General features: G+C 59.6%; 106 protein-coding genes and 1 pseudogene (1 of these 107 only partly in view). 63 read left to right on the forward strand and 44 right to left on the reverse strand.

Annotated features, from left to right (window positions below; translation table 11 throughout):
- Positions 1 to 12: 12 nt before the first annotated feature.
- The 5 genes from LG31_RS0100980 to tapM are packed head-to-tail and all read right to left on the reverse strand — an operon-like array spanning position 13 to position 4996.
- Positions 13 to 2223 (reverse strand): type IV pilus secretin PilQ, encoded by a 2211-nt coding sequence (locus LG31_RS0100980; RefSeq protein ID WP_033112647.1) that lies wholly within the window; start codon positions 2221 to 2223, stop codon positions 13 to 15.
- A gap of 16 nt (positions 2224 to 2239) precedes the next feature.
- Positions 2240 to 2773, reverse strand: a complete 534-nt coding sequence (locus LG31_RS0100985) for a pilus assembly protein PilP (RefSeq protein ID WP_033112648.1) — start codon at positions 2771 to 2773, stop codon at positions 2240 to 2242.
- Positions 2773 to 3369 carry a PilO family type IV pilus biogenesis protein TapO gene (tapO, locus tag LG31_RS0100990; RefSeq protein WP_033112649.1) on the reverse strand — a complete coding sequence of 199 codons (597 nt, stop codon included), beginning with the start codon at positions 3367 to 3369 and terminating at the stop codon, positions 2773 to 2775. The genes LG31_RS0100985 and tapO overlap by 1 nt, the downstream gene beginning before the upstream one ends.
- A complete protein-coding gene (tapN, locus tag LG31_RS0100995; RefSeq protein ID WP_033112650.1) occupies positions 3366 to 3944 on the reverse strand; it encodes a PilN family type IV pilus biogenesis protein TapN in 579 nt (192 codons plus the stop codon). Before tapN ends, tapO begins: the two co-directional genes overlap by 4 nt.
- Complete coding sequence (tapM, locus tag LG31_RS0101000) at positions 3932 to 4996, reverse strand: PilM family type IVa pilus assembly protein TapM (RefSeq protein ID WP_033112651.1); 1065 nt, start codon at positions 4994 to 4996, stop codon at positions 3932 to 3934. Before tapM ends, tapN begins: the two co-directional genes overlap by 13 nt.
- Positions 4997 to 5294: 298 nt before the next feature.
- Here tapM and LG31_RS0101005 point away from each other — a divergent pair, with 298 nt between their 5' ends.
- A complete protein-coding gene (locus tag LG31_RS0101005; RefSeq protein ID WP_033112652.1) occupies positions 5295 to 7745 on the forward strand; it encodes a penicillin-binding protein 1A in 2451 nt (816 codons plus the stop codon).
- Positions 7746 to 7795: 50 nt separating this feature from the next.
- Here the strand turns inward: LG31_RS0101005 and oxyR are convergent, their stop codons facing one another.
- From oxyR to LG31_RS0101025, 4 genes are all read right to left on the reverse strand, one after another.
- A complete protein-coding gene (gene oxyR, locus LG31_RS0101010) occupies positions 7796 to 8695 on the reverse strand; it encodes a DNA-binding transcriptional regulator OxyR (RefSeq protein WP_033112653.1) in 900 nt (299 codons plus the stop codon).
- 150 nt (positions 8696 to 8845) lie between these two features.
- Positions 8846 to 10486 carry a methyl-accepting chemotaxis protein gene (locus tag LG31_RS0101015; protein WP_033112654.1) on the reverse strand — a complete coding sequence of 547 codons (1641 nt, stop codon included), beginning with the start codon at positions 10484 to 10486 and terminating at the stop codon, positions 8846 to 8848.
- 171 nt (positions 10487 to 10657) lie between these two features.
- Positions 10658 to 11296 carry a DsbA family protein gene (locus LG31_RS0101020; RefSeq protein ID WP_033112655.1) on the reverse strand — a complete coding sequence of 213 codons (639 nt, stop codon included), beginning with the start codon at positions 11294 to 11296 and terminating at the stop codon, positions 10658 to 10660.
- 78 nt (positions 11297 to 11374) lie between these two features.
- Positions 11375 to 12235: a Vmh family MBL fold metallo-hydrolase gene (locus LG31_RS0101025; RefSeq protein ID WP_033112750.1), complete on the reverse strand. Its 861-nt coding sequence runs from the start codon at positions 12233 to 12235 to the stop codon at positions 11375 to 11377.
- A 123-nt stretch (positions 12236 to 12358) separates the two neighbouring features.
- Between LG31_RS0101025 and LG31_RS0101030 the strand changes: the two genes are divergently transcribed.
- Positions 12359 to 13258: a LysR family transcriptional regulator gene (locus tag LG31_RS0101030; RefSeq protein ID WP_033112656.1), complete on the forward strand. Its 900-nt coding sequence runs from the start codon at positions 12359 to 12361 to the stop codon at positions 13256 to 13258.
- Between the two features lie 65 nt (positions 13259 to 13323).
- On the opposite strand, the gene LG31_RS0101035 is transcribed toward LG31_RS0101030, so the two are convergent.
- Positions 13324 to 14100, reverse strand: coding sequence for a BPSS1780 family membrane protein (locus LG31_RS0101035; protein WP_033112657.1), 777 nt, complete (start codon positions 14098 to 14100; stop codon positions 13324 to 13326).
- A 263-nt stretch (positions 14101 to 14363) separates the two neighbouring features.
- Here LG31_RS0101035 and LG31_RS0101040 point away from each other — a divergent pair, with 263 nt between their 5' ends.
- On the forward strand, positions 14364 to 15185 hold the full coding sequence (locus LG31_RS0101040; protein WP_033112658.1) for a M23 family metallopeptidase: 822 nt from the start codon (positions 14364 to 14366) through the stop codon (positions 15183 to 15185).
- A 56-nt stretch (positions 15186 to 15241) separates the two neighbouring features.
- On the opposite strand, the gene LG31_RS0101045 is transcribed toward LG31_RS0101040, so the two are convergent.
- Positions 15242 to 16576 carry an MATE family efflux transporter gene (locus LG31_RS0101045; RefSeq protein WP_033112659.1) on the reverse strand — a complete coding sequence of 445 codons (1335 nt, stop codon included), beginning with the start codon at positions 16574 to 16576 and terminating at the stop codon, positions 15242 to 15244.
- 155 nt (positions 16577 to 16731) lie between these two features.
- On the opposite strand from LG31_RS0101045, the gene mscM reads away from it, so the two are divergent.
- The 7 genes from mscM to frdD all read left to right on the forward strand — a co-directional run bounded on the left by mscM (position 16732) and on the right by frdD (position 26558).
- Positions 16732 to 20013, forward strand: coding sequence for a miniconductance mechanosensitive channel MscM (gene mscM, locus LG31_RS0101050; protein WP_033112660.1), 3282 nt, complete (start codon positions 16732 to 16734; stop codon positions 20011 to 20013).
- Between the two features lie 26 nt (positions 20014 to 20039).
- Positions 20040 to 20723, forward strand: a complete 684-nt coding sequence (locus LG31_RS0101055) for a glycerophosphodiester phosphodiesterase (RefSeq protein ID WP_033112661.1) — start codon at positions 20040 to 20042, stop codon at positions 20721 to 20723.
- Positions 20724 to 20876: 153 nt separating this feature from the next.
- The gene (locus tag LG31_RS0101060) at positions 20877 to 22754 is read left to right on the forward strand and encodes a methyl-accepting chemotaxis protein (RefSeq protein WP_033112662.1); all 1878 of its coding nucleotides are present in this window, start codon (positions 20877 to 20879) and stop codon (positions 22752 to 22754) included.
- 510 nt (positions 22755 to 23264) lie between these two features.
- Positions 23265 to 25049, forward strand: coding sequence for a fumarate reductase (quinol) flavoprotein subunit (frdA, locus tag LG31_RS0101065; protein WP_005347964.1), 1785 nt, complete (start codon positions 23265 to 23267; stop codon positions 25047 to 25049).
- Positions 25042 to 25776: a succinate dehydrogenase/fumarate reductase iron-sulfur subunit gene (locus LG31_RS0101070; RefSeq protein ID WP_033112663.1), complete on the forward strand. Its 735-nt coding sequence runs from the start codon at positions 25042 to 25044 to the stop codon at positions 25774 to 25776. The genes frdA and LG31_RS0101070 overlap by 8 nt, the downstream gene beginning before the upstream one ends.
- Before the next feature lie 16 nt (positions 25777 to 25792).
- Positions 25793 to 26191 carry a fumarate reductase subunit C gene (locus tag LG31_RS0101075; RefSeq protein ID WP_033112664.1) on the forward strand — a complete coding sequence of 133 codons (399 nt, stop codon included), beginning with the start codon at positions 25793 to 25795 and terminating at the stop codon, positions 26189 to 26191.
- A gap of 10 nt (positions 26192 to 26201) precedes the next feature.
- Positions 26202 to 26558, forward strand: coding sequence for a fumarate reductase subunit FrdD (gene frdD / locus LG31_RS0101080; RefSeq protein ID WP_033112665.1), 357 nt, complete (start codon positions 26202 to 26204; stop codon positions 26556 to 26558).
- Positions 26559 to 26695: 137 nt separating this feature from the next.
- Here the strand turns inward: frdD and LG31_RS0101085 are convergent, their stop codons facing one another.
- The 3 genes from LG31_RS0101085 to LG31_RS0101095 form a co-directional block, all read right to left on the reverse strand.
- Positions 26696 to 27445, reverse strand: a complete 750-nt coding sequence (locus tag LG31_RS0101085; protein WP_152598263.1) for a substrate-binding periplasmic protein — start codon at positions 27443 to 27445, stop codon at positions 26696 to 26698.
- Between the two features lie 91 nt (positions 27446 to 27536).
- Positions 27537 to 28763 (reverse strand): winged helix-turn-helix domain-containing protein, encoded by a 1227-nt coding sequence (locus LG31_RS0101090; protein WP_033112667.1) that lies wholly within the window; start codon positions 28761 to 28763, stop codon positions 27537 to 27539.
- A gap of 105 nt (positions 28764 to 28868) precedes the next feature.
- Positions 28869 to 29462 carry a TetR/AcrR family transcriptional regulator gene (locus tag LG31_RS0101095; protein ID WP_033112668.1) on the reverse strand — a complete coding sequence of 198 codons (594 nt, stop codon included), beginning with the start codon at positions 29460 to 29462 and terminating at the stop codon, positions 28869 to 28871.
- Between the two features lie 107 nt (positions 29463 to 29569).
- Between LG31_RS0101095 and LG31_RS0101100 the strand changes: the two genes are divergently transcribed.
- Entirely contained in the window at positions 29570 to 30493 is a 924-nt protein-coding gene (locus tag LG31_RS0101100) for an ABC transporter six-transmembrane domain-containing protein (RefSeq protein WP_033112669.1), read from the forward strand.
- A 28-nt stretch (positions 30494 to 30521) separates the two neighbouring features.
- Positions 30522 to 31910: an NAD(P)/FAD-dependent oxidoreductase gene (locus LG31_RS0101105; RefSeq protein WP_033112670.1), complete on the forward strand. Its 1389-nt coding sequence runs from the start codon at positions 30522 to 30524 to the stop codon at positions 31908 to 31910.
- Positions 31911 to 31941: 31 nt separating this feature from the next.
- Here the strand turns inward: LG31_RS0101105 and LG31_RS0101110 are convergent, their stop codons facing one another.
- On the reverse strand, positions 31942 to 32589 hold the full coding sequence (locus LG31_RS0101110; RefSeq protein ID WP_033112671.1) for a class I SAM-dependent methyltransferase: 648 nt from the start codon (positions 32587 to 32589) through the stop codon (positions 31942 to 31944).
- Positions 32590 to 32722: 133 nt separating this feature from the next.
- Here LG31_RS0101110 and LG31_RS0101115 point away from each other — a divergent pair, with 133 nt between their 5' ends.
- From LG31_RS0101115 to LG31_RS0101145, 7 genes are all read left to right on the forward strand, one after another.
- Positions 32723 to 33394 (forward strand): thermostable hemolysin, encoded by a 672-nt coding sequence (locus LG31_RS0101115; protein WP_033112672.1) that lies wholly within the window; start codon positions 32723 to 32725, stop codon positions 33392 to 33394.
- Complete coding sequence (locus LG31_RS0101120; protein ID WP_033112673.1) at positions 33391 to 34869, forward strand: AMP-dependent synthetase/ligase; 1479 nt, start codon at positions 33391 to 33393, stop codon at positions 34867 to 34869. The genes LG31_RS0101115 and LG31_RS0101120 overlap by 4 nt, the downstream gene beginning before the upstream one ends.
- A complete protein-coding gene (locus LG31_RS0101125) occupies positions 34866 to 35519 on the forward strand; it encodes an iron-containing redox enzyme family protein (protein ID WP_033112674.1) in 654 nt (217 codons plus the stop codon). The genes LG31_RS0101120 and LG31_RS0101125 overlap by 4 nt, the downstream gene beginning before the upstream one ends.
- Before the next feature lie 18 nt (positions 35520 to 35537).
- Entirely contained in the window at positions 35538 to 36398 is an 861-nt protein-coding gene (locus LG31_RS0101130; protein WP_033112675.1) for an SDR family oxidoreductase, read from the forward strand.
- A 1-nt stretch (position 36399) separates the two neighbouring features.
- Positions 36400 to 37032: a tetratricopeptide repeat protein gene (locus LG31_RS0101135; protein WP_033112676.1), complete on the forward strand. Its 633-nt coding sequence runs from the start codon at positions 36400 to 36402 to the stop codon at positions 37030 to 37032.
- Between the two features lie 83 nt (positions 37033 to 37115).
- Positions 37116 to 37802 (forward strand): response regulator, encoded by a 687-nt coding sequence (locus LG31_RS0101140; protein ID WP_033112677.1) that lies wholly within the window; start codon positions 37116 to 37118, stop codon positions 37800 to 37802.
- Positions 37799 to 39235, forward strand: coding sequence for an ATP-binding protein (locus LG31_RS0101145; protein ID WP_033112678.1), 1437 nt, complete (start codon positions 37799 to 37801; stop codon positions 39233 to 39235). Before LG31_RS0101140 ends, LG31_RS0101145 begins: the two co-directional genes overlap by 4 nt.
- A gap of 38 nt (positions 39236 to 39273) precedes the next feature.
- Here the strand turns inward: LG31_RS0101145 and rloA3 are convergent, their stop codons facing one another.
- Complete coding sequence (gene rloA3 / locus LG31_RS0101150) at positions 39274 to 39768, reverse strand: retropepsin-like aspartic peptidase RloA3 (protein WP_033112679.1); 495 nt, start codon at positions 39766 to 39768, stop codon at positions 39274 to 39276.
- Between the two features lie 395 nt (positions 39769 to 40163).
- On the opposite strand from rloA3, the gene LG31_RS0101155 reads away from it, so the two are divergent.
- From LG31_RS0101155 to LG31_RS0101175, 5 genes are all read left to right on the forward strand, one after another.
- Positions 40164 to 41207 (forward strand): GMP reductase, encoded by a 1044-nt coding sequence (locus LG31_RS0101155; RefSeq protein ID WP_005348017.1) that lies wholly within the window; start codon positions 40164 to 40166, stop codon positions 41205 to 41207.
- 96 nt (positions 41208 to 41303) lie between these two features.
- Positions 41304 to 42512, forward strand: a complete 1209-nt coding sequence (gene earP, locus LG31_RS0101160; protein WP_033112680.1) for an elongation factor P maturation arginine rhamnosyltransferase EarP — start codon at positions 41304 to 41306, stop codon at positions 42510 to 42512.
- A gap of 45 nt (positions 42513 to 42557) precedes the next feature.
- On the forward strand, positions 42558 to 43124 hold the full coding sequence (gene efp / locus LG31_RS0101165) for an elongation factor P (protein ID WP_005335100.1): 567 nt from the start codon (positions 42558 to 42560) through the stop codon (positions 43122 to 43124).
- Between the two features lie 136 nt (positions 43125 to 43260).
- Positions 43261 to 44025, forward strand: a complete 765-nt coding sequence (locus LG31_RS0101170; RefSeq protein WP_033112681.1) for a DUF3530 family protein — start codon at positions 43261 to 43263, stop codon at positions 44023 to 44025.
- 131 nt (positions 44026 to 44156) lie between these two features.
- Complete coding sequence (locus LG31_RS0101175) at positions 44157 to 45113, forward strand: D-2-hydroxyacid dehydrogenase (protein ID WP_033112682.1); 957 nt, start codon at positions 44157 to 44159, stop codon at positions 45111 to 45113.
- Positions 45114 to 45179: 66 nt separating this feature from the next.
- Here LG31_RS0101175 and LG31_RS0101180 read toward each other — a convergent pair whose 3' ends face one another.
- Entirely contained in the window at positions 45180 to 45656 is a 477-nt protein-coding gene (locus tag LG31_RS0101180; protein WP_033112683.1) for a YMGG-like glycine zipper-containing protein, read from the reverse strand.
- A 268-nt stretch (positions 45657 to 45924) separates the two neighbouring features.
- On the reverse strand, positions 45925 to 46866 hold the full coding sequence (locus LG31_RS0101185; protein WP_033112684.1) for a LysR family transcriptional regulator: 942 nt from the start codon (positions 46864 to 46866) through the stop codon (positions 45925 to 45927).
- A 135-nt stretch (positions 46867 to 47001) separates the two neighbouring features.
- Here LG31_RS0101185 and LG31_RS0101190 point away from each other — a divergent pair, with 135 nt between their 5' ends.
- From LG31_RS0101190 to LG31_RS0101205, 4 genes are all read left to right on the forward strand, one after another.
- Positions 47002 to 48804 (forward strand): adenine deaminase, encoded by a 1803-nt coding sequence (locus LG31_RS0101190; RefSeq protein WP_033112685.1) that lies wholly within the window; start codon positions 47002 to 47004, stop codon positions 48802 to 48804.
- Between the two features lie 16 nt (positions 48805 to 48820).
- Positions 48821 to 49738, forward strand: a complete 918-nt coding sequence (rihC, locus tag LG31_RS0101195; protein WP_033112686.1) for a ribonucleoside hydrolase RihC — start codon at positions 48821 to 48823, stop codon at positions 49736 to 49738.
- 54 nt (positions 49739 to 49792) lie between these two features.
- Positions 49793 to 51154, forward strand: a complete 1362-nt coding sequence (dcuC, locus tag LG31_RS0101200) for a C4-dicarboxylate transporter DcuC (protein ID WP_033112687.1) — start codon at positions 49793 to 49795, stop codon at positions 51152 to 51154.
- A gap of 184 nt (positions 51155 to 51338) precedes the next feature.
- Positions 51339 to 51941 (forward strand): nitroreductase family protein, encoded by a 603-nt coding sequence (locus LG31_RS0101205; RefSeq protein ID WP_033112688.1) that lies wholly within the window; start codon positions 51339 to 51341, stop codon positions 51939 to 51941.
- Positions 51942 to 52048: 107 nt separating this feature from the next.
- Here the strand turns inward: LG31_RS0101205 and LG31_RS0101210 are convergent, their stop codons facing one another.
- Together LG31_RS0101210 and LG31_RS0101215 are read right to left on the reverse strand one after the other, a co-directional pair.
- A complete protein-coding gene (locus LG31_RS0101210) occupies positions 52049 to 52699 on the reverse strand; it encodes an HAD-IA family hydrolase (RefSeq protein WP_033112751.1) in 651 nt (216 codons plus the stop codon).
- A 32-nt stretch (positions 52700 to 52731) separates the two neighbouring features.
- A complete protein-coding gene (locus tag LG31_RS0101215; protein WP_033112689.1) occupies positions 52732 to 52977 on the reverse strand; it encodes a hypothetical protein in 246 nt (81 codons plus the stop codon).
- A 115-nt stretch (positions 52978 to 53092) separates the two neighbouring features.
- On the opposite strand from LG31_RS0101215, the gene LG31_RS0101220 reads away from it, so the two are divergent.
- Entirely contained in the window at positions 53093 to 54001 is a 909-nt protein-coding gene (locus LG31_RS0101220) for a LysR family transcriptional regulator (protein WP_033112690.1), read from the forward strand.
- Positions 54002 to 54088: 87 nt separating this feature from the next.
- Here the strand turns inward: LG31_RS0101220 and LG31_RS0101225 are convergent, their stop codons facing one another.
- From LG31_RS0101225 to LG31_RS0101240, 4 genes are all read right to left on the reverse strand, one after another.
- On the reverse strand, positions 54089 to 55027 hold the full coding sequence (locus LG31_RS0101225) for a sensor domain-containing diguanylate cyclase (RefSeq protein WP_033112691.1): 939 nt from the start codon (positions 55025 to 55027) through the stop codon (positions 54089 to 54091).
- Positions 55028 to 55224: 197 nt separating this feature from the next.
- Positions 55225 to 55875: an excalibur calcium-binding domain-containing protein gene (locus LG31_RS0101230; protein ID WP_033112692.1), complete on the reverse strand. Its 651-nt coding sequence runs from the start codon at positions 55873 to 55875 to the stop codon at positions 55225 to 55227.
- 118 nt (positions 55876 to 55993) lie between these two features.
- On the reverse strand, positions 55994 to 56560 hold the full coding sequence (locus LG31_RS0101235; RefSeq protein ID WP_033112693.1) for a cysteine hydrolase family protein: 567 nt from the start codon (positions 56558 to 56560) through the stop codon (positions 55994 to 55996).
- Between the two features lie 145 nt (positions 56561 to 56705).
- Entirely contained in the window at positions 56706 to 57869 is a 1164-nt protein-coding gene (locus LG31_RS0101240; RefSeq protein ID WP_033112694.1) for an FAD-dependent oxidoreductase, read from the reverse strand.
- 267 nt (positions 57870 to 58136) lie between these two features.
- Here LG31_RS0101240 and miaB point away from each other — a divergent pair, with 267 nt between their 5' ends.
- The 5 genes from miaB (at position 58137) to lnt (ending at position 63804) form a co-directional block, all read left to right on the forward strand.
- Positions 58137 to 59570 carry a tRNA (N6-isopentenyl adenosine(37)-C2)-methylthiotransferase MiaB gene (gene miaB, locus LG31_RS0101245; RefSeq protein ID WP_033112695.1) on the forward strand — a complete coding sequence of 478 codons (1434 nt, stop codon included), beginning with the start codon at positions 58137 to 58139 and terminating at the stop codon, positions 59568 to 59570.
- Positions 59571 to 59624: 54 nt separating this feature from the next.
- Positions 59625 to 60674: a PhoH family protein gene (locus tag LG31_RS0101250; protein WP_033112696.1), complete on the forward strand. Its 1050-nt coding sequence runs from the start codon at positions 59625 to 59627 to the stop codon at positions 60672 to 60674.
- The gene (gene ybeY, locus LG31_RS0101255; RefSeq protein ID WP_033112697.1) at positions 60671 to 61135 is read left to right on the forward strand and encodes an rRNA maturation RNase YbeY; all 465 of its coding nucleotides are present in this window, start codon (positions 60671 to 60673) and stop codon (positions 61133 to 61135) included. The genes LG31_RS0101250 and ybeY overlap by 4 nt, the downstream gene beginning before the upstream one ends.
- Positions 61136 to 61234: 99 nt before the next feature.
- Positions 61235 to 62119: a CNNM family magnesium/cobalt transport protein CorC gene (corC, locus tag LG31_RS0101260; RefSeq protein ID WP_033112698.1), complete on the forward strand. Its 885-nt coding sequence runs from the start codon at positions 61235 to 61237 to the stop codon at positions 62117 to 62119.
- 140 nt (positions 62120 to 62259) lie between these two features.
- On the forward strand, positions 62260 to 63804 hold the full coding sequence (lnt, locus tag LG31_RS0101265; RefSeq protein ID WP_033112699.1) for an apolipoprotein N-acyltransferase: 1545 nt from the start codon (positions 62260 to 62262) through the stop codon (positions 63802 to 63804).
- A 60-nt stretch (positions 63805 to 63864) separates the two neighbouring features.
- Here the strand turns inward: lnt and nqrE are convergent, their stop codons facing one another.
- The 4 genes from nqrE to LG31_RS0101285 all read right to left on the reverse strand — a co-directional run bounded on the left by nqrE (position 63865) and on the right by LG31_RS0101285 (position 67634).
- On the reverse strand, positions 63865 to 64464 hold the full coding sequence (gene nqrE / locus LG31_RS0101270) for an NADH:ubiquinone reductase (Na(+)-transporting) subunit E (RefSeq protein WP_033112700.1): 600 nt from the start codon (positions 64462 to 64464) through the stop codon (positions 63865 to 63867).
- Positions 64465 to 64617: 153 nt separating this feature from the next.
- Entirely contained in the window at positions 64618 to 65061 is a 444-nt protein-coding gene (locus tag LG31_RS0101275; protein ID WP_238567458.1) for a hypothetical protein, read from the reverse strand.
- Between the two features lie 229 nt (positions 65062 to 65290).
- Positions 65291 to 67021, reverse strand: a complete 1731-nt coding sequence (recJ, locus tag LG31_RS0101280; RefSeq protein WP_033112701.1) for a single-stranded-DNA-specific exonuclease RecJ — start codon at positions 67019 to 67021, stop codon at positions 65291 to 65293.
- Entirely contained in the window at positions 66987 to 67634 is a 648-nt protein-coding gene (locus LG31_RS0101285) for a disulfide isomerase DsbC N-terminal domain-containing protein (RefSeq protein WP_050513379.1), read from the reverse strand. Before LG31_RS0101285 ends, recJ begins: the two co-directional genes overlap by 35 nt.
- 318 nt (positions 67635 to 67952) lie before the next feature.
- Between LG31_RS0101285 and mscL the strand changes: the two genes are divergently transcribed.
- Both mscL and LG31_RS0101295 read left to right on the forward strand, forming a co-directional pair.
- The gene (gene mscL, locus LG31_RS0101290; protein ID WP_033112703.1) at positions 67953 to 68363 is read left to right on the forward strand and encodes a large-conductance mechanosensitive channel protein MscL; all 411 of its coding nucleotides are present in this window, start codon (positions 67953 to 67955) and stop codon (positions 68361 to 68363) included.
- Between the two features lie 89 nt (positions 68364 to 68452).
- A complete protein-coding gene (locus LG31_RS0101295; protein WP_033112753.1) occupies positions 68453 to 69988 on the forward strand; it encodes a sensor domain-containing diguanylate cyclase in 1536 nt (511 codons plus the stop codon).
- On the opposite strand, the gene xerD is transcribed toward LG31_RS0101295, so the two are convergent.
- Positions 69985 to 70884, reverse strand: a complete 900-nt coding sequence (gene xerD, locus LG31_RS0101300; protein ID WP_033112704.1) for a site-specific tyrosine recombinase XerD — start codon at positions 70882 to 70884, stop codon at positions 69985 to 69987. The genes LG31_RS0101295 and xerD overlap by 4 nt on opposite strands.
- Positions 70885 to 71100: 216 nt before the next feature.
- On the opposite strand from xerD, the gene fldB reads away from it, so the two are divergent.
- The 3 genes from fldB to LG31_RS0101315 all read left to right on the forward strand — a co-directional run bounded on the left by fldB (position 71101) and on the right by LG31_RS0101315 (position 74604).
- Entirely contained in the window at positions 71101 to 71619 is a 519-nt protein-coding gene (gene fldB, locus LG31_RS0101305; RefSeq protein WP_033112705.1) for a flavodoxin FldB, read from the forward strand.
- Positions 71620 to 71863: 244 nt separating this feature from the next.
- Positions 71864 to 73264, forward strand: a complete 1401-nt coding sequence (locus LG31_RS0101310) for a TldD/PmbA family protein (protein WP_033112706.1) — start codon at positions 71864 to 71866, stop codon at positions 73262 to 73264.
- Positions 73264 to 74604 carry a TldD/PmbA family protein gene (locus tag LG31_RS0101315; protein ID WP_033112707.1) on the forward strand — a complete coding sequence of 447 codons (1341 nt, stop codon included), beginning with the start codon at positions 73264 to 73266 and terminating at the stop codon, positions 74602 to 74604. The genes LG31_RS0101310 and LG31_RS0101315 overlap by 1 nt, the downstream gene beginning before the upstream one ends.
- An 84-nt stretch (positions 74605 to 74688) precedes the next feature.
- Here the strand turns inward: LG31_RS0101315 and LG31_RS0101320 are convergent, their stop codons facing one another.
- The gene (locus LG31_RS0101320; protein ID WP_033112708.1) at positions 74689 to 75183 is read right to left on the reverse strand and encodes a zinc ribbon-containing protein; all 495 of its coding nucleotides are present in this window, start codon (positions 75181 to 75183) and stop codon (positions 74689 to 74691) included.
- Positions 75184 to 75328: 145 nt separating this feature from the next.
- Here LG31_RS0101320 and leuS point away from each other — a divergent pair, with 145 nt between their 5' ends.
- The 15 genes and pseudogenes from leuS to lipA all read left to right on the forward strand — a co-directional run bounded on the left by leuS (position 75329) and on the right by lipA (position 90128).
- Positions 75329 to 77908: a leucine--tRNA ligase gene (leuS, locus tag LG31_RS0101325; RefSeq protein WP_033112709.1), complete on the forward strand. Its 2580-nt coding sequence runs from the start codon at positions 75329 to 75331 to the stop codon at positions 77906 to 77908.
- Positions 77909 to 78005: 97 nt separating this feature from the next.
- Positions 78006 to 78488, forward strand: coding sequence for an LPS-assembly lipoprotein LptE (locus LG31_RS0101330; RefSeq protein WP_033112710.1), 483 nt, complete (start codon positions 78006 to 78008; stop codon positions 78486 to 78488).
- A gap of 100 nt (positions 78489 to 78588) precedes the next feature.
- On the forward strand, positions 78589 to 79626 hold the full coding sequence (holA, locus tag LG31_RS0101335; RefSeq protein WP_033112711.1) for a DNA polymerase III subunit delta: 1038 nt from the start codon (positions 78589 to 78591) through the stop codon (positions 79624 to 79626).
- Complete coding sequence (gene nadD, locus LG31_RS0101340) at positions 79620 to 80270, forward strand: nicotinate-nucleotide adenylyltransferase (RefSeq protein ID WP_033112712.1); 651 nt, start codon at positions 79620 to 79622, stop codon at positions 80268 to 80270. The genes holA and nadD overlap by 7 nt, the downstream gene beginning before the upstream one ends.
- A gap of 97 nt (positions 80271 to 80367) precedes the next feature.
- On the forward strand, positions 80368 to 80709 hold the full coding sequence (gene rsfS, locus LG31_RS0101345) for a ribosome silencing factor (RefSeq protein WP_033112713.1): 342 nt from the start codon (positions 80368 to 80370) through the stop codon (positions 80707 to 80709).
- Between the two features lie 21 nt (positions 80710 to 80730).
- Positions 80731 to 81198, forward strand: a complete 468-nt coding sequence (gene rlmH, locus LG31_RS0101350) for a 23S rRNA (pseudouridine(1915)-N(3))-methyltransferase RlmH (protein WP_005335166.1) — start codon at positions 80731 to 80733, stop codon at positions 81196 to 81198.
- A 99-nt stretch (positions 81199 to 81297) separates the two neighbouring features.
- On the forward strand, positions 81298 to 83220 hold the full coding sequence (mrdA, locus tag LG31_RS0101355; RefSeq protein ID WP_033112714.1) for a penicillin-binding protein 2: 1923 nt from the start codon (positions 81298 to 81300) through the stop codon (positions 83218 to 83220).
- Positions 83213 to 84316: a rod shape-determining protein RodA gene (gene rodA / locus LG31_RS0101360; protein WP_033112715.1), complete on the forward strand. Its 1104-nt coding sequence runs from the start codon at positions 83213 to 83215 to the stop codon at positions 84314 to 84316. The genes mrdA and rodA overlap by 8 nt, the downstream gene beginning before the upstream one ends.
- A 146-nt stretch (positions 84317 to 84462) precedes the next feature.
- A pseudogene (locus tag LG31_RS21815) lies at positions 84463 to 84584 on the forward strand (FtsW/RodA/SpoVE family cell cycle protein); the annotation flags it as partial.
- Positions 84584 to 85585, forward strand: coding sequence for a lytic murein transglycosylase B (gene mltB, locus LG31_RS0101365; protein WP_033112716.1), 1002 nt, complete (start codon positions 84584 to 84586; stop codon positions 85583 to 85585). The pseudogene LG31_RS21815 and the gene mltB, both read left to right, overlap by 1 nt.
- On the forward strand, positions 85524 to 86495 hold the full coding sequence (locus LG31_RS0101370; RefSeq protein WP_033112717.1) for a septal ring lytic transglycosylase RlpA family protein: 972 nt from the start codon (positions 85524 to 85526) through the stop codon (positions 86493 to 86495). Before mltB ends, LG31_RS0101370 begins: the two co-directional genes overlap by 62 nt.
- A 187-nt stretch (positions 86496 to 86682) precedes the next feature.
- Positions 86683 to 87879, forward strand: a complete 1197-nt coding sequence (locus tag LG31_RS0101375; protein WP_033112718.1) for a D-alanyl-D-alanine carboxypeptidase family protein — start codon at positions 86683 to 86685, stop codon at positions 87877 to 87879.
- A 282-nt stretch (positions 87880 to 88161) separates the two neighbouring features.
- Entirely contained in the window at positions 88162 to 88425 is a 264-nt protein-coding gene (gene ybeD / locus LG31_RS0101380) for a DUF493 family protein YbeD (RefSeq protein ID WP_005348100.1), read from the forward strand.
- A 63-nt stretch (positions 88426 to 88488) separates the two neighbouring features.
- Complete coding sequence (gene lipB / locus LG31_RS0101385) at positions 88489 to 89166, forward strand: lipoyl(octanoyl) transferase LipB (protein WP_033112719.1); 678 nt, start codon at positions 88489 to 88491, stop codon at positions 89164 to 89166.
- The gene (gene lipA, locus LG31_RS0101390; RefSeq protein ID WP_033112720.1) at positions 89163 to 90128 is read left to right on the forward strand and encodes a lipoyl synthase; all 966 of its coding nucleotides are present in this window, start codon (positions 89163 to 89165) and stop codon (positions 90126 to 90128) included. The genes lipB and lipA overlap by 4 nt, the downstream gene beginning before the upstream one ends.
- A gap of 395 nt (positions 90129 to 90523) precedes the next feature.
- On the opposite strand, the gene LG31_RS0101395 is transcribed toward lipA, so the two are convergent.
- Positions 90524 to 91084: an NUDIX domain-containing protein gene (locus LG31_RS0101395; RefSeq protein ID WP_152598266.1), complete on the reverse strand. Its 561-nt coding sequence runs from the start codon at positions 91082 to 91084 to the stop codon at positions 90524 to 90526.
- Positions 91085 to 91091: 7 nt separating this feature from the next.
- Positions 91092 to 91892, reverse strand: a complete 801-nt coding sequence (locus LG31_RS0101400) for a DUF2989 domain-containing protein (protein ID WP_033112722.1) — start codon at positions 91890 to 91892, stop codon at positions 91092 to 91094.
- 211 nt (positions 91893 to 92103) lie between these two features.
- Here LG31_RS0101400 and LG31_RS0101405 point away from each other — a divergent pair, with 211 nt between their 5' ends.
- Positions 92104 to 93537, forward strand: coding sequence for a glyceraldehyde-3-phosphate dehydrogenase (locus LG31_RS0101405; RefSeq protein WP_033112723.1), 1434 nt, complete (start codon positions 92104 to 92106; stop codon positions 93535 to 93537).
- Between the two features lie 86 nt (positions 93538 to 93623).
- The gene (locus tag LG31_RS0101410) at positions 93624 to 93917 is read left to right on the forward strand and encodes a YeaC family protein (protein WP_005335194.1); all 294 of its coding nucleotides are present in this window, start codon (positions 93624 to 93626) and stop codon (positions 93915 to 93917) included.
- Between the two features lie 261 nt (positions 93918 to 94178).
- On the opposite strand, the gene ansA is transcribed toward LG31_RS0101410, so the two are convergent.
- Positions 94179 to 95186 carry an asparaginase gene (gene ansA, locus LG31_RS0101415; protein WP_033112724.1) on the reverse strand — a complete coding sequence of 336 codons (1008 nt, stop codon included), beginning with the start codon at positions 95184 to 95186 and terminating at the stop codon, positions 94179 to 94181.
- A 442-nt stretch (positions 95187 to 95628) separates the two neighbouring features.
- On the opposite strand from ansA, the gene gltS reads away from it, so the two are divergent.
- A complete protein-coding gene (gene gltS, locus LG31_RS0101420; RefSeq protein ID WP_033112725.1) occupies positions 95629 to 96828 on the forward strand; it encodes a sodium/glutamate symporter in 1200 nt (399 codons plus the stop codon).
- Between the two features lie 200 nt (positions 96829 to 97028).
- On the opposite strand, the gene LG31_RS0101425 is transcribed toward gltS, so the two are convergent.
- Positions 97029 to 98900: a methyl-accepting chemotaxis protein gene (locus LG31_RS0101425; RefSeq protein ID WP_033112726.1), complete on the reverse strand. Its 1872-nt coding sequence runs from the start codon at positions 98898 to 98900 to the stop codon at positions 97029 to 97031.
- 255 nt (positions 98901 to 99155) lie between these two features.
- Between LG31_RS0101425 and prfB the strand changes: the two genes are divergently transcribed.
- From prfB to LG31_RS0101450, 5 genes are all read left to right on the forward strand, one after another.
- Positions 99156 to 100254 (forward strand): peptide chain release factor 2 gene (gene prfB, locus LG31_RS0101430; protein WP_104014039.1). Its coding sequence is split into 2 segments (ribosomal slippage): positions 99156 to 99230 and positions 99232 to 100254, totalling 1098 coding nucleotides; the frame shifts between segments, so codons are not numbered across the junction.
- Between the two features lie 16 nt (positions 100255 to 100270).
- A complete protein-coding gene (gene lysS, locus LG31_RS0101435; protein WP_033112728.1) occupies positions 100271 to 101806 on the forward strand; it encodes a lysine--tRNA ligase in 1536 nt (511 codons plus the stop codon).
- Positions 101807 to 102003: 197 nt separating this feature from the next.
- Positions 102004 to 103794: an assimilatory sulfite reductase (NADPH) flavoprotein subunit gene (locus LG31_RS0101440; RefSeq protein WP_033112729.1), complete on the forward strand. Its 1791-nt coding sequence runs from the start codon at positions 102004 to 102006 to the stop codon at positions 103792 to 103794.
- Entirely contained in the window at positions 103794 to 105518 is a 1725-nt protein-coding gene (gene cysI, locus LG31_RS0101445; protein WP_033112730.1) for an assimilatory sulfite reductase (NADPH) hemoprotein subunit, read from the forward strand. The genes LG31_RS0101440 and cysI overlap by 1 nt, the downstream gene beginning before the upstream one ends.
- 10 nt (positions 105519 to 105528) lie before the next feature.
- Complete coding sequence (locus LG31_RS0101450) at positions 105529 to 106287, forward strand: phosphoadenylyl-sulfate reductase (RefSeq protein ID WP_033112731.1); 759 nt, start codon at positions 105529 to 105531, stop codon at positions 106285 to 106287.
- 56 nt (positions 106288 to 106343) lie between these two features.
- Here the strand turns inward: LG31_RS0101450 and folA are convergent, their stop codons facing one another.
- The 4 genes from folA to LG31_RS0101470 form a co-directional block, all read right to left on the reverse strand.
- Entirely contained in the window at positions 106344 to 106835 is a 492-nt protein-coding gene (folA, locus tag LG31_RS0101455) for a type 3 dihydrofolate reductase (RefSeq protein ID WP_033112732.1), read from the reverse strand.
- Between the two features lie 18 nt (positions 106836 to 106853).
- Complete coding sequence (locus LG31_RS0101460; RefSeq protein ID WP_033112733.1) at positions 106854 to 107321, reverse strand: threonine/serine exporter family protein; 468 nt, start codon at positions 107319 to 107321, stop codon at positions 106854 to 106856.
- A complete protein-coding gene (locus tag LG31_RS0101465) occupies positions 107318 to 108115 on the reverse strand; it encodes a threonine/serine exporter family protein (RefSeq protein ID WP_042029862.1) in 798 nt (265 codons plus the stop codon). Before LG31_RS0101465 ends, LG31_RS0101460 begins: the two co-directional genes overlap by 4 nt.
- A 233-nt stretch (positions 108116 to 108348) precedes the next feature.
- Positions 108349 to 108684 carry a DUF3135 domain-containing protein gene (locus tag LG31_RS0101470; protein ID WP_033112734.1) on the reverse strand — a complete coding sequence of 112 codons (336 nt, stop codon included), beginning with the start codon at positions 108682 to 108684 and terminating at the stop codon, positions 108349 to 108351.
- A gap of 402 nt (positions 108685 to 109086) precedes the next feature.
- Here LG31_RS0101470 and mog point away from each other — a divergent pair, with 402 nt between their 5' ends.
- Positions 109087 to 109617 (forward strand): molybdopterin adenylyltransferase, encoded by a 531-nt coding sequence (gene mog, locus LG31_RS0101475; protein WP_033112735.1) that lies wholly within the window; start codon positions 109087 to 109089, stop codon positions 109615 to 109617.
- Positions 109618 to 109706: 89 nt separating this feature from the next.
- Here the strand turns inward: mog and LG31_RS0101480 are convergent, their stop codons facing one another.
- The 6 genes from LG31_RS0101480 to trmB all read right to left on the reverse strand — a co-directional run.
- Positions 109707 to 110108, reverse strand: coding sequence for a DUF2541 family protein (locus tag LG31_RS0101480; RefSeq protein ID WP_033112736.1), 402 nt, complete (start codon positions 110106 to 110108; stop codon positions 109707 to 109709).
- Positions 110109 to 110281: 173 nt separating this feature from the next.
- A complete protein-coding gene (locus tag LG31_RS0101485; RefSeq protein ID WP_033112737.1) occupies positions 110282 to 110491 on the reverse strand; it encodes a YgdI/YgdR family lipoprotein in 210 nt (69 codons plus the stop codon).
- Between the two features lie 201 nt (positions 110492 to 110692).
- Complete coding sequence (locus LG31_RS0101490; protein ID WP_033112738.1) at positions 110693 to 111985, reverse strand: sulfurtransferase; 1293 nt, start codon at positions 111983 to 111985, stop codon at positions 110693 to 110695.
- Positions 111986 to 112014: 29 nt separating this feature from the next.
- A complete protein-coding gene (glsB, locus tag LG31_RS0101495) occupies positions 112015 to 112935 on the reverse strand; it encodes a glutaminase B (protein WP_033112739.1) in 921 nt (306 codons plus the stop codon).
- 131 nt (positions 112936 to 113066) lie between these two features.
- Positions 113067 to 113399 (reverse strand): YggL family protein, encoded by a 333-nt coding sequence (locus LG31_RS0101500; protein WP_033112740.1) that lies wholly within the window; start codon positions 113397 to 113399, stop codon positions 113067 to 113069.
- Positions 113400 to 113447: 48 nt separating this feature from the next.
- Positions 113448 to 113709, reverse strand: the end of a protein-coding gene (gene trmB, locus LG31_RS0101505) for a tRNA (guanosine(46)-N7)-methyltransferase TrmB (protein ID WP_033112741.1). It continues 452 nt past the right edge of the window; 262 of the gene's 714 nt are visible here — the last part of the coding sequence; its start codon lies beyond the right edge, outside the window — the gene reads right to left on this strand; the stop codon is at positions 113448 to 113450.

Raw genomic sequence — 113709 nt, forward strand, 5'->3', positions numbered from 1 at the left:
CATGTAAAGCATTCAAAAAGCGTCGGTGACTATCTTGGGGGTCACGAAAATCAGCAGCTCACGCTTTTTGTTCTCGCTGGTTGTCTTGCGAAACAGGGCACCCAATCCGGGAATATCCCCAAGCAGCGGCACCTTGGTCACATCGCTCTTGATGGTCTGTTGATAAATACCGCCGAGTACCAAGGTCTCACCATTGTTCACCAGCACCTGAGTGGTGATGGACTGGGCGTTGATGGATACGGCATCACCTGTGCCGGTCGGCACTGTCTCACCCTTGGTATCCTGTGTAACGGTCAGATCGAGGATCACCCGGTTGTCGGGAGTGATCTGCGGCGTAACTTTCAGACTCAGTACCGCCTTTTTGAAGGTAACCGAAGTAGCACCACTGGAAGATGACTCTACATAGGGGATCTCGGTACCCTGCTCAATCAACGCAGGCTTCTGGTTGGCGGTAGTCACCCGAGGGCTTGCGATGATTTCGGCCTTGCTCTCTTTCTCCAGCGCAGAAAGCTCGAGATCCAGAAGCGTGCCATCGGCCAGACGAGCCACCTGGAAGGCAAGTGTACCTGCCGCATTGGTAACTGGCAGGTTGACATTCATACGGTCATCAGTTGTGGGTCTGGTAATCGCCGAAGTACCGTTGTTATTACCCGAGGTATCGTTGCCTTCGATGGAGCCCGATGTGCTGTTGCCATGGCCATCATTCTTGGTCACGCCCCAACGCACACCTAGAGCCTCGTCAAAGCCATCATCAATCGTCACCATGCGAGCTTCAATAACGACCTGCTTGACCGGTATATCGAGAATATCCAGCATTCGCTTGATATTGCTGATCACCTCAGCCGTATCCTTCACGACCAGCACATTGGTACGCTCGTCCACACTGACTGCACCGCGGGACGAGAGCAGCTTGGTACTTTGGGAGGAGAGCAATGCCGCGACTTCAGATGCTTTGGCATAGTTAATCTGCAGATATTCGGTGTAGAGCGGGGCCAAATCGGCGACCTGATTGCGACTCTCCAACTGCTGCTTCTCGCGAGTAGCAATCTCGTCAGCAGGAGCAACCAGCAGAATATTGTTGTCCAGCCGCTTATCCAGCCCACGCACCTTCAGGATGATATCGAGTGCCTGCTCCCAAGGTACGCCATCAAGACGCAGCGTGATGTTACCAGATACAGAATCGGTAGTGACCAGGTTGAGGTTATTGAAGTCAGCGATGAGCTGCAGCACGGTCCTTACAGGAATATCCTGAAAGTTCAATGAAATGGGCTTTCCTTGATACTGCTTGGAAGCAGCCGCAGCCGTGCGCTTTTTCACCTCGATAATGAACATTTTGTCTGCCTGATCATAGCGATAATCAAACTGTCCATTCACCGAAAGCTCGAACAGGGTATCACTGCCCTGACGGGACACTTCGACCTGAGAAACCGGGGTCGCGAAATCCTGTACATTGATAAGGTTGAGCAAGCCGTCAGGCACGCTGGTACCGTGGAATTTGGCCATCACCGTCTGGCCGCGACTGCTCACATCCACCGCCGCGGAGCTGTTGTCCAGTGTCACCAGAAACTCGCCCTGACCATCCTTGCCACGACGAAAATCAACGCCAGTTACCGTATTGAAATAGGCTCCACCGCCACTGTTCTGATAATTATTGAGAACGGGTTTGGCTGAGGACGTTGAGGCAACAGGCATCGCCTGCGGTTGAATAGGCCGCGAACTGGCTACAACGTTGGAATTGATCAATGCCGATGTGGTGACAGGAGCTGCTGAAGTGGAAACAGGTACCGCAGCCGGAGTTAACAGAGCATTCTCTGCACTAAAAGACGCCGTTGATGCCCCCTCCCCCAACGACACCAGCAATTTGCTACCCTGCTGCTGCACTTGGTATGGGGCCAGCTGATCAAGAGCGATCTTGATATCAAGTCCGGCGCCTTTACCTTCCACCTTGATGTTATCAACCCCCTGTCTCTGGATCGGTAACGGATTGACCTTGAGGGCACCGACTGCACCGGGAATATGTAACAGCAGTTGATTGGGTTGGTAGGAGAGACGATCGGTAAAACTGCTGACTGGTTCACTAAAACTCAATTCAAGCTGCAGTTGGTCAGCAAGCAGAGGATTGACCTTGATCTCTTGCAGGGTTGCAACCGCCCAGGCCTGAGTGAAGGCACTGGCACAAAACAGCAGGGCCACCTTGGTTACATGTTCCATTGTTCTTCTCATTGCTGCTCATCCCTGATTATTGTTTTGCCTGCGTATTGGCCATGGCCAACTGGGTTTCTCTTGTTACCCAGCACCCCTTCCCATCCGGTATGGTTTCCAGCAAATCCACTGCAGTATCGGTAATTTTGATGACCCGCCCCTGATCAAGCCCCATATACTGGTTTAGCCCGACCCGCATAGACTGACCATCGGGAGTTCGGATCAACGCCCACAATTGCCCGGCCTTGGCCAATGAACCTTGCATCGACAGGCTGGCTAACGAGTAATTCTCCAGCACCTCTTTTTCCCGATCGCTTACTACTTGTGCACAATCAGGCTTTAGCTTGGCACTATTCTCTGCCCCACTGCTCGCCTCGGGCTGAGGCATCATGAAGGGACTACGCAACTCCTGTTGTTGGTAGTGCATGGGAGAAAATGGCTTGAGCTCCGGCAATGGCTCAATGGGGATCGGTGGCCTTGCTTTAACGTCGGCAATATAGGAATCCATGTCCTCCTGGCCACCACACCCCGCCAGCAGGAGAGCAGGTAACAACCAGCAGATACGCTTCATTATTTAGACCCCACTGTTTTGCCGTTATATTTGTAGGTCTTGGCCAGCATCGACATCGAGATCAGGTCTCCCGAATCCTTGTTCTGATCGAGCGTAAAGGAGTCGAGGATGACGATACGAGGTAACGCCGCCATGTCAGCCGTGAACTTGCCAAGTTCATGATAGGTTCCTACCACCTCGATACGCATGGGAAGCTCGGTCGAAAATTCGTGTTTCACTTCAGGTTCCCAATTAATTCGATTCAGCTTCAAGCCGTTATCAGTGGCAATAAAACTGATGTCATCCAGTAACCCCGCTACTTCATGGGTATTGGGCAGTTGCTTTAGCTGGGTATCAACCAGATGTTCCAGCTCAACCATCTGAGCCTTGTATACCCCCAAGTTCGCAGCAAGCATCGCTTTGCTCTCAAACTGAGACTTCAGTTCAGTCTCCTTCTCCGTTTCTTGTGTCAGCACAGCCAGTGAATTGGCTATCACGTAGTAGTAGAGGAGCCCACCAGTCAACACACAGCAAAACAGAATAAAGATCACTTTTGCAGCCTTGGGCCAGCTCGCTATGTTGTTGAAATCCAGCTCATTGAGTTGCTGCAGATTCATTTTTTCCCCTTGTTCGCATCATCGGCAGCTGCCGCATTGTTGGCGATAAGGAACATCATGGAAAACTGGCTGAGGGAAACAGGCTCAACGTCGGCAGTAAAAATAGTGCTGATCTTGGACTGTCCCAGCCAACCGGAAGCATCAATCCTGCGCATCATGCTGGCTACCCGACCATATGCCTCCGTCTTGCCATTTACATCTATCGTATTGTTCTGCAAGGCGAGAGTATTGAGATAAACCCCGTTAGGCACCAAAGATGGCAGTTGGTTGAAGAGGCGAACCGGCAAGTTGCGGCGCATCTGCAACTGCTCGATTAGCTGCATCCTGTCGATAAGCTCTTTGCGCCGCTCCTTGAGCAACCGGATCTCTCCCAGATGCGCATCCAAAATAGCCATCTCCTGAACAAGACGCTGGTTTCGCAGCTGTTGTGAGCCCACCTGATGTTCAACCAACCAGTCGACAAAAAAACCAAGTGCAACCGTAGCCAGCACAAAGGCTCCCAATAAGACACCAAACTGTTTCTTCTGGCGCTGTGCTCGTACCTCGCGCCAGGGCAGGAGGTTTATATTTGACATGGAGTGAAACTCCTCAAAGCCAGCCCGAACGCAGTCATATATTTCGCACCATGTGACTGTTCGACTTCACTCTTGGGTTTGCCAAACAAGGCAAAGAGATCCGGGTGCAATACCTCGCAGTTGACTTCCTCTTTCAGCTGCACCACCAGACCCGGCAACAGGCTCCCTCCACCGCTCAACACCAGCCTGGATACTTCCCGATAGCCGGAAGAGCTGCAAAAGAGCTGGATATTGCGACGAACCTGCTGAAGCAGTGAGTTGATATGGGGCATCAGCACATCCAGCTCGTGATCCACCGGTAGCGTGCCTTTGGTCTTGGCCTGCTCTGCTTCCTCCAGCGTCATGCCATAAAAGGAGGAGAGTGCCTGGCTATATTGATCGCCACCGAAGTTTTGCAGCCGGGAGTAGATAACCTCTCCCTTAACCAGTGCTGCAAAGGTCATTGAGCTGGCACCTATATCAATTACCCCCACAGGCCGTTCGCTTTCCAACAGCTCAGGTAGGCAAGTCACCACGGCGCGTCCCAGTGCGTGTGACCCGATATCAACCACTTTGACCATAAAACCTGACTCGGCAAGCGCGCTAACCCTGCCATTCACGCTTTCGGTTCGTGCTGCACTGAGCAAAACATCAAGACGTTCTTCGTTGTTGAGGGTATTGCCCAGTACTTCAAAATCGAGGCTGACCTCATCAAGCGGAAAGGGAATGATTTGCTCGGCCTCGAGCTGAACCTGATTCTCCAGCTCCTTGTCGCTGAGAGCGGCATCAAGTTGAATAACTTTGGTAATAACGTTGGAACCTGTCACAGCCGTGGCGGCATAGTCGCTGTTACCGGGGAGCAGGCGTTTAAGACTTTTGAGGGACTGGCTGACTCGCTCGATATCCTGCAACTGGTAATCCACCAGCGTCCCCTTCGGGGTAACGATATCTGCGACGGAATCGATATGCAGCTTGCCGGGACGTCCACTGAGGGTGACCGCCTTGATGGTCTGACTGCCAAAATCAACGCCCACCAACGGGAGGAGGGATCCCTTGTTGAATAGCCCAAACATATACACATCCATGCGTTATTGGGTTTGGTTTCTGGGTTGAGTGTAGGACAGCCCACCCGAAGAGGTCTTTGGCTATCCTAAATGCTCTATCTATCAATGTCATAAAGTTTATACCGAAAAGTGACTTGCCTCGCTTTCTTAATCGGAAGGCGTCTCCTTGGTTATTGCGCCCCGGAGTGCTAACCTCTCGCATCCTTCGAGGTGGGTGGCTCGCCACAGGAAAACCTCGAATTCCAGATAGCAAAAGGGCTATACTCTGCGCCCGTTGGCTAATTTTAAGACGATTGGTAGTTCTTCCATGCTGAAATGGCTCGTTCGCCTGTTTATTGTCATGATGCTGGGTGCTGTGCTGGGTGTTGCCAGCCTCATCGGTATCTACTTCTACATCAAGCCTCAACTGCCTGACGTTACTGCGCTGCGTGATGTCAAACTGGCAACTCCGATGCGGGTCTATAGTCGTGATGGCGAGTTGATCGCCCAATATGGCGAGATCCGTCGCATTCCGTTGCGTCTGGATGAAATTCCAAAGCCGATGATCGATGCCGTACTGGCAACGGAAGATGCCCGCTTCTATGAGCACCCGGGGATCGATCCCATCGGCATCCTGCGCGCAGCAACTGTCTGGGCGGTCTCCGGCCAAGCCCGTCAGGGGGCCAGTACCATCACCCAGCAGGTTGCCCGCAACTTCTTCCTGAGCAACGAGAAAACCCTGATCCGCAAGATCAAGGAGGTCTTCCTTGCCTGGCGGATTGAGCAAAACCTCTCCAAAGACGAGATCCTCGAGCTCTATCTCAACAAGATTCCCCTTGGCTACCGTGCATTTGGTGTTGGCGCAGCAGCCCAGGTCTACTTCGGTAAAGAAGTCAAAGATCTGGGACTCGACGAGATCGCCATCATCGCCGGTCTGCCAAAAGCCCCCTCCATGCTCAACCCCATCCGCTCGCCGGAACGCGCCTTTGCACGTCGCAATGTGGTGCTGGGTCGGATGCTGGAGACAGGCAAGATCACTCAGGCCCAGTTTGACGAAGCCTCCAAGATGCCGATCAAGGCCCGTTATCACGGCGCCGAAGTGACCCTGCATGCCCCCTATCTGGGTGAGATGGTGCGCCAGAAAATGGTCGAGCAGTTTGGTGAAGATGCCTACACCATGGGCCTGCATGTCTATACCACCGTCTCCGCCGAACGTCAGCGCGCGGCCAGACAGGCCCTGCTGGACGGTGTCTTTGCCTACGACATGCGCCACGGCTACCGCGGTCCGAGCGAACAATTGTGGAAAGCTGGCGAGCCGAGCTGGGATTACGAGCAGATCGTCGCCCATCTGGCCAAACAGCCTACCTATGATCCACTGATGGCAGCCGTCGTCACCAAGCTGGATGACCGTAATGCCACCTTGGTTCTGAAAAATGGCAAAGAAGCCACCCTTGGCTGGAATGGCATCAAGTGGGCTCGCGCCTTTATTACCGACGACCGCCAGGGCTATGCCCCCAAATCCGCACGGGATGTGTTGAAAGTCGGAGCCCGGATCTGGGTTCGCGAGCAGGGCGAAGAGCTGCTGCTGGCTCAAATCCCGGACGTCAACGCGGCACTGGTTGCCATGAACCCGAAAAATGGTGCGCTGGAAGCGCTGGTCGGTGGCTTCAGCTTCGAACTCTCCAAGTTCAACCGGGTTGATCAAGCGCGTCGCCAGATTGGTTCCAACATCAAGCCTTTCCTCTATGCCACCGCGCTGGAGCATGGTTATACCCTGGCGTCACTTATCAACGACGCACCGATCAACCAGTGGGATCCCTCCAAGGGACCGATGTGGCAACCCAAAAACTCGCCGGCCGTCTACGATGGTCCGACACCGCTGCGTTTGGGTCTCGCCAAGTCCAAGAACGTCATGTCAGTACGCCTGATGCGCGCCATTGGCCTCGATACCTATATCGACGGCCTGACCCGCTTCGGTTTCCCCCGTGACTTCATTTCACCTCATGAAGCATTGGCGCTGGGCGCTGCCGAATTCACGCCTCTTGAAGTGGTACGCGGCTACTCGGTGCTGGCCAACGGCGGTTTCCTGGTCACCCCTTACTTTATCGACAAGGTAACTGACAGCCAGGAGAACACCCTCTATCAAGCCAATCCGGCGATCGCCTGCACCACCTGCGAACAGCAGAGTGACCCGCTGCAACAGACTGCACCTGCCACTGAAGGCGCTCCAGCCAGTGCAACTGAAGCTATAGCTCCGCACACCATCAGTGCCCAGAGCTCTTTCCTCATTACCGATACCCTGAGCACCGCCATCTGGGGTGGCAACGGTTGGCGCGGTACTGGCTGGCGTGCAGCGCGTGACCTTAAACGCCACGATATTTCCGGTAAAACCGGTACCACCAACGAATCTCGTGATGCCTGGTTCTCCGGCTATACCCCGGATATTGTCGCCACATCCTGGATCGGGTTTGACAACCACCAGCGCGGTCTGGGCCGTGCCGAGTTTGGCGGCGGTGCTGCCCAGCCTATCTGGATCGACTTCATGAAGGTGGCACTCAAGAATATCCCCGAGCACAAGATGCCGGTGCCGGAAGGGATCATGACCGTCAAGATTGACAGTGAGACAGGACTGCTGGCCACGGGTGGCGGTACCGATGAATACTTCAAGGAAGGAACCGAACCGACCCGCTATGCGACACCAACCTCTGATGGCAATCAGGTGTATGGCGGAGATAATCCGAATGTAGAAGGCCCCGTCTCCACCGACGATATCTTCTAAATCAGCTCAAATGGTTCAAATCAAACCGGCAGCCTGCGCTGCCGGTTTTTTTATTGCGCCAGAGCGACCTTCATCAAGCCCGCAATTTTGGCTGCCAGTTCATTGAAACATGGGCGACGTACCGAGTAGTGACGATAGAGCAAAGAGATAGTCCGCCCGGGAACCGGATCGATAACAGGTCGATAACTGACGCCCCCTTCATCACGATCGGCAGGCACTGCCAGTCGGGGAATGAGGGTCATGCCACTACCAGCAGCCACCATGTTGCGCAGCGTCTCCAAGCTGGTTCCCTTGAACCGCTGATCCTCACCGATACCGCCGGCAAAGCAGAAGCCCATGGCTTGATCCCGCAAGCAGTGGCCATCCTCCAGCATCAGCAACTTTTTGCCCTTGAGATGTCCGAGAGGAACCTCTTTGGCGCTTGCCTCCGGGTGCTGGCAAGGCACTGCCAACCACATCGGCTCGTGATAAAGCGGGATGGAGCCAAAGCCCTCCATGCCAGCCATCTCGGCCAGAATGACGCAATCCAGCTCTCCCTCCTCCAGCCGCTTGAGCAAGCTCTGGGTCTGCTCTTCATAGAGATAGAATTCCAGCTGGGGGAAGCTCTCGCGCAGGGCTTGAATGATACGGGGCAACAGGTAAGGCCCCACCGTCGGGATAAATCCGATATGGATCTCCCCCGACATGGGCTCGGAAAAATGCTGGCCGATACTCTTGAGCTCACGCACTTCCTTGAGCACACGTCTCGCCTGCTGGGCCATGGCATCCCCTGCCGGGGTAAACAGAACCTTGCGTGAGGTGCGCTCAATCAGGATCACCCCAAGTTCATCTTCCAGCTTGCGCAGTTGGCCACTCAGGGTTGGTTGGCTGACAAAGCAGCGCTCGGCCGCCTTGCGAAAGTGCTTTTCCTCATCCAGCGCCACCAGATATTCGAGATCACGAAGGTTCATACAGCAAGAGTCCTGCCCGGCAAATGGGTCACCAGAATGCCCAATATCCGCACAAGGAACAAGCCACCGCCATCCCCGGGCTTACGCTATCTTGCTGCGCTAATAAAAAGGCCGACAACCTTGCGGTTGTCGGCCTTGCTTTTGTAACAATCAAACCCGGAAACGTCGCACCATCTCCTGCAGCTGGGTCGCCAGATGGTTCAGTTCGTTGCACGCCTGCGCCATCTGGGTTGCACCGGAAGCAACCTCCTCGGAGGCGTGGCTGATATTGACTACGTTGCGGTTGAGCTCTTCGCTCACCGCCCCCTGCTCTTCGGTCGCTGTCGCGATCTGGATATTCATGTGAGATATGCTGCTGACCGAGCCACTGATCTGGGAGATAGACTCACCAGCTTCCCGCGCCGTGGCCACAGTGGTATTCATCAGATCCTGGCTCTGCTGCATGGTGCTGCCAGCTTGCTCGGCACGTTGTTGCAGCTCGGCGATGATGTTGTTGATCTGGGAAGTGGAGTCCTGAGTACGTTTGGCCAGGGTTCTCACCTCGTCCGCCACCACCGCAAACCCGCGACCCTGTTCACCGGCACGGGCAGCCTCGATAGCCGCGTTGAGCGCCAGCAGGTTGGTCTGCTCGGCTATTCCGCGGATCACTTCCAGCACCATGCCGATGTTGCGACTGTCATCACCCAACTGGCGGATCACCACTGCCGTGCTCTCGATAGCACTCGCCACCCGCTCGATGCGCTGGATGGAATCATTGACCGTCTTGGCACCCAGTTCAGCAGTTTCACTGGCAGAAGTGGCCGCACTGGCAGCATCGCTGGTGTTGCGCGATACCTCCTGTACTGTGGCTTGCATCTCGTTCATCGCCGTTGCCAGCTGATTGAGCTCATGCTGCTGGGAATGCATATTGTTGGCAGACTGGCTGGCGACCGAGCTGATCTCCTCGGCAGCAGAACTAAGTTGCACCACTGAACCTGATACTTCGCTGACCAGAGTACGCAAATTGGTCTGCATCTCGCCAAACCCCTTGGCCAGCGTACCCAATTCGTCGTTGTTGAACTGCTGCATATCGATACGCGAGGTGAGATCCCCGGCAGAGACTCTGCGAGTCTGCTCAAGGAGAACCATAACCGGATTGCGGATCTGGCCGGTCAGCAACCAGGCAATCACAACGACAAAGCCAAGGGTGATCAGGCTGACAACAATGCTCATGGTTCTGGCACTGTCGTAAAGATCGGCCACCCCTTTGGTCATCTGCTCCGCAATTTCATTGTTGATTTCTCGCAGTCGCAGTGACTTTGCCCCCGCCTCTTCCAAAGCAGCTCTGGTCTCGTTTTTGCGCAGACTTCTGACTTTATCCAGATCACCGGCAGCAAACGCATTGACCAACTCCTCATGCACCGAGAAATACTTGGCGCCAGCATTAAGCAGTTGCTCATAGGTCTGTTTTTCTTCATCGGTAGTAAAGGGCATTGCACCATATTTTTGAGCTGCAGTATCAAACGCCAGCTTGGCCTTGTTGAAGGTGAGCGTCCGTTCACTCACCTCCTGGGCGTCCTTGTTGAGCCCCGCAATCACCTGAGAGAGCTCGGAGCGACGAGCATCCAGAATGGCAACGTGCATCTGGCTGGCATAGCGGGTGGAAGGCAGCAAATTGGTGGTAATGGTTTCGGTATCACCGTAGAGCTTGGCCAACTGGCTGATGGAGAACCAAGCCAAGCCCAGAACCAGTAAGGCCAGAATGGCAAATCCAGCACTCAGCTTCTGACCAATAGACATGTTTTTGAACATAGGAGGGGTTCCTTGAAATAGGTCTTCACTCCCGCGACATCCTTCGGGAATGGTCATATAGAGCATAGCCTGCAAGCAGAAAATCGAAGTGTTTCATATCGCTTCTGCATACCGGAATATCGGCCTGCCCCCTCCGCACTAAAGGTGCATTGTCTGTTCACACTTTAATAACTATTTCATCAGCTCCAGCAGATGCTGACGCAACCCGGCTGGGTCGCCCAAGAAGTCGGACACTCGTACAGGGCTCACCTTGCCACCGCACTCCAGCCCAAGCGTGGGGTAGCCCTGACCACCAACCCTCTTCATCCACCCCTGGCTGTCAGCCAGATGTTGCAGCAGAGGGGCCTGCAGATAGGCTTGCTGGAACGTGTCTTCACTGATCCCCTGCTCTGCTGCCAGCGTGGCCAGATGCTCGGCAGAGCCCACCCAGATCCCGTCCCGATAATGGGATTGCTGGATCCGGTGCAACATGGTCAGGCCATCACCACCCAGTGCGGTGACTGCCAGTACCGCACGGATCGGCGGTTCGGAGTCCAGCAGACAACCCTCACGCAGCAGAAGATCATTGAAATAGCGCTCGCCAAAAGGCTGACCGGTCAGCGCTTCGATCCGCTGATCATGAGGCCGGACATAGTCGCGCAGCGCTTCGCCCATCGGCTGACGACGCACACCTAGCCAGAGTCCGCCAGCATGGAGCTCAATCTTCAGCCCGGTAATGGTGGCAGCACTTTGCAGCAGGGGCGCCGCACCGTAGCACCAGCCACAGAGGGGGTCATAAACATAATGGAGAACGGGATTCTGTTGCTTCATGGTATCTCTCTTCACATTCAGGATAAAAAACCGGGCCTTCTGGCCCGGTAAAAAAACACAGGGATACGGCTCAGTGAATTACCACTTCATCTCGCCGGTATTGACCTTGGCACCGATGGCCAGACCATCGTCAACCGGCAGGGAGGGGTAGGCCTTCTTCAAGCTATCGATCAGCTGGCCGGAGTTCTTCGCCTTCGCCAGCTCTTGCTCGAAACGCTGCACATAACCACGGGTAAAGGTCACAGCTTCGCTCCCTTTCGGTTCAGCACCCAGGAAGTGGCCCGGCACTACCCGCTCGGGTTTCAGCGCCAGCAGCTTGTCGAGAGCCTGAACCCAGTTGTTGCGTGCTGCTTTGGTCTGGCTGTCTGCCATCCAGACATGCACACCGTGGTAAACCGGCACACCACCAAAAGCAGTCTTGATGGAAGGGGCCCAGAGATAGGCATTCGGTGTGTTCATCTCTTTGATTTCGATCTTCTTGCCATCAAGGGTCAGCTGGCTGGCAGTCATCACTTGCGGCACGGTCAGTCTCTTCGGCGCCCCTTTGCCCAGGATCGGACCCCAGTAAGCCAGTTTGGCATCCTTGGTCTCCTTGATGTGGTCGACCACGTGCTGGTCGGCCAGCACCTTCACGTTCGGGAAGGCGGCCAGTACAGGCTCCAGACCAAAGTAGAAGTCGGGGTCACCGGCGCTGATATAGACGGTGGTCAGCTGCTTGCCACTCTTCTTGATCATGTCGACCAACGCCTGACCATTTTGTACGTCGAACTGGGCATCGATCAGGATGGCCTCTTTATCGCCCGCGACCAGCGAGGAGGAGACCGGGAAGATCGCCTTTTCACCGGGGTTGTAGACGGTCACGCTCAGCGGGCCCGCCAGAACGGCGCCGCTCAACAGGGTGGTGGTCAGAGTCAGGTTGCGGATCAGGTTGTTCATCATGTTTTCCTCATTAATCATTCGGGGGTTCATTTGATGGACAGAGTTTATTAGATCACTTAAGGTGCAAATACAGCACTAACAGCGCATCACTGTTGCACAAATCGAACATATAGAGAGCCATATATGGATCGACTGACCGCTTTACGGGTCTTCGTCAGCGTAGTCGAACAGGGGAGTCTGAGTGGCGCCGGCGAGAAACTGGATATGTCGCGCGCCATGGTGTCACGCTATCTGGCCGAGCTGGAGAGCTGGATGGGCGCCCGGCTGCTGCATCGCACCACCCGGCGTCTCAGCCTGACCGGCCCTGGTGAGGAGGCGCTGAACCGGGCCCGCGCCATGCTGGCGCTGGGAGAGGAGATGGAGCAGATCGCCGTGAAGGGGGATGATGCTCCCAAGGGGCAACTGCGGATCACCAGCAGTTACTCCCTGTCGGAAGCCTTGCTGGTTGGTGCAGCCAACGACTATCTGGCGCAATATCCGGGCACCGCCATCGATATCCTGCTGCTGGACAGAACCGTCAATCTGGTGGAGGAGCGGATCGATCTGGCCGTGCGCATCACCAACGATCTCGACCCCAATCTGGTGGCTCGCCGACTTGGCACCTGCCACTCGGTGGTCTGCGCCAGTCCGGCCTATCTGGCCAACCACCCGGCACCGCAAAAGGTGCAGGATCTGGCGCTGCACAACTGCCTCACCTACACCTACTTCGGCAAGAGTCTGTGGGAGTTCAACGGCCCGGACGGCCCCGAGTCGGTGCCGGTCAGCGGCAACCTGAGTGCCAACATCTCCAACCTGTTGCTGGAGGCGACGCTGGGCGGCGCCGGGATCAGCCTGCAACCGCGCTATTCCGCCCAACCCTATCTGGAACGGGGAGAGCTGGTCCCGCTGCTGACCCAGTGGCAACCCAAGCGCCTCGGCGTTTACGGGGTGTATGCCACCCGCAAGCAGATGTCACCACTGCTGCGCAGCTTCCTAGATTTTCTGCTGGCTAGCATGGCGGCCGACCCGCTTTGGCGGGAGTGAAAACATCCAGCAATGCAGAAGGGGTCGCAGAGGGCCCCTTCTTTAATCAATTGTTCAAGGCTGCGTCACGCTTCGAAGCCAAACGGAGTAACCGGAGGCGTTACCTCCCCCTCTTCGTCGACGAAGATGTCGCGGTACGCCACATAGATGGAGTAGTTGAGCGCTGGGATCACCACCAGCAGACCAACCAGTAGCAGCACAGCGCCAAAGAACAGCAGGATGGCGCAGAGGATCCCCCACCAGAAGAAGGGCCACATGTTGCGCCAGCAGCCGGCAAAGCTGAGGCGAGCCGCCTGCAAAATACCGATATCGTGGAAATAGATGAGGGCCGGCGCAAAGGTGACCGCCATCAGCACCGGAATAACCAGCAGCATCCCCACCAGCAGCACGATCAGCAACTGCTGCACCTGCAGGGCAGAGACCACCATGCTATCGGGATCCTGGGTCAGCACCGAGAGTAGACCCCACATGGAAAGAAGCCCGACACAAACCAGCCCAATCAGGGTAAAGAGTGCCAATACCAGCAGACCACCCAGCATCAGGGGGGTCAGCTTGTGGCGAAAACCGGCAAAAAGGTCGTTGAAGTTGAGCGCTTCACCGCGGTATCCCCTGGCAGCCACGACGGCCCACCCCGCCCCCCACACCATGTAGAGCAGTTGGGAGATCAGCCCGCCGGCTGGCAGCAGGTCGAGCACCATGCCAACGCCGAACCAGAACACCACCATGGCGACGCTGGCTCCCATCCCCTTGTTGAAGATATCGAACCCGCTGCGAACCCAGACCCAGCCACGGCTGAGCGGGTGGCGGGCCGGTGCTTGGCGCAAAGGGGATAATCCATTCATGTCGTCTCCTCGGTGTATCGCAGGCATCAGTGCCGGATGCCGATTCTAGAGGCTGGACACCAGTGACTCAATGGCGAAGCGGGATGTCAGCGACATAAAACCTGACGCAGCCAACCCCGATTGTCCGCTCTTTTCAACACCCGGCACTGGCTGCAACTACGCAGAGAGGGCAAAATCGTCTCCCTGCGCCCGCAGGCCAATCAGCCAGCCCACGGGGCGCACTTTCCGCCATCTGAGGCGTTTTAACAGCGAGTGGTATCGTCATGAGAGTTGTGTGTTGTCTGTTGTTATTGCTGGCCAGCCAGTCGGCGCTTGCCGAAGGTTTTATCAGCCGTCTGCTCAACCATCCGGTGCCGGGCGGCGTGGCCGTTGTCCCCCTTGGCAAGGCATCCCCGGCGCCACAAGCCCATTATCAGGGCAAGCCCGTACTGGTCGTGCAGGAAGATGGCCAGTGGATCGCCATCGTAGGCATCTCCCTCAAAAGCCCGCTTGGTAACCAAAACCTGACCACAAGCGATGGTCGCACCCTCGCCTTCACCGTGACACCGAAGCACTACCGCGAGCAGCACATCAAGCTAAAAAACAGCCGTCAGGTCAATCCGCTCGCCGAAGACATGACCCGCATCAACCGTGAACTGGCTGAGCAGACCCGTGCTTATCAAACCTTTAGTCCCAACCAGCCGAGCAATCTGATGTTCGACAAGCCGGTCGATGGCCCGCTGTCGAGCCCGTTTGGCCTGCGCCGCTTCTTCAATGGTGAGGAGCGCAATCCGCACTCCGGGCTCGACTTCGCCGTCGGCGCCGGCACCCCGATCAAATCCCCCGCCGCCGGCAGGGTAATTCTGATTGGCAACTACTTCTTCAACGGCAATACCGTTTTTGTCGACCACGGTCAGGGGCTCATCAGCATGTTCTGCCACATGTCGAAAATCGATGTGAAGCTCGGCCAGAGTCTGCCGCGCGGCGGCATTGTCGGACGGGTCGGTTCAACCGGTCGCGCCACCGGGCCCCATATGCACTGGAACGTCAGCCTCAACGACACCCGGGTCGATCCCGCCATCTTTATCGGCGCGTTCAAGCCCTGATAATGACAAAGGCAGCCAATGGCTGCCTTTGTTGTATAAAACGCCCGGTATTCTGACTAGACCGGTGTGTGGGAGCCGGACTCCTGACGCATCGCCCGCCACATCAGCAACACCAGCAGAGTGCTGCAGGTCGGCAGTGCCAGCCACACCCCGGCCACGCCCCACATGGTCGAGAATCCCCACAGGAAGCCACCGATCAGCAGCAGCTTGCCACCGGTCAGCAGCGAGGCAATGCGGGGACGGTTGATCGCCTGAAAATAGGTGGCGCCCACCAGCAGCAATCCCTCCATCGGCAGCCCCCAGAAGTAGAGCCAGATCCCGAGCGTTGCCACCGGCAGCAGGGTGGGATTGTCGCCAGCAAAGAGGTAGACAGCCCCCTCGGGCCAGAGGTAGAGCGGCACCATGCCACAAAGTGCGATGGCGACGGTCACCCCCAGCGCCAGATTGCGGATCCGCAACACCCGTTGCCAGTTGCCCGCGCCGGCATTGAAGCTGGCGATGGGCTGGATCCCCATGGCAATCCCCTCGAAAATGAGATAGAAGAAGGCCTCGGTATAGCTGATCACCCCGTAGGCAGCGACATGCAAAGAGGTGCCGACAGCCAGCAGTGCCTTGTTATGCAGCGCCAGCACCACCGAGAGGTAGAGATACATCAGGAAGCTGGAGAAGCCGAGTTTCACCGTCTCCAGCATCAGCCGCCAGTCGGGCAGCAGGGTATCCCAACCGATGCGCAACTTGCTGCGCGGAGTAAAGAAGTGCCACAGGCAGAGGCCACCGGTAACCGCCTGGGAGAGCATGGTGGCAATCGCGGCACCTGCCAGCCCCCATGGAATGACTGCCATCAGCAGATAGTCGAGCAGCACGTTGAGCAGGCCGCCCCCGACCAGGATCCAGGTAGTCAGTCCCGGCCGCCCGTCGTTGCGCAGCAGGGCGGTAAAGGCCATGGAGAGCACGGCAAAGACGCCGAGCCAGGCATACCACTGCAGATAGGCCAGACCGGCGGTAAAAATATCCCCTTCTGCCCCCATCCAGGCCAGCATCTCATCGCCATAGTTGATGCCGATGAAGGCGAGCACGGCCGCGGCCACCAGCACCATCACCAGTGCATTGCCGACGATATGGCGCGCCCGTTTTTGCTCCCCCTTGCCAAGATAGAAAGAGGCGAGCGAGGAGGAGCCCATGCCGATCAGCGCACCAACAGCGTAAAGCACGGCGCAGATGGGATAGGCAAGCATCAGTCCGGCCAAGCCATCCTGCCCCAGAATATGGCCGACAAAGATGCCATCGATGGTGACATAGATGCCAGTGACCAGCATGGCGGCCACGGTCGGGGTGACATAGCGCCAAAAGAGGCGGGAAAGAGGGGCTGTGCCCAGATCGACTGCGGACATAAAATGCTCAATGGAGGGAAAAACGGCCAGAATAATAGCCAAATCGGGCCGGGATCGCCCGTTATTTGTGTTACAAATCATTAATATTGAACGCTTTACCCTCTTCTGCCCCTGCTTTAGGCTAGGGCAACCTCTTATGAACGGACACGTGCTTCATGTTGCAACGCCTGCTCGCCCTCCTGCTTCTTTCCCTCGCTCTGCTCACGACCAATGCACAGGCCGATGACACCATCGCCCAGGCCGAAGCGCTGCTGCAAAGCGTCCCCAAGAGCGATACGCCGGAAAATCAGAAATTGAGGGAGAGCTATCAGCAGGCACTGCAGTTTGCCCGAGAGGCAGAACGTTACCGGGAGCAGGGCAAAGCCTATCAGCAGGTATTGATCGACTATCCCGAGGAGTCGGCCCGCCTCAAGGAGAGCCTGCGCAACTATCAGCCCAAGAGCCGTCCAGCCCTCTCCAGCCTCAAGGAAGAGAGCCTGCGCCAGGCCATTGGCCTTAGCAGCAACCGCCAGATGATGCTGCGCAAAGAGCGTCAGGGCATCATGGACAGCCTCAATCAGCTGGAGAGCACCGGTCAGGATTACCATCTGCGGGTGGATGATCTGCGCAAACAGCTGCAAGTCACCCGCAGTCAGCTGGAGCGACTCAACTTCAGCAGCGAATCGGATCGATTGCAGGAGGCACAACTGCTGCTGACCCGGATCAAGGAGCAGAGTATCTCCGACCGGATCCAGATGCTGGAGCTGGAGCAGCTCTCGGCCCAGCAGCGCAGCGATCTTGGCAAGCTCAAATTGCAGGAGCTCAATCTGACCATTGCCGATGAGGATGAGTGGCAAGCGACCCTGATGGCCCAGCAAAACCAGTTGCGTCGGGAGAAGACCGAGCAGGCACTGGAAGAGAGCGAGCGACTGCGCAAACAGCTCTCGGACGATATGCCTCTGCTGCTGGAGCAGCAGCAACAGAATCAGGCCCTCTCCATCCAGCTCGGCCGACTGGAGGAGCAGATCGAAGAGGTGCAGGACAGGCAACGCAGCGTCGACAAGAATCTGTTTGAGCTCAACGAACTGGTCAACTCGGTACGCGAGCAGCTGGAGTGGTTGCAGATAAGCGACGCTTACGGCGAGAACCTGCGCAGCAAGCTGGCCGATTTACCCGCCTACTACCCCCTCGACAAGCTCGAATCCGAAATCGTCAGCGCCCGCATGGCCAAATACCAGTATGAGACCGAACAGGATACTCTCAAGGATCCCCGCCAGCTGCGCGACCAGCTCCTCGCCAACGAAGAGGTCTCCCTTGACCGCCCGCAGCAGGCAGTGCTCGACAATCTGCTCAAGGCTCGCCGCCAGCTGTTGACCCGTCTCAACGACGCGTCCGACACCCTGATTCAGGAGCAGACCCGGCTCAAGCTGCTCTACAGCCATCGCAACAGCAAGATCGACGAGATCCGTGAGCTCAGCGCCAGTCACCTGTTCTGGATGCCGGATGTGCGGCCGCTCACTCCCTCCGTCATGCTCGGGGTGCCTGCTGCCCTCTCGCTGGCTTTCAATCCGGAGAACTGGCTGCAAGTCCCCCACGCCATCGCCGAAAACACGCCACTCAGTCTGACCCTGGCCACGCTGGGACTGCTGGTACTGGCCTGGAGCTGGTTCAAACTGGCTCGCCATCTGACCCAATATTGCGACCATATAGCGCCACGGATCGGCAAGGTCACCCAGGACAAGTTCAGCCTTACCAGCCGCCTGCTGTTGCGCTCTCTGCTTGCAGCCATGCCGCTCCCCGCCATGGTACTGATGGTGCGGGGGCTGCTCGGCGGCGCCTGGCAATACCCCTTTGCCGTGGCTATCGGCCGTGGCCTTGGCGAGATCTGGTTTCTGCTGCTGGCACTGGTGCTGGCCCGTCATCTCACCCTTGAGAAGGGGATCCTCATCCACCACTTCCGCTGGCCAAAAGAGCAGGTGCAGAAAGTGTGGGGACAGTTTCGCACTCTGCTGCTGGTACTGATCCCGAGCTTTTTCGTGCAGGGGATGGCCAACAGCTATCAGGAGCACGCCTTCTACGACTCGCTCGGGCGGCTGGCCTTTATCATCGGCGCCCTCTGGCTGCTGCTCTTCTTCGCCAGACTCAACCTGGAGAGACTACCGCTCACCTGGGGCCAGAGCGATATGACCAAGCCCCATCTGCTGCACCACTTCATCTGGAACAGCCTGATGCTGGCGCCGCTATTGGCGGTGATTGGCACCCTGTTTGGCTACTTCTATACCTCGCGCATTCTGCTGCGCCAGCTGGAGTTGAGCCTGCTGATGGGGCTTGGCTGCCTGCTTGTCTACTATCTGGCCAGACGCTGGATGCTGATCCAGCGTCGCCGGCTGGCCTTCGATCGGGCCAAGAGCAAGCGGGCGGAGATCCTGGCCCTGCGCGGACGGGATGAACCGCACGAGGAGCTGAGCTCGGAAATCCCGGATGTGGTCGAGGAGACCGAACTCGACCTCGATACCCTCAGCACCCAGTCGCTGGGACTGATCCGCACTCTGCTGATGCTCGGCTTCACCCTGCTGGTGGTGGTGCAATGGTCGGATCTCAACTCCGCCTTCAGTTTTCTCAGCAATATCGAGGTGTGGCAGGTCAGCAGCAAGATTGGCGGCATAGAGCAGCTCTCTGCCATCACCTTGCAGGATCTGATGCTGACCGCCTTCGTCTTCATCCTGACCGTAGTCACCGCGCGCAACTTGCCTAGTCTGATGGAGCTGACCCTGCTGCAGCATCTGAGCCTCTCCCCCGGCACCGGCTTTGCGCTCACCACCACCAGCAAGTATCTGGTGATCCTGATCGGCGCCCTCACCGGCTTCTCTATGCTCGGCATCGACTGGTCGAAGACCCAGTGGCTGGTAGCAGCCCTCTCGGTCGGCCTAGGTTTCGGTCTGCAGGAGATCTTCGCCAACTTCGTCTCCGGCCTCATCATCCTGTTCGAGAAACCGATCCGGCTGGGTGATACCGTCACCATCCGCGACCTCACCGGCACAGTGACCAAGATCAAGACGCGCGCCACCACCATAGTGGATTGGGATCGCAAGGAGATCATCGTCCCCAACAAGGCCTTCATCACCGAGCAGTTCATCAACTGGTCGCTCTCCGACGCCATAACCCGGGTACGACTGCGGATCCGCATCGGCCTGACCCGGGATCCCAAACTGGTTCAAACTATTCTGGAAGAGTCGGTCAAGGCATCGACATTGGTGCTCGATACTCCGACACCCGAAGTGTTCCTGATCGAGTTCACCGACTCGGCACTGATCTACGAGATCCGGCTCTACGTGAACAACATGGATCACCGGATGCCCATCACCCACGAAGTTCACTCGCTGGTGCTGGAGAAGATGCAGCAACAGGGGCTCACCCTGCCCCACCAACAGATCGATATTCACTTGAGCAGGGGCTAACCCGGCCAATGAGAAAGGAGCAAACCATGCAGATCATTGCTCACCGCGGGGCCAGCGGCCTGGCCCCCGAGAACACCCTCAAGGCGATGGCCAAAGCGCTGGAGCTGGGAGCACCCGCCATCGAGATCGACGTGCAGGCGGCCGATGGCGAGTTGTGGGTATTCCACGATCGGCGGCTCGAGCGCTGTACCAACGGCAAGGGGGTTCTGACCGATCAATCCCGCTCCTATCTGGAACAGCTCGATGCTGGCGAGGGGGAGATCATTCCGACCTTGTGGCAGGTGATGAGCCTGATTGACGGCAGCTGTGAGCTGCATATCGAACTTAAGGGAGCCAATACCGCTGATGCCGTCGCAGCGCTTACCAAACGGGCCGAGAACGAGCTCGGCTTCACCGCCAACCAATGGGTGGTCTCCTCATTCCACCATCCAGAGCTGGCTCGCTTTGTGACCCTGCGACCCGATATCCGGATTGGAGCTCTTACGGCTAATCTGCCGCTCGAACTTGCGCGCTTTGCCGAAAAGCTGGGAGCCTGGTCCATCAATTGCGATGTTGATTTCATCGACGCTGCGCTGGTCGATGATGCACATCAGCGCGGACTAAAGGTTCTGGTTTATACGGTCGATCACCATGCCGACCAGCAACAGCTGGCCGCTATGGGGGTCGACGGCATATTCACCAATCGACCCGACCGTTTTTTAACACTGTGAGCAACCAGCATCCAGATGGATAAGCGTGAGGTTAACCGCTAACTTTAAGTCGTAGACCGGGATAAAAAGAGTCCAACTTCGGCCGATAAGAGATGGCACATAACAATAATTCGCTCGAACACACTTCAGACTGACGCTCACAAGGAAGTAACTATGAACTTATCCATTAAAAACAAACTTGTTCTGGCTATCGGGATCATCATTCTGGTGATCACCGGCCTGCAGGTCTGGTACAACACCTCGCAGCTGCGCAGCGAGACCCAGCGACTGGTCTGGAACATCATCGACGAAAGCTCCATGGCCAACGTCAAGGGGATCTCCCGCTGGGTCGACTCCCGGATCAGCATGGTCAGCACCACCAAGGAAGCATTCGCCAAAGAAGATGAGCCCATCAGCCATCTGGCCCAATCCATGAATGCCGGTGGCTTTGACCTCGTCTATGCCGGTACCGCAGACGGCAAGATGATCCAGAGCAAACCTACCGACTTGCCCGCCGGTTATGACCCCCGTCAACGTCCCTGGTACAAGGATGCGGCCGCCGCAGGCAAGCTGGTCATCACAGCCCCCTATGCCGACATCTCCACCGGCCAGCTGATTGTCACCATTGCCGAGCCGTTCCAGCGTGGCAATACCCAGGGGGTCATTGCCGGAGACGTCTCCATCAGTTCGCTGATCTCGGACATTCTAGCGGTCACTACCGAGGGCACCTACGCCATGCTGGTGGACAGCAATGGCACCATCATCGCGCACCCTGATGCCTCTATGAGCCTGAAATCCGCCACGGCTCTGGCACCGGAACTGACCGCATCTTACATCAACCAGATCGCCCATGACGGCATGATCAACGAGCTAGTGATCAGCGGCAAGAAAGAGGTCTTTGACTTTAACGCGATCCCCAATACCAACTGGTATTACGGCATGATGGTGGATGAGGAGACAGCCTACCAGTCGGTACGACGCATGGTTACCTCATCCCTCATTCAGGGGCTCATCACCATACTGATCGTGGCTGGCTTCTCCTATGTCGCCATCAACGGCTCGCTGGCCCCTCTGAAAACCCTGGGTGAAGCGATTGCCGATCTCTCCCGTGGCAATGGCGATCTCACTCGCCGCATCAAGATCGAGCGTGAAGACGAGGTCGGCGTGGTCGCCAAACACGTCAACACCTTTATCGAGCGGATCCATGTGATGGTGCAGGACATATCAAACTCCTCCGGCCAGCTCAACCAGCAGGCCAAGTCCTCTCACAACATGGCAGAAAAGGCCAATCAGGGGCTGGCTCGCCAGCAAAACGAGATCTCCCAGATTGCAACGGCCGTCCACGAAATGTCGGCCACAGCCGTCGAGGTAGCCAGCAATGCCGAGCAGACAGCCGAAGCGGCGCGCTCCTCCAGCAGCAGCTGTGAACACGGCAAGCAGGTAATCGCCCGCAACCAGCGTTCCATCACCGATCTGGCAACTCAGGTCGAGCAGGCCTCCAACATCATTCAAGAGCTGGAGAAGAACGCACAGGAGATCAATACCATCCTCTCCACCATTCAGGGCATCGCCGAGCAGACCAACCTGCTGGCACTGAACGCCGCGATTGAAGCTGCTCGCGCCGGCGAACAGGGTCGTGGCTTTGCGGTGGTGGCAGACGAGGTACGGGTGCTGTCACAACGCACTCACAGCTCCACCGTCGAGATCCGCAGCATGATCGAAACCCTGCAGCGCAATACCCAGGGTGCGGTCAGTACCATGCATGAAGGGCAGTTGCTGGCCCAGAACAGCGTGGATGATGCCAACAACGCCACCCAGGCGCTGGAGCGGATCACCGCGTCCATCAACCAGATCTCAGACATGGCGACCCAGATCTCCAGTGCCGCCGAGGAGCAACGAGCCGTTACTGACGAGGTTAGCCGCAACATTCAGGCGGTGAAAGATGTCTCCGACGAGCTTGCCGTAGATGCCGACAGCTCACGCCATCTCTCTGAACAACTTAAAAATATTTCGGGTGAATTGAGTAATCAGGTCGGTATGTTCCGCATCTGACGATGATAAAAAAGGGGCCGTACAGGCCCCTTTGCTTTTTTAAATATCGCTTAATTATCAGTGAGTAATCTAACACTACCGTCGCCTCCCCACCTTCCTGTCACCCCCGCTATTCAGTAGCTCCCATCGGATATATTCCACTTTCCCAGCCGAGAAAAGGATTAGTAATTTTTATGCATGCATTTAAATGCCAATAATTATCATTAAAAAGTTTTAATAAAAAACTTAAAATTTTTTTCGTGAGTACCTAAAAAGAGAGGTGATTCGCATTTTATTGAAAGAAAACTACGTATAATCCGGAAGTTAAAGTCTTCGCAGCAAGGTGTTTTACTGCTCAATAACACCAAAAAATGACGAAAATTACGACATTTTCATCCAGGGATCAGGGTGTTTTAGAAAAAAATAACTACGAAAAATGGAATAAAACCAAGCTGTTTGACTTGCATCAAGCCTGAATTTTTTTCATAGAGCAAAATCGTGCCCAGCAAATCTATCCCTAAGGAGGCAGATGTGGATATTATCAAGACCGATGTAGCCATCATCGGTGCCGGCGGTACTGGCCTGCGCGCCGCTATCGCTATAGCCGAATCACAGCCAGACCTGGATATCGCCCTGATTTCCAAAGTCTATCCGATGCGTAGCCATACCGTGGCAGCCGAAGGTGGTGCCGCCGGTGTCGTTCGTGATGACGACTCCCTCGAAAACCACTTCAACGACACCGTCTCCGGTGGTGACTGGCTGTGTGAGCAGGACGTTGTCGATTACTTCGTCAACAATGCGACCAAAGAGATGATCCAGCTGGAGCACTGGGGTTGCCCCTGGAGCCGCAAGCCGGATGGCAAAGCCAACGTGCGTCCGTTTGGTGGCATGAAGGTTCCCCGTACCTGGTTCGCCGCTGACAAATCCGGCTTCCACATTCTGCACACCCTGTTCCAGACCTCCGTCAAATATCCGAGCATCAAGCGCTTCGACGAGCACTTCTGTCTTGACCTGATCGTGGAAGATGGTCGCGTTCAGGGCGTTCTGACCTTTGACATCCAGAACGGCATCACCCGCTTCATCCAGGCCAAATCCGTGATTCTGGCAACTGGTGGTGCTGGTCGTGTTTACCGTTACAACACCAACGGCGGCATCGTGACCGGTGACGGCATGGCGCTGGCCTATCGTCACGGCGTACCGCTGCGTGACATGGAATTCGTTCAGTATCACCCGACCGGTCTGCCGGGTACCGGCATCCTGATGACCGAAGGTTGTCGTGGTGAAGGTGGCGTCCTGCTCAACAAGGATGGCTACCGCTACCTGCAAGACTACGGCTTGGGCCCGGAAACCCCGATCGGCCAGCCGAAGAGCAAATACATGGAACTGGGTCCGCGCGACCGCGTTTCCCAGGCATTCTGGCAAGAGCAGCAGAAAGGCCGCGTGATCCAGGGCCCGATGGGCGATGTGGTTCACCTCGACCTGCGTCACCTCGGCGAGAAGTACCTGAAAGAGCGTCTGCCGTTTATCTGCGAACTGGCCAAAGCCTACGTCAACGTGGATCCGGCCAAAGAGCCCATCCCGGTACGTCCGACTGCCCACTACACCATGGGTGGTATCGAGACTGACAACAAGTGTGCCACCCGTCTGGCCGGCCTCTACGCCGCTGGCGAATGTGCCTCCGTCGGTCTGCACGGCGCCAACCGTCTGGGTTCCAACTCCCTGTCCGAGATCGTGGTATTCGGCAAGCTGGCTGGTGAACAGGCCGGTGAATTTGCCAAGACCCAGAAGCATGGCAACACCGAAGCTCTGGCTGCCAAGGCCGAGGCGCTCATCAAGCAGCACCTCTCCCTGCTCGACATCGATGGCACCGAAAACCCGGCCGATATTCGCAACGAGTTGGGCATGTCCATGGAAGCCGGTGTCGGTATCTACCGTACCGAAGAGCTGATGCAGGGCACCATCGACAAGATCAACGAGCTGAAAGCCCGTTACAAAAAGGTCAAGATCAACGACAAGTCCTCTGTCTTCAACACCGACCTGCTGTACGCCATCGAACTGGGCTACATGCTGGACGTGGCAGAAGCCATGGCGCACTCCGCCATCAATCGTAAAGAGTCCCGCGGTTCCCACCAGCGTCTGGATGGTTACGAAGAGCGTGATGACGTGAACTTCCTCAAGCACACGCTCTCGTTCTACCAAAATGGCGAAACGCCCTCCATCGATTACTCCGATGTGAAGATCACTAAGTCCCAGCCGGCAAAACGCGTGTACGGCTCCGAGGGTGAGAAACAAGACGAGGCTAAGAAGAATGGCTGAGATGATTGAAATTGAAATCCTGCGCTATCGTCCGGAGCAGGATAACGAGCCCTGGATGCAGACCTTCCAGGTGCCCTATCAGAGAGAGATGTCTCTGCTGGATGCGCTGCAATACATCAAGGATCACCTGGACTCTACCCTGAGCTTCCGCTGGTCCTGCCGGATGGCGATCTGCGGCTCCTGCGGCATGATGGTCAATGGCGTACCCAAGCTGGGTTGCAAGGCGTTCCTGCGTGACTATCTGCCGGGCAAGATGACCATCGAGCCGCTCAACAACTTCCCGATCGAGCGCGACCTGGTGGTCGACATGTCCGATTTCATCGAGAAGCTGGAGAGCATCAAGCCCTACATCATCCCGAGCGAGACGCGTAACCTGTGCGATGGCGAGTACATCCAAACTCCGGCGGAGATGGCGAAGTACAAGCAGTTCTCCCAGTGCATCAACTGTGGTCTCTGCTACGCGGCCTGCCCGCAGTACGGCATCAACAAGAAGTTCACCGGTCCGGCGGCACTGGCTCTGGCCTATCGCTACAACGTCGACAACCGTGATGCCGGCGCCAAAGAGCGTATGCGCATCATCAGCCAGGACGAAGGCGTCTGGGGCTGTACCTTCGTGGGCTACTGCTCCGAAGTGTGCCCGAAGGGCGTCGATCCGGCAGCGGCCATCCAGCTTGGCAAGGTAGAGAGTGCCAAGGACTACATGATCGCCATGTTCAAGCCAGATTGAGAGCAGGATTGAGACCATGAACAACACTGAAAGCAAACGTAAACCTTACGTCCGCGAAATGAAGAAAGACTGGTGGCTGAAGAACGCCTTCTACACCGGTTACATGATCCGCGAAGGCACCAGTATCTTCGTCTCCATCTACGCTGTTGTGCTGATGTGGGGTCTGATGCGTCTGGTACAGGGTCAGGAAGCGTTCAACGGCTGGCTGGAATCCCTGCAAAGCCCGATCGCTATCCTGTTCCACGTGATTGCGCTGGCAGCCTGCCTGTTCCATGCCAAGACCTGGTTCGCTCTGGCGCCGAAAGCCATGCGTATCTTCCGTGGTGAAGACCTGGTGCCGGAGAAACCGATCGTCATCGCCCAGTATGTGGCGCTGGCTGTGGTATCCCTGCTTGTCCTGATCATCGTGGCCTGAGGAGAAAACAATGAGACGTTCTGACGAGCCAATTTACTGGGGTCTGTTTGGTGCGGGTGGCATGGTCGTTGCCATGCTGCTGCCGGTCATTGTCCTCATCACCGGTCTGCTGGTACCCATGGGTATCATGGACGTAGAGACCATGAGCTATGACCGCGTTCTGGCATTCGCCAGCTCCTGGTGGGGTGCCTGCATCCTGCTGGTGATCATCGCTCTGCCGATCTGGCACGGCATGCACCGTATCTACCACGGTCTGCATGACCTGGGGATCCACACCACCAAGCTGCACCACTACGTGTTCTATGGCTTTGCCTTCCTGGTATCTGCCATTACCGTTGGTCTGCTGATGGTGCTGGTCCTCCAGTAATCACATCTGACTGATTGACCAAACCGGGCCTCGTGCCCGGTTTTTTATTACTCCAAACTAACTACAGGGGCCAGCAGGTTTGCACCGGCTGACCCTCTTTTCATCTGTTCCCTCTAAGTGACGGCCGCTGTTCGTGGTTACTCCATCGGTGGCAAGAAACGGCGCATCACGTCGTCGGTATGCCCCTCCTCCTGAAACGCCACCAGCGCTTGATTGAGAGTGTTCACCAGCTCGTGGGCGCGGGAGGACCCCTTGCTCACCAGCAGATAGAACCCTTTGCGACTGGGCAAGGCGAGGTTGATCAAGCCGCTCTCACTGCGGTATATGCCAAGGCTGATACCACTCACCAGCGGTTCGATTTCACTCGGCAGAAAGTCGCACCGATCCCGCTCCAGCATATCGATCGCCTGCTGTAGCTGTTTGACCCGACGTGGCTCCTGCGCCAGCCCATAGGGGGTGTAGTTGTAGCCAATCACCCCGCAGACCCGGGAGCGATTGACCGTCTGCAGATCCGGTGGCTCGGGGTAGCGGCGCTTGAGATAGAAAAAAGCGAGGTGGGTGTAATAGAGGGGCACGCTGTAGAAGGCGAACTCGGCACGCTCCGGCTTGTAGCTGGCATCCCAGGTCAACTCGCACAGGCCGTTCTGGTGATAATCCGCCAGCTCCTGCTGCACCCGAGCCCAGGGCAGATAGCGGATCTGGTGGGACAATCCGCTTTTTTTAAGCGCATCGAGCACCAGCGTAGTCGCCGAACCGGTCAGGCGACTGGTATCCGGTACCCCGTCCTTGCGCTCCCAGTAGGTAAATGGGGCCCACTCGTTACCCTCCCCCAGACAGATCTTCACTGGCGGCTCTTGCCCCCATAGCGCAGGGGACAAGATGGCCATCGCCAATCCCGCCCACCATGTTCCCGCTCGTTTCATCTCCCGCTCCCGAACTGTTTATCCCCCTTGCAGCTTAGTCCAGCAGGGATAGACCTCACTTTGCAAGGGCACCTTCATGCCACAACGCCAGCAAATTGGCCGGAATCGCACCATAACGAAGCTGCGGTGTCTGGTGCCAGTCAGCCAGCTTGTGCAGCGCTTTCGCCAGATCCTGCGCCAGGGTGCGGGTCACTCTCACCCCGGCTTCCAGATAGAGGCTCTTGATTTCGAACACGCCCTGCTGGCGATGGGCCTTGGCATCCATTCTGCCCACCAGCTTGCCGCGATGGAGCAAAGGCAACACGAAGTAGCCGTACTGGCGCTTGGGGGCCGGGGTATAGCACTCGATGCGATAGTCAAAATTGAACAGCTCCTTGGCCCGTTTGCGATCCCACACCAGCGGGTCAAACGGCGACAAGGCGGTGGTATGGGTCGCCTTGAGTGTGCCCGCCTGTGCCCTTGCCAGCTCATCGGCCAACGAGACGTGCACGAAAGCACCGTGCTGCCATCCCTCCACCCGCACCGGCAACAGCTCCCCCTCGTCTGCCAGCTGATGGAGCAGGGCGTCGTATTTGCCACGCCGCAGTCGATAGTAGTCCGCGACCCAGCCGGTTTTGACCAGCCCCAGCGCCCGGCAGCTGGCGCGCACCATATCCCGCTGCGCCTGCTCGATGCTTGGCAGATCCCGCTCGTCACGCCACTCGGGGAGCACCCGTTCGGCGAGGTCATAGACCCGCTGAAAGTTGCGCCGCTCCCGCACCATCAGCTGACCGGTGGTAAAGAGCACCTCCAGATGGCGCTTCTCCGGCTTCCAGTCCCACCAGCCGTTGCCCCTCCCCTCTTTGCGCTCAAAATCGGCCGCCCGCACCGGGCCATGCTGACGAATGCGTTCGATAAGCTGGTCAATCTCTTGCTGATGGCTGGCGAGCCAGTTGGCCGAAAACTTCCAGCCCATGGCGGCGGGATCGAGCATCCGGTGGCGCAACAGCCGGTAATCCTCGCGCGGCACAAAACAGGCCTCGTGAGCCCAATATTCGAAAATCTCGCCGTCGGCCAACAGCTGCTCCAGCCAGCGCGGTTCGTACTGGCCAAGCCGACTGAACAACACCAGATAGGGGCTGCGGGCCACCACCGAGATGGTATCGATCTGCAGCAGCGCCATGCGGCGAATGGTGGCCAGCAGATCGGCCGGGGTCGCCTTGCTGCGACGGGGGGCAAGCAGCCCCTGCGCCGCCAGTTGCAGATGACGGGCATCTTGCAGTGACAAATGGGTAATCGACATCAACAACCGCTCCCTGGTATCTGGCCATCGCGCGCCCGGCGGATGGCCAACAAAACCGGGGGAGGCTCCACGTAGGCACGCCTCCCCCCTTGTGTGCCTGCGCCGCTACGAGTGGGCTGGGGGCAAGACCAGCTGATTGACCACCTGCATGATCTCTTGATAAGTGGCTTCTACCGTCTCGGGGGTTGGCTCCAGAATGAGGTCATCGGCATAGCCGTTGATGAGGGAGGTGATCTGGCGCGCCAGCCGTCCGGTATCAGCGGCCATGAAGTCGCCGCTGTCGATCCCCTTTTGCAGGATCTGCTCCAGCACCTCGCGCCATGCCTGAATGGTCTTGCGGTAACTCTCGGCAAATACCGGGTCACGCAGCGACTCGTTCCATGCATCGAGATAGATGGCCCAGGAGGCATCCTGACTGGTCGGCAGGTTGTCCCGCACGAACAGTGGCAACGCTTCGCGGGCCGGCAGCGGCAGCAGCCACTCCCGCTGCTCGGCAATCTCCTGACTGGTGAAGCGCTCCACGGCGCAAAGGCAGAGCTCCTTCCAATCCTTGAAGTAGTGGTAGACGTGGCTGCGCGCCAGACCGGTGCGCTCGGCCACATCACGGGTAGAAGAGGCTGCCATCCCCTTCTCCCGAAACAGGGCCAGTACGGCCTCGATGATCATCTCTTTGCGCTGTTCTGCTGATGGGCGTGCCATCTGACCTCCTGCGATATCAATCGTTCCGCTTGACTTTGAGCGACCGCTCAAACAAACTTTGAGCACTTGCTCAAAGTTAGCATTTCCGACATCTTAGGAGATAACCCATGACAACACCAACCACTTCGGCAGCCAGTTGCAACGAGCAGGCTACGCCGTTGCCACACTCGGCCGGTCGTTCGCTGGGGGCGATTGCACGGGCCAATCCCCTCAAGCTGGCGGGCACCTTCTCGCTGGTCGCCCTCGAAAACATCCTGCTGGTGGCTTACCCCCTGTTCGCCGGCTTTGCCATCGACGCCATCGTCAAGGGAGAGTGGTGGCAGGCCTCGAGCTATGCCCTGATCGTGCTGCTGTTCTGGCTCATCGGCGCCCTGCGCCGGGCGGTCGATACCCGCACCTTCACCCATATCTACGCAGCGCTGGCGGTGCCGGTGATCCTGGCCCAGCGTCAGCAGCAGGAGGGGCAATCCACCATAGTGGCGCGGGTCACCCTGGCACGGGAGTTTGTCGACTTCTTCGAGAAACATATCCCGATCCTGGCCACCAGCCTGGTCTCCATCATGGGCGCAGCCATCATGCTGACGGTGATCGAGTTCTGGGTCGGTATCGCCTGCATGGGGGTTCTGCTGCTGTTCGGTCTGTTGCTGCCCGGTTTTTCACGCAAGAACCAGCTGCTGCATGAGCGCCTCAACGACCGGCTGGAGCACGAGGTCAAGCTGGTGACGCACGCCGAGCAAATCAGGCTGGCCCGTCACTACCGTACCCTCGCATGGATCCGTATCCGGGTATCGGATCGGGAGGCGCTCGCCTTTCTGGCGGTCGGCGTCAGCGCGGCCCTGCTCTTTTTGCTCGCCATCACCATGCTGATGGCCCAACCCCAGGTCTCCGCAGGCCATGTATACGCTGTGATGACCTACCTGTGGAATTTTGTCAGCAGCCTAGATGAGGGGCCCGGTCTTGCTGACCAGCTTGCCCGGCTGCGGGATATCGGACGCCGGGTCAATACCGCCCAACCCGATGAAATGATTTGACATTTTGTATCTGTAACCGGAGTAGAAGATGAATCCGACCACCTTTTGCCAACGAGCGTTGACCATGTGCATCAGCTGTTTTTTCCTCGCCGCCTGCGGCCCCAAAATGAGCGACTTTGAGCCCAACACCAGCTACTGGTTCAAGGAGAAACCGGCAGAAGAGAATGCCCCGCTGGCACAAGACCTGAAGGTGGATATCGCCATCATAGGTGGCGGCTACAGCGGCCTCTCCAGCGCCTGGCATCTGGCCAAGGCCAATCCGTCGCTCAAGATTGCCATCTTCGAGGCCAAACAGGTCGGCAGCGGCGCCTCGGGCCGCAATGGCGGCATGGTGCTGCCGGGCTCCGAGGTGATGGACCTCTATGAAGAGGGGGAAGCGAGCAAGCGCCACTATGATCTGACGGTCGCCAGTATGCACAAGCTGCAGGCACTGGTTGAATCGACCGGCATCGATGCCGATATGAGGCTCGATGGTTATGTGGAGGCGATCCTCGATGAGGAAGATATTCCCGAGTACCGCGACTATGTAAAAACCGCCAATCGCCTCGGCATCCCGCTGCAATACTGGAACGCCGACACCACCGAAGAGAAACTCGGCACCGACCGCTACGCAGGCGCCGTCTACGACCCCAATGGCGGTCAGGTACACGCCATGAAGCTGGTCAACGCCCTGCACAAGGCGGTGGAGCAGGCGGGCGTCACCATCTATGAACAGAGCCCGGTTCTCGGGATCAAAGAGGGGAAGCAGATCGAACTGAACGTGGCCGACAAGTACAAGGTGACCGCCGACAGCATAGTGCTGGCGACCAACGGCTATACCTCCAAGCTTGGCTACTTCAGCGGGCGGGTCTTTCCGGTACACGCCCAGAGCGCCGTGACCGAGCCACTTACCCGGGATCAGCTCAACGCCATCCAGTGGCAGAGCCGGATGCCCTTTTATGACACCCGCAACATCCTGTTTCATCTGGTATTGACCCCGGATAACCGGATCGTCATCGGCGGTGGCAATGCCGAGTACGTCTTCAACGACGGGCTCAACTATAAGGGAGACCTCAACCGGGTCAGCGCCATGATGATGAAGGAGCTGGTGACTCTCTATCCGGCCCTCAAGGGGATCAAGTTTGAACAGGTGTGGGACGGGGTACTCGGCATGACCGGCGACAGCACCGAAGCGGTGGGGGTAATGGGAGAGCACAAGAACATCTACTACGCCCTCGGCTACAACGGCCATGGCATCAACCTCTCCTTCCTGTTTGGCGACATCGTGGCCAGCCTCTATCAGGGCAAGGAGCACCCCTGGTTCAACCACGCCGAGCAGACGCTGCCGATGTGGCTGCCGCCGGAGCCGTTCAAGTCAATCGGCGTCAAGTCGGCCCTGATGTACTACCAGTGGCAGGACAAGGGCTACGACGAGTAACTGACAAGCGAGCAACAGAAAAAGGCACGCCTCAGGGCGTGCCTTTGTGCAATACCGCCACATCGGCATGAGGCAACTCAAGCTCGGCCTGCCAGCGAGCAGCCAGCACCCGAAACGACGCCTCGGAAAAGAAGACGATATGGGTAGGATCGTGGCGGTAACGCCAGTTCTTGAACCGCTCGTCACCGAGCACCCGCTGGGTTTGCAGCACCAGCATGCCGCCGGACTTGAGGCAGGCCCACAACCGGTCAAGCACGGCGCGCGGTTCGGCAATGTGCTCGATCACCTCGGTACTGGTGATGAAGTCATACTGACGCATCAGCAACTCGGGAAAGTCGGCATAGAACTTGTCATATCCAACCATGTCGTAACCCGCCTCGCGCCCCATCGCCACCAGTGCCGGGCCGGGACCGCAGCCAAAATCAAGGCCGCTGGCAGGTAGCGGCACCCGCGCCAACACCTCGCCAAAAGCCCGCATCAAAAAAGTGCGATAACGGGGGTCATCCACCCGGTTGTCGTGATCGTCGTAAACCGCCTTCTCCGCCGCCTCATCAAGATGATCGCTCGCATCCAGCCAGACCAGCTCGCACTGGCGACAGCGGTGATAGCGCTTGCCCGCCACCGGCAGGGGATAGGAGTGATGGCTGGCACAAAGGGGGCAGCAGGCAGTCGATGACATGGAATACCTCGGGATGGCGACAGGGGGGCAGCTTGCCTGCCGTGCCGGATGCTGACAACTTTTTTTTGCCGCTTAAGGGTTTCTTAAGTTTGGGCTTTTACTCTGAACCCATCGCAAGAGAAGGAGCCTCCCCATGACCACCGAGATCCAAGCCCCCTACCGGTTGATCCTGGCCGAATCAGAGCAGCAGGTCATGGCGCTGCAAGCCTATATCCAGGATGCCTACACCCTGGAGTTCAATGCCCGCATTCCCCATTTTCTGCCCTGCCTGATTGGACTCTATCGCGCCGACGGGACGCTGGTTGGTGCCTGTGGCCTCAACCGTGCCAGCAGCCAGACCGGCGAGCATCGCCTCTATCTGGAGCAGTATCTGGAGCAGCCGATCGAAGCCTCCATCGAGACTCGCCTTGGTATTCGTCCCGACCGCCAGCGCATCATCGAAGTGGGCAACCTCGCCTGTCGCGAGCCGGGCAATGCCCGCCTGATGTTTGCCGCCCTCTGCCGCATGTTGTGTGACAACGCCCTCGACTATGTGGTCTTTACCGGCACCGCCAAGCTGCGCAACAGCTTCACCCGCCTGCGCCTCAATCCGGTCGAACTGGCTCTCGCAGAGGCTCATCAGGTCGGTGCCGACGCCGATGCCTGGGGCGAGTACTACCGCTGCCAGCCCAAGGTGATGGTGGGAGATATCAATCAGGGGCGGGCAGTACTCGCCCAGAGCAGCCTGCTGCTCAACCTGCTGGCTCCCATGCCAGTGCTTTTTACCGATGCAACCCTGACCAGTGAGAAAAGGTGCGCCCAATGAGCCTGTTCGACGCCATCGCCAAACATGCCAGCGAGAATCCGCAATCACCTGCGCTGCTAAGCAGCCAGCAGCGGCTCGACTACCACAGCCTCTGGCAGCAGATCCGGCATCTGGCTGACAAGCTGCAGCAAGCCGGCATCAAGCGTCTTGCCCTGCAACTCGATAACGGTCTGCCATGGGCGCTGATGGATCTGGCCTGCACCAAAGCCGGGATCGTGGTCATACCGGTGCCCCACTTCTTCAGCCTTGAGCAGCAAGAGTGGCTGCTGGAGAGCAGCGGCGCCGATGCACTGGTTGGCCCGGCCCATCAGGGATGGCACGCTGCCGAGCCGCTCTTGCTGGTCAGCGGCGAACTGCCGCTCTGGCGCCGCAAACCGGCAAACCTCCCGGCATTGCCACAGGGCACAGCCAAGATCACCTACACCTCCGGCACCACGGGCCAACCCAAAGGGGTCTGCCTCTCGCTGGCCAGCATGATGGCGGTGTGCGAATCGCTGGCCGAACGGGTCGCGCCAGCCAAGGTGGAAAAACACCTCACCCTGCTGCCGCTGGCCACCCTGCTTGAGAACCTCACCGGCCTCTATGTGCCGCTGCTGACCGGCGCCAGCAGCCGCATCCCGTCGCTGGCAGAACTCGGCTTCACCGGCTCCAGCTCGCTCAATCCAGCCATGCTGGGGGAGGCACTGCTGCGCTGGTCAACCCATAGTCTGGTGCTGGTGCCCGAGCTGCTGCGCCTGCTGCTGGCGCTCTGTACCAGTACCCCGGTGCTGGCCCAGCAGCTGTGCGGTCTGCGCTTTATCGCCGTCGGCGGTGGCAAGGTTGCCCCCGATCTTATCGCCCATGCCCGCCAGCTTGGTCTGCCGGTCTACGAGGGGTATGGCCTCTCGGAGTGCTGCTCGGTAGTGGCCCTCAACACCATGGGTGCTGACAAGCCGGGCAGCGTTGGCCGCCCCCTGCCCCACACCCGGGTCACCATCGGTGACGATGGCGAGATCCTGGTACGCGGCAGCGCCATGCTGGGGTATCTGGGTAGCGATGAGTCAATCCCCGAGCTGATTGCCACGGGAGATCTGGGCCGCCTCGATGAAGAGGGCTACCTCCACATCACCGGGCGCAAGAAGAATGTCCAGATCACCGCCTTTGGCCGCAACTTCTCCCCCGAGTGGGTCGAGGCTGAAGCCCAGCTCTGCCCCGCCATCGCCCGTATAGTGGTGTTCGGCGATGGCCAGCCCGCCAACGTGGCGCTGATCCAGCCCCTGCCGGGCAAAGAGGCCGAGCTGCCACAACAGATCGAAGTATTGAATCGCCGTCTCCCCGACTACGCCCGCCTGCACCACTGGCTGCCGGTGGCACTCGACCAGCATCCCGGGCTGCTCACCGCCAACGGGCGGGTGCGCCGGGAAGAGACCTATCGCCAGTTTGCCCAACAGATCAGCCAGTGCCTTGCAACCGGCACCACAGGAGAATCCTCATGAGCTTCTATCAGACTCTGCAACAAGCCACTGCCACTGAGCGCGAGCACCTCTTCAAGGCCCCCATCATCGAAGCTTGCCGCCGTGGTGACATCAGTCGCGACACCTATCTCGCCTTTCTGGCACAGGCCTACTACCACGTGCGCCACACAGTCCCGCTGCTGATGGCGACCGGCGGCAAGCTGGGTCAGGAGTACGAGTGGGTACGCGGCGCCATTGCCGAGTACATCGACGAGGAGTACGGCCATCAGGAGTGGATCCTCAATGACATCCGCGCCTGTGGCGGCGATGCCGAGGCGGTGCGTCACGGCCAGCCCGGCCTGCCCATCGAGCTGATGGTCGCCTTCCTCTACGACCAGATCCAGCGTGGCAACCCCATGGGCTTCTTCGGCATGGTACAGGTGCTGGAGGGCACCAGCGTCGCCATCGCCCTGACCGTGGCCGACCAGCTGAAAAGCGGCCTCGGTCTGCCCCCGCAGGCAATGAGCTATCTCAGCTCCCACGGCACGCTGGATCAGGAGCACCTCAAGTTCTTTGAATCCTTGATGGATCAGGTCGAGAGCCCGGCGGATCAGGCCGCCATCATCCACTCCACCAAGGTGGTCTATCGCCTCTACGGCGAGATGCTCTACAACCTCACCGCCACGCCGTGACCAGAAGGAATCCGCATCATGAAACTTGAAGGAAAAACGGTGCTGCTCACCGGCGCCAGCGGCGGGATTGGCGAGGAGCTGGCCCAGGAGCTGGCAGCCCAAGGCGCCCATCTGCTGCTGCACGGCCGCCGCGCCCCGGTACTGGAGCGCCTGTGCAAGGCGCTGCCGCACCCCGAGCGCCATCAGGTGGTGATCGCCGATCTTGGCGTGCCCCACGAACGCGCCAAGTTGTTGCAGCATCCAGCACTGGAACAGGGGCTCGACATCCTGATCAACAACGCCGGCTGCAACCAGTTTGCCTGGCTGGAAGATCAGAGCAGCGAGCAGGTCGAGCGCCAACTGCTGCTCAATATCGAGGCGCCAATCCAGCTGACCCGCGCCCTGCTGCCCCGCCTGCGCAAACCGGGGATCATCATGAACATGGGGTCAGGGTTTGGCGGCATCGGCTACCCGGGCTACAGCGTTTACTGCGCCACCAAGTTCGCCCTGCGCGGCTTTAGCGAGGCGCTGGGGCGTGAGCTGGAGGGCAGCGGCATCAAGGTGCTCCACTTTGCCCCCCGTGCCACCCGAACCAAACTCAACTCCGAAGCTGCCTACGAGATGAATGCGGCGCTCGGCACCCAGACCGACAGCCCGCAGGAAGTGGCAGAAGAAGCGATCATCGCCCTGTGCAACGAGACCCGCCGCAGCTGGCTCGGTTGGCCGGAGAAGCTGTTCGTACGGCTCAATGCCCTGCTGCCCGGCATCGTCGACAAGGCGCTGGCCAAGCAGCTGCCCATCATTAAACGCTATGCCCGCCAACAGCCGGGCATGGTCGAGAGCGGCGCGGCGCTGCAGCCCGATCTCTCACGCCCCATCCCGACCAAAAAGGAACTTTGATATGAACGTTGCGCTAAAATCTGCCACCTCCTGCGTCATCGCCCTCCTGCTTGGCTCGACCTGCGCCCAGGCAGCCACAGATGCCCTCGCCCCCATTCAGCAGCAGTGGGCCGTCTGCCAGTACCAGCAGAGCGGCAACGCCAAGGAGAGCTGCCTCGAAACCCTGAGCACCCAGGCCGAAGCGGCCAGCGCCAAGGAGCCGTTTCGCACCGACCTGCTCATCTGGTCGGCCATCGTCAAGAGCACCTGGGCTGGTGCCAAAGGCGGGCTGGGGGCGCTGGGACTGGTGAAAGAGGCCAAGGCCAAGCTGGAGCTGGCCATCAAGCAGGATCCCAAGGCGTTGGAGGGCTCCGCCTACACCAGCCTGGGCTCGCTCTACTATCAGGTGCCCGGCTGGCCGGTCGGCTTCGGTGATGACGAGAAGGCGGAGCAGCTGCTCAAGCAGGCGCTGGCCATCAACCCGACCGGCATCGACCCCAACTTCTTCTACGGCGACTTCCTGCTGGATCAGGGCCGCAAGGCAGAAGCCAAAACCTATCTGGACAAGGCGATGGCAGCTCCAGCGCGCCCGGGCAGGGAAGTGGCGGACGAGGGCCGCAAAATGGAGATCCGCGAGCGGCTCGCCAAGCTGTAAAGTCCTGCCGTATCAGAGATCTATTTAAACTCTGCCCACCAGCTTGCATACTGGTGGGCAGAGTCGTTTCAAGGGGAATAACAATGCGGATCCTGCTGGTTGAAGATGATGTGATGCTGGGTGATGGCATGCAGGATGCCTTGCGCCACAGCGGTTATACGGTGGACTGGCTGCAACAGGGGTTGCCCGCCCTGACGGCACTCAAGAGCGACGAGTTTGCCGCCCTCATTCTGGACCTCAACCTGCCCGATATCGACGGTCTCAGCCTGCTGCGCAAACTGCGCCGCGAAGGGCACCAGCTGCCAGTGCTGATCCTCACCGCCCGCGATGCCCTCGACGATCGGGTCATCGGGCTGGATGCCGGCTCCGACGACTACATGGTCAAACCCTTCGCCCTGCAGGAGCTCAACGCCCGCCTGCGCGCGCTGGTACGCCGCAGCAAGGGTCAGGTGCAGGCCGTGCTGGAGTACGGGGAGATCCTCATCTACCCCGAGGCGCAGCAGGTCACCTATCGGGGCGAACCGGTCAAGCTCACCCCCCACGAATACAAGCTGCTGCAAGAGCTCATCAGCCAGAGCGGCCGGGTGCTGAGCAAGGAGCAGCTGCAGCAGAGCCTCTACGGCTGGGACGAGGGGGCCGAGAGCAACGCGGTCGAGGTGCATATCCACCACCTGCGCAAGAAGTTCTACAGCGACCTGATCCGCAATATTCGCGGCGTCGGTTACATCATTCCCCAGCTTGATCAGGCCAGCCGGAGTGTCACCCGATGAAAAAACCGCGCTCCATACGCCGCTTTCTGCTCACCGGTATTCTCACGCTGGTGGGGCTCAGCCTCACCATCAGCGCCGTCATCGGCTATCTGGAGGCGAGCCACGAGATGGAGGAGCTGTTCGATGCACGGCTGGCCCAGTCTGCCCGCATCACCGATCAGCTGCTGGAGCGCTATCTGGCCCAGCAAGGCGCGCTGCCTGCCAATGGCACCATCTATCAGGATTGGGAGGTGCAAAACCCCGACGAGTGGACCAAGGATCCCAGCTTCAATCTGAGCGGCGAGGATCGGGAACTCACCCCCTATGGTCACGAGTTCGAGCGCAACCTCTACTTCCAGCTGATCAACGACAAGGGGGTAATGCTGCTGCGCTCCCCCAGTGCCCCGGGTCAGCCACTGGTCGAGCTCACCCGCGGTTTCAGCACGGTGAAAAAGGATCACCATCAGTGGCGCACCTTCACCCTCTACAATGAGGATGGCCGCACCTGGCTGGTGGTGGCCGAGCGGGATGACGAGCGCAGTGAACTGGCCAGCAAGATGGCCGCCCTCACCATGCTCCCCCTGTTGCTGACCCTCCCCTTTCTGCTGGTGCTGCTCTGGTGGCTTATCACCCGCGGTCTGGCCCCCCTGCGCCTGCTGGCACAAGCGATTAGCGAGCGCCACCCCGCCAACCTGAGCCCGCTCAATCTCAAGACAAGTGCCCACGAACTGACCCCGCTCACCAACGAGATCAACCGCCTGATGCATGCGCTGGCCGAAACCATCGAGCGGGAGAAACAGTTCACCAACGAGGCCGCCCACGAACTGCGCACCCCGCTGGCGGTACTGCGGATCCACAGTGAAAATGCCCTGAGCGCCGAGGATGAGGAGAGCCGCCAGCAATCGATGCACAAGATGCTGCAGGCCCTCGATCGCAGCGACCGGCTGATCCGCCAACTGCTAACTCAGGCCCGTATCGACAACCAGCAAGGGGTGGTGCAGAGCGAGCTCAACCTGAGCCAGTTGCTGCAAACCTCGCTGGCAACGCTGGCCCCCATCGCCCTGAAAAAGGATCAGCAGCTCTCGCTGGAGGGGGATGAGAATCTGATGGTGATGGGTCAGGGCACCCTGCTCGATCTGCTGTTCAGCAACCTCATCGACAATGCGTTGCGCTACACCCAGGCCGGGGGCGAGATCACCGTCGAGGTACGGCAGGAGGGGCACAGGGTCAGGGTCGATATTCGCGACAATGGCCCCGGTATTCCGACCGCGGCACTGTCACGGCTGTGCGAGCGCTTCTTCCGGGTCAATCCCCAGCAGGGAGATGGCGTCGGCCTTGGCATGGCGATTGTCTCGCGCATCGCCCAGCTGCACGGCGCCGAGCTTGATGTCCACAACCGGCCGGAAGGGGGGCTGGAAGTGAGTGTGTTCCTCCCCTTACCTCCGGCAAGATAAGCGATAAACAAGCAGCCCGCGATGCGGGCTGTTTGCTATCAATGACAATTTGGCTGCACGGTGAAGGTTCGGCTGGCATCCACCGGGCCGAGATCCGCCAGCAGGCGGCGGCCAAGCAGCACCGGATAGATCATGTCGCTGCGATCCCGCAGGGTGAACCACTCCTCGTACACCTTATCCCCCAGACAGATGGACATGGTGACGGTCGGCCGCTGCTCGATGCCACCGGCGCCGCGGATGGTCACGCTCTGCTCCACCGGGCGCTCGAACTGCTGTTTGACCCGCTCACCGCTGTCGGCATCGGTCACATCCAGCATGAAGCGCACCCAGGGTTTCCCATCCCGTTTGAAGTGGACGAGGGAGCGCGCATCAAGAGAGGAGGTGAGCGCGCCGGTATCGAGCTTCATCTTCACCGCCACACCGATCGGCATGATGAGCCCCTTCTCGACCCAGCCATAGCTGGTCGGTGTTGCCGCCAGTGCGCTGCCACAGAGCCCCCACAGGATGGCGGCACTCAACAATGTTTTGCCCATCACGATCTCTCGCCTTGTCGATATTGCGCCCAGATCTATCACAGCCAACCCGGGGGTCAACCCGATTTGTGGTAACCAGCCGCAACCTGCCCGGCAAACCGCAACGGCAGACGACAGTCGGTGGCAGCAACGACGCCGATTGCATGGGGTTGAAAACAGAGAGAAAAGAGGTAAACGGAGGGCAAGATAAGGTGCTGGATGAAGCTTGTGGCCAACCTCAGGTTGTGACGCCAAAGGCTACCACAACAATGAGTGAATTATCAGTCTTGTTCTGAAGGGATTTTTGCCTACACTGTTGTAAACCGGAGGGCCTGAAAACCACCGGTTTTTTTGCGCCTGCCGAAAATTTGCCACTGCAAAAGTGACTTTCAACAAGGCTCAATAAGGAATTTGTAATGCGTATCGAAGAAGACTTGAAGCTCGGTTTCAAGGATGTCCTGTTCCGCCCCAAGCGCTCTACTCTCAAGAGCCGTTCCCAAGTAAGCCTGACCCGTCAGTTCACCTTCAAACACACTCAGACCCAATGGCAAGGCGTACCCGTTATCGCCGCCAACATGGATACCGTCGGCAGCTTTGCCATGGCGCGCACGCTGGCCGGTTTCGAGATGATGACCGCGGTACACAAGCACTACAGCCTTGAGCAGTGGCAAGCTTTCGTCAACGAGACCGATCCGGCGCTGCTGGGCCATGTGATGGTCTCCACCGGCACCTCGGCTGAAGATTTCGCCAAGACCCGCCAGATCCTCGCCATGTCCGAAGCGCTGCGTTTCATCTGTGTCGATGTGGCCAACGGCTACTCCGAACACTTCGTCGAGTTCGTGCGCAAAATTCGTGAAGCCTGCCCCAACCACGTCATTCTGGCGGGCAACGTGGTGACTGGCGAGATGGTCGAAGAGCTGATCCTCTCCGGCGCAGACATCGTCAAGGTCGGCATCGGCCCGGGCTCTGTCTGCACCACTCGCGTCAAAACCGGCGTCGGCTACCCGCAGCTCTCTGCCATCATCGAGTGTGCCGATGCGGCCCACGGCCTCGGCGGCCAGATTGTCGGTGACGGCGGCTGCACCTGCCCGGGCGATGTCGCCAAAGCCTTCGGCGGCGGCGCCGACTTCGTCATGCTGGGTGGCATGCTGGCAGCCCACGAAGAGTGCGGTGGCGAGATCGTCGATGTAGACGGCGAACCCTTCATGAAGTTCTACGGCATGAGCTCCTCCAGCGCCATGGACAAGCACGCCGGCGGCGTCGCCGAATACCGCGCCTCTGAGGGTAAAACCGTACTGCTGCCCTACCGCGGCCCGGTCGAGAACGCCGTGCGCGACATTCTGGGCGGCGTGCGCTCCACCTGTACCTACGTCGGTGCCAGCCAGCTGAAAGAGTTGACCAAGCGCACTACCTTTATCCGGGTGCGCGAGCAAGAGAACAACGTCTACGGCAAGGAGTAACCTGCTACAGACCGCCGTCACGCGCTGACGGTTAGAAGCCAGTCAACCGGTGTGCTACCCTGCGCACCGGTTTTTTTGCATCTGGGATCCCGAGCCATGACCACTCACCTGCCCCCGTTTGACTGGGACATCTTCTGCTGCGTCGTCGACAACTTTGGCGACATCGGCGTCACCTGGCGACTCGCCCGCCAGCTAAAACGGGAAGGGAATATTGCGGCACATGGCGATGAGGTTCAGGTGCGGCTCTGGGTGGACGATCTGGCAAGCTTCGCCCGCATCTGCCCCGGGCTCGACCCGGCGCAGGATGGTCAGTGGGTCGATGGCATCTATATCCAGCACTGGCATGAGTCCCTGCCGACCGACATGACCCCGGCCAGAGTGGTGATCGAGGCCTTTGCCTGCGAACTGCCCGCCCCCTTCATTGCACAAATGGCCGAACTCATGGCGAGCCAACCCAGCCCCCCCTGCTGGATCAATCTGGAGTACCTCTCGGCGGAGAGCTGGGTCGACGATTGCCACGGCCTCGCCTCGCCACAACGGGTTGGCAGCAAAAGCCTCAACAAATTCTTCTTCTTCCCGGGCTTTACCGCTAAAACCGGCGGTCTCCTGTGCGAGCACGACCTCATCGCCGAACGGGAGCAGTGGCAGCAAGATGAAGCGGGACTGGCAGCCTACTGGGCCAGCCTCGGTTTGCCGCCCAGACAAGAGAACGAGCTGCGGGTCAGCCTCTTTACCTACGAGAGCGATGCGCTGCAAAGTCTGGTCGAGAGCTGGTGCCAGAGCACCACGCCCGTCACCCTGCTGCTGCCGATCGGGCGCTCGCTGCAGGATGTGCTGCGCGGCGCGAACCTTGAAGGGGCCATCACCACCGCCAAAGCGGGGGATCTGCTCCACTCGGGCAATCTCACCATCAAGCTGCTGCCGATGACCGATCAGGCCGGTTACGATCGACTGCTATGGAGCTGCGATCTCAATCTGGTGCGCGGAGAGGACTCCTTCGTGCGGGCCCAGTGGGCGGCTCGTCCTTTCCTCTGGCATATCTACCAACAGGAGGAGGAGGCCCATCTGGTCAAGCTGGAGCAGTTCCTCGACCACTATCTTACTAATCTGCCTGCCGATTGCGCCGAATGGCTGCGCCGCTTCAATCTGGCTCTCAACCGTGGTGAAGATTGCCGCGCACTCTGGGCCCAATGGCCCCGATATAGCGCGATTTGGCAGCAACATGGGCGACTCTGGTCACAGAAGCTGCTCCGGGATGGGGATCTCGTCACGAGGTTGGTGAAATTTCTGGAAAGCCGTATATAATCTGGCAGTTTTTATCCGTCCGTTTCACGAACAGGAATTTTTTACATGAAAACCGCTCAGGAAATCCGCGCTGGTAACGTAGTCATGATCGGCACCGAGCCGATGGTGGTCCAGAAGGCTGAATTCAACAAATCCGGCCGTAACTCCGCCGTGGTCAAAATGAAGCTGAAAGGCCTGCTGAACGGCAGCGCCACCGAGACTGTCTTCAAGGCCGACGACAAGCTGGACGTTGTTCAGCTGGAGCGTAAAGAGTGCACCTACTCCTACTTCTCCGACCCCCTGTATGTCTTTATGGACACCGAGTACAACCAGTACGACGTAGAGAAAGACAACCTGGGTGACGTGCTGAACTACCTGGTAGACGGCATGGAAGATCTGTGTGAAGTGACTTTCTACAACGAGAAAGCCATCTCCGTAGAACTGCCGACCACCATCGTGCGCGAAGTTGAGTACACCGAGCCGGCTGCCCGTGGCGACACCTCCGGTAAAGTGACCAAGCCTGCCCGTCTGAAAGGCACTACCTACGAACTGGCTGTTGCAGCTTTCGTAGAGATCGGTGACAAGATCGAAATCGATACCCGCACCGGTGAATTCAAGCGTCGCGTCAACTAATTGACCACGTTAAATTGATTGCAAAAAAGCGAGCCACCGGCTCGCTTTTTTATTGCCTGTTCGCGGCCATAACGCCGCCTCCCCCTTCAGAAAATCGCGCTGCCGCCGCTAACCCAGATAACCGGGGGAGCATACTATGGCCAGATTATCCTTATCACTGCTGTTATTGACCATGCTGGCTGGCCATGTCGCACAGGCGAGCGACGTTGCGCCGCCCATCACAGAGCCACTCCCCCTCGATCACTGGCAAGCAAGCGACTGGAAAGGGCAACCCGAAGCCACCCAGATCGACAAACAGACGGTGCTGTTTGCCAAGCACGACAGCGACAACTATGTGGGGCTCGCCATCCTGCTGCCCGACTGGCAGCGCAGCGGTCAGCTCTGGCAACTGACCCGCGCCCTCAGCCAACTGGGCTTTGATACCCTGCTGCTGCTCCCCTCTCCCCAACAGACCGAGCTCGACCCTGCCGCCGAGAAGAAAGCCAAGGAGAGCGACGCCTTTCGCAAGCAACTGGCCGAGCGGATCAGCAAACTGGCCGATGCCAAGCTGCAGGAGGGGGGCTTCAAGCTGATCCTGGCGCAAGGCACCGGCGCAGCCTGGACTGCCAACCTTATCGCCAGCGAACAGCTGCCCGCCCCCGATGCGCTGGTGCTGCTCGATGGCTTCTTCCCCGACCAGCAGAGCAACCAGATCCTCGCAAAAGAGATAGCGCAGGGCACCATCCCTACTCTGGATCTCTATCAGGAGGATGGCGGCCGCTGGCCGCTGCTGGCGGCCGAGGCACGTCAGGCCGAGAGCCGCCGCAGCCACAAGCTCAACTATCGCCCCTACGCCCTGATGGAACTGGGCGAAACCCCCACCCGCATTCAGGGGTGGCTCAACCATCTGGGTTGGCTCTGACCCGCGCCACAAAGCGCGCGCAACATCACATCTGCCGGAGAAAGCCCACCCGCCATGGCGCGGCATACTGGCTCTGATGGCGCCCTTTTTGGCATCATGACGGTTCAAACCCGAATATGGCAGGAAGGTACATGCAGCAGATTGTGTTTCTCGACAGCGATACCCTGGATGCGGGCATCACCCTGCATCACCCCGACTTTCCCCACCACTGGCAGAGCTATCCGCGTACCGCCCCGGAACAGGTGGTGGAGCGGCTCAAAGATGCCAGCATCGCCATCATCAACAAGGTGCGCATCGGCGCCGCCGAGCTCGCTCAACTGCCGGAGCTCAAACTCATCGCACTCGCCGCCACCGGCAGCGACAACGTGGATCTGGAGGCGTGCCGCGCCGCCAACGTCGGGGTGTGCAATATCCGCAACTACTCGGGCCCCTCGGTGCCGGAACACGCCATGGCGCTGATGCTGGCCCTGTCGCGCAACCTCTTCTGCTGGCGCCAGTCGCTGCTGGAGGGGCGCTGGCAACAGAGCGGCCAGTTCTGCTTCTTCGACCACAACATCATGGATCTGCACGGCAAGCAGCTTGGCATCATCGGCAAGGGCACCCTGGGTCAGGCACTCGGCGAGCGGGCCAGAGGAATGGGGATGACGGTGCGTTACGCCCAGAGTCAGGTCGGCGCCAGTCACGATGAGGATCGGCTGCCCCTCGACGAGCTGCTGCAGAGCTCGGACGTCATTAGCCTGCACTGCCCGCTCACCCCCTACACCCGCAACCTGATTGGCGAGCGGGAGCTGGGATTGATGAAACCGGGTGCCCTGCTGATCAACGTCGGCCGCGGTGGTCTGGTGGATGAGGAGGCGCTGCTGCGCGCGCTGGCCAACGGTAGCCTCGGCGGTGCCGGCTTCGATGTGGCGAGCGTCGAACCTCCGCCCCCCGACCATCCCTTGATGAAGGCGCTGCAATACCCCCACTTCATTCTGACCCCTCATGTGGCGTGGGCCAGCGAGGAGTCGATGCAGCGGCTGGCCGACCAGCTGATCGACAACATCAACGCCTTTGCCGCCGGTCGCCGCCAGCACCGGCTGGTCTGATCAAACATGCAAAACGGGGCCCACTGGCCCCGTTGTTTCATCCCTGCCATTCACGACAGATGGCGATCAATCGTCGTCATGCCATCTGTGTTTTTTGTGCTTCTTGTGCTTTTTGTGGTGCTTGTGATGGTGGTCATCATCATCGTAATAGCGATCCTGACTCTGGTGGCCATCACCGGTCTTGGCACCGATGGCCGAGCCACTCGCCCCGCCAACCCCGGCGCCAATCAGCTGGCCGGTATCGCCACCGACACTCTTGCCGATGGCGGCACCGCCCAGCGCCCCCACGGCACCACCGAGCGCCGCTTCATTCTTGTTGCCCTTGTTTGCCGTCGCCGCACCACCGGCTGCGCCGCCAATGGCCGCACCAACCAGCGCACCGGTATCGCCCCCCAGCTCCTTGCCGATCATGGTGCCCGCCACCCCGCCTGCGCCGCCACCGAGAATGGTATTGAGGGTCTCGGAGGCGTGCACGGTCGTGCAGCCAGCGAGCAAGGCGCCCAACAGGGCCAGTGCGCGAAGCGCGCGCGAATTCATCTCCATGGGTACTCCTGCCAAACCTGATTAATTCCACCGGCACTATACAAAGGGGCGGGTTAATCACCAGATGGGGGGCAATCGCCACTCATGCAGCTCAAGTCGCGCCGAATCAGGAATGCAGGCGAAGCCATCAATGCAACGAATTGAATCAGAAGGGGAAAAAGGTGAAACGTCAGGAGTGGAAGAGGGCTGCCAGGGGCAGTTGCTGCCATCTGCCCCCGTCAGGGTCAAGCGGCCATCGGACAGCTCCTGTCACCAGCCCTGCTGCCGCTTAGCGAGAGGAGGATGCGGCGTACTGCGCCATGATGACCTGACGCAGCAGCGCGCGCCCCTCATCGATGCGAGCTGAACGGGAAAGCCCCTTCGCCCACATCAGCGCCAGGGTGCGGCTCAGCACCGGTTCGCGCAACGCCACGACCTTGAGCTGGGGATCGCACTGGTTCGCGGCATAGAGCCCGGGCAGGATGGCAACCGCCAGCCCGGAGCGCACCAGGCCGTAGAGTGTCTCGACATAATCTGTGGTGTATCTGGGTTTGAGCCCGGGCAGCTGGCTCTGGGTCAGCCCGTTGACCTGTCGGCTGACGTTGCCTCTGGCAAAGAGGGCGATGTCGCGGCGGGTAAGCTCCTGCCAGCAGATGGTCTCTTCCTCTGCCAGCGGATCCTGCCGGTTAATCACCGCCACCAGCGCATCGTCCAGCAGCGGCGTCACCTCCAGCGAATCGGGCAACTCGCCATCCAGCACGCCAATCCCCGCATCCAGTGACCCCTCGGCCAGCGCCTGCAACAGACCGTCGTTGGTGTGATCCTGAAACTCGACCCGCAATCCCGGAAACTGCTGCTGCAGACGGGCGGCCGCCAGCGGAAACATCAGGGTGCAGGCAGACGGGATCAGACCGATGCGCAGGGTGCCATCGCCCCCTTCGACCATCACCTGCTGCATATCGGCAAAAGCGGCGTGGGCTACATTGAGCAACCCCTTGGCGTGGGGCAGGATCGCCTCCCCCTGTTCGGTCAGGGTGACCGCCTGCGCGGTGCGATGGAACAGTTTGCCGCCAAGCACAGATTCAATCTGGCGCAGGGCACTGCTCAGGGCGGGCTGGCTGATGGCCATCTGATTGGCCGTTTCGGTGAAGTGGCGCAGCTGGGCCAGAGTGACAAAATACTGGATCTGCTTGAGAGAGAGCGCAGGCAGACGGCGCCAGGGTTCGGACATGAAATCGACAACCGGAGAAAAACGTTTGCAGCAGCATAACCCTTTCTTATCCAGTTATAAATTCTTTGCGCTATGCACGAGCCAATCCCCTCCCTAAAGTGGGCCCATTATTCCCCTTGTCAGGCCATCTCCTTCATGTGTGAACAAGATGCATCCCTCAACCTGCGCCGCCGCGCCGTGCAGGCGGCCCTCGGCGAAGCCCCCTTCGATCTGCTGCTGACCAATGCCAACCTGATCGACATGGTGACCGGCGAGATCCGCCCCGTCGACGTGGGACTGGTCGGCACGCTGATCGCCAGCGTCCATCCGGTCGGTACCTTCCAGCAGGCACGCGAGACCCACGATCTGGCTGGCGCCTATCTCTCGCCCGGTCTTATCGACAGCCATGTCCATGTGGAGAGCTCCCACCTGACGCCGGAGCGCTACGCCGATGTGGTGGTCGCGCAGGGCACCACCACCATCTTCTGGGATCCCCACGAGCTGGCCAATGTGCTGGGACTGGCGGGGGTGCGCTACGCCATCGACGCCAGCCGCAATCTGCCGCTGCGGGTCATCTGCGCCGCCCCCTCCAGCGTCCCCTCGACGCCGGGTCTCGAGATGTCTGGCGCCGACTTCCACGGCCCCGAGATGGCCACCATGCTGGAGTGGCCGGAGGTGGCGGGGATCGCCGAGGTGATGGACATGCAGGGGGTGCTCGGCGGCAGCGAGCGGATGACCGGCATCCTATACGCCGGTTTGCAGCGCAACGCCCTGATTGAGGGACACGCCCGGGGCCTCAGTGGTCACCGGCTGCAAGCCTATCTGGCGGCCGGGGTCAGCTCGGATCACGAACTCACCTCGGCGGCCGATGCGCTGGAGAAGCTGCGGGCCGGGCTCACCCTGCAGCTGCGCGGCTCCCACCCCTACCTGCTGCCGGAGATCGTCACGGCGCTGAAACAGCTGCCCCACCTCTCCTCCCAAATCACCCTCTGTACCGACGATGTGCCGCCCGACATGCTGCTGGAGAAGGGGGGCATGATTGCGCTGGTCAAACTGCTGGCAGAGCTGGGGCTGGCGGTGCCCGACGTGCTGCGGATGGCCACCCTCAACGCCGCCATCCGCCTGCAGCGCAACGATCTGGGGCTGGTCGCTGCCGGCCGCTGCGCCGATCTGGTGGTATTCGACAACCTCACCGATCTCAACCCGCTCTGGGTCTACAGCGGCGGCCAGCGGGTCGCCCGCCATGGCGCCATTCTCACCCCCTCCGAGCCTGTCGCTGGCTGCCAGGCGCCGCGCGACACCATGCAGATCCCCCTGCGCACCCTTGAGGACTTTGTCATTCGGGTGCCCGGGCTGACTGCGGGACGGGCCCGCTTCAAGACCATCAAGGGGGCTCGCTTCACCCAGTGGAGTGAAACCGAAGTGGAGGTCAAAGAGGGTCAAGTGATTGTGCCGGCGGGATTTAGCCTCATCTCGGTGCAACACCGTCACGGCCGCCATCAGGCGGGCACCCGGCTGGCGCTGCTGGAAGGGTGGGGCGAGCTGCAAGGGGCCATCGCTACCAGCTACTCCCACGACTCCCACAATCTGGTGGTGCTGGGGCGCGACCCGCAAGAGATGATGCTGGCCGCCAACACCCTGATCGCCAGCGGGGGCGGCATGGCCGTCGTCCAGCAGGGTAAGGTACTGGCCCACGTTGCCATGCCCATCGCGGGCATGCTCTCCGACCTGCCTGCCAGCGAGCTGGCGGCCAGTTTCCACGCCCTGCGCGAAGTGAGCGGCAAGGTGGTGGAGTGGGAGCCCCCCTACCGGGTATTCAAGGCCATCGAGGGGACCTGTCTTGCCTGCAATGCGGGGCCCCATCTGACCGATCTCGGCCTCACCGATGGCCTGACCCGCGAGATTGTCGACCCCTTCATCTGCTGCTGGCCCCACGCCGATGCCCGCCAAGCCGATTAACCCCGAGGAGAACAGCATGAACCCTGTCGCCATTATTCTGGATACCGACCCCGGCATCGACGATGCCGTTGCCATCGCCGCCGCCCTGTTTCATCCCGGGATCGAGCTGGCGCTCATCACCACGGTCGCCGGCAACGTCGATGTCAGCAAGACCACCCGCAGCGCCCTGCGCCTGCTGCACTTTTTCGGCAAAGAGGTGCCGGTGGCACAGGGGGCCAGCCAGCCCCTCGTGCGCCCCCTCGACGATGCCAGCCACATCCACGGCCACTCCGGCCTCGATGGCTACGAGTTCGCCGAGCCCGGGCAACAGCCGCTGCCGATGCATGCCGTCGAAGCCATGAAGATCACCCTGCTCGCCAGCGAACAGCCCATGACGCTGGTGCCCATCGGGCCGCTGACCAATATAGCCCTGCTGCTCACCCTGCACCCCGAGTGTCGGGAGAAGATCGCGCGGATCGTGCTGATGGGGGGCTCGGCCGGTCGGGGCAACCACACCCCCAATGCCGAGTTCAATATCTACGTGGATCCGGAGGCAGCCCACATCGTCTTCAGCAGCGGCCTGCCCATCGTGATGTGCGGGCTCGATGTCACCAGCCGGGCCACCCTGACCGGCGAGATGATTGCAGCGCTGCCCGCCCTCAACCGCACTGGCGCCATGCTCCACGCCCTGTTCGGCCACTATCGCGGCGGCAGCATGCAGACCGGGCTCAAGATGCACGATCTCTGCGCCATCGCCTATCTGGTGCTCCCCGACCTCTTTATCACCCGGGCCTGCCATGTGGCCATCGAGACCCGGGGTGAACACACCCTGGGCACCACCTCGGTGGATATCAACAACCGGCTCAAGCGAGCGCCCAACGCCGAGGTGTGTCTCGATATCGACGTGCCCGGATTCAGGGCCTGGTGCATGGAAACCCTTGCCCGCGCCATCTGATCCCGAACCGCCAGCTCGCTGGCCCATTCACATCAAGAAGAGAGTGTTGGAAACATGCTGGAAATAATTGTCAGCACCCTGATCCTGGTCATCTGTGGTTATCTCATCGCCAAAAACTACGATGCCAAGATAGTGCTGTTTGGCGCCGGGCTGCTGCTGATGTTTGCGGCCGTCGGACTGGGTCACCCGCTGCTGCCTGAAGCCGAGAGTAGCGGCCTCAGCTGGCTTGACCCCTTCGTCCAGATCAAGCAGATCTTCATCAGCCAGATGGGCAATGTCGGCCTCACCATCATGGTGCTGTTCGGCTTCTCCAGCTACATGAGCCACATCGGCGCCAACGACGTGACCGTTATGCTGCTGACCCGCCCCTTGAGCCGCATCCGCTCCCCCTACCTGCTGGTGCCTGTGATTTTCCTCCTGGGCAACCTGCTCTCCTTGGTGGTGCCGAGCGCTGCCAGTCTGGCGGTGTTGCTGATGGCGACCCTCTATCCGGTACTGAAGGCGTCGAACATGTCCTCCCTAACCGCCGGGGCCGTCATCGCTACCACTGCCACCATCATGCCCAGCCCGCTGGGGGCCGATAACGTGCTGGCTGCCCAGAAGCTGGGGATCCCGCTGGTGGAGTACATCGTCTCCTACCACGCCCCCATCTCGCTGCCGACGCTGGCGTTGATGGCGGTGGTGCACTACTTCTGGCAAAAGGCGATGGACAAGCGCCAGCAGGCGCGCGGCGGACTGGAGGAAAAAAAGGAGTCGCTCGCCGTGCCGACCGGGCTGCCGCCCGCCTACTACGGCCTCTTCCCGGTACTGCCGCTGGTGCTGGTGCTGCTGTTCGGCATCTGCTTCACCCACATCTCCCTCGGGCTGGTGGAGATCACCTTCGTCTGTCTGCTGCTCACCATAGGGGTGGAGCTGCTGCGCAAAGGCAATATCAAGGAGACCAGTAAAGAGTTCGCCATCTTCTTTACCGGCATGGGCACGGGGCTCGCTCAGGTGGTCTCGCTCATCGTGGCGGCCAGCATGCTGGTGGAGGGGCTCAAAGCCATCGGCATCATAGATACCCTGGTGGACAGCGTGAAACACATCGATGGCGTCGGCTCCATCCTGATGTTCTTCTTCTCCGGCACGGCGGCGCTGATCGGCTTTATCAGCGGCAGCGGGCTGGCGGTCTTCTACTCCTTTATCAACATCATTCCCGAGATCACCGAGAAGGTCGGGGTCAACAGCGTGTCAGTGGCCCTGCCGATGCAACTCACCGCCAACCTGATCCGCTCCATGTCGCCGGTCGCCGCAGTGATCATCGTCATCGCCTCGATCACCGGCAGCAACCCCATCGAGATCATCAAGCGCACCTCGGTGCCCATCATCTCGGGCATCATCTGCTGCATAACCCTCTCCTACCTGCTGTTCAGCTAAACCAGCTCCGTCTGCAGGCGATCAAGCCGGTCGCCTGCAGACGGTTTTTTACCCCCGGTTGAAAGTGAACCCACTGCATGTAAGCGCCCGGAAGATAATCGGGTGGTATAGTCTATAGCTTGAACAACAGGGGATGGCTGGCCACAAGGCTGGCGCCCGGTGACTATCAAGCAAAGGAGATGTTATGAGCAGTCCGTTTATCGAACAGATCAAAGCACGTCGTACCATCTATGCCCTGGGCGACCAGGTCTCCCACACGCCGGAGCAGCTGGCGGCCCTGATCCAGGATGCCATCAGACACAGCCCCTCCTCCTTCAACTCCCAGAGCTCCCGCGCCGTCATCCTGTTTGGCGCCCAGCACCACAAGCTGTGGGATATCGTCAAAGCAGAGCTGAAAAAGATCGTGCCACCGGAGGCCTACGCCCAGAGTGAGGCCAAGGTGGATGGCAGCTTCCGCGCAGGCTTCGGTACCGTGCTGTTCTTTGAGGACACCGACGTCATCAAGGATCTGCAGCAAAAATTCGCCCTCTATGCCGACAACTTCCCCATCTGGTCGGAACATGCCACCGGCATCGCCCAGTTTGCGGCCTGGACAACGCTGGCGCAGGAGAAGATCGGCGCCTCCCTGCAGCACTACAATCCGCTGATCGACGAGGCGGTACGCAAGGAGTGGAACCTGCCCGCCAGCTGGCAGCTGCGCGCCCAGATGCCCTTTGGCAGCATCAAGCAACCGGCCGGCGACAAGACCTTTATCGACGACGCCACCCGTTTCCGCGTTTTCAAATAACCGTTGAGAAAGCAAAACGCCCCCGCAGTTCGGGGGCGTTTTTATTGCAACATAGAGTGCGGATGGCTCATAGCGCATATGCAGCCACAACCCCTTATCTCCATCGCTCAGGCGGGCAGCGTCACCAGCAGGGAGTCACCTTCCCCCAACTCCACCTTCACCTCGCACCAGTCGCGGATCACCGCCACCACCGCCGGATTGAGCGGCGCATCGCCTCCTACCTGCACCACAGTGCAACCTGCACGCAGGGCACTCTCGATACCGGCTGGGGCATCCTCGAACACCAGACAACAATCGGGCAAGACACCAAGCCGTTCAGCCCCCAGAAGATAGGGCTCGGGAGCGGGCTTGCCATTGATCACAGCTTCAGCCCCCACCAGCAGGTTGGGCAGCGGCAAACCGGCACAACGCAGGCGGTGACGGGCAACCCGCTCACTGGCGGAGGTCACGATGGCCCAATGCTGTGGCGGCAAACAGTGCAGCAACTCGCCAGCCCCAGCGATGGCGTCGCCGCCGGTATGCAGCATCTCCAGCTCGTCGAGCCGCGCCGCTTCCCGCTCCACATCCAGTTGCGGGGCCAGCGCGCGGATCACCTCACGTGAGCGCATACCGTGGCACATAGCCAACACCGGCTCAGGGGCAAGCTGATGATGCTGACACCAGAGCCGCCACACCTTCTCCACATCACCGGTCGAGCAGACCAGAGTGCCATCCATATCGAGCAACAGGGCGGATACCGACAGGGTGAGCGTGTTCATGCCAGCACTCATACAGGCATTCATACAGGCTCTCATACAGACACCCCGGCCAGCTCGGGCAGAGAGCCAGAGAGCGCATCGGCAAAGGCCTGCTGCTGGGCGGCACGCTCATAACAGGCGAGCGCCTGCTCGGCACTGCCAGCCCACACTTGCAAGGGGCCGACCACAAAACCCTGTTGCAGCAGGCTGACGAGCAACTCCCCCGTTTCAGGTGCGGCCAGCGGCTGGGCCAGCACCAGGGTGCCTTTCATCAAAAAGAGATAGCGTTGGGTAGACATGATATGACTCCTTGTTCCAGACCGGAGGGGACTCGGCTCCCCTTTCAGCGCCATTAGAACAGGGCATTTAGATAATTTATAATGAGCAAATGGCCACTTTCGATAACCAAACAGAATGAAATTCGACCTTAAACAACTGCAGGCGTTCGTGATGCTGGCAGAGACCGCCAACTACCGGGAAGCGGCCAATCGCCTCTTCATTACCCAGCCCGCCCTCACCAAGCAGATCCAGGGATTGGAGCAGACCTTCGGCAGCACCCTGTTCAATCGCGGTCGTCACGGCGCCGAACTCACGGCCGTCGGCGCCCAGCTGTTGACCCAGGCGAGTGCGCTGGTCGAGCACGGGCGGGAGTTTGAAAGCCATGCGCTGGCGGTGGCGAGCGGGGTAGCCGGTCGGCTCAAGATTGGCTTTGGTCTGTCGAGTTTTGCGCTGGCCCCCTCGCTGGTCGCCCGCTTCAAACAGCAGGTGCCCGATGTGATGGTGCATCTGCAGGACATGCCCTCCGCCATCCAGCAGGAGCAGCTGCTCTCCGGTCAGCTCCAGCTTGGCTTTATGCGCCGCCCGCAGCTGCCGCAGTTGCGCGAACACAGGTTGCTTATTGATCGGCTGGTGCTGGCGGTACCAACCCGGATGACCCAGCCTGATCCGGCATCGTTCGATGTCCAGCAGGCATTGACCAGCCAGCCGCTGCTGCAGATGGTGGGCCATCGCTGCCCCGGCCTCAGCCAGCAGATCGCCAGCTTTCTCGGCGCCAACCGGCTGACCGGGATGATCCAGGAGGCCGAAGATATCCAGACTCTGGTAGCGCTGGTCGCCGCCGGTATCGGCAACGCCATCCTGCCGCGCAGCGTCAGCTTTATCGCCGGCCCTGACGTCACCCTCTATCCTCTCTCTGGCCCCAATTCCGAGTGGGAGGTCAGTCTGGTATGGAATCCCCTGTTTGCCGATCCCATCCGCGACAGCTTCGTCAAGCTGGTGATCGCCGCGCACCCCACGCCAATCTCGGCCACGCCCGAGCGCTGATGGCAGCGGCTATGGGTTGTTCAATACCCAGCCAAAACAATGCGCCCCCAGAAGGGGGCGCATTAACAACAAAAGCTGCGGTCAGGCTCAACAGTTGGTGCAATAACTACGGTTTTTACCCGCCCCCTTGGCGCTATAGAGCGCCGCATCAGCGGCTGCCAGCAACGCCACTTCCCCCTCCAGTGGTTGCTCTGCCGTGTAGGTGGCAATGCCAATACTGGCGCTGAGTTGAATATTATCCGCCACCACGATGTCGAGATCGTGGATGGCCTGGCGGATCTCCTCGCCAATCCGTTGCGCAGCCTCTCTGTTGGTATTACCGAGGATCAGAGCAAACTCGTCACCGCCAAAGCGGCAGGGCAGATCGGCCGGGCGCTGGCAAAAGGATTGCAACAGATGGCCCACCAGCTGGAGGGAACCATCACCCATCTGATGGCCAAGATGATCATTGCAGGCTTTGAAGTTATCGAGGTCAATCATGATGAGCGAGAGAGGAGTCTTGTCGCGAACACTCCGGCGCCACTCGTTGTTCAGGAAACTGTTGAACAGTCTGCGGTTTGCCAGCCCGGTCAGCGCATCATGGAGGGAGAGGCTTTCCACCTCCAGCTCCAGCAATTTCCGTTCAGTAATATTGGAATGGGTGATGACATAAAACTCGGCATCTATCCCTTTGACCGGAACAATGCGCATCATGAACCAGCGCTGGGTATCCGGGCTGTGGCAGGGATATTCCAGATAGAAGCTCTCCTGCTGACGCAGCAAGACCCGTCGCAACCCCTCAATAGCGCTCAGCGCCGAAGGTTCAGCAGAGCCATCGCAAGCGCTTAAATAATTGACGCCACGCCAGTTATACCCCTTTGCCATGCCATTTTGCTCGGCGAATCGATTCCAGGCGAGGTTGGTATAATGGATCACCCCGTTGCCGTCTATTACTGCAAACTGGTCATCCAGTGAATCTAGCAATGCAACCAGGTCCTGAACTCGCTCGGCAAAGCGACGCATCCCCCCAGGCATGTTATCGATCATGGTGGCCATCCTGTGGCAAAAGTGGCGCCTCGCCACCTATTAACAATCAAGTCAGCAGGTAGAGTAAAGCACCCAATTCTCACTTAGCCAAATGAGACCAAATGTCACCATGTCACACCATCCGGCAAGGTTTCAGGCCAGCTCCTAAACCGGATAAAAAAAGAACAAATCATCCATTTTTTATTTAGAAATAGTATTTAATTCTCGCACCACTGATTTTCACAGGGGATGCCATCTCCCTCTCCATCCATTTTGGTATTAGGGCAGTTTTGCAAAAACCAGGTCGCCTCCTCACAAGAGGTCATCTGGGAGCAATATTGGCGACCATCGCACTGATAGCTGCGGGTTGGCAGCGATGCAGTCGTGTCGGCAGACGAACCCATACGGCTCTCACCACTGCTGACAGGAGTGGCAGGCGCGGGAATCCCCAACTCGGCCGAGAAGCGGGAATAGCTGAAAAGGCACAGTGCCACCAAAAGCAGGGGAACAAACGTGCTGCGCCAGCGGCTACGGCGCTGATAAACAGGGCGCGGACGACGATACGTACTGGCAGGAGTATACGAACGGCCTTGGCTTGAAGCCGACTCCGAGCGCGAAGATCTATGGCTCGCCGCCAGCGACAGCGGACGATCAGGGAAGAACACCTGCTCGGCGCGGGGTTTGCCATCTTTACCGCTCCCCATCAGATAGGAGACCCGCTCTCCCGCCATCGGGCTCAAACCATCTGTTTGCAGTGCCGTGATGTGCACGAACAGCTCGGCACCTTTCTGCGCCCCCTCTTGCTCGGGCACGATAAAACCAAAGCCGCGCGCCTCGTTCCAACGCACGATCCGTCCCTGATAACGCATGTCCTCATCCTTGTGGCCACAGGCAATCTTTCCATGTTGCCCAAAACAGCTGCGGCCCAACAGAGGGCCGCAGACAAAATGTCAAAACAGCGAGCAAGCGCAGCCTGCTGCCAAAGGGTCAGTCGAGCTGGGACACCTTGATGACCTCGGCGATACGGCTCAGCATCCGCAGCGAGGTGTGGTGCTCGGTGGCATCCGCCGCCGCGCAGGCATCCTCCAGAATGGTGATGGCGTAATCGCGATCGTGACCATCTCGCGCTGCCGACTGAATGGCCCAGCTGGTGCTTACGCCGCACAGATAGAGGTGGTCGATATGGTTGGCACGCAGGGCGGGTTCCAGCGCAGTACCATAGAATGGGCTAACTCTGGGCTTGGCCAGCACCAGATCACCGGGCTGCACATCGAGCTCTGCATGAAAATCGGTGCCGCTGTCGCAAAGAGAGAGGGCGCCAAGCTGATGGGCCCGGCCAAACATGGGGGAACCCTTGGGTTGCAGTTGATAACGACTGTCGAAACCGACCTTGATCAGCACCACCAGCCAATCGTGGGCGCGGGCATAAGCCATCGCCTCATTGGCATGCGCGATGGCGTTCTGCTCCATCACATGGTCGGCCGTGGTCGCAATGCGACCGTCAGGATGGGCGATGTCGTTGATAAAATCGATCACCAGTAGTGCCTTGTTCATCCCTTCTCTCCCAAATCGTGGTTGATAGCCGACCCGTTATACTCGCTTTTTCGCGCCTGCACAGCCCATCCAGCCAACCTTGCAGATATGAACAGCGCAGGCAACCCAACCAGAGCGGCAATTGGCCTTCTGCATCCTCCCCCGCTTACACCAATCCAAGCGCGTAGCGCAGGGCCATCTCCTTCAAGGGGCCAGCCTTGTCAGCCAGATTGAGGGCCAGATTGCGAGCCAGCTTGAGGGGGCCAATCTCGTTGCTGAACACCCCGTAGAAGAGATCCATTCCCGACTGCATCAGCAGGTTGTCGGGGCGACGACGGCGCTGGTAGCGCTCGGCCAGCGCCAGCTGATGCCAGTCGGCGCCAGCCCCTTGCAGCAGATCAGCCCAGCAGGCCACATCCTTGAAGCCGAGGTTGACCCCCTGCCCCGCCAGCGGGTTGATGGTGTGGGCGGCATCGCCGAGCAGCACCACCCGACCAGCGTGGTAGTTGTTGGCGTGGCGGCGCACCAGCGGGAAGCTCCCCTTGCCGGTGACGGTGAAGCCGCCGAGGCGGCTCGGGAAGTGGCGGCGCACCTCGGCAGCCAACCCTTCGTTACTCATGGCGGCAAGCGCCCTGATACGGGCCGGGCTGTCATACCACACCAGGGAGCCATGCTGGCCGGGCAGTGGCAGGAAGGCGCGCGGGCCGCTCGGGGTGAACTGCTGCCAGGTGATATCTTCCTGCGGGAAGTCGGTATCGATATTGATCAGCATGCAGTGCTGGCGGTACTCGAAACGCGATACCCCGATGCCTGCCAGCTTGCGGGTATGGGATTCTGCGCCATCACAGGCCAGCACCCAGCGGGCCGCCAGCTCGGTGCCGTCGTCCAGAGTCAGCACAGCTTCATCCGCACTCTGGCGCAGGCTGGTCACTGCCGCCGGGGTGTGGGTCTGGATATTGGGGAAATCCTCCATCCGCTTGAGCAGGGCGAGCTGCACCAGCCGGTTCTCGATGATGTAACCGAGCTGAGGCAAGCCGAGGTCGGCGGCGTTGAAGCGGGTGGCAAAGCCATCCAGCTCCCAGGTCTCCAGTCGGCGATAGGGGCAGAGCCGCATCTGCTGCAGATGGTGCCAGGCGCCAGCCTGCTCCAGCAGCGCCACCGAAGCCTGACTGATGGCGGAGACCCGCAGATCCAGCGGCTGCTCCGGCGCGTATTGCTCCGGCAGTTGGGTTTCGATGACCCGTACCGAGAGGCCCTGGGCCGCCAGCAGACAGGCGGTAGCCGCCCCCACCATGCCGGCGCCGACGATGGCGATATCACACTGTTCCATAACTTTATTCCTGCAAAAGGGGCGCCCCGCTCATGGGTGGCCGGGGCCAAACCGAATGGCGCCATGATACCGCAAGGGGGCGGGATAAACAGTGAAGGGGGTGGAGAATTGCTGCGTCAAATCAAGGGGAAAGCCGATTTTTCCCAGCACGCGGCGCCCCCGCTGGCAAAGGGGCCGGACTGGATATTCGCTAGGCAGTCTCACGATTGCGGAGTAAAATGCCCGGTCCTTTGACCATGCCAAATTCAAAACCAGTCAAGAGTAGCAATGAGCAAGAAACTTCACATTAAAACCTGGGGCTGCCAGATGAACGAGTACGACTCGTCCAAGATGGCCGACCTGCTGGATGCCAGCAATGGCTACACGCTTACCGAGGAGCCGGAAGAGGCAGATGTGCTGCTGCTCAACACCTGTTCCATCCGCGAAAAGGCGCAGGAGAAGGTGTTCCACCAGCTGGGCCGCTGGAAAAAGCTCAAGGCAAACAAGCCCGGTCTGGTGATCGGTGTCGGTGGCTGCGTGGCCTCCCAGGAGGGCGATGCCATTCGCCAACGTGCTCCTTATGTCGATATCGTGTTCGGCCCGCAGACCCTGCACCGCCTGCCCACCATGATCAAACAGGTTCAGGAGGGACGTGGCGCCCAGGTGGACGTCAGCTTCCCCGAGATCGAGAAGTTTGACCGCCTGCCCGAACCGCGTGCCGAAGGGGCAACCGCCTTCGTCTCCATCATGGAAGGGTGCTCCAAATACTGTACTTACTGCGTGGTGCCCTATACCCGCGGTGAAGAGGTGAGCCGACCGCTGGACGACGTGCTCTATGAAATCGCCCAGCTCGCCCAGCAAGGGGTACGCGAAGTGAACCTGCTCGGTCAGAACGTCAACGCCTACCGTGGCCCGACCCATGACGACGGCATCTGTACCTTCGCCGAGCTGCTGCGTCTGGTGGCCGCCATCGACGGCATCGACCGTATCCGCTACACCACCAGCCACCCCATCGAGTTCACCGACGACATCATCGAGGTCTACAAGGACACCCCGGAAGTGGTCAGCTTCCTGCACCTGCCGGTGCAGAGCGGCTCCGACCGTATCCTGACCATGATGAAGCGCCCGCACACCATTCTGGAGTACAAATCCAAACTCCGTCGTCTGCGCGCTGCCCGTCCCGACATCACCATCAGTTCCGACTTCATCGTTGGCTTCCCGAACGAAACCGATGAGGATTTCGAGGCGACCATGAAGCTGATCGAGGATGTGGGCTTTGACATGAGCTTCAGCTTCATCTTCAGTCCGCGCCCCGGTACGCCGGCCGCCGACATGCCCGACGATGTCGACATGGAAGTGAAGAAAGCCCGTCTGGCCCGCCTGCAGCACGTCATCAACAATCAGGCGATGCAGATTGGTCGCTCCATGCTGGGCACCACCCAACGCATCCTGGTGGAAGGGCCCTCCAAGCTCGACCCGATGCAGCTGTGCGGCCGCACCGAGAACAACCGGGTGGTCAACTTCGAGGGAGCCCATACCCTGATCGGCGGCTTTGCCGACGTGGAGATCACCGAAGTGCTGCCCAACTCTCTGCGCGGCAAATTCATCCGCGGCGAGAGCGAGATGAACCTGCGCATCGCCACCGCCCCGAGCGACATTCTGGCCCGTCGTCCCGACAACGTGCCGGACGAGCTGGGCGTGGCCGCCTTCACTCCCCATTAATCTCCCCCTCCCCATCCGCCCGGCGGATGGGGAGCGCCCTGATACGAGGATATTGTGAGCCGACACCTCTCGACCCTGAACCTGCATCTCGAACCCGCCGACAACCAGCGTCTTGCCAGTCTCTGCGGCCCCTTCGATGACAACATCAAGCAGCTGGAGCGCCGCCTCGGCATCGAGATCAGCTACCGTGACAACCACTTCCAGCTGCTGGGCAAGCAGGCCCAGGTGGATGCCGCCGCCGTCATCATCAAGCACCTCTATGTAGAAACCCAGCCCCTCAAGGGTGGCAAGGTAACCGACATCACTCCCGACATGGTTCATCTGGCCATTCTGGAGTCGCGGGTGCTGGAGCAGGATGACGAACCGGCCCCCTCCATCCCTTATGGCAAGGAGGTGACGGTCAAGACCAAGCGTGGTCTCATCAAACCGCGCAGTCCCAATCAGGCCCAATACATCGCCAATATCGTGCGCCACGACATCTGCTTCGGCATAGGCCCGGCCGGTACCGGCAAGACCTATCTGGCGGTGGCGGCGGCTGTGGATGCGCTGGAGCGTCAGGAGATCCGCCGCATTCTGCTGACCCGTCCGGCAGTGGAAGCGGGCGAGAAGCTCGGCTTCCTGCCCGGCGATCTCTCCCAGAAGGTCGACCCTTACCTGCGCCCGCTCTACGACGCCCTGTTCGAGATGCTGGGTTTTGAGCGAGTCGAGAAGCTGATGGAGCGCAACATCATCGAGGTGGCGCCGCTCGCCTATATGCGCGGTCGAACCCTCAACGAGGCCTTCATCATCCTCGATGAGGCCCAGAACACCACCACCGAACAGATGAAGATGTTCCTGACCCGGATCGGCTTCAACTCCAAGGCGGTGGTGACCGGCGACATCACCCAGATCGACCTGCCGCGCAATGCCAAATCCGGCCTGCGCCACGCGCTGGAAGTGCTGCAGGGCGTTGATGGTCTGTCGTTCAACTTCTTCCAGTCTACCGACGTGGTACGCCACCCGGTGGTGGCCCGCATCGTGCAGGCCTATGAGGCATTCGACGCCAAGCAGGCAGCCGAGAAGGTGGCCGGCCAAGCAAACACCAGCAAAGAGAGCGAGCAATGAGCGTAACCCTGGATCTGCAACTGGCCAGTGCCAGCACCGACGGTCTGCCAAGCGAGGCCCAACTGCAGGGCTGGCTCGACGGCACCATTCTCGGCTTCCAGCAGGAGGCAGAAGTGACGGTGCGCATCGTCGACGAGGCGGAGAGCAACGAGCTCAACCTCACCTATCGCGGCAAGGACAAGCCCACCAACGTGCTCTCCTTCCCGTTCGAGGCGCCACCCGGTCTGGAGCTGCCGCTGCTGGGCGATCTGGTGATCTGCCGTCAGGTAGTGGAGCACGAGGCACAGGAGCAGGGCAAACCCCTCATGGCCCACTGGGCCCACATGGTTGTGCACGGCAGTCTGCATCTGCTAGGTTATGACCATATCGAGGATGAGGAAGCCGAAGAGATGGAAGCGCTTGAGCGCGACATTATGCAGGAGCTGGGCTTTGCCGACCCTTATCAGAGCGACGAAGAGTAATGTGCAGCATGGCAGTTCATCGGCTTGAAACAGATGGCTGCCATCCTCATATAGCTGAAGTGAAATCCCCGTATATTCAATGAGTAACCAAGAGAAAAAATGACCGACGATCACCCTAGTACCGGCTCGCCGAAGAAAACCTGGCTCGACAAGCTCAGCCAACTCTTCCAGGGCGAGCCAAAAGACCGCAATGATTTGGTAGAAGTGATAGCCGATGCCGAAGAGCGTGACCTTATCGATCAGGACACCAAGGACATGATCGAAGGGGTGCTGGAGATCGCCGATCTCCGGGTACGCGATATCATGATCCCCCGCTCCCAGATGGTCACCATCGAGAAGTCCCAGCCGATCGACGAGATCCTGCCGGTGATCATCGAATCGGGTCACTCCCGCTTCCCGGTGATCAACGAGGACAAGGACCATGTCGAGGGCATTCTGCTCGCCAAGGATCTGCTTCCCTTCGGTTTCGGTGGCCACCATGCCAGCGAACCGTTGCAGCTCGAGAAGATCCTGCGCCCCACGGTGATCGTCCCCGAGAGCAAGCGCGTTGATCGCCTGCTCAAGGAGTTTCGCGAAGAGCGCTACCACATGGCCATCGTGGTCGACGAGTTTGGTGGCGTCTCCGGTCTGGTGACCATTGAAGACATACTGGAACTTATCGTTGGCGAGATCGACGACGAGTTTGACGACATCGAGGATGAGCCGGACGAGATCCGCCGCCTTAGCAAGCGGGTCTTCTCCATCAGCGCCCTGACCGAGATCGAGGATTTCAACGACTTCTTCGGCACCAAGTTCAGCGATGAAGAGGTGGATACGGTGGGTGGTCTGGTAATGCACGCCTTCAGCCACCTGCCCAAGAAGGGTGAGGAGATTGAGCTGGACGGCTACCTGTTCAAGGTGATGCACGCCGACAAGCGCCGCCTGCAGCAGTTGCAGGTGAAGATCCCCGAGAACCACGCCGTGGCGCAATCTGAACCCCAGTAAGCCGCCTGAACGCATTGAACAACGCCCCGACCTCGGGGCGTTGTGCTATCTGGACGGCACGAGGCTCGCCGTTGGCAACCGTACAGGGTAAGATACCGGCCATTCGACCCAGTTGCAGACCAAGACGAGCACCATCGCCCGTGAGATTATCTCCTGTTACTTCAAAAATTCTGTTAAGCCTCAGTGCGTTGGCCTCTGGTGCCATCGCCGTGCTGGCCTTCTCCCCCTTCGGCTACTGGCCGCTGGTTATTCCTTCCCTGCTCGGCCTCTACGCCCTGCTGGATAAGGCCAGTCCCAAACAGGCGGCCTGGCGCGGCTTTGGCTACGCCATGGGGCTGTTCTTGCCGGGTCTGTGGTGGATCCACGTCAGCATGACCGAGTTTGGCGGCATCCCGCTGCCGGTCGCCTTCGTGCTGCTGGCCGGGCTCTCCGCCTATCTGGCGCTCTATCCGACGCTGGCCTGCTGGCTCTTTGCCCGCTTCTTCAGCGGTCGTCACTGGAGCCGCTGGCTGCTCGCCTTCCCGGCGCTCTGGCTGCTGGCCGACTGGCTGCGCGGCTGGGTGATGACCGGCTTCCCCTGGCTCTGGTTTGGCTACACCCAGATCGACGGCCCGCTCAAGGGATTTGCCCCCATTCTCGGGGTACAGGGCATCACCTTGGCACTGCTTTTTTCCGCCTCCGCCATCTGGCTGGTGTGGAAATCCCGCTCCCCGCTCTGGCTGGCAGTGCCCGCCCTGCTGGCTGCCGGCGCTCACGGCCTGATGCAGCTCAACTGGGTAACCCGTGGCGAACCGGTCAAGGTGGCGCTGGTGCAAGGCAATATCGCCCAGTCCCTCAAGTGGGATCCGGAAGCGCTGGCCCCCACGGTACGCACCTATCAGGATTTGAGCCGCGACAATCAGGATGCCGACATCATCGTCTGGCCTGAATCGGCGATCCCTGCCCTCGAGAAGACCATGGGCCCTTATCTGGAGAATCTGGACAAGGCGATGAAGGTGAACGAGACCGGCCTGCTGGCAGGGATCATCCACTACGACGAGGATAAGCAACGCTTCTACAACACCGTGCTCGGCATGGGGGTACAGGATGCGGATGGCAAGGAGTCCTACTTCTACGGCCACCCCAACCGCTACAACAAGTACCACCTGCTGCCCATCGGCGAGTTCGTGCCGTTTGAAGATCTGCTGCGCCCTATCGCCCCCTTCTTCAACCTGCCGATGTCCTCCTTCAGCCGGGGTGAGGAGGTGCAGCCCAACCTGATCGCCAAGGGGCTCAAGTTTGCCGCCGCCATCTGCTACGAGATCATCTTCCCGGAAGAGGTGCGCCGCAACGTCAACCCGGATACCGACTTCCTGCTGACCGTCTCCAACGATGCCTGGTTCGGCACCAGCATCGGCCCCTGGCAACACATGGAGATCGCCCGGATGCGCGCGCTGGAGCTGGCTCGTCCGCTGCTGCGCGACACCAACACCGGCATCACTATCGTTACCGAGATCGATGGCAGCATCATCGGCCAGATCCCGCAGTTCGAAGCGGGTGTGCTGCGCAGCGAAGTGCGCCCGGCCCACGGTGCTACCCCCTATATGCGCTTTGGCAACTGGCCCCTCTACGGTCTGACCGTCCTGCTGCTGGGTCTGGCACTGGCGCTGCGCCCCAAGGCGCACCCCTGGGCCCGCGAGCTTTGAGCCATCCGCTCTGAATAACAAAGGAGGCGCCCATAGGCGCCTCTTTTTTGTCTTGCAGCGTCAAAACGACATGCCGGAAAAGGACATAAAGCCGAGCGACATCAGCCCGGCCACGATGAAGGTGATGCCAATCCCCCGCAAGCCCTCCGGCACATCCGAATACTTCATCTTCTGCCGCAATCCGGCGATGGCGACGATGGCCAGCAACCAGCCAAGCCCGGAGCCCGCGCCATACACCACCGACTCGATGAAGTCGTAGTCCCGCTGCGCCATAAACATCACCCCGCCGAAGATGGCGCAGTGCACCGTCAACAGCGGCAGATAGATGCCAAGGGCGTGATAGAGCGCCGGAAAGTGCTTGTCGAGCACCATCTCCATCACCTGCACCAGCGCCGCCAGCACCCCGACATAGACGATGAAATCGAGAAAGCTCAGATCAAACTCCCCGAAAAAGGTGCTCCCGGGGCGCAGGATATGGCGGTAGATGAGATTGCTCAGGGGGGTGGCAATCACCATCACCACCAACACCGTCATGCCAAGGCCAAAGGCGGTGTTGATGTTCTTGGATACGGCCAGAAAAGTGCACATGCCAAGAAAGAAGGCGAGTGCCAAATTTTCCACAAAAATCGATTGGATAAAGAGGTTTACGTAATATTCCATCGGATCTGCTCACAGGTATGCGGGATAGACCCCTCTTTGTGCTCGCCAGCTGACAGGCACGAAACAAGGGGGCAACAGGGCCCTTAACCGAAAAGCAGAATCTGCCGGAATCGAGTCAGTCAGCCAGAGCAGAGACCGCAACCGGACGGGCGCTTAGCAAGCAGCCGCGGCCGAGTCGCTGTGGCAGAAACGATATTGCAGGTGGTGGCAAAGCAGCAGCCGTCGGTGCAGATAACCGAAATAGCCGGACAACTGCCTGACATAGACGAGCGGAAGGAAAAACAGCAGGCCGCAGAGCAGGCCCAGGATCTCGTGCTGGAACCAGGCCAGCACCATCTGGTAGAGCTCAGGATGAGGGGCACCATCCAGTCGCCGCCCCTGCTCGAAGCCAAGCCGCCACTGGGTTGCGGGCGGCAAGCTGACACTGTTGGCCAAGCCCTGATCGGAGGGTTCATGCAGTTGCAGGGCAACCCTCTGCCCAACGGTCTCCTGACGGGGAGCTGCAACAACCTCTGCCGCAGCAGAGGCGGCAAGCCACAAGAGGCAGGCAATGGCGAGGGCCATCGCCCGGGTCGAGAGTCGGCCAAAGAGCGGCAAGGGATCAGTCCCGTTCAGAAGAGAGAATATAAAACAGTGCGAATATATCACGATTCATCTCTTTATTGAATTTTTCACCATGCCAAGCGGTAACTTGCGATACTTAAAATCACCCCTCTCATGAAACCAGCAATTAAAAACTGTCATCCAGAGTGGCTCTGCACCAACCGGGCAAAACAAAACGGCCACCCGAAGGTGGCCGTCATCCGCAACAAGACAGCGCTGAAGATTAGAGACCGGCGGCCTCCAGATGCTCCACCAGCAGTTGCACGCTGCGGTTGCCGCGCCACTCGTTGACGTCGAGCCGGTAGACCAGACGTACCCGCTTTACCGAGGCATCGGGCCAGCGCTTGAGATCAACGCCGAAGGCGATGGCATCGACCGCATGGCCAGAATCGGTAGTCAGTATCATCTTGAGGTGTTTCTCCCCCACCAGCCGCTGCTGTACCAGCACGAATTCGCCGTCGAACAGTGGTTCGGGGAAGGCCTGACCCCAGGGGCCGGAGGCGCGGATAAGCTCCGCCAGCTCGATATTGAGCTCGTCCGGCAAGAGCTCACCATCGGTGAGCAGCACCCCGGTCAAGAGCTCCGGCGTCACCAGCTCGCAGATGACCTCCTCGAAAGCCCGACCGAACGCCTCGATATTGGCCTTGGGCAGAGTCAACCCCGCTGCCATGGCGTGACCGCCAAACTTGCCCATCAGCCCCGGATGGCGGGTGTCGAGCAGTTCCAGCGCATCGCGCAGATGCACCCCCGGGATAGAGCGGCCAGAGCCCTTGAGTTCGGTCTCGCTGCTCTCGGCAAAGGCGATGACCGGACGGTAGTACTTCTCCTTCACCTTGGAGGCCACCAGCCCTACCACCCCCTGATGCCACTCGTTGCGGTGCAGCACGATGCCGGATGGGACCTCACCATCGCGAAACCGGATCTGCTCCAGGGTGGCAAGCGCCTCCTGCTGCATCCCCTGCTCGATCTCCTTGCGCTCCTGATTGAGGCTATCCATCTCGGAGGCGAGCTGGCGCGCCAGATTGAGGTCATCACAGAGCAGGCAGGCGACCCCGAGGGACATGTCATCAAGGCGACCTACAGCGTTGAGGCGTGGCCCCAGCGCGAAGCCGAGATCGGCGGCGGTAAGGCGTCGGCCATCGCGGCCGGAGACATCCACCAGCGCCTGAATGCCGGGGCGGCAGCGACCGGCCCGGATCCGCTGCAAACCCTGATGCACCAGAATGCGGTTGTTGCCGTCGAGCGCCACCACGTCTGCCACCGTGCCGAGGGCCACCAGATCGAGGTAATCCGCCACATTGGGGGCCACGATGCCGAGCCGCTCATACCAGCCGGACTGCTTGAGGTGAGTGTTGAGCGCCGCCATCAGGTAGAAGGCGACCCCGACACCGGCAAGCGACTTGGAGGGGAAGTCACAACCATGCTGATTGGGATTGACGATGGCATCGGCGTCAGGCAACTCCTGACCCGGCAAATGGTGATCGGTAACCAGTACCTGCATGCCGGCCGCCTTGGCCGCCGCCACTCCGGCAATGCTGGAGATGCCGTTATCCACCGTGATCAGGAACTCGGCACCGCGGGCTACCGCCAGCTCGACGATCTCGGGGGTAAGGCCATACCCGAACTCGAAGCGGTTGGGCACCAGAAAATCGATGTGGCGGCCGCCCATGGCGCGCAGGGCCAGCACGCACAGCGCCGAGCTGGTGGCGCCATCGCAGTCGAAGTCACCGACGATGAGGATCCGTTTCTGGGCGGCCAGCGCATCGGCCAGCAGCGGCACCGCCTGCTCCATGCCATAGAGGCGCTGGGGTGGCAGCAGCGAGCTGGCGCTGCGCTCCAGCAGGACGGGATCATCTACGCCACGGCTAGCGAAGATTTGGCGAAGCAGCGGATGCAGGTTGGCGGGCAGATGGGAATCATCAACTCGCGGACGACGACGAATGTGCAGAGGCATCAAAATTATCCAGTATCTTGAGCAGTTGTTCAGGGCTCTGGTAACCCCGCACCAGATCTCCTTCAGAGGAGATCCAGGCCGGCAGTACCTTTACCCCCAACCATTGGCTCAGGCCAATATTTTGGATAAGGGTCTCACTACATTCCTTTTGAGGCAAATAAGCTTTGAAGGGCGAATTTTGCAGCAGGGGATCGTTGCACCAGTCGGTGGCTCGCTCGGCATGGTCAATGACCGGATAGATCGCGATGCTCACCCCGGATGCCTGCAGATGTTGCAGAGTACCGGATAGCTGACGCCGTGCCGCATCCTTCTCGCCAAGAAACAACGCGACCCGATGACGCTCATCCCGGGCCTTGAGCACAATGGGAGCATGGGCTGCCTGCGCCAATCCCAGTCGACGCTGAGTGCGCATGCCGGAGATGGTCAGGTTCTTCATGTCCCGGGTCATGTCCAGCATGACCCCCTGTACCAGATAATCCCCTTTGGCATCGCTATAGAGCACCCCCTTGGAGGTGCCCAGCATATACAGGCCCGCAATAGGCGTCTGATCAACCGTATATACGGATATCCCCAGCCTGGTGGATATGGCTGTTTTCAAGGCCTGGGGATCCATCCCCGCTTTGGCAGTAAATGTGCACAAAAGCATCATTCCCAGTAGTAAATACTTCACTCTTTTACTCACGTGGCATGAATGAATGGACTCAACAAAGTACAGCAGCACAGTTCAGCATTCAACCTGCTATTTATCGAAAAATTAATATCAGGTTGAACCAAAAAATCACGCCCCCCTGATTGCCAAGCAGAGCCAACCTCAGCAAGCTAGTCAGGGAGAACAGGTAGCATGTGCTCTTGCTACCCTGCTCCCGATAGCGGATCGCCGCCAGAACAAGGCCCGACCGTTACGCTAGCGTGCTTAATTTCGGAGGAAAGAATGAGTCTGATACAAGAGTTCAAGGCCTTTGCATCCAGAGGCAACGTGATCGATATGGCGGTCGGTATCATTATTGGTGCCGCCTTTGGCAAGATTGTCTCCTCCTTCGTCGGTGACGTGATCATGCCGCCTATCGGCCTGATCTTGGGCGGCGTGGACTTCAGCGACCTGGCAGTCACCCTGAAGGCTGCCGAAGGCAGCGCTCCTGCCGTGGTCATTGCCTACGGCAAGTTCATCCAGACCATCATCGATTTTCTGATCATCTCCTTCGCCATCTTTATGGGGCTGAAGGCCATCAATACCTTGAAGAAAAAGCAGGAAGAGGAGGCAGCCGCCCCTGCAGCACCGACCAAGGATCAGGAACTGCTGACCGAGATCCGCGACCTGCTGAAAGCCCAACAGGAGCGTTAAGCCGACTTCCCGGACTGGTGTGTATATGTGTCACGATGCCCGTAGGCTATGGTTACATGGCATCAATGTATTCTATGGGCATCGTGACTATGCAAACTTCCTCTGCTACAAACTCCAATCACAGTTTTATTCTCCGCTATCTTTTGCTGCTAGCCCTACCACTGGTTTTGACCACATTGGGTAGTGCGTATCTTTTTTCTGTTATGCAGAAGAATACCTTGCTGAATACCGCCAGATTTTTTAACGATAGTACTGCGCAGCAATGGGATAACTCGCTCTCTTCAGTTGAACGACAAATAAATATCATCATTGCCGACATCAGTGAAAATAATGGAGATCTTCCACCGGAATTAAAACAACGTTATCGCGACATTTGGCAATACCTTCTTTACCCTGATGGTCCAATAAAAACCGTGTACTACATGCTCCAGGATAATAAGCATATCAATTTCTCTCTTCATCCAACCCCGATAGAGTTCAAAGAATCGGAACGTCCATGGTACCGCAATGCTATTGAGCATCCCGGCACCAATATCTGGAGCTCCCCTTACATTGATGTAATTGAAAAAACACCGGTCGTCACCCTTTCCCATGCTGTTTTTAATAACCAGAGGGAATTTCTTGGCGTGATTGGCATAGACCTGAACTTGAAAGTTTTTTCAGCACGTATAGGCCGTATACTGGAGAGCAGTAATCAAGTTGCCTATATGCTTTTTGACCGGGACAGCAAGATGATTGTGGCTCATAGCGACCCACTGAAAAACGGCAGTCTACTTGATCAACCATGGATTTATAAATTAAAAGGCAGGAACGGCACCTTAATGAGCGAAAATGGTGATCTCATTTCATATCATGCCCTTCACAATAATCCTTCGTGGCTAGTTATTACTGTTTTTCCTTTCAAGAGCAATATACTGATCGGTGAAATGCTGCCTACCATATTTATCACTCTGGTATTGTCACTATCGATGTTCACGCTGGTTGCCATTATTTTCAGACAACGTCTGGAACATACCATCAGCACGTTGGTACAAGTTGTTAGACAATTGCGTATAACCCCACCGGGGCAACAGATTATTATCCCCAAGCTGGCTGGCATAGAGGAGCTGGAGGATGAAATTGTGATGATTTCAGACAAAATGCAGGCGGAAACAGAAAAATCGCTGCGTGATGCATTAACCGGCTTGTACAACCGCCGTCATTTGGAAGAGACGCTCGCCACTCTGCATAAAGAAAATAGCCAATATATATTGGCAATTATCGACATTGATAACTTCAAGAAAATAAATGATACCTATGGCCATCCTATCGGCGATGCCGTTTTGAAGCGCACTGCTCAGCTAGGTTGCCAATTGCTGGAGGAACAAGCAACCCTGTGCCGCTTTGGGGGGGAAGAGCTGGTCGCCATTTTCGAAAAGACGGATATTGCCAGCGCGCAGCAGTTGATGGAGCTGTGGCGTGCCAGCATGGGGCAACAGGATTGGCGGGAAAAGGGATTAAGCGTCTCCTTTAGCGGTGGCATTACCGAATCCCAGAATGATGCACCAGATAGTGTGATGGCTCGCGCCGATGCAGCCCTCTATCAGGCTAAACAAGCGGGCAAGAATCGCCTGCAACGGGCTTAAGCACGGGGATGGTGTTCGCCGTGCAGCGCTTTGAGCCGCTCGTTGGCCACATGGGTGTAAATCTGGGTAGTGGAAAGATCTGCGTGGCCCAGCAACATCTGCACCACCCGCAGATCGGCGCCGTGGTTGAGCAGGTGGGTAGCAAAGGCGTGGCGCAGGGTATGGGGGGATAACTCGCCGTTGATCCCGGCCCGCTGGGCATAGAGCTTGATGCGGTGCCAGAAGGTCTGGCGGGTCATCATCCGGGCCAGTTTGGAGGGGAAGACCACATCCGAGCTGGTACCACCGAGCAGCAGGGTTCGCCCCTCCCGGTAGTAGCGTTCCAGCCAGTACATCGCCTCCTCGCCCATGGGCACCAGCCGCTCCTTGTTACCCTTACCGACCACCCGCACCAGCCCCTGCCGCAAGCTGACATGCTCGGCAGTCAGCCCCACCAGCTCGGAGACCCGCAATCCGGTGGCGTAGAGCAGCTCCAGCATCGCCTTGTCCCGCAGCTCCAGCGGATCATCCACCAGCGGCGCCGTCAACAGCGCTTCCACTTCCGCTTCGCTCAGATCGGAGGGGAGCTTCTTGGGCAATTTGGGCCCCTCCAGCAGTACGGTGGGGTCGTCGCTGCGCATCTTCTCGCGGTTGAGGTACTGGTAGAAACGGCGCAGGGCCGACAGAAAGCGGGCGGTGCTGCTGGCGGCAAACTGATGATCGACCCGCCATGCGAGGTAGTGCTGGATCTCGTCCATCCCCGCCAGCAGCAGGGAGCTGCCCTGCTCATCGAGCCAGAGAGAGAATTTTTCCAGATCGGTGCGATAGGAGCTGACCGTGTTGTCGGAGAGGCCCCGCTCCAGCCAGAGGGCATCGAGAAAGGGTTCAATCAGGGGATGTGGCTCGGGCTTGCTCATGGTCGGTCGCAGTCAGAAGAACAGTGGCCCATTGTAACGCCTCTGCCTGGCGGATGTGCAAGCCGCTTGCCGCGACCTGATCTCCTCGTGATATCGGGCGGTGAAGGAGCGCAGCCAATCTGCTAGACTGGCGCCCTCCCCTTATGTTGCCCATCGTGTTGCCAACAGGTGCAGCCCACACGAGCAAGCGAGAAAGCGCCCAAAGAGAAAAGAGCGATGAAGATTGGTCTGTTTTACGGTTCTACCACCTGCTACACCGAGATGGCTGCCGAGAAGATCCGCGCCCTTATCGGCCCCGAGCTGGTGGATATCCACAACATCAAGGATGTCTCCCTGCGCCTGATGGAGGATTACGAGGTGTTGATCCTCGGCATCTCCACCTGGGATTTCGGCGAGCTGCAGGAGGATTGGGAGTCCCGCTGGGAAGATATTGGCGACCTCCATCTGGAGGGACGCATCGTCGCCCTGTTTGGCCTCGGCGACCAGCTGGGTTATGGCGAATGGTTCCAGGATGCCCTCGGCATGCTGCACGATCAGCTGGTGCCCAGAGGGGTCAAGCTGGTGGGCTACTGGCCCAACGAAGGCTACGAGTTCGATGCCTCCAAGGCGCTGATCGACGATGGCCGCCACTTCGTCGGCCTGGCCCTCGACGATGCCAACCAGTATGACCAGACCGACTCCCGCATCGAGCAGTGGGTCGACCAGATCCTGACCGAAATTCACGAACTGCTCTGACCCGCGCTGCCTGTCCGGCATCCCAGCCTGTGCGGATGCCGGTCTCTCCCCCTCTTCTCTCCGCTCTCTTAAACCTTCCTCTGTCGCCAATGCGGTCGCAGTTATCGCATCGATTTTTTCAATCGGTATCATCCGCTGACGCCATAGCGACATTTGAGTAACGCTCTGCAACAATGGGGCAGCTACACCATCACGCTCGAATCCGGGTCGCGAAGGCTGAGACCCGCCCAGAAAAGGAGATCCTATGACGCCACTCTCCCTGTTGGCCCCCGCCATCGCCCGCGACGTGCTCGATCACGCACTGGCGCTTGGTGCCGATTTCGCCGAGCTGTTTGTCGAGCGCAAGCGCCGCAGCCAGCTCAGCCTGCTCTCCAGTCAGATAGAGAACATCAGCGGCGGCCTCGATTTCGGCATCGGCGTACGCCTCTGCTACGGCTACAAGGTGCTCTACGGCTACACCAATCTGGCCAGCCGCGACGAGCTGCTGCGTATCGTCACCCTGCTGGCGGCCAAAGACCGCCGCGACCCCGTGGTGACCGCCACCGCCTTCGATTTCAGTCGCCTGACCGACCGCAACCCGATCGCCCTGCCGCTGTCGGCCGACAAGCTGCTGGAGCAGAAGATCGCCTATCTGCACGCCATGGATGCGGTGGCCCGCGCCGAGAGCGGCAAGGTAAGCCAGTTCTCCGGCAACGTACTGGGCTGGGAGCAGGAGGTGGAGATCTTCAACAGCGAAGGGTTGCAGGTAGCTGATCGCCGCCACTACAACCGCATCATGGCCCAGACCATCGCCCGGGAAGGGAGCGAGCAGAGCGTCGGCTACGAGGCGCCGGGCGCCCTGATGGGTTGGGAGCATGCCGAGCGCATCGATCCGCGCGAGCTGGCCCTCACCGCCACCCGTCAGGCACTGGTGAAACTGGGGGCTGCCCCCTGCCCGAGCGGCACCCTGCCGGTCATCATGGAGAACGGCTTTGGCGGCGTCATCTTCCACGAGGCGTGCGGCCATCTGCTGGAGACCACCTCGGTAGCCAAGAAGGCGTCGGTATTCCACGACAAGATGGGCCAGCTCATCGCCAATCCGGTGGTCAATGCGGTGGACGAGGGGCTGCAAAGCAACGTCTGGGGTTCCATCAACGTCGATGATGAGGGGATGGCAACCCAGCATACCCAGCTCATCAAGGACGGCGTGCTGACCGGCTTTCTGGTGGACCGAATGGGCGCCCTCAAAACGGGCTACGCCCGCACCGGCTCGGGTCGGCGTGAATCGTACAAGTACGCCCCCACCTCGCGCATGCGCAACACCTATATCGAACCGGGCAACCACAGCCTCGACGATATGCTGGCCACCGTCGAACACGGCATCTACGCCAAGAAGATGGGGGGCGGTTCGGTACAGCCCGGCACCGGCGAATTCAACTTCAACGTGCAGGAGGCCTACCTCATCGAGCACGGCAAGATCACCAAGCCGCTCAAGTCGGCCACCCTGATCGGCACCGGCCCGCAGGTGCTGAAAGAGATCTCCATGGTAGGCAGCAATCTGGCGCTGGCCGCCGGTATGTGCGGCTCGGTCTCTGGCTCGGTCCCCACCTCGGTGGGCCAGCCAGCGCTGAAAGTGGACAATATCCTGGTGGGAGGGAACGCCTGATGAGCCAACTCGACATGAACCAACTGCTCACCCGCCTGCTGGATAAAGTGGCCGACCTCGGCGCCGAGGCAGACATCATCGCCAATCAGGAGAAGGCCTTCTCCCTCAAGGCAGACAAGGGCGAGCTGGGTGAATACAAGGTCACCAGCAGCCAGCAACTCGGTATTCGCCTGATAAAGGAGGGTCGGGTCGGCATCGCCTACTCGGAATCCCTCGATGAGCTGGCGCTGGATGCCATGCTGCAGGATGCGCTCGATGCCAGCCGCTTCGCCAAGGTAGACCCGGATCAGCGCATCTCGGTGGCCAATAGCCGGATCACCACAGATTGCGCCGAAATCAACCAGCCCGATACCACACCGGTAGAGGAGAAGATCGCCCTGGCCCTGCGCCTCGAGTCAGACATGCTGGCGATGCCCGATGTGAGCGGCGCCCCCTACAACAGCTTCTTCGAAGGGGAGAGCCAGCTCTGGCTCGCCAACAGTCAGGGCACCCTCTGCCAACACGGCGAGTTCAGCGTCGGCTGCTACACCTCGGCGCTGGTCGAACGGGATGGCCGCCAGTCTATGCACTCACAGGGGCAGTATGGCCGTCGCTTTGACGAACTGGATAGCCAGCAACTCATCGACCAGATCTATGCCGTCGCCAGCGACCTGCTGCCGGGTGAGGCTGTGCCGGGTGGCCGCTACAGCGTCATCTTCAGCACTAACTGCTTCGCCAGCCTGTTTGGCTGCTTCCAGGGGGTGCTGTCGGGCAAGTGGGCCCAGCAGGGGATCAACCCCTGGCGGGAGAAGGTGGGGCAGAGTGTCGCCTCCCGCTGGCTCACCCTGGAGAGCCGGGTCTACATGCCGGGCGGCATGAGCATCAAGGCATTTGATGGCGAAGGCGCTGCTACCTCGGATCTGCTGCTGATTGGCGACGGCGAGCTGAAAACCCTGCTCCACAACAGCGCCACCGCCCGCCACTTTGGCGTCGCCAGTAACGGCTCGGCCGCCCGCGGTGCTCGCAGCGCCCTCGATGTAACCGCTCGCCATCTGGTGTTTGGCGCGGGCCCCCATCGCGAAGCGGAAGTGCAGAGCGGCGACTATCTGGAGCTGGTCAAGCTGGACGGTCTGCATTCGGGTGCCGATGCGGTAAGCGGCGACTTCTCCTTTGGCGCGTCGGGCTTCCTCTGCCGCGATGGCGTGCGGCGACAGACGGTGCGTGGCATCACGGTGGCGGGCAACTTCTACCGCCTGCTGGTCGAGCTGGAAGCGGTCGGTGACACCTTGCACCACAACGATGGCAAGGGCTTCTACGCCCCGCTTATCCGTTTTGGCGGCCTCTCCGTCGCGGGCAAGTAAACGCCCCGGTGAGACCGGCAAGTAAGAAAAAGGCGCCTGATGGCGCCTTTTGGCTCGTTATCTCGTCCGCATTGATGGCATGACTCAGGGCGAGAGCGGCTCGCGGTGGTACTCGGCGCAGCCACACTCGGGGCAGGTATCGAGCTGCTGGGGATGCAGCACGGTATGGCGCCAGCCACACTGGTCACACACCATAACCCCGAGCCCCACCCAGTCACCCGCCTCATAGACGCCCTTGTGCTCCAGCTCGTCGGCCAGCTCCCGCCACTCCACCTGGGCGCGGTCGGTCACATCTGCCAGCCAGGACCAGGCGGTGTCTTTGAGGGCCAGCATGAAAGCAGACTCTTCAATCTGCTCGCTATCGTCATGGCGCCCCTCGTCATAGTTGCCCAGATCCCGCTTCACATACTCGGCGATCAGGGCCAGCTCGTCCTGAGTCAGGTCGCTGGCGGCCTCCAGATAGGCCTGCACCTTGGCAATCATCCGGTTGAGGCGCTCCCCCTGGAACTCTTCAGTCTCTTGCCACTGTTTTTGCAGCTCGGCAATGAAGGCTTCGTACCCTTTTTGACGTTTGTCCATGGCTGTTACTCCTCTACTAAACCCTGATCTGGCCCGGCTTAAGGCCCGAGGGACGCTGGCGGTTGTTGCCGCCGCAGGATATGGGTATTCTATTGCGATTTCCCAGCTGATTTATCTATTCATTTCACAGATCCGGATGTCACCAATGCAAGAGCAATACGTTCCCCAATCTATCGAACCAGCAGTGCAGAAGCACTGGGATGCCAAGAAAACCTTCAAGGCCGTGGAGAAAGTAGACAAAGAGAAGTTCTACTGCCTCTCCATGTTCCCCTATCCGTCTGGTCGTCTACACATGGGGCACGTTCGCAACTACACCATAGGTGATGTGATCTCCCGTTATCAACGCCTCAATGGCAAGAACGTGCTGCAACCCATCGGTTGGGATGCCTTCGGTCTGCCGGCAGAAAACGCCGCCATCAAAAACAACACGGCGCCGGCCCCCTGGACCTACGAAAACATCGAATACATGAAGAACCAGCTGAAGATGCTGGGTCTGGGCTATGACTGGGATCGTGAAGTCGCCACCTGCAAACCGGACTACTACCGCTGGGAGCAGTGGTTCTTCACCAAGCTCTACGAGAAGGGTCTGGTCTACAAGAAGACCTCCTCTGTCAACTGGTGCCCGAACGACATGACTGTGCTGGCCAACGAGCAAGTTGTCGACAACTGCTGCTGGCGCTGTGACACCCCGGTGGAGCAAAAAGAGATCCCCCAGTGGTTCATCAAGATCACCGACTACGCCGAAGAGTTGCTGAGCGACATCGACAATCTGGAAGGCTGGCCAGAGATGGTCAAGACCATGCAGCGCAACTGGATTGGCCGCTCCGAAGGGGTCAACATCAGCTTCGCCATCGACGGTCAGGCTGAGCAGCTGGAGGTCTACACCACCCGTCCGGACACCTTTATGGGCGTCACCTATGTCGGTATCGCTGCCGGTCACCCGCTGGCCCTGCAAGCTGCAGCCAGCAATCCTGAACTGGCTGCCTTTATCGAAGAGTGCAAGAACACCAAGGTCGCCGAAGCAGAACTGGCCACCATGGAGAAGAAGGGCATGGCCACCGGCCTCTATGCCATTCACCCGCTGGATGGCCGCAAGGTACCGGTCTGGGTCGCCAACTTCGTGCTGATGAACTACGGCACCGGCGCCGTAATGGCCGTTCCGGGTCACGACCAGCGTGACTTCGAGTTCGCCACCAAATATGGCCTCGAGATCAAGGCTGTCATCAAGCAGGCCGATGGCGAAGCCCCTGACGTGAGCAAAGCCGCTTACACCGAGAAGGGCGTGCTGTTCAACTCAGGCGAGTTTGACGGTCTCGACTTCCAAGCCGCCTTCGATGCCATCGCCAACAAGCTGGAAGCCCTCGGCCACGGCAAGCGTACCGTCAACTTCCGTCTGCGTGACTGGGGCGTCTCCCGTCAGCGTTACTGGGGTGCCCCCATCCCGATGCTGACCCTGGCTGACGGCACCGTGGTGCCGACGCCGGAAGATCAACTGCCGGTACTGCTGCCGGAAGATGTGGTGATGGACGGCATCCAGAGCCCGATCAAGGCCGACGCCGAGTGGGCCAAGACCACCTACAACGGTCAGGAAGCATTCCGCGAGACCGATACCTTCGACACCTTCATGGAGTCCTCCTGGTACTACGCGCGCTACTGCTCCCCGGACTACGACAAGGGCATGCTTGATCCGGCGGCTGCCAACCACTGGCTGCCGGTGGATCAGTACATCGGCGGCATCGAGCACGCCTGTATGCACCTGCTCTACGCCCGCTTCTTCCACAAGCTGCTGCGTGACGCAGGTCTGGTCAACAGCGACGAGCCGTTCAAGCGCCTGCTCTGCCAGGGCATGGTGCTGGCTGACGCCTTCTACTACAAGGACGAGAAGGGCGGCAACGTCTGGGTCAGCCCGACCGACGTCAAGGTAGAGCGTGACGAGAAGGGTCGTATCACCAAGGCCATCGACCTTGAGGGCCGTGAAGTGATCCACTCCGGCATGACCAAGATGTCCAAGTCCAAGAACAACGGTATCGACCCGCAGCTGATGGTGGAGCGTTACGGCGCCGATACCGTCCGTCTGTTCATGATGTTCGCCTCCCCGGCCGAGATGACTCTGGAGTGGTCCGACTCCGGCGTAGAGGGTGCCCAGCGCTTCCTGCGTCGCCTGTGGCGCACCACCTTCGAACACGTTTCCGGTGGCGCTGTTGCCGCGCTGGACGTAGCCGCCCTCACCAGCGAGCAGAAAGCCATTCGCCGCGAACTGCACAAGACCATCGCCAAGGTGAGCGATGACGTGGGTCGCCGTCAGACCTTCAACACCGCCATCGCCGCCATCATGGAGCTGATGAACAATCTGGCCAAGCTGGGCAGCGACGAGCAGGACCGCGCCCTGATGCAGGAAGCGCTGGAAGCGGTCGTGGTCATGCTCTACCCCATCACTCCGCACATCGGCTTCGAGCTGTGGAAGATGCTGGGCAAGGGCGACGACGTGGATCACGCTGCATGGCCGGTGGCCGACGAAGCGGCCATGGTCGAGACCGAGAAGCTGGTAGTGGTACAGATCAACGGCAAGATGCGCGGCAAACTGACCGTACCGGCCGAGATCAGCCAGGCTGATGTCGAGAAGCTGGCGATGGCTGACGCTTCGGTACAGAAGTTCACCGACGGTCTGACCGTGCGCAAGGTGATCTATGTACCGGGCAAGCTGCTCAACATTGTCGCCAACTGATTGATCGCCAACGAGCGTTGCCAATCTGTGACAGCAAACGGATGATAACGGCGGGCCCTGCGCCCGCCGCTTTCCCTTAATGCAAAGAGGATTTTCTATGGGCACCATCTTCACCCGCTGGATGGCTATCATGCTGGCAGCCCTGCTGCTGCAAGGCTGCGGTTTTCACATGCGCGGCACCGGCATTCCGGCCGAGCTGAAGACTATGAAGGTCGTGGGCGACAACAAGAGCGACTTCTACCGGATGGTCACCACCCGTCTCAAGGCGTCAGGGGTTACCCTGGCCGACAAGGAGGGGATCCCGGTACTGACCCTGGGCGGCATCGGTGCCAGCAGTCAGGTCGCCTCGGTCAACGCACAGGGTGTCGATACCGAGTATGTGCTGGGCTTCAGCACCCAGTTCACCGTCTCGGTGCCCGGCAAACCGACTCAGGTTTTCCCCATCAACTTCAACCGCAGCTTCCTCAACAAGCCGGATGCCGCGCTCGCCTCCTCTCGTGAGCAGGAGCAGCTCAACCGCGAAATGCAGGAGCAGGCGGCCAACCAGGTGATCCGGCAGTTGAGTCAGGTCAGCTTCTGATGCGGATCTACCCTGAACAATTTGGTGACGAGTCGCAGTTCAAGCAGCCAAAGCAGGCCGCTACTCTTGCACGCCTTCATTTCAGTCAGGCAAGCTTCTGATGCGAATTTATCCTGAACAATTTGGTGAACACCTCAAAGCAGGGCTTCGGCCCTGCTATCTCGTTTTTGGTGACGAGCCCCTGTTGCGACTGGAAGCCATCGACGTCATCCGTCAGGTCGCCCGCAAACAGGGATTCGATGAACGCCACACCTTCGTGGTGGAACAGGGGCTGGACTGGAATCAGGTCTACGACGCCTGTCAGGCGATGAGCCTTTTTTCTGCCCGCCAAATCATTGAACTGGAACTGCCCGCCAAGGTCGACAAGGATCTCGCTGCCCGCATCAGCGACATTGGCAAGCAGCTCCACCCCGATCTGCTGCTGGTACTGAGCGGCGGTCGTCTCAACCAGACCCAGATGAAGGCAGCCTGGTTCGACAAGCTCTACCAGATCGGCACCTATGTGCCGGTCAACCACCCGGAGCCCAAGTTTTTCCCGCGCTGGATGAGCGCCCGCTTCCAACGCTTTGGTCTCAAGGCGCTGCCGGATGCCATCAACTTCATGTGCCACTCCTACGAGGGCAACCTGCTGGCCGCCAGCCAGGAGATCGAGAAGCTGACCCTGCTCTCGCCGCCCCAACCCATCAGCGTCACCTATCTGCAGGAGACCATTATCCGCCACGCCCACTTCACCCCGTTCCAGCTGGTCGATACCCTGCTGGAAGGAAAAGTGAACCGGGCCCAGCGCATTCTGGCGGCACTTCGGGCCGAAGGCACCGAGCCGGGGATGCTGGCATGGACCCTCTGTCGCGAGCTGGAGCAGCTGACCGAACTGTCGCTGGCGATGCGTAACGGCCAGCCGCTGGGGGAACACTTCAGCCGCCTGCGCATCTGGCAAAGCCGCCAGCAGCTCATTCAACAGGCACTGACCCGGCTCCCCTTCGCCAAGCTGCAGCAACTGTGGCAGCTGATGGCGCAGCTGGATGACGCCCAGCGCCGCTTCGATACCGAGCAAGCCTGGCTGATGCTGCAGACCATAGCCCTCGGCTTTCGTGACGGCACGCCCCTGCCGCTGGCGATGGAGAGTACGCCATGCTGAAGGCGCCTATTGGTCTGCTGGGGGGCACATTCGATCCCATCCATATCGGCCATCTGCGCCCCGCCATCGAGGCGCGCGATGCCATTGGTCTGGCCGAAGTACGGCTGATCCCGAACCATATACCGCCCCACCGCGCCAACCCGCACTGCTCCAGCGAGCAGCGTCTGGCCATGGTCAGGCTGGCGGCGGCAGAGAACCGCCACTTCGTGGTGGATGAGCGCGAGCTTTGGCGCGACAAGCCCTCCTACACCATAGATACCCTGATCGAACTGCGTCAGGAGCTGCCAGATACGCCGCTCTGCTTTTTGATGGGGATGGACTCGCTGCTTGGCCTGCCCGGCTGGCACCGCTGGCGAGAGCTGCTCGACTACGCCCATCTGGTGGTGAGTACCCGCCCCGGCTGGCAACCCGATTATCCGGCCGAACTGACTGAACTGCTGGCCCGTCATCAGGTCAAAGAGGTGGCCGCCCTGCACCGGCAACGGGCAGGCCATATCTGGCTGGCCAGCAACCAACCCATTGAATTGTCTGCCACCCGGCTGCGCGAGCTGCTGGCGGCGGGAGAAGATCCCCGCTACCTCTTGCCCGAGCCGGTTGCGCACTATATTGATCAACAGGGGCTCTACCGCGCCATCTGCCGGTAAGACTCCCCAGCTATCCCGTTCCGGTAGGAAACGGGAGTGACCATGATATAATCCGCCGCCCTCACGCTGTCAGGCGCCGGAATACAGGAGAGACTCATTGCAAGGCCAAGAACTTCACGCCTTTATCATCGACAAGATTGATGACATGAAAGGCCGCGATATCATCACCCTCGATGTGCGCGGCAAATCCAGCATCACTGACACCATGATCGTCTGCTCCGGCAACTCCAACCGTCACGTCTGCGCCATCGCCAACCATCTGGCCAGTGAAGCCCGCCATGCCGGGCTCGACCTGCTGAGCGTGGAAGGCGAGCTGAGCGGAGAGTGGGTACTGGTAGATATGGGATCGGTGATCGTGCATGTGATGCAGGATGAACATCGTGACTTCTACCAGCTGGAAAAACTGTGGGGCGGTGCCGCTCAAGTGAACACGCAATAACGAGAGCCGCAAAGTACCGACATGAAGATTCAGTTGATCGCGGTGGGCACCAAGATGCCCGCCTGGGTAGAGCATGGCTTTGAAGAGTATCGCCGCCGCTTCCCGAAAGATATGCCGTTCGAGCTGGTGGAGATTGGCGCCGGCAAACGGGGCAAAAATGCCGATATTCCCCGCATTCTGCAAAAAGAGGGGGAGGCCATGCTGGCTGCCGCTGGCCGCTCGCGCATCGTCACCCTCGACATTCCGGGCAAGCCATGGACCACGGAGCAGCTGGCTACCCAGCTCGAGGCGTGGAAGCTCGATGGCCGCGATGTTGCCCTGCTGGTAGGCGGGCCGGAAGGCTTGTCACCGGAGTGCAAGGCGGCCGCCGAGCAGAGCTGGTCGCTCTCGCCGCTGACCCTGCCCCACCCGCTGGTGCGGGTACTGGTCGCCGAGAGCCTCTACCGTGCCTGGAGCATTACCACCAATCACCCGTATCACAGGGAGTGAGCCAGGATGTGGCTCACCCTCCCCGACACACATGCGAATCACAGAGAGTGAACAATGCCGCTCCTGCTGTTATTGCCCCAATGGTTCTGAGGTAAAGGCATGCTGAAACAACGCATCGAGATGCGCGATCACAGTGCCGAGGGCAATCTGTTCTTCCGGCGCACTCTGGTAGCCTACATCGGCATCGTCGTGCTGATGCTGGTGCTGCTGGGCAATCTCTATTACCTGCAGGTCGAGTCCTACGACACCTACCAGACCCGCTCCAACTCCAACCGTATCCGGGTGGTGCCGGTGGCGCCGCCGCGCGGCCTCATCTATGACACCAACGGCGTGCTGCTGGCGGAAAACCGCCCCGTCTACAGTCTGGAGATAGTCCCCGAAGAGACGCCGGATCTGGCCAAAACCGCCGATGAGCTGGTCGCCCTGCTGGGTCTGCCGGAGGGAACAAAAGAGAAGTTTCTGGCCGAAGTGAAGCGCCAGCGCCGCTTCAAGCCGGTCGCCCTCTACGAGAAGCTGACCGAGTATCAGGTGGCGCTCTTTTCGGTCAACCAGCACAACTACCCGGGTGCAAGCATCGAGGCTTACCTCAAGCGCTACTATCCGTTTGGCGACACCCTCACCCATGCGCTGGGTTATGTGGCCAAGATCAACACCCGCGACGTGGAGCGCCTCGACAAGGAAGACAAGCTCGCCAACTACGCAGCCACCAAGGATATCGGCAAGCAGGGGGTGGAGAAGTATTACGAGGATCAGCTGCACGGCGTGGCGGGCTATCAGGAGGTCGAGGTCAACAACCGCGGCCGGATTGTCCGCACCCTCAAGTTCCAGCCCCCCGTTCCGGGCAAGGATATCTACCTCAACATCGATGTGCGGCTGCAGCTCAAGGCCCAGCAGTTGCTGGCCGGCCAGCGCGGTGCCATCGTGATGATGGATCCCAAGACCGGCGCCATTCTGGCCATGGAGTCGAGCCCGAGCTATGACCCCAACCTGTTCGTGACCGGTATCTCGGGCCCCAACTACTCGGCGCTGCTCAACGATTCGGCGCGGCCGCTGGTCAACCGCACCACCCAGGGCATCTATGCCCCCGCCTCCACCGTCAAACCCATGATGTCCATCATGGGCCTCAACGAAGGGGCCATAACCCCGGGCTATCGCTACTTCGGTGGCCCCAGCTTCTCCATTCCCGGTACCACCAAGAAGTTCCGCGACTGGCGCCGCTGGGGTCATGGCTGGCTTGATGTCTATCGCGCCATCGAGGTATCGGCCGATACCTACTTCTACGATCTCGCCTACCGGGTCGGCATCGACAAGATCCACAGCTATATGACCAAGTTTGGCTTCGGTCAGTACACCGGGGTCGACCTCTATGAGGAGAGCAAGGGGGTCATGCCGTCCCGCGACTGGAAGATGGCTCGCTGGCGCCAGCCCTGGTATCAGGGGGACACCATCTCCATCGGTATCGGTCAGGGCTACTGGAGCGCCACCCCGCTTCAGCTGGCCAAGGCGATCAGCATCCTGACCCAGAACGGTCACGACGTCACTCCGCACCTGCTCAAGAGCACCGCCTCGCAGGCGGGCGTGGTCGATGCCCCGGTCAACCCCAACATCGCCCTCAAGCTCAAGAACGACAGCTTCTGGAAAGTGGCGCAAGAGGGGATGTGGCGCGTCAACCATGGCAGCGAAGGCAGTGGTCGCCTGTCGTTTGCCAAGGCACCCTACTCCTCGGGCGGCAAGTCTGGCACCGCTCAGGTGGTCGGTCTGAAAGAGAACCAGGTCTACAACATCAAAACCGTCAAGGCGGAACATCGCGACAATGCGCTATTCGTCGCTTATGCCCCCTTCGAAGCCCCCAAGGCGGTCGTTGCGCTGGTGCTGGAAAACTCCATTGGTGGTGGTGGCGGCCGTGCCGCATCGCCCATCGCCCGCCAGATGATGGATGCCTTCCTGCTGCCGCCCGAACCACAACTGCCACCGGCACCGGAAAAGCCGTCCAAACCGAGTGAGGTTGCAACCAATGAGTAATTCAGCCCGCCAGCAGAGTATCTGGTACAAACTGCACATCGATCTGCCCCTGCTGCTGGGGTTGCTGGCCGTAGTTGCCCTCTCCATGGTGGTGCTCTACTCCGCCTCAGGCCAGGATATGGACTCCATCGTGCGCCAGCTGGTGCGCGGCGGACTCGCCTTCGCCCTGATGATCGGCATGGCCCAGCTGCCACCCTCCCTCTATGCCCGCTGGTCGGTGCCGCTGTTTGTCGGGGTAGTGCTGCTGCTCATCGCGGTGGACGTGTTCGGCCATATCGGCAAGGGGGCCCAGCGCTGGCTCGACTTGGGCTTTATGAAGTTCCAGCCCTCCGAGGTGATGAAGCTCTCCATGCCCATCATGGTGGCCGCCTGGCTCAGCCGTCACTCGCTGCCCCCCAAACTCAGCCACGTGGTGATAGCCCTCATCATGGTGCTGCTGCCGACCCTGCTGATTGCCGCCCAGCCCGACCTTGGCACCTCCATTCTGGTGGCGGCCTCCGGCTTCTTCGTCATCTTCCTGGCGGGGCTCAGCTGGTGGCTGATCGGACTGGCGGTGCTGCTGATCGCGGCCTTTATGCCGGTGCTCTGGTTCTTCCTGATGCACGACTATCAGCGCCAGCGGGTCATGATGCTGATCGACCCGGAGAAAGACCCGCTCGGCCGCGGCTATCACATCATCCAGTCCAAGATTGCCATCGGCTCCGGCGGCGTCTTTGGCAAGGGGTGGCTGCAGGGCACCCAGTCTCAGCTCGAGTTTCTGCCCGAGCGCCACACCGACTTCATCTTCGCGGTATTCAGCGAGGAGTTCGGTCTGGTAGGGGTTGCGCTACTGCTGGTGCTCTATCTCTACGTCATCAGCCGCTGCCTCTTTATCTCGATGCAGGCCCAGAACAGCTTTGAACGGCTGCTGGGTGGCGCCATCACCCTCACCTTCTTCGTCTATGTGTTCGTCAACATGGGCATGGTGAGCGGCATTCTGCCGGTGGTAGGGGTTCCCCTACCGCTGGTGAGCTATGGCGGCACCTCCATGGTGACCCTGATGGCCGGCTTCGGAATACTGATGTCCATTCAGACCCACAGAAGGCTGCTGGCATGATGAGGTGGATGTATTCTGCTGGTGGTAGGGGCCCCCTGCCGTTAGTGAGTTATAGCGGCACCGCCATGGTGACCCTGATGGCCGGATTCGGAATACTGATGTCCATTCAGACCCACAGAAGACTGCTGGCATGATGAGGTGGATATATTCTGCCGGTGGTAGGGGCCCCCTGCCGTTAGTGAGTTATAGCGACACCTCCATGGTGACCCTGATGGCAGGTTTTGGCATACTGATGTCCATCCAGACTCATAGAAGACTGCTTGCCTGATGCGTCTGGTTGGGTTGTTGCTCTCGCTCGTTGCCCTTACGGCAGAGGCGGCCGTCGAACCTGCCGGGCTCGCCATGCTCGCCGAACAGCAGCAGGTGCCGTTGGCGGAGTTGCAGGCGGCGGTGGCCAGCGCCCGGCTAAGGCAGGAGGTGCTCGACACCATCAGCCGCCCGTGGGAGGCCAAGCCCTGGCACCGCTACCGGCCGCTGTTCGTCACCCCGGATCGCATCCGGGATGGCCTGCAGTTCTGGCAGCATCATGCCGCCACGCTGGCGCGAGCCGAGCAGACCTATCGGGTACCGGCCTCGCTTATCGTGGCCATCATCGGCATCGAGACCTTCTACGGTCGCCAGATGGGCAGTCATCCGGTGCTGGACAGCCTCTACACCCTGGGGTTTCACTACCCCGAGCGCAGCGACTTCTTTGCCAAGGAGTTTGCCCAGCTGGTATTGCTGGCCAAAGAGGAGGGGTGGCAACTCGATACCCTCAAGGGCTCCTATGCCGGAGCCATGGGGATGGGGCAGTTCATGCCCTCCAGCTATCGCCACTACGCCGTCGATTTTGACGGCGATGGCAAACGGGATCTCTTCGCCAATCCGGCCGATGCCATCGGCAGCGTGGCCAACTACTTCGCCAGCCACCAGTGGCGCTGGGGCGAAGCGGTGGTCGAGCCGGCCCAGATCGGGCTGATGGCGGTTGATCCCCTGCTCAGGCGAGAGCCCGAGCTGACACAACAGTGGTCAGAACTGGCGGCGGCAGGGATTGAGCTCGCCACGCCGCTGGCCCCGCAGACGCCGGTCAAGTTACTGGCATTTGATCAAGCCGATGGACCGGAATACTGGGTCGCACGGCATAACTTTTATGTGATCACCCGCTACAATCGCAGCCCGCTCTACGCGATGGCGGTGTATCAACTTAGCCAAGCCATTCAGGAAGCGTATGCATCTTCGTCACAAACTCCTCCCGCTCAGCCTGAGCTTGTTGCTGGCCGCCTGCAGTAGCAGCCAGCCGGAACAGTCCGCCCCGGTCGATCTGCCGCCCGCCAGCAAACCGCCCGTTATCGAGATCCCGCAAGCCACCGGCGCCATCCCGCGTCCCGAGCCCCTGAGCACCAGCGGCAACCGGGACTACTGGCGCGGTCAGGAGAAATTCGAGGTGTGGCGCGATATCAAGCACTACAGCGAAGAGGGCACTGCCAGCTGGCTCTCCCCCTCCCTCGATGGCCAGAAGACCGCCAACGGCGATGTGCAGGACAGCAAGCTGTTCAGCGCCGCCCACCGCAACCTGCCGCTGCCCAGCTACGTGCGGGTCACCAATCTGGACAACGGACTGGAGACCATAGTGCGAGTCAACGATCGCGGCCCGTTTGACAGCAGTCGCCTGATCGACCTCTCCCCCGCCGCCGCCAAACAGCTCGAGATGATCGAGGGGGGCGAGGCGCGGGTGCGGCTCGAACTCATCAACGACACCCCGGATCAGATGGTGAGCATGGAGCCGATGAAGCCCATCGAGATGACGCCGACCGCCCCGGCTGCCGCCGCTGCACCTCAGGCGATGTCACAGGATGGCTTCATCGGTCAACCGACCGAGCTCGCCATGGCTGCGCCGGCCGCAGAAGCGGCGCCCGTCAAGGCCCCCGCCGCCAAGCCAGCCAAAGCGGCACCGGCCAAGGCGGCAGCCCCTGCCAGCAGCGGTGACGGCAAGATGATCCAGGTACTGGCCAGCGGCTCCCAGCAGCGGGCCGAGGCGATGGGCAAGGTGATGACCCAGCGTTATGGCCTCCCCTACCGGATCGATAGCCATGGCGCCATCTTCCGGGTGCTGATTGGCCCTGTCGCGGCCGACCAGCAAGCCGCAACATTGGAAAAAGTACGTCAGGGTGGCCTCGAACAGGCCTTTATCGTTCCCTGATCGTTACCCTTTTGCTGCGGGTGTGACTAACTGCTTACTTACCGTCATCACGTCGTTTTATGGCGTGCTGGCGTCAAGTGATGGATAAAAAACCAGTTCTGATCGCCATGTCGGGCTATAACCTGCGGGCGCATCTGGTATAGTTAGGTCCGCATTTTATCCCCATCTGGATCGCAGGAATTTCAAGATGTCCAAATTTGCCCGTTCAGTTCTTCTGGCCTCACTGATCAGCGCCACCGCTCAGGCCAATACCCCGATGCCGGCTCCGACTCCGAACAGCAACCCGGTTGTTGTTCCCGCCGCACCCGAGATCTCCGCCAAAGCCCATATTCTGATCGACTACTACTCGGGTCAGGTACTGGCCGAGCAGAACGCCGAAGAGCGTCTGCCGCCCGCCAGTCTGACCAAGATGATGACCTCCTACATCATCGGCCAGGAGCTGCTGAAGGGGAACATCAAGCGCACCGACATGGTGACCATCAGCCAGAACGCCTGGTCCAAGAACTACTCCGACTCCTCCAAGATGTTTATCGAGGTGGGCAAGCAGGTCTCCGTCGATGACCTGAACAAGGGCATCATCATCCAGTCCGGCAACGACGCCTGCGTCGCCATGGCCGAATTCCTGGCCGGCAGCACCGACTCCTTCGCCAGCCTGATGAACAGCTGGGCCGCCAAGCTCGGCATGAAAGACAGCCACTTCATGAACCCGCACGGTCTGGATGCGGAAGGCCACTACAGTACCGCTCACGACATGGCCCGTCTGGGTCAGGCGCTGATCCGCGACCTGCCGGAGGAGTACAAGATCTACTCCCAGAAGTCCTTCGTCTTCAACGGCATCACCCAGCACAACCGCAACCGTCTGCTGTGGGATCAATCCCTGCAAGTTGACGGCATCAAGACCGGCCACGTCAGCCAGGTCGGCTACAACCTGGTCTCCTCCGCCACCAACAACGAAGGCATGCGCCTGATCGCCGTGGTGCTGGGTGCCAATAGCGAAGCCTCCCGCGCCGCCGAGAGCAAGAAGCTGCTCACCTACGGCTTCCGTTTCTTCCAGAGCCTGACCCCCTACAAGGCGGGCACCGTACTGGTCACCCAGAAGATCTGGATGGGTGACAAGCCGGAAGTGAAACTGGGCGTCGACAAGGATATCTCCGTGCTGGTCACCCGCGGTCAGGGCAACAACCTGAAGGCCGACTTCCAGCTTGAGAGCGAACTGAAAGCACCGCTGGCCAAGGGTCAGCGTGTCGGTACCGTGTTCCTGAAACAGGGCGACAAGGAGATCAAGCAGGTGCCGCTGGTTGCGCTGGAAGATGTGCAAGAGGGTGGCCTGATGAGCCGTCTGTGGGACTACCTGGTGATGCTGGTCTCCAGCTGGTTCAAGTAATCGGGACGCACAATCCTCACCATACAGCGGCGCCAACAGGCGCCGCTGCTGTTTCTGGCCGCTCCAGCCAGTGAATAACCCTGTAAACTGCAGGTTCCGCCCCATGCCGATTTGTGGTAAAAAGCACCACCCCCACTCATGTCTGACGATTCGGGCCTTGATCCCGGCACGGGCCATGCCCATATAGACTTGAGATGGCGGCCCTCACGGGCCATCGGCCAAGCGCCAAACAAGAGTGCGTCATCCCGTGACGACGCCATGAAGACACCCAAAGGTGAGTAAATGAATACCAAGTTTGACGAACTGCTGGAGTTTCCCTGCAAATTCCCGTTCAAGGTACTCGGCATTGCCGACCCGGCGCTGCCGGACATGGTGGTTGAAGTGCTGCAGCAGCACGCCCCCGGCACCTACAGCCCGACCGTCCAGCCCAGCTCCAAGGGCAACTATCACTCGGTTCGCGTGACCGTGACTGCCCAGAGCAAGGAGCACATCGAAGCGATGTACACCGCCCTTGGCAAGATCGAGCTGGTGAAGTACGTACTGTAATGTCTCTCTCGCCCCGTTCTGCGGGGCGACTGTTTTTGGCCATTGAGCCGCCGTGAGGAAGCCATGTCATCCGGGATCCCCGCCCAGAACACGCTTATCGTCAGACATCTGGGTCGCCGCCCCTACCAGCCGGTATGGGACGCCATGAAAGCCTTCACCGACAACCGCACCGGCGACACCCCGGACGAGTTCTGGGTGGTCGAACACGACCCCGTCTACACCCAGGGTCAGGCCGGCAAGGCCGAACACCTGCTCAACCCGGGCAACATCCCGGTGGTGCAGAGCGATCGCGGCGGTCAGGTGACCTATCACGGCCCGGGCCAGCTGGTGCTCTACGTACTGGTGGATGTACGCCGCTGCAAGTTTTCGGTGCGCGAGCTGGTGACTGCGCTGGAGACGGCCATCATCAATACCCTGGCGAAAAGCGATATCGCGGCCTACGCCAAGGCCGATGCCCCCGGGGTCTATGTGAAAAATGACCTCGGCATGGAGGCCAAGCTGGCCTCGCTCGGCCTGCGCATCCGCAAGGGGTGCTCGTTCCACGGGCTGGCCCTCAACGTCAACATGGACATGACCCCCTTCCTGCACATCAATCCGTGCGGCTATGCGGGCATGGCCATGACCCAGACCAGCGCCCTGGGCGGCCCGCAAAGTGTGGCCGAGGCGCAATCCATTCTGGTGGCCGAGCTGGCCCGCCTGATTGGCTATCAAACAATAACAAACACCGAGAGTGAATCATGAGCAAACCCGTTCGTATGGAGCCGGGCGTCAAGCTGCGCGATGGCGACAAGATGGCCCTGATCCCGGTGAAATTCATGCCGGATCCCAACGAGGAACTTCTTCGCAAGCCGGACTGGATGCGGATCAAGCTGCCTCCCTCCAGCCAGAAAATCGAGCACATCAAGAGCACCCTGCGCAAGAACAAGCTGCACTCGGTATGTGAAGAGGCCTCCTGCCCCAATCTGGCGGAGTGCTTCAACCATGGCACCGCCACCTTCATGATCATGGGAGCCATTTGCACCCGTCGCTGCCCCTTCTGCGACGTGGCCCACGGCCGTCCGCTCCCCCTCGATCCGGAAGAGCCGAAGAAGCTGGCGCTGACCATCAAGGAGATGAACCTCAAGTACGTGGTGATCACCTCGGTGGACCGCGACGATCTGCGCGACGGCGGTGCCCAGCACTTCGCCGACTGCATCCGCGAGATCCGCGAGCACAGCCCGCAGACCCGCATCGAGATCCTGACCCCGGACTTCCGCGGCCGGATGGAGCAGGCCCTTGAGGTGTTCCGCGAGACTCCGCCGGATGTGTTCAACCACAACCTGGAAACCGCACCGCGCATGTATCGCGTTGCCCGCCCGGGTGCCGACTACAAGTGGTCGCTGGAGCTGCTGCGCCGCATCAAGGAGATGCACCCCCACGTACCGACCAAATCCGGTCTGATGATGGGCCTTGGCGAAACCAACGAAGAGATCGTCGAGGTGCTCAAAGATCTGCGCGAGCACGGCGTCAACATGCTGACTCTGGGCCAGTATCTGCAGCCGAGCCGTCACCACCTGCCGGTGAAGCGCTACGTGCCGCCCGCAGAGTTCGACGAGCTGAAAGATGTCGCCATGGAGCTGGGCTTTACCCACGCCGCTTGCGGCCCTTTCGTGCGCTCCTCCTACCATGCGGATCTGCAAGCCAAGGGCGAAGAGGTCAAATAACCTCGCAGGAAAGAGGGGTCAAACACCCCCTCCTTTCACCAGCAGCAACAAAAAGAGCGCCCCGAGGCGCTCTTTTTTATGGCTCAGCTCTTTTATGGCTCATCTCTGGGCTGGCTGATGCTGCGCTATCAAGGCTGCCGACGCTCCCGCATGCATCGATTTATGCTGGCAGGGCGGCAGATCGGACACTGCTTTCTGGCCATCATGGTCAGCAAGCCGGACGCACTGACAAGGCAAATTGTCTCATCAGTGCAACAGATAGAAAATTCCAACCGATTTATTTGCAACAATCTGAGCCGTGAGACCGTCCGCTATACGAGCAGGCGAGGCGCGATGCCACCCCCGATATAAACGACAAAGAGAGGCATAGTCCCCCCCCTTGTCACTCCTGATGGTCACTCCTCCTCGAAGCGCCCCTGCTGATGCCAGCGCTGCAACTGGGCCAGCACCCGGGTTTCCCGGGCCGTCCACTGGGGGCATGGCCCCGCCAGCTGGGTCTTGTTGGTCTGCAGCGCCTCGTCGATCGCAAACCAGCCGGGCACAAAGCCAAGCCGGATCTCGTAGGGTTGCGGCTGCGGTGCCACCAGCTGCTCGCCAATCCGGCACAGATAGTAGAGCGAGCGGATGCAGTAGGCATCAAACCCCAGCTCGCGGGCGGCGCGATACTCGCGGGTCTCGCCAAGCAGGGCCCCCACCTCCAGCAGCTCGGCGCCGCACTCCTCCAGCAGCTCGCGGGCCAGCGCCACATAGTGGCTCTCCCCCGCCTCGATGCCACCACCGGGAAACATCAGATCGCCGTTGACCCGGGAGTGAACCAGCAGCAGCTCGTCGCCGCGCAGCACCACGGCGCGCACCGTGAGGCGCTCCAGGGTGCGGCCATTGGTGGTTATCTCGCCGTGTACAAACGAGAGGTCAAAGGGCTCGGGCCAGACGCTGGCCCCGGATGGGTTGCTCATCATCTCCTCAGGGTCGGTAGCTGCCGCCTTGCAGTTGCCGGACGATCTCGGCCGCCTGGGCATCGAGGGCATCCTGACGGGGCTTGCTCAGGCTGTAGTAGAGGCCAAAACGCTTGGCGGAGACCTCGGGGTTGTTCGGGAAGGCTTCGCTCACCTTGCCCCACAGATAGGCCTGCTCATACTGCTTCTGGCCCATGTAGAGGGTGCTGAGGGAGGTAAGCAGACGGCTGTTGAGCGGCTCCCCCTCGCGATAGAGGGAGAGGCCGTGGTGCAGGATGACGATGGCCTTGTCCGGCTCGCTCTTGGCATAAATGCCGGCCAGCACCAGCTGCAGGTCGGGCTCTTCCAGCCCCTTGCCCCCCTCCTGCGCCAGAAACAGCTGGCGAGCCCGCTCGTCACTGTTGTTGGTCCAGTGCCAGAGCAGCAGGTAGGGATCCTGCGAGTTGCGGGTCGCCACATCGAGCCGGGCCAGCTGATCGCCGGCGGCCAGCATCCCCTCCACCCGCGGGCTCTTCTGCTCGCGGGCCCGCTTGTACTCGATGTTGGTGGAGTGCTCGGCGCACTTGATGTAACGCTCCAGACTGCGCATCAGCTCGTAGCTGCGGCGATCGCTCTGCTCCTCTTGCAGATAGAAGCGGCTGCGGATGACATCGGTGCGCTCGTAGCGGCACCAGCCGTCGTCCACCAGATCCTGACAGAGATCGGGGTGATTGCTGCAGATGGTGTGGAGCCGATCGTTATCGCAACCGGCGACGGCAAGGCCGGCCGAGAGGATAACGAGAGGTTGTCGCAGGGCAGTGGGGATCATGGCTCACATCTGGTTGGTAACAGTGACTGGCAACAACTGGAGCCTTATGTGGCCACCTTCGGCTAGCAAACCGGTTACATATCCATTACAATGCGCGCGCCGTATAAGGCCGCGATTGCAGAATACTATAACGAAATCGACACCCCTACACTGATCTGCATTCGACGAATTTTCTATTTGCACCAACAACGTGAAATAAAGGATCTGGTCAATGACCCACGAGCACTATCTGCAAACGTGGCAGGAGAGCCAGGAGCTCGCCGAAGCCATGCAGCCCTTGATTGGTCGCCTCTACCGACAACAAGGGGTCGAGATCACCCTCTACGGCCGCCCGCTGCAAAACGCCTCCACCATCGATATCCTCAAGGCCCACCGGGTCGTTCGCCGCCACCAGGGCGCTCCCCTCCCCATCCAGCAAAGCTTCCCCCTGCTTCAGGCCATCGTTGCCCTCAAACCCACCGCCGCCGAGGTTGACCTTGGCAAGCTGGCGGTCGGTTACTGGCAGGATCATCAGGACGAGGCGGGGATCGAGGACTACCTGCAAGCGCGACTGGCACCGGCCCTTGGCCGCAGCCAGATGCCGCAGCCGACCGACGTGGTGCTCTACGGCTTTGGCCGCATCGGCCGCCTGCTGGCCCGCCTGCTGATCGAGCGCACCGGCGCCGCCAATCCACTGCGCCTGCGCGCCATCGTGGTACGTGGTGGTCGCGATGGGGATCTGGAGAAACGCGCCAGCCTGCTGCGCCGCGACTCGGTACATGGCCCCTTCAACGGCTCCATCGAGGTGGATGTGGAGCGCAGCGCCATCATCGCCAACGGCACCTTTATTCAGGTGATCTACGCCAACAGTCCGGCCGATATCGACTACACCGCCTACGGCATTCACGATGCGCTGATCGTCGACAACACCGGGGTCTGGCGCGATGAAGCAGGCCTCTCCGAGCACCTGAAAGCGCGCGGTGCCGGCAAGGTGCTGCTGACCGCTCCCGGCAAGGGAGAGATGAAGAACGTGGTGTTCGGCGTCAACCACGAGGTCATCGGGCCGGATGACAGGATTATCTCCGCCGCCTCCTGCACCACCAACGCCATCACCCCGGTGCTCAAGGTAATGCAGGAGCGGTACGGCATCCACCACGGCCACGTGGAGACGGTCCACTCCTACACCAACGATCAGAACCTCATCGACAACTATCACAAGGGCGAGCGCCGCGGTCGCAGCGCCGCCCTCAACATGGTGATGACCAGCACCGGCGCCGCCAAGGCGGTGGCCAAGGCGCTGCCGGAACTCAAGGGCAAGCTGACCGGCAACGCCATCCGGGTGCCGACCCCCAACGTCTCGCTGGCCATCATCAATCTGTCGCTGGAGCAGGCTACCGATCGGGAGAGCCTCAACGCCTATCTGCAGCAGATGGCGCTGAGCTCGGCCCTCCATCGCCAGATCGACTTCAGCGCCAGCACCGAGCTGGTCTCCTCCGACATGGTGGGTTCCCGTTATGCGGGCATCGTCGACTCCCAGGCGACCATCGCCGAGGGGGATCACTGCGTGCTCTACGTATGGTATGACAACGAGTTCGGGTACAGTTGTCAGGTAGTGCGGGTGATGGAGCAGATGGCTGGCGTAGTCCGCCAGGATCTGCCGGCCTAGACCGATAGGGTCTACCTGCATGGCCCGCCAGGATCTGCCGGGCTGGCCCCGAAGTTTATGGCTCAATTGTTCAAGGAGAAGGCCGGATGTCGTTTCAACAGGGTGAGTTTTTGCAAGCAATCAGGCAGATGCCCGAAGAGGTGTACGAGCGGCTCAAGACCGCAGTCGAGCTGGGCAAGTGGCCCGATGGCAAGCCCCTCACCGACGAGCAGAAGGCCACGTCGCTGCAAGCCGTGATGGCTTGGCAGGCGATGCACCTCGACAACCCCGAGCACATGAACATCGGCCGTGACGGCGAGATCGTGATGAAGAGCAAGAGCGAGCTCAAGCGTCAGTATCGCGACGAGGAAGAGATAGTCCGGGTCGACCTCAACCACTGAGCCGGACCCGGCAGGCCGCTTGCGGCGGCCACAACAGAGAGGGGAGCCATAATGGCTCCCCTCTTTTTTCCTATCTATGCAGGATGACTCATCCCCCTCATCCCCAACCCTTCTCCCGCCAGGGGAGAAGGGAGCAGGCTCGTACCTGCGGAGAGTGAGCGGGCCACCGGCCGGCGAGCTTCATGGCAAGCCTCGTGGCCAACAGCACCTCGATCTATCCCCTCTCCCGCCGGGAGAGGGCTAGGGTGAGGGCCGCAACGCTCAGGGAGTCAGCTCCCCGCGCAGGGATTGTTGCATCAGCTCGCGAATCCGGTGGGAGGGCAAGTCCTGGCTCAGCAGGAAGTGGAGCTTGGTGAGCGCCGCTTCGGCGGTCATGTCAAAGCCCGAGATAACCCCGGCCCGCGACAGCGCGTTGCCGGTGGCATAGCCACCCATGTTGACCTTGCCGTGCAGGCACTGGCTCAGGTTGACGATGATGACGCCGCGGGCCGATGCCTCGGAGAGCAGCGCCAGCATGGCCGGATTCTGCGGCGCATTGCCGACCCCGAACGAGAGCAGGATCAGTGCCTTCACCGGCTGTTGCAGGATGTTGGCGATCACCTCGCTGGAGATCCCCGGATAGAGGGTCACCACGCCGATCGGCTGGGGGGTGATGTCGTGCAGCACCAGCGGGCGCTCGGAGGGCTCGCCCAGCTCGCCCGCTTCCAGCGAAATGGCGATCCCGGCGTTGAGCAGCGGCGGATAGTTGGGAGAGTCGAAGGCGTGGAAGCCGTCTGCGTGCACCTTCTTGCTGCGGTTGCCGCGATAGAGCTGGTTGTTGAAGAACAGCGTCACCTCGTGGATCGGGTAGTTGGCCGCGATATAGAGGGCGTTGAGCAGGTTCTGCTGACCGTCGGAACGCAGCTCGGCGAGCGGGATCTGGGAGCCGGTGATGATGACCGGCTTGTGCAGATCCTCCAGCATGAAGGAGAGCGCCGAGGCGGTGAACGACATGGTGTCGGTGCCGTGCAAAATGACGAAACCGTCGTACTTGTCGTAGTTGTCGCGAATATCCTCGGCGATGCGCTGCCAATCCGCCGGGGTCATGTCGGAGGAGTCGATGAGAGGGGCATATTCGTGGATATGGTAATCCGGCATCTCGGGACGATGGAACTCGGGCATCCGCGCCAGACAGTCTTCCATAAAGCCCGCCATCGGCACATAACCGTGGTCGGAACGCTGCATCCCTATGGTGCCGCCTGTGTAGGCGATGTAGATGGACTTCTTCACACCCTCTCCTCTCTGTGGGCCGAAAACCCGCGAATGATAAACCATGCGGGGCGAACCGGCTGCTCGGATCCCGTCCGTTTCCGCCGCGGGCTGGAAACCGGCGAATTATAGAGACTGACGCCCCAAATGACAGCCGTTCTCTGCTCCTTTTCGGCGTTTAGTTGCCATACCTCAATGGTGTTAAATTTCACAATAAGACACTAAAACGAGCATTAATACGACAAAGATGGAATTAAACGATGCTTTTTGCTACAATCCGCCGGATTTTACTAAAATCTCATCTGGATGCCTGAGCATTTCAGGCCCGCACAAGCCCCATATTTGCTGGGGCGGGGAGATGTTTCCCCTTCTTTGCTGGCACATTAAGCCACACTGTTTTTATCCCGGCTGAATCTGTGAGTCTTCACCCCGAAGGCACAGCCAATCAACATGGGAGTACTGAATGTTACAACTTGATTCCTACGCAACCCTGGTCGCTGCCACTCTGGTACTGCTGCTTGGCCGCATGCTGGTCACCCGGGTCGGACTGCTGCGCACCTTCAACATCCCAAAACCGGTCGCAGGCGGTCTGGTCGTTGCCCTGATCCTGCTGCTGCTGCGCTCTACCATGCAGCTGGAGCTGCAATTCGATACCAGCCTGCAAACCCCGCTGATGCTGGCATTTTTCGCCTCCATCGGTCTCTCTGCCGATCTCGCCAGCCTGAAACGCGGCGGCAAGGCGGTGGTCACCTTTCTGATGGTGGTCACCGGCCTGCTGCTGGTGCAAAACGGTCTGGGGGTCACGCTGGCCACCATGCTGGGCCTTGATCCCCACATGGGGCTGCTGGCCGGCTCTATCACCCTCTCCGGCGGACACGGTACCGGCGCGGCCTGGAGTGCCACCTTCTCCGAGAAGTACGGGGTGCAATCTGCCGCCGAGCTGGCCATCGCCTGCGCCACCTTTGGTCTGGTGCTGGGTGGTCTGATCGGTGGCCCGGTAGCCCGCTATCTGGTCAAAAAAGTGGAGGTGCCCGGTGAGGAGCACAACCGCGACGACGCGCCGCAGGGCTTCGAGATGCCCGATATGGAGCGCCCGCTGACTACCTTCAGCCTGATCGAGACGCTGGCCCTTATCGCCATCAGCCTGAAAGGGGGCGAGCTGCTCTCCGCCTACCTCAAGGGGAGTGCGCTGGAGCTGCCCATCTTCGTCTGCGTGCTGTTTGTCGGCGTGCTGCTGCGCAACCTGCTCACTCTCTTCAACTGGCATGAGGTGAGCGATCGCGAAGTCTCCCTGCTCGGCAACGTCAGCCTGTCGCTGTTCCTGGCGATGGCACTGATGAGCCTGAAACTGTGGGATCTGGCCAGCCTGGCGCTGCCCATCTTCATCCTGCTGGCCGCCCAGACCGTGGCGATGGCACTCTACGCCATCTTCGTCACCTTCCGGGTCATGGGCAAAAATTACGATGCAGCCGTGCTGGCGGCGGGTCACTGCGGCTTTGGTCTGGGTGCCACCCCGACCGCGATTGCCAATATGCAGGCTATCACCCAGCGCTTCGGCCCCTCCCACCTGGCGTTTCTGGTGGTGCCCATGGTGGGCGCCTTCTTTATCGACATCATCAACGCCATGGTGATCAAGCTGTTTATGGCGATGCCATTCCTCTAATACCCCTTCCTGTCAGACGTATAAGAACAGAGCCCACCTTTGGTGGGCTCTGCCATTTCTGCACACTAGCGGCCTTTCCTCGTCAGTCTCTCTGGATCTCATTCGTTCGGTCATTCTTCGCGAGAGATATAAACAAAAAGCCCCGCACTCGGCAGAGTGCGGGGCTTTCTCGGGCGGCCGTGCTCGCCGCGCTTCAGAACTTACAGGATAAAGGTCGAGACCTGCTTGTTGAGGTCGGTTGCCCGCCCCTTGAGGCTCTCGGCCTGATCCAGATCGCGCATCGCGGCGGCGGTGATCTCGTCGCTCACATCCTTGATGGCGGTGGTGTTCTGGGTGATCTCGCCGGTGACCTGAGTCTGCTCCTCGGCAGCGGTGGCGATCTGGCCAGCCATGTCGGAGATAAGCGATACGGCCTGGGTGATCTCCTCCAGCGCCGCGGCGGCGGCATCGGCATCCTGCACGCTGTTGTCCGCCAGCCCCTGACTGGTCTGCATCAGGCTCACCGCACGGGCTGTGGTCTGCTGCAGCGTCTCGATGGTGGCGTGGATCTCCTGGGTGGAGTCCTGGGTACGCTTGGAGAGCACCCGCACCTCATCGGCTACCACGGCAAAGCCGCGGCCCTGCTCGCCGGCGCGAGCCGCTTCGATGGCGGCGTTCAGTGCCAGCAGGTTGGTCTGCTCGGCAATGCCCTGAATGGTGGAGAGAATGCCGGAGATGGCCTGGGCATGGCGGCTCAGCTCGCCGATGACCTCGGTGGCCTGCCCCACCTCTTGCGCCAGATTGTTGATGGAGGCACGAGTCTTGTGCACCAGCTTCTTGCCCTGTTCGCTGCTCATGGTCGATTGCTGGGCGGCGGCGGCGGTATTTTCGGCGTTGCCTGCGATCTCCATGGTGGCGCTCGCCATCTCGGTGACCGCAGTGGCGACCATAGTCACCTCCTGCTGCTGACGCTGCAGCTCGTCCACGGCGGCCTGGTTGGTCACCAGACTGCGCTCAGCATCGGCATTCAGCTCGTTGGCCAGCTGGCGGATATTGGCGATCAGCTGGTGCTGACTGCCGACGAAACGGTTGAAGCTGTTGGCCAGTTGGCCCACTTCATCGTTGGCGTCGATCTTGATGCGCTGGGTCAAATCACCGTTACCGTCGGCGATGCGAGCCAGTGCCTGGGATACCTTGCTGAGCGGGCCAAGCAGCATGCTGACCAGCCAGGAGATGGCGAGGATGCTGCCCACCAGCACCAGCAGCGCCAGACCAAGCTGGGTCATCAGCAGGGAGGAGAGCGGCGCCTCAAGGGTATCCTTGTCCAGCACCAGTACCAGCTCCCAGTCGGTATCGGGAATGTCAGTCGCCCACAGCAGCTTGTCACGCCCTTCGCTCTCGAAGTAGGCGGGTACCAGCCCCTGACTCGCCTTGCTCTGATCGATCAGGGCATTGGTCAGATCGTTGTCGATCTCGGTGGCCGGCTTCATCGCCTTGGCAGCATCCTTGTAGGCGATGACGGTGCCATCCTTGTGCATCATGATGGCAAAGCCGTCAGCCGGCAGTTTCATCTTGGTAACGTCTTCCACCAGCGAGGCGATGGAGAGGTCGCCCCCCACTACGCCACCCTGCACCGGCTGGGCCAGAGTCACCACCATGATGTTGTAGGCCACATCCAGATAGGGTTTGGTCACGATGAGACCCCCCTTGGCCATGGCTTCCTGATACCAGCCACGGGAGCGCGGGTCATAACCACTGCGGTTGATGGAGGGGTCGGAGTCGTTCATCTTGCCGCTGCTCTCGCCAAAGTAGGTGAGCTGGAAGCGGCCGGAAACCTGGGCCTGTTGCAGGGCGTTGAGGGGCTCGGCTCCCGCCTTGCTGCCCAGCGCCTGAATGACGTCGCGGCGGGCTGCGAGCCAGTCGCTGACGCTGGTGGCCTGCTGGTTGCCAAGACGCTGAACCTGCTCCTGGCTGCCCTGCAGCAACAGGTTTTTCTGGCTGCTATAGCTCTGCCAGGAGAGCATCAGGATCACCAACGAAAGGGCAATCACCACCGACAACAGTATCTTCTGTTTGAGTGATAGGTTTTTCATCATCTGTTCTTCTTATTTGAGGTTAGGAAGCAGTTATGTCGTATGTACACCGAACGCTAGTAGTCATTAGCGACCCCCTGCTCCAAAACTGAACAGGAAAATGGATCGACGGGCGATATTTTCTCCCGATGCGCGGAAAACTGCATCAGAAATTGCTCACCTGGCGCGCGTAAACTCAGGCAACCCTGTTTATTCCTTCCACAATTGGCTAGAATGACCCGTTTTCAAATCACATCGATCCTGAGAGTTTTCACGATGTTCGAAGTTAATCCCGTTTTAAATAAACTTAAGGAGCTGTCTGAGCGGACCGAGCTTCTTAGGGGGTACCTTTGACTATGACGCCAAGAAAGAGCGTCTGGAAGAGGTCAATGCCGAGCTGGAACAGCCGGATGTATGGAATGAACCCGAGCGCGCACAGGCGCTGGGCAAAGAGCGCGTAGCGCTGGAAAACGTAGTCGGCACCATCGACACCCTGACCCAGGGCGTGGATGACGTCGAGATGCTGGTCAGCCTGGCAGTGGAAGGGGAAGACGAAGAGACCTTCAACGAAGCCATCGCCGAATCCGAACAGCTGGAAGCCAAGCTGGTGGATCTCGAGTTCCGCCGCATGTTCTCCGGCCAGCACGACGGCTCCGACTGCTATATCGATATTCAATCCGGCTCCGGTGGTACCGAAGCACAGGATTGGGCCAACATGGTGCTGCGCATGTATCTGCGCTGGGGCGATGCCCACGGTTACAAGCCCGAGCTGATTGAATGCTCCGAGGGCGACGTGGCCGGCATCAAGTCCGCCACCATCAAGTTCACCGGCGAATATGCCTTCGGCTGGCTGCGTACTGAAACCGGCGTGCACCGTCTGGTACGCAAGTCCCCGTTCGACTCGGGCGGCCGCCGTCACACCTCCTTCTGTTCTGTGTTCGTTTACCCGGAGATCGACGACGATATCGAAATCGATATCAACCCCGCCGACCTGCGTATCGACGTCTACCGCGCCTCCGGTGCCGGTGGTCAGCACGTTAACCGTACCGAATCCGCGGTGCGTATTACCCACGTCCCGACCGGTGTCGTGGTACAGTGCCAGAACGACCGATCCCAGCACAAAAACAAAGACCAGTGTATGAAGCAGCTGAAAGCCAAGCTCTACGAGCTGGAAATTCAGAAGCAGAATGCCGAAAAACAAGCCCTGGAAGAGACCAAGTCCGATATCGGATGGGGCAGCCAGATCCGTTCCTATGTGCTGGATGACTCCCGTATCAAGGATCTGCGCACCGGCGTCGAAACCCGTAATACCCAATCGGTGCTCGACGGTGACTTGGACAAGTTTATCGAAGCCAGCCTGAAATCAGGTCTGTAAACAAGCAGGAATCACCATGTCTGAACAAACCATCACTCCGGAAGTCGATCAAACACTCGAACTCAACAACGAGATGACTGAGCGTCGTTCCAAGCTGGCCGCCCTGCGCGCCCAGGGCAATCCTTTCCCCAACGACTTCCGTCGTGACAGCCTCTCCGGCGATCTGCAGGCAGAGTTTGGCGACAAAAGCGCCGAGGAGCTGACTAGCCTGGGTAAACGGGTGAAGATTGCCGGTCGCATCATGACCCGCCGGATCATGGGCAAGGCTTCTTTCGCCACCCTGCAGGACATGGCCGGCAAGATCCAGGTCTACGTCACTCGCGACGACCTGCCGGAAGGTTTCTACAACGAGCAGTTCAAGAAGTGGGATCTGGGCGACATCGTGGGTGTCGAAGGTACTCTGTTCAAGACCCAGACCGGTGAACTCTCCATCCATGTCTCCGACATCCGTCTGCTGACCAAGGCGCTGCGTCCGCTGCCCGAGAAGCACAAGGGTCTGACCGACCAGGAAGCTCGCTGCCGTCAGCGTTACCTGGACCTGATCGCCAACGAAGAGTCCCGCAAAACCTTCGTAACCCGTACCAAAGTGGTTGCCGGTATCCGCAAGTTCCTGAACGACAAGCGTTTCATGGAAGTGGAAACCCCGATGATGCAAGTCATCCCGGGTGGCGCTTCTGCCCGTCCGTTCATCACCCACCACAATGCGCTGGACATCGACATGTACCTGCGTATCGCTCCGGAACTCTATCTGAAGCGTCTGGTGGTTGGTGGTTTCGAGCGTGTCTACGAGATCAACCGCAACTTCCGTAACGAAGGTATCTCCGTTCGCCATAACCCCGAGTTCACCATGCTCGAGTTCTATATGGCCTACGCCGACTACATCGACCTGATGGACCTGACCGAAGAGATGCTGCGCACTCTGGCACAGGACATTCTGGGCGACACCAAGATCCGTTACGCCAAAGAGGGCGAAGAGGGTCTGACCATCGATTTCGGTCAGCCGTTCCAGCGCCTCTCCATGGTTGACTCCATCCTGAAGTACAACCCGGATGTGACCCGTGACGATCTGGCCACTCTGGAGAAGGCGACTGCCGTCGCCAAGCGCCTGAAGATCGAGCTGATGAAGAGCTGGGAACTGGGCCACGTGATCACCGCGATCTTCGAAGAGACCGTTGAACACATGCTGCTGCAACCGACCTTCATCACCGAGTACCCGGCTGCCGTTTCTCCGCTGGCCCGTCGCAACGACGTAAACCCGGACGTAACCGACCGCTTCGAATTCTTCATCGGTGGCCGCGAGCTGGCCAACGGCTTCTCCGAGCTGAACGATGCAGAAGATCAGGCCGAGCGCTTCCAGGCTCAGGTTGACCAGAAAGCCGCTGGCGATGACGAAGCCATGTTCTACGACGCCGACTTCGTTACCGCGCTGGAGCACGGTCTGCCGCCGACTGCCGGTCAGGGTATCGGTATCGACCGTCTGGTGATGCTGTTCACTAACAGCCACACCATCCGCGACGTCATCCTGTTCCCGGCTCTGCGTCCGCAGAAGTAAGGTTCATGCCCGCCGGGATCCATCCCGAGCGCGATAGCTTGAAAACGCCCCGCCACTGCGGGGCGTTTTTTTATCCCGTTTGCCACTGCATACCTTTCTAAATGCAATAATGGAATAAAGGTTATATTTTTATTCTTTGTTGCTATCCATTACACCCCTTAACCTGACCACAACTCAGACCATGGAAGACGTGTGTGATGCAATTGAAGGACTCCCTGACCCCATTAAGCCCCCTCTCCGACGAGCAGCAACGCCAGCTAAGCCAGGTGCTCGCCACCCTCAATACCCAGCAGCTTGCCTGGGTGAGCGGTTATCTCTACGGCCTCTCCCAGACCGGCTTGCAGCCTGCCGTAACCGGTGCAGCCGCCGCTGCCCCCGGAGGCAACCTTACCATTCTCTACGGCTCCCAGACCGGCAACGCCAAAGGTGTCGCCAGCGCCATCAAGGCGCAGGCCGAGACCCGTGGCCTACCCGTCACCCTCGCGTCGATGGCAGACTACAAACCCAAGCAGCTCAAGAAAGAGAGCCACCTGCTGGTGATAGTAAGTACTTACGGGGAGGGTGAACCGCCAGAGAGCGCCGTCGACCTCCACGACCAGCTGAAGAAAGGCAAGATAGGCAAACTCGAGGGCCTCAAGTTCGCCGTGCTGGGGCTGGGTGACAGCTCCTACGAATTTTTCTGTCAGACCGGCAAAGATTTTGACGACTTCCTCGCCAAAGCTGGGGCCGAGCGCATTCACGAACTCGCCAGCCTCGATGTGGATTATCAGGATGCCGCCAGGAGCTGGGGCGAGCAGGCCATCAATGCCATTGCCGCGACGCTCTCCACCGGAGCGGCAAGCAGCAGCGTGGCCAGCGCGGTGCAGCAGGCGGTTGGTCACAGCCAGTACAGCAAGGAGAACCCCTTCCCTGCCCGCCTGTCGGTCAAGCAGAAGATCACCGGCCGGGATTCCACCAAGGATATCCGCCACATCGAGATCAACCTTGAAGAGTCTGGCCTCAGCTACCAACCGGGGGATGCCCTCGGCGTCTGGTTCGACAACGATGCCGAGCTGGTTAGTGAAGTGCTGGCCCTGACCGGCCTCTCTGGCGATGAAGCCACGGCCCACGGCACATTGCGTGTAGCCCTGACCGGTCACTTCGAACTGACCCGGTTGCACGGTGGCTTTATCACAGGCCTTGCCGAGATCGCAGGCAATGCAGCGCTGAAAGATCTGGCTGGCGACAAGGTTCAGGTCAATGGGCTGGTCGCCTCAGCCCAGATTGTGGATGTATTGGAGCGCTTCCCAACCGCACTCTCGGCCGAGCAGCTCATCGGCCTGCTGCGCCCCCTCACCCCTCGCCTCTACTCCATCGCATCAAGCCAGAGCGAGGTGGAAGAGGAGGTGCACCTGACCGTCGGGGTGGTGCGCTATCCGCAAGAGGACGGCACGGTGCGCAGTGGTGGCGCCTCTTCGTTCCTCGCTGATCGCCTTGAAGAGGGCGCCGAGGTACGGGTGTTTGTCGAGCACAACGACAACTTCCGCCTGCCCGCCAATCCCGGCACCCCCGTCATCATGGTGGGCCCGGGCACCGGCATCGCCCCGTTCCGCGCCTTTATGCAGGAGCGCGAAGCCATCGGAGCCTCGGGCAAAAACTGGCTCTTCTTCGGCAACCCGCACTTTACCCAGGATTTCCTCTATCAGGTGGAGTGGCAGCGTTATGTGAAATCGGGGCTGCTGTCGAAGATCTCGCTGGCCTTCAGCCGGGATCAGGCCCACAAGATTTATGTACAGGACCGCCTGCGCGAAGCGGGCCAGGAGCTCTATCAGTGGCTGGAAGCAGGCGCTCACTTCTATGTGTGTGGTGACGCCAACAAGATGGCCAGAGATGTGCAGGAGGCCCTTCTGGATGTGATTGCCGAACACGGCCACAAGAGCCGTGAGGAAGCAGAAGAGTATTTGAGCGAATTGCGTCGTGCCAAACGTTATCAAAGGGATGTCTATTGATGAGCAAACAACCTGTCGCGCAACAAAAAGCCGGTCCAGTCGAGGGGCCACTGGCCGACAACGAACGCCTCAAGCGCGAGAGTAACTTCCTGCGCGGCACCATAGAGCAGGATCTGCAGGATCCGCTCACCGGCGGCTTCAACGGCGACAACTTCCAGCTGATCCGCTTTCACGGCATGTACCAGCAGGATGACCGCGACATTCGCCCCGAACGCGCCGCCCAAAAGCTGGAGCCTCTGCACAACGTCATGCTACGTGCCCGTCTACCCGGCGGCATAATTACTCCGGCTCAGTGGCAGGTGATCGACAAGTTCGCCGAAGAAAACACCCTCTACGGCAGTATTCGTCTCACCACCCGCCAGACCTTCCAGTTCCATGGGGTATTGAAGCGCGACATCAAGCTGATGCACCAGACCCTCAACAGTACCGGCATCGATTCCATCGCCACCGCTGGCGACGTGAACCGCAACGTGCTCTGCACCAGCAATCCGGTGGAGTCAGCGCTGCACCAAGAGGCCTACGAATGGGCCAAGAAGATCTCCGAACACCTGCTGCCCAAGACCCGCGCCTACGTGGAGATCTGGCTGGACGGTGAAAAACTGGGACAGGATGAGGAGCCGATCCTGGGCTCCAACTACCTGCCGCGCAAATTCAAGACCACAGTTGTGATCCCGCCTCACAACGATGTGGACATCCACGCCAACGATCTCAACTTCGTGGCCATTAGTGATCACGGCAAGCTGGTGGGCTTTAACGTGCTGGTGGGCGGGGGTCTGGCCATGACCTACGGCGACACCAGCACCTATCCGCGCAAGGCGAGCGATTTTGGCTTTATTCCGCTCTCCCACGTGCTGGAGGTGGCGGCTGCCGTGGTCAGCACCCAGCGCGACTGGGGTAACCGGGTCAACCGCAAGAACGCCAAGACCAAGTACACCCTCGAACGTGTTGGCGTCGAAGCCTTCAAGGCCGAGGTGGAGAGCCGCGCTGGCATCCAGTTTGGCGAAGTGCGCCCCTATGAGTTCACCAGCCGTGGCGATCGCTTCGGCTGGGTCGAGGGGATCGACGGCAAGCACCACCTGACCCTGTTTATCGAGAATGGACGCCTGCTGGACTTCCCCGGCAAGCCGCTCAAGACCGGCATGCTGGAGATCGCCAAGGTGCATCAGGGGGATTTTCGCCTGACCGCCAACCAGAACCTGATCATCGCCGGGGTGCCCGCCAGCGAGAAGGCCCGCATCGAAGGGCTGGCACGCCAGTACGGCCTGCTGGATGACGGCGTCAGCGAGCAGCGCAAGCAGTCGATGGCCTGTGTCGCCCTGCCAACCTGCCCGCTGGCGATGGCCGAGGCGGAGCGCATGCTGCCCGCCTTCGTCACCGAACTTGAAGGGCTGCTGGCCAAGCACGATCTGGCAAACGATGCCATCGTCTTTCGGGTCACCGGCTGCCCCAACGGCTGCGGCCGCGCCATGCTGGCGGAAGTAGGTCTGGTGGGCAAGGCGCCCGGCCGCTACAACCTCCATCTGGGCGGTAACCTCGAAGGGACGCGCATTCCGCGCATGTACCGGGAGAACATCACCGAGCCGCAGATCCTGAGCGAACTCGACGCGCTGATCGGCCGCTGGGCCAGCGAGCGCGAACCGGGCGAAGGGTTTGGCGATTTCGTCATTCGCGCCGGAATCGTCGCACCTGTGGTCAACTCAGCCATCGACTTCTACGCCGCCTGAGGGGGATATCATGACTCTCGATCTCGACCACCTGCTGACCCTGACCCGGGACGAACAGGTTGAGGCACTGGCTCCCCATAACCGGGAGCTGGAGCAGATGAGTGCCGCCGAGCGGGTGCGCTGGGCGCTGGCCAACCTGCCGGGTGGCCATATCCTGTCGTCAAGCTTTGGCATTCAGGCGGCGCTGATGCTGCATCTGGTGAGCCGCGAGCAACCGAAGATTCCGGTGGTGCTGACCGATACCGGCTATCTCTTCCCCGAGACTTACCGCTTTATCGACGAGCTGACCGAACGTCTTGGGCTCAACCTGCAAACCTACCGGGCGGTGCTCACCCCCGCCTGGCAGGAGGCACGTTATGGCAAGCTGTGGGAGCAGGGAGTGGAAGGGATCACCCGCTACAACCAGCTCAACAAGGTCGAACCCATGGAGCGCGCCCTGCAGGAGCTGGGTGCCCGCACCTGGTTCTCGGGGCTGCGCCGCGAGCAATCGGGCAGCCGTCAGGGATTGCCGGTGCTGGCCATCCAGCGCGGCCGCTTCAAGTTCCTGCCGGTGATCGACTGGAGCAACAAGGACATCTTCTACTACTTCAAGGAGTTCGACCTCCCCTACCACCCGCTGTGGGAGCAGGGCTACCTCTCGGTGGGCGATGTCCATACCACCACCAAGTGGGAACCGGGCATGAGCGAGGAGCAGACCCGCTTCTTCGGCCTCAAGCGCGAGTGCGGCCTGCACGAAGAGAACGGTGAAAACGGCGGATCGGGCATCTGATCCCCCATAACAACAAGGGCACCAGAAGGTGCCCTTGTTGTTTGTGCTATAAGACGTTACTTGCGCAGCCAGGTTTCGAAACTGTAGGGGTGCGGATTCTTCTCGTCGGCCTGGTGAGCTTCACGCTCGACACACTGCCACTGCTCATTCTCAAAAGCCGGGAAGCGGGTATCCCCCTCCACCTCCAGCTCGATGCGGGTCAGATAGAGGCAATCCGCCTTGGGCAGCAGCTCGGCATAGAGGTGCCCTCCCCCGATCACCATCACTTCTGCCACCTCGTTGTCGGCCAGCAGCGCCAGCGCCGCTTCGACGGAGCCCACCACCTCGATACCTTCTGCCTGATAGTCAGGGTTGTGGCTGATCACCAGATTGCGCCGTCCGGGCAGCGGACGACCGATGGATTCAAAGGTCTTGCGTCCCATCAATACCGGTTTGCCAAGGGTGACCCGCTTGAAGTGGGCCAGATCGGCCGGCATGTGCCAGGGCATCTGGTTGTCCTTGCCGATCACCCGATCGTGGGCCATGGCGGCAATCATGGAAATCTTCATTGGGCTTCTCACCATCCGTCAGATTATGGGGCGGTTACGGTACACGACCAGGGAGGGGATCGCCAAACCGAAACTGAGGGCTCCCACGATAAAAAGCGCCTTGAGGCCATTCTCCACCGCGCTCTGGAGCAGGTTCATGGTCACACCGTTGATGTTGAGTTCCACCACAGCGATCATGGTCTTGAAGGCGTAGCTGCCGGGGATCATCGGGATGATGGAGGCGACACTGAACACCGGGCGCGGTGCCAACAGGCGGCGCGACCAGTAGACGCAGACAAAGCCCACGGTGGTGGATGCCGTCAGGGTCGCCCATTCGATGGGCATGCCGTAGTGGATAAGCAGAGTCCGCAGACTGTGGGCCAGCGCGCCGCCCATGGCGCAGTACTTCAGCATTCGCGGCGGCACGTTGAACAACATGGCAAACCCGACTGCCGGAATGGCCGACCAGAAGGCATCCTTGGCCAGTAGCCAGAGCAGATCAATCATACCTTCCACCCCCAGATCCCGGTCACCGACATGGCGAGAATAATGCCGATAGCAGCGCTGATGGTGAGCAGGGTCGCCGTGCCCCAACGCGCCAGCCCCATGTTGAAGTAGCCCTTCACCATGTCGGAGACGGCGTTGATGAGCGGAAAACCCGGCACCAGCAGCAGCACGCTGGCAGCCATGGCGAGATAGGGCTGACTGCCCCAGCCAAAAAAGGTGGCGCTGGAGGCGAGCAGGGTGGCGATAAAGCCGGTCACGGCAAAGTTGATAAGCGGACTGTGGTGGTGGCGGGCCATCAGCTGGCGCACCCGCATCGCGATCGCAGCAGAGAGGCAGGTCACCACGAAGATGGGCCAGTCACCGCCAAACAGCAGGCTGAAAGCACCACAGGAGAGCCCTACCATGGGCACCACCAGCCAAGGGTGGTAATGAAAAGGGACTATAGCTTCGAGTCGCAGGCGCACTTCACGGGCCCCGATCAGCTCTTTCTCTGCCATGATGCAGATGCGCTGGATCTCGCACACCACCTGCATGTTGATACCGTGTTCGCGCACCCGCCTAGTGGTAGTGACGCAACTGCCCTGATAGAGGCTGGTGAGCACGATGGCACTGGAGGAGATGGCCATCTCGACGCTCTCCAGCCCCAGTGCCATACCAAGGCGTACCGTGGTCTGCTCGATGATCCGGCTCTCGGCACCAAACTGGGCCAGCATCTGCCCCACCTTGACGATAATGCGGGTGATCTCTGTCTGTTGCTCCCGCGACAGCACCCGTCTTGGTGTGATACTTCTCATAATCCCTTCGAGTCGTAGCAATAAATTTTGGCCATATTAACTTAACTTTTATCGCTATTCATCCACCCTTATCACAACTCCCTGAATAATCTATTTTGGCGCAATAAAATAAAACCTCATCACAACTTCATCACCAGCAACATAAAAACTCATAACAAATAAAAAGGGAGTGGCAGGTTCTTATTTTGCCACTCTCCATCAAATCAAACTTCACCGTTAAATATAGCGCCAGATTATTTGGGCCGTTTATAGTCGATCAGCCGGATTATTTTACCACTGCCATCGTTTTCAGGCGGAGGTATCTCCTCCTCGCGAAATTGTCGCATTTCACTGCCCATCAAATAAAAGGAGTCCCGCATCATATTGGCAATGCGGATACAGCTGTCGAGGTTGTTTTTTGCCAACCTGCGCTGACCGTCAATCTTGAACTGGAGCCCGCGCAAACGGCGCTGCCGATCGGGGCTAGTCCGAGCCATCAGCAGTTCAATCTGCTGCTCCAGAATGGCATCCAGCCGGGAGGGTTCACTCGCAGCCAGTTCTTTCAGGGTGTCAAAATCAGGCAACTCCATATGCCCTCCCAGGCAACGCCAACGGGCAGCACAGCCTGTGCTGCATCCTTATCTCGCACTTATCCCGCGCTCATCTCTTTCTCTGTATACGATGCCGATATAAAGGGTTCAATCCACCAGATGCATATCGTCAGGGTATTATAGGTATTGGCTGGTTTTATCTATTTTAATTGCGTTAAGGATCAAACGATTACTTTTATTATCCGGCCCACCTGTCACTTATAAAATTTTGTCTGATGTAATTCGTTTTTTATGGCCAATTAATAAATTTTTGCTCGATATTTTGCTTCATTCGACGCTGGATAATCGTAGTCCGGAGGGCTCAGATTTTCTGGCGGTTTAACTTATCTCACTGATTATGTTATTTTAATTACCACTTTTTCGGATATCCAAGAGCAGACCATGAGCAAGGCAAAAATCGGTATCGTGACCGTCAGCGATCGCGCCAGTGCTGGCATCTACGAAGACCTCTCCGGCAAGGCCATCATCGACACCCTGAACGCCTATCTGACCTCGGAATGGGAGCCCGTCTATGAGGTGATCCCCGATGAGCAGGATCAGATTGAAGCGACCCTGATCCGGCTGGCGGACGAGGAGCAGTGCTGCCTCATCGTCACCACTGGCGGCACCGGCCCGGCCAAACGGGACGTCACCCCGGAAGCGACCGAAGCGGTGTGTGACCGCATGATGCCGGGCTTTGGCGAGCTGATGCGGGCCGAATCCCTCAAGTTTGTGCCGACCGCCATTCTGTCGCGCCAGACAGCGGGCCTGCGCGACGATACCCTGATCGTCAACCTGCCGGGTAAGCCCAAGTCGATCCGCGAGTGCCTGGATGCGGTCTTCCCCGCCATTCCCTACTGCATCGACCTGATGGAAGGGCCCTATCTCGAGTGCGATGAAAGCGTCATCAAGCCATTTCGGCCGAAGAAATAATTCACTCCAGAAAAGACCATAGAAAATAGTGGCGAGCATTGCTCGCCACTATTTTTTATCCGGTTTTTCACACCGATAAACCGCTTCGATTATTTACGGCCAAATACTTTCACGCCGGCCTTGCTGCGCTCGGAATTACCGTACACTTCGATTTTCTTTACACAGCGGCGTGAGCCAAGGGATTTCCAGCCAGTCTCGGTGTCACCGCGCATATCCTGATCGAAATAGATCGTCTTGGTGCGATCACCGCCATATGTGACGACGACTCGATCCAGGGTCAAATCTCGCTCTGCCTTCACCTTGATATATTTGGTCTGGCGGCAAATCACCATGGGAATGGTGGCACCATGATCACCGGCCCCTAGCAAAATAGTGCGGCCGAGGGTGAATTGATCTTCACCGGCATGGCTGGCAGTAGCGACAACCAGCAGAACAGTTCCCAGCAGGGCACGAACGGAAAAACGGGAACGCCAGAGAGCGAGCAGGGACATAACACCTCCAATAAAAAATGGAGCGTTATGATAGTGAAACAACCATAACGGAAGCTGTACCTCGCGGCCAAAAGCAGCGAATTGATGGTAATTTGCTGCGAATGTCGGCAATTTGCATGGATTTAAAAACAACAAGGGCTGCCACTGGCAGCCCTTGTCATCTCATGGCAGGCTCAACGCTCCATGATCTGGGTGACGTCATCCTTTTTGATCATCACTTCGCGCCCTTCGGTATCGTAGTAGCGATACATGCCGGTGCTCTCGTCCAGCTTGGGTTTGCTATCGGTGGTGATCATCTTGCCATCCTTGGTACTCATGATGTACTGGGAGCTGCATGCCACCAGCCCCAGTGCACAGATCAGGATCATCATCAGTTGTTTCATCGCCGCTTTTGCCTCCCTCTGCACCCTCACCATGAGGATGATGAGTGAAGCCTAGCTCAACATCCTGGCCCCGTTTGCATCGATGTTGGCAACGGGATCCGCGTCAAAAATCAGTGAGTTAGCCTTTATGACAGCGATGAATCAGGCACCGGAATAAAAAAGGCCGGACAACTGTCCGGCCTGTTCTGCGGAGTGTATCCGTTACTTGGCAGGCTTGCGCTCGCCGGTCACAGTCGGGTTCTTGGGATCGGAACTCCACTCGTACCAGCCGCCGTCGTAGACGCTGATCCGCTTCCAGTCCATCAGCCAGGCGTAGAAGAAGGCTTCGGAGGCACGCCAGCCGGTACCGCAGTAGAAAGCGGCCTGCTGGGTCGGCTCGATGTTCCACTCATCCCACATGGCGAGGATCTCGCGGGCCGGCTTCATGGTGCCGTCCGGGTTATGGAAGTCGCTCATGCTGTTGGCATCGACACCACCATGACCCCACTTGGCCCCCGGGATATCACCCTTTGGCTTGATGTAGCTGTAGCCGGAGGTGTTGCCGACAAACTCGTCCCAGGTACGCACGCTGACCAGCGCGCTATCGGGCTGCTTGAGCAAGGTCTTGGCCTGATCCAAAGTGGTGTAGTACTCGGGGTGAGCGGGAATGGCCACGCCAAAATCCTTCACCGGCTCATATTTGTTGGGCAGACCGGTTTCGGTGCGCAGGTGCTGGATAAACCAGGCATCCAGGCCGCCGTCCAGCAGGCGGACATCTTCAACGCCGGCATACATCATCAGGTGAGCGGCACGGGCAGCGGCCATGGTGTTGCGACCGTAGAGGATCACGGTGGTGTCGTGACGGATACCATTTTCCAGCAGCAGCTTTTTAAGCGCCTCGTCAGAGACCTTGTTCCACAGCGGCTCCTCTTCCAGACGGTTGGTATCGATATAACCCGCCCCCGGAATGTGGCTGAGCAGATAGGCCTTGGGTGAACCCCAATCCACCTCAAACAGCTTCCAGTCACCCTTGGGCGCTGCGGCTACCGGCCGGCCTTCCTGCAGGTCGAGCAACCAGCGTGGGTAGACCAGTTGCTGCCAGCGAGCCAGGTGTTCGCGCGGGGCGCTTTGCCAGCCCTGCAGCTCGAACAACTGCTTGATGCCCTGCATGCGCAGCATGCGCGCCACTTCGGCCACTTCGCGCGGTGCACCATACAGTGCGACCGGGCGGTCGGCTTTCAGCCCCTTGGTAGCAAGGGCGGCAGGCCAATCCGCATCGCGGTATTTCCACTCGGCGGAGAGGCTCTCGGCGCCGGCCACATGGCCCCCCTGCTTCTCGCCCTCCATGGGCCACCCCTGATAGAAGTAGCTGGCGCGAGTATCCAGGATGACCGCCTGTTTGGCCTTGGCGTCAGCCAGCGAAAGCGGTGGCAATTCGGCTGCAAAGGTGGGCAGGGCACACCAGAGCAGCAAGGTCGCCAGCGCGGCCTGCAAGAAGCGAAGATGTCGTTTCATGGTGATTTCTCGATTCATAGTGAACAAGGTTAAAAAATGGAGCGGCCCAGACGCTCGGCCAATAACTCCAGCGCTGCCGTCCCTGCCAGCGAATTGCCCGCTTTGTTAAGCTCGGGCGACCAGACACAGACGCACAATTCTCCCGGGATCAGGGCCACGATACCACCGCCGACCCCGGACTTGCCCGGCATGCCAACCCGGTAGGCAAAATCTCCCGCCTCGTCATAGAGACCGCAGGTCGCGAGCAGGGCGTTGACCTGCTTGGTAGTGCGCGCCGGCAGCAGCGGGGTAGTCTCGCCAAGCGGCAAGCCTCGGTTGGCCAGATAGATAAAGGTTCTCGCCAGATCAACGCAACTCATGCGGATGGCGCAGGCATTGAAATAGCTCTGCAACACCTTGTCCACTTCGTTTTCGAAGTTGCCATAGGCCTTCATCAGATAGGCGATGGCGGCGTTGCGGGCCGAGTGCTGATATTCGGAGCGGGCGACGACCTGATCCGCCATGATGGCCGGATTGCCGGAGAGGCGGCGAGCCAGCTCCAGAGTACGCTGACGCGGTGCAGTGAGGCGGGTCTCCAGCAGATCGTTGACCACCAGAGCGCCGGCATTGATAAAGGGGTTGCGGGGTATCCCCTGCTCGAACTCGAGCTGAACCAGCGAGTTGAAGGGTTGGCCTGAGGGCTCTTTGCCGACCCGGGCCCAGATCTCCTCCTCCTGATAGAGGGTGAGTGCCAGCGTCAGGCTCAGGGCCTTGGAGATACTCTGGATGGAGAAGGGTTCGAAGGCATCACCGGCAGTGAACAGCTCCCCCTCCACGGTACAGACCGCAATGCCCAGCCGGTCGGCCGGCACCTGCGCCAGCGCAGGAATATAGTCGGCCACCTTGCCGTGCCCCAGCAGCGGGCGCACCTCTTCCAGAATGCTGGCCAGTAATTCGGATGACAACACCATAAGCAATTCCATGACTAATGCGGGTGTGGAGATCCCATCCCCACTGACAAAAATCCCGCCAGTGGCGGGATTTGTCTATCTGACTGCGGCAGGCAGTCGACACCGGCTCGCCTGCCACAGCGAGTCTGGTATCAGGCGGGTTCGCCGTACCAGAGGTCGAACAGTTCGGTGACCACGACAGCTTCCATCCCCTTGCCTTCCAGCCAGGATTTGACGGCGGCACGGTCTTCTTCGCTGCACTTGCCCAGCTGCTGGGTGCAGATCATCCCTTCCCAGGCCAGGTGGCCGGAACCGGCGAAAGCCAGTTTGCGGGGCTCGATCACTTCATCGATCATCGCATCGACTACGGCATCGATGGTCTCTTCGGCAGTGCCGACCGGGAAGTTGAAACTGATGTCGAAACCCATTTCCTGGAATTCATCGACGCGCAGTTTCTTGCGCAGGCGGCGGCTACGATTGGCCATGATAGCTCCTCAAGTTAGTTGATACGCTAGGTGTGTTGACGTGCCAGCTCAGCTGACACGCTTGAAAATCAGATCCCAAACCCCGTGCCCCAGACGATGGCCACGTTGCTCGAATTTGGTCAGCGGGCGCCAGTCAGGGCGCGGCACCCAGTTGCCGGTGGCAGAGGTGTTCTCGTAACCCTCGGCTACGCTCATCACTTCCAGCATGTGCTCGGCATAGTTTTCCCAGTCGGTCGCCATGTGGAATACGCCACCGATGGCCAGCTTCTGGCGAATGTCCTGGGCAAACGCAGGCTGCACGATGCGGCGC

The sequence above is a fragment of the Aeromonas lacus genome, assembly GCF_000764665.1.
In the GTDB taxonomy this organism is placed as follows: Bacteria; Pseudomonadota; Gammaproteobacteria; order Enterobacterales; family Aeromonadaceae; genus Aeromonas; species Aeromonas lacus.

Coding starts and splice junctions, on each gene's coding strand:
- gltS (WP_033112725.1), top strand. CDS start 95,629: ATGTTACAACTTGATTCCTACGCAACCCTGGTCGCTGCCACTCTGGTA.
- LG31_RS0101490 (WP_033112738.1), bottom strand. CDS start 111,985: ATGAAACGACATCTTCGCTTCTTGCAGGCCGCGCTGGCGACCTTGCTG.
- LG31_RS0101320 (WP_033112708.1), bottom strand. CDS start 75,183: ATGGACAAACGTCAAAAAGGGTACGAAGCCTTCATTGCCGAGCTGCAA.
- LG31_RS0101135 (WP_033112676.1), top strand. CDS start 36,400: ATGAACGTTGCGCTAAAATCTGCCACCTCCTGCGTCATCGCCCTCCTG.
- lysS (WP_033112728.1), top strand. CDS start 100,271: ATGTCTGAACAAACCATCACTCCGGAAGTCGATCAAACACTCGAACTC.
- LG31_RS0101070 (WP_033112663.1), top strand. CDS start 25,042: ATGGCTGAGATGATTGAAATTGAAATCCTGCGCTATCGTCCGGAGCAG.
- LG31_RS0101130 (WP_033112675.1), top strand. CDS start 35,538: ATGAAACTTGAAGGAAAAACGGTGCTGCTCACCGGCGCCAGCGGCGGG.
- LG31_RS0101285 (WP_050513379.1), bottom strand. CDS start 67,634: ATGGATCCCCAGGCCTTGAAAACAGCCATATCCACCAGGCTGGGGATA.
- LG31_RS0101125 (WP_033112674.1), top strand. CDS start 34,866: ATGAGCTTCTATCAGACTCTGCAACAAGCCACTGCCACTGAGCGCGAG.
- LG31_RS0101075 (WP_033112664.1), top strand. CDS start 25,793: ATGAACAACACTGAAAGCAAACGTAAACCTTACGTCCGCGAAATGAAG.
- LG31_RS0101180 (WP_033112683.1), bottom strand. CDS start 45,656: ATGGAGATGAATTCGCGCGCGCTTCGCGCACTGGCCCTGTTGGGCGCC.
- rodA (WP_033112715.1), top strand. CDS start 83,213: ATGAGTAATTCAGCCCGCCAGCAGAGTATCTGGTACAAACTGCACATC.
- LG31_RS0101170 (WP_033112681.1), top strand. CDS start 43,261: ATGGCCAGATTATCCTTATCACTGCTGTTATTGACCATGCTGGCTGGC.
- LG31_RS0101220 (WP_033112690.1), top strand. CDS start 53,093: ATGAAATTCGACCTTAAACAACTGCAGGCGTTCGTGATGCTGGCAGAG.
- LG31_RS0101020 (WP_033112655.1), bottom strand. CDS start 11,296: ATGAAGCAACAGAATCCCGTTCTCCATTATGTTTATGACCCCCTCTGT.
- ybeD (WP_005348100.1), top strand. CDS start 88,162: ATGAATACCAAGTTTGACGAACTGCTGGAGTTTCCCTGCAAATTCCCG.
- LG31_RS0101145 (WP_033112678.1), top strand. CDS start 37,799: ATGAAAAAACCGCGCTCCATACGCCGCTTTCTGCTCACCGGTATTCTC.
- LG31_RS0101025 (WP_033112750.1), bottom strand. CDS start 12,235: ATGATGAACAACCTGATCCGCAACCTGACTCTGACCACCACCCTGTTG.
- LG31_RS0101470 (WP_033112734.1), bottom strand. CDS start 108,684: ATGGAGTTGCCTGATTTTGACACCCTGAAAGAACTGGCTGCGAGTGAA.
- LG31_RS0101095 (WP_033112668.1), bottom strand. CDS start 29,462: ATGGCACGCCCATCAGCAGAACAGCGCAAAGAGATGATCATCGAGGCC.
- LG31_RS0101015 (WP_033112654.1), bottom strand. CDS start 10,486: ATGTTCAAAAACATGTCTATTGGTCAGAAGCTGAGTGCTGGATTTGCC.
- LG31_RS0101400 (WP_033112722.1), bottom strand. CDS start 91,892: ATGATCCCCACTGCCCTGCGACAACCTCTCGTTATCCTCTCGGCCGGC.
- dcuC (WP_033112687.1), top strand. CDS start 49,793: ATGCTGGAAATAATTGTCAGCACCCTGATCCTGGTCATCTGTGGTTAT.
- LG31_RS0101190 (WP_033112685.1), top strand. CDS start 47,002: ATGTGTGAACAAGATGCATCCCTCAACCTGCGCCGCCGCGCCGTGCAG.
- mrdA (WP_033112714.1), top strand. CDS start 81,298: ATGCTGAAACAACGCATCGAGATGCGCGATCACAGTGCCGAGGGCAAT.
- holA (WP_033112711.1), top strand. CDS start 78,589: ATGCGAATTTATCCTGAACAATTTGGTGAACACCTCAAAGCAGGGCTT.
- lipB (WP_033112719.1), top strand. CDS start 88,489: ATGTCATCCGGGATCCCCGCCCAGAACACGCTTATCGTCAGACATCTG.
- LG31_RS0101310 (WP_033112706.1), top strand. CDS start 71,864: ATGACGCCACTCTCCCTGTTGGCCCCCGCCATCGCCCGCGACGTGCTC.
- xerD (WP_033112704.1), bottom strand. CDS start 70,884: ATGAGCAAGCCCGAGCCACATCCCCTGATTGAACCCTTTCTCGATGCC.
- LG31_RS0101440 (WP_033112729.1), top strand. CDS start 102,004: ATGCAATTGAAGGACTCCCTGACCCCATTAAGCCCCCTCTCCGACGAG.
- mscL (WP_033112703.1), top strand. CDS start 67,953: ATGAGTCTGATACAAGAGTTCAAGGCCTTTGCATCCAGAGGCAACGTG.
- LG31_RS0101370 (WP_033112717.1), top strand. CDS start 85,524: ATGCATCTTCGTCACAAACTCCTCCCGCTCAGCCTGAGCTTGTTGCTG.
- LG31_RS0101105 (WP_033112670.1), top strand. CDS start 30,522: ATGAATCCGACCACCTTTTGCCAACGAGCGTTGACCATGTGCATCAGC.
- LG31_RS0101500 (WP_033112740.1), bottom strand. CDS start 113,399: ATGGCCAATCGTAGCCGCCGCCTGCGCAAGAAACTGCGCGTCGATGAA.
- LG31_RS0101040 (WP_033112658.1), top strand. CDS start 14,364: ATGAGAGTTGTGTGTTGTCTGTTGTTATTGCTGGCCAGCCAGTCGGCG.
- ybeY (WP_033112697.1), top strand. CDS start 60,671: ATGAGCGTAACCCTGGATCTGCAACTGGCCAGTGCCAGCACCGACGGT.
- folA (WP_033112732.1), bottom strand. CDS start 106,835: ATGAAGATTTCCATGATTGCCGCCATGGCCCACGATCGGGTGATCGGC.
- LG31_RS0101395 (WP_152598266.1), bottom strand. CDS start 91,084: ATGAGCAACCCATCCGGGGCCAGCGTCTGGCCCGAGCCCTTTGACCTC.
- mltB (WP_033112716.1), top strand. CDS start 84,584: ATGCGTCTGGTTGGGTTGTTGCTCTCGCTCGTTGCCCTTACGGCAGAG.
- frdD (WP_033112665.1), top strand. CDS start 26,202: ATGAGACGTTCTGACGAGCCAATTTACTGGGGTCTGTTTGGTGCGGGT.
- LG31_RS0100985 (WP_033112648.1), bottom strand. CDS start 2,773: ATGAAGCGTATCTGCTGGTTGTTACCTGCTCTCCTGCTGGCGGGGTGT.
- LG31_RS0101100 (WP_033112669.1), top strand. CDS start 29,570: ATGACAACACCAACCACTTCGGCAGCCAGTTGCAACGAGCAGGCTACG.
- LG31_RS0101005 (WP_033112652.1), top strand. CDS start 5,295: ATGCTGAAATGGCTCGTTCGCCTGTTTATTGTCATGATGCTGGGTGCT.
- LG31_RS0101460 (WP_033112733.1), bottom strand. CDS start 107,321: ATGATTGATCTGCTCTGGCTACTGGCCAAGGATGCCTTCTGGTCGGCC.
- oxyR (WP_033112653.1), bottom strand. CDS start 8,695: ATGAACCTTCGTGATCTCGAATATCTGGTGGCGCTGGATGAGGAAAAG.
- LG31_RS0101450 (WP_033112731.1), top strand. CDS start 105,529: ATGACTCTCGATCTCGACCACCTGCTGACCCTGACCCGGGACGAACAG.
- LG31_RS0101205 (WP_033112688.1), top strand. CDS start 51,339: ATGAGCAGTCCGTTTATCGAACAGATCAAAGCACGTCGTACCATCTAT.
- LG31_RS0101210 (WP_033112751.1), bottom strand. CDS start 52,699: ATGAACACGCTCACCCTGTCGGTATCCGCCCTGTTGCTCGATATGGAT.
- LG31_RS0101480 (WP_033112736.1), bottom strand. CDS start 110,108: ATGTCCCTGCTCGCTCTCTGGCGTTCCCGTTTTTCCGTTCGTGCCCTG.
- mog (WP_033112735.1), top strand. CDS start 109,087: ATGAGCAAGGCAAAAATCGGTATCGTGACCGTCAGCGATCGCGCCAGT.
- tapN (WP_033112650.1), bottom strand. CDS start 3,944: ATGTCAAATATAAACCTCCTGCCCTGGCGCGAGGTACGAGCACAGCGC.
- LG31_RS0101030 (WP_033112656.1), top strand. CDS start 12,359: ATGGATCGACTGACCGCTTTACGGGTCTTCGTCAGCGTAGTCGAACAG.
- miaB (WP_033112695.1), top strand. CDS start 58,137: ATGAGCAAGAAACTTCACATTAAAACCTGGGGCTGCCAGATGAACGAG.
- recJ (WP_033112701.1), bottom strand. CDS start 67,021: ATGCCTCTGCACATTCGTCGTCGTCCGCGAGTTGATGATTCCCATCTG.
- LG31_RS0101035 (WP_033112657.1), bottom strand. CDS start 14,100: ATGAATGGATTATCCCCTTTGCGCCAAGCACCGGCCCGCCACCCGCTC.
- LG31_RS0101115 (WP_033112672.1), top strand. CDS start 32,723: ATGACCACCGAGATCCAAGCCCCCTACCGGTTGATCCTGGCCGAATCA.
- LG31_RS0101175 (WP_033112682.1), top strand. CDS start 44,157: ATGCAGCAGATTGTGTTTCTCGACAGCGATACCCTGGATGCGGGCATC.
- LG31_RS0101230 (WP_033112692.1), bottom strand. CDS start 55,875: ATGCGTTATCAGGGACGGATCGTGCGTTGGAACGAGGCGCGCGGCTTT.
- LG31_RS0101410 (WP_005335194.1), top strand. CDS start 93,624: ATGTCGTTTCAACAGGGTGAGTTTTTGCAAGCAATCAGGCAGATGCCC.
- LG31_RS0101240 (WP_033112694.1), bottom strand. CDS start 57,869: ATGGAACAGTGTGATATCGCCATCGTCGGCGCCGGCATGGTGGGGGCG.
- LG31_RS0101140 (WP_033112677.1), top strand. CDS start 37,116: ATGCGGATCCTGCTGGTTGAAGATGATGTGATGCTGGGTGATGGCATG.
- tapO (WP_033112649.1), bottom strand. CDS start 3,369: ATGAATCTGCAGCAACTCAATGAGCTGGATTTCAACAACATAGCGAGC.
- LG31_RS0101330 (WP_033112710.1), top strand. CDS start 78,006: ATGGGCACCATCTTCACCCGCTGGATGGCTATCATGCTGGCAGCCCTG.
- tapM (WP_033112651.1), bottom strand. CDS start 4,996: ATGTTTGGGCTATTCAACAAGGGATCCCTCCTCCCGTTGGTGGGCGTT.
- LG31_RS0101315 (WP_033112707.1), top strand. CDS start 73,264: ATGAGCCAACTCGACATGAACCAACTGCTCACCCGCCTGCTGGATAAA.
- earP (WP_033112680.1), top strand. CDS start 41,304: ATGACCACTCACCTGCCCCCGTTTGACTGGGACATCTTCTGCTGCGTC.
- nqrE (WP_033112700.1), bottom strand. CDS start 64,464: ATGGAATATTACGTAAACCTCTTTATCCAATCGATTTTTGTGGAAAAT.
- LG31_RS0101155 (WP_005348017.1), top strand. CDS start 40,164: ATGCGTATCGAAGAAGACTTGAAGCTCGGTTTCAAGGATGTCCTGTTC.
- LG31_RS0101055 (WP_033112661.1), top strand. CDS start 20,040: ATGCAGATCATTGCTCACCGCGGGGCCAGCGGCCTGGCCCCCGAGAAC.
- leuS (WP_033112709.1), top strand. CDS start 75,329: ATGCAAGAGCAATACGTTCCCCAATCTATCGAACCAGCAGTGCAGAAG.
- mscM (WP_033112660.1), top strand. CDS start 16,732: ATGTTGCAACGCCTGCTCGCCCTCCTGCTTCTTTCCCTCGCTCTGCTC.
- LG31_RS0100980 (WP_033112647.1), bottom strand. CDS start 2,223: ATGAGAAGAACAATGGAACATGTAACCAAGGTGGCCCTGCTGTTTTGT.
- LG31_RS0101215 (WP_033112689.1), bottom strand. CDS start 52,977: ATGTCTACCCAACGCTATCTCTTTTTGATGAAAGGCACCCTGGTGCTG.
- LG31_RS0101405 (WP_033112723.1), top strand. CDS start 92,104: ATGACCCACGAGCACTATCTGCAAACGTGGCAGGAGAGCCAGGAGCTC.
- nadD (WP_033112712.1), top strand. CDS start 79,620: ATGCTGAAGGCGCCTATTGGTCTGCTGGGGGGCACATTCGATCCCATC.
- fldB (WP_033112705.1), top strand. CDS start 71,101: ATGAAGATTGGTCTGTTTTACGGTTCTACCACCTGCTACACCGAGATG.
- cysI (WP_033112730.1), top strand. CDS start 103,794: ATGAGCAAACAACCTGTCGCGCAACAAAAAGCCGGTCCAGTCGAGGGG.
- rlmH (WP_005335166.1), top strand. CDS start 80,731: ATGAAGATTCAGTTGATCGCGGTGGGCACCAAGATGCCCGCCTGGGTA.
- LG31_RS0101185 (WP_033112684.1), bottom strand. CDS start 46,866: ATGTCCGAACCCTGGCGCCGTCTGCCTGCGCTCTCTCTCAAGCAGATC.
- LG31_RS0101485 (WP_033112737.1), bottom strand. CDS start 110,491: ATGAAACAACTGATGATGATCCTGATCTGTGCACTGGGGCTGGTGGCA.
- rloA3 (WP_033112679.1), bottom strand. CDS start 39,768: ATGGGCAAAACATTGTTGAGTGCCGCCATCCTGTGGGGGCTCTGTGGC.
- LG31_RS0101425 (WP_033112726.1), bottom strand. CDS start 98,900: ATGAAAAACCTATCACTCAAACAGAAGATACTGTTGTCGGTGGTGATT.
- LG31_RS0101235 (WP_033112693.1), bottom strand. CDS start 56,560: ATGAACAAGGCACTACTGGTGATCGATTTTATCAACGACATCGCCCAT.
- LG31_RS0101225 (WP_033112691.1), bottom strand. CDS start 55,027: ATGATCGATAACATGCCTGGGGGGATGCGTCGCTTTGCCGAGCGAGTT.
- rihC (WP_033112686.1), top strand. CDS start 48,821: ATGAACCCTGTCGCCATTATTCTGGATACCGACCCCGGCATCGACGAT.
- LG31_RS0101045 (WP_033112659.1), bottom strand. CDS start 16,576: ATGTCCGCAGTCGATCTGGGCACAGCCCCTCTTTCCCGCCTCTTTTGG.
- LG31_RS0101085 (WP_152598263.1), bottom strand. CDS start 27,445: ATGGCCATCTTGTCCCCTGCGCTATGGGGGCAAGAGCCGCCAGTGAAG.
- lipA (WP_033112720.1), top strand. CDS start 89,163: ATGAGCAAACCCGTTCGTATGGAGCCGGGCGTCAAGCTGCGCGATGGC.
- LG31_RS0101375 (WP_033112718.1), top strand. CDS start 86,683: ATGTCCAAATTTGCCCGTTCAGTTCTTCTGGCCTCACTGATCAGCGCC.
- LG31_RS0101090 (WP_033112667.1), bottom strand. CDS start 28,763: ATGTCGATTACCCATTTGTCACTGCAAGATGCCCGTCATCTGCAACTG.
- LG31_RS0101295 (WP_033112753.1), top strand. CDS start 68,453: ATGCAAACTTCCTCTGCTACAAACTCCAATCACAGTTTTATTCTCCGC.
- efp (WP_005335100.1), top strand. CDS start 42,558: ATGAAAACCGCTCAGGAAATCCGCGCTGGTAACGTAGTCATGATCGGC.
- LG31_RS0101060 (WP_033112662.1), top strand. CDS start 20,877: ATGAACTTATCCATTAAAAACAAACTTGTTCTGGCTATCGGGATCATC.
- corC (WP_033112698.1), top strand. CDS start 61,235: ATGACCGACGATCACCCTAGTACCGGCTCGCCGAAGAAAACCTGGCTC.
- LG31_RS0101465 (WP_042029862.1), bottom strand. CDS start 108,115: ATGAGAAGTATCACACCAAGACGGGTGCTGTCGCGGGAGCAACAGACA.
- glsB (WP_033112739.1), bottom strand. CDS start 112,935: ATGGTGTTGTCATCCGAATTACTGGCCAGCATTCTGGAAGAGGTGCGC.
- LG31_RS0101120 (WP_033112673.1), top strand. CDS start 33,391: ATGAGCCTGTTCGACGCCATCGCCAAACATGCCAGCGAGAATCCGCAA.
- LG31_RS0101110 (WP_033112671.1), bottom strand. CDS start 32,589: ATGTCATCGACTGCCTGCTGCCCCCTTTGTGCCAGCCATCACTCCTAT.